The 90,670-nt window shown below is 48.4% G+C and carries 90 protein-coding genes, 2 pseudogenes and 1 riboswitch; of the genes and pseudogenes, 60 read left to right on the top strand and 32 right to left on the bottom strand.

Annotated elements, in window-relative coordinates; genetic code table 11:
• Nucleotides 1–205 precede the first annotated feature (205 nt).
• The gene (locus tag IC21_RS11410) at nt 206–652 is read right to left on the bottom strand and encodes an HSP20-like chaperone (RefSeq protein ID WP_202622498.1); all 447 of its coding nucleotides are present in this window, start codon (nt 650–652) and stop codon (nt 206–208) included.
• 297 nt (nt 653–949) lie between these two features.
• Between IC21_RS11410 and IC21_RS11405 the strand changes: the two genes are divergently transcribed.
• Nucleotides 950–3,781, top strand: a complete 2,832-nt coding sequence (locus IC21_RS11405) for a 2-oxoglutarate dehydrogenase E1 component (RefSeq protein WP_029141636.1) — start codon at nt 950–952, stop codon at nt 3,779–3,781.
• Nucleotides 3,782–3,934: 153 nt separating this feature from the next.
• The gene (gene odhB, locus IC21_RS11400; RefSeq protein ID WP_029141635.1) at nt 3,935–5,221 is read left to right on the top strand and encodes a 2-oxoglutarate dehydrogenase complex dihydrolipoyllysine-residue succinyltransferase; all 1,287 of its coding nucleotides are present in this window, start codon (nt 3,935–3,937) and stop codon (nt 5,219–5,221) included.
• Nucleotides 5,222–5,274: 53 nt separating this feature from the next.
• Here the strand turns inward: odhB and IC21_RS11395 are convergent, their stop codons facing one another.
• Complete coding sequence (locus IC21_RS11395; RefSeq protein WP_029141634.1) at nt 5,275–6,759, bottom strand: aldehyde dehydrogenase family protein; 1,485 nt, start codon at nt 6,757–6,759, stop codon at nt 5,275–5,277.
• A gap of 298 nt (nt 6,760–7,057) precedes the next feature.
• On the opposite strand from IC21_RS11395, the gene IC21_RS11390 reads away from it, so the two are divergent.
• Nucleotides 7,058–7,621 (top strand): Rok-like winged helix domain-containing protein, encoded by a 564-nt coding sequence (locus IC21_RS11390; RefSeq protein ID WP_029141633.1) that lies wholly within the window; start codon nt 7,058–7,060, stop codon nt 7,619–7,621.
• Nucleotides 7,622–7,741: 120 nt separating this feature from the next.
• Here the strand turns inward: IC21_RS11390 and yidC are convergent, their stop codons facing one another.
• From yidC to IC21_RS11370, 4 genes are all read right to left on the bottom strand, one after another.
• Nucleotides 7,742–8,515, bottom strand: coding sequence for a membrane protein insertase YidC (gene yidC / locus IC21_RS11385; RefSeq protein ID WP_029141632.1), 774 nt, complete (start codon nt 8,513–8,515; stop codon nt 7,742–7,744).
• A 13-nt stretch (nt 8,516–8,528) separates the two neighbouring features.
• Entirely contained in the window at nt 8,529–8,837 is a 309-nt protein-coding gene (locus tag IC21_RS11380; protein ID WP_017554079.1) for a hypothetical protein, read from the bottom strand.
• Between the two features lie 202 nt (nt 8,838–9,039).
• Complete coding sequence (locus IC21_RS11375) at nt 9,040–9,930, bottom strand: YitT family protein (RefSeq protein WP_029141631.1); 891 nt, start codon at nt 9,928–9,930, stop codon at nt 9,040–9,042.
• Between the two features lie 392 nt (nt 9,931–10,322).
• Nucleotides 10,323–12,410 carry a DNA topoisomerase III gene (locus IC21_RS11370; protein ID WP_029141630.1) on the bottom strand — a complete coding sequence of 696 codons (2,088 nt, stop codon included), beginning with the start codon at nt 12,408–12,410 and terminating at the stop codon, nt 10,323–10,325.
• A gap of 204 nt (nt 12,411–12,614) precedes the next feature.
• Between IC21_RS11370 and trhO the strand changes: the two genes are divergently transcribed.
• The 8 genes and pseudogenes from trhO to IC21_RS11330 all read left to right on the top strand — a co-directional run bounded on the left by trhO (nt 12,615) and on the right by IC21_RS11330 (nt 21,507).
• On the top strand, nt 12,615–13,589 hold the full coding sequence (gene trhO, locus IC21_RS11365; RefSeq protein ID WP_013859237.1) for an oxygen-dependent tRNA uridine(34) hydroxylase TrhO: 975 nt from the start codon (nt 12,615–12,617) through the stop codon (nt 13,587–13,589).
• A 376-nt stretch (nt 13,590–13,965) separates the two neighbouring features.
• Entirely contained in the window at nt 13,966–14,640 is a 675-nt protein-coding gene (locus tag IC21_RS11360; protein ID WP_029141317.1) for an SOS response-associated peptidase, read from the top strand.
• A 57-nt stretch (nt 14,641–14,697) separates the two neighbouring features.
• Nucleotides 14,698–14,798: riboswitch (TPP riboswitch) on the top strand.
• A gap of 48 nt (nt 14,799–14,846) precedes the next feature.
• A complete protein-coding gene (gene thiT / locus IC21_RS11355; RefSeq protein ID WP_013859239.1) occupies nt 14,847–15,437 on the top strand; it encodes an energy-coupled thiamine transporter ThiT in 591 nt (196 codons plus the stop codon).
• 196 nt (nt 15,438–15,633) lie between these two features.
• The gene (locus tag IC21_RS11350; RefSeq protein ID WP_017553248.1) at nt 15,634–16,488 is read left to right on the top strand and encodes an MBL fold metallo-hydrolase; all 855 of its coding nucleotides are present in this window, start codon (nt 15,634–15,636) and stop codon (nt 16,486–16,488) included.
• A 77-nt stretch (nt 16,489–16,565) separates the two neighbouring features.
• Nucleotides 16,566–17,027: a CBS domain-containing protein gene (locus tag IC21_RS11345; RefSeq protein WP_013859241.1), complete on the top strand. Its 462-nt coding sequence runs from the start codon at nt 16,566–16,568 to the stop codon at nt 17,025–17,027.
• A gap of 67 nt (nt 17,028–17,094) precedes the next feature.
• Nucleotides 17,095–18,114: pseudogene (locus IC21_RS17710) on the top strand (FAD-dependent oxidoreductase).
• Nucleotides 18,115–18,327: 213 nt separating this feature from the next.
• Nucleotides 18,328–19,122 (top strand): LysM peptidoglycan-binding domain-containing protein, encoded by a 795-nt coding sequence (locus tag IC21_RS11335; RefSeq protein WP_017553246.1) that lies wholly within the window; start codon nt 18,328–18,330, stop codon nt 19,120–19,122.
• A gap of 219 nt (nt 19,123–19,341) precedes the next feature.
• Complete coding sequence (locus IC21_RS11330; protein WP_029141629.1) at nt 19,342–21,507, top strand: DNA topoisomerase III; 2,166 nt, start codon at nt 19,342–19,344, stop codon at nt 21,505–21,507.
• Here IC21_RS11330 and IC21_RS11325 read toward each other — a convergent pair whose 3' ends face one another.
• Nucleotides 21,508–22,869, bottom strand: coding sequence for an amino acid permease (locus IC21_RS11325; RefSeq protein WP_029141628.1), 1,362 nt, complete (start codon nt 22,867–22,869; stop codon nt 21,508–21,510).
• A gap of 216 nt (nt 22,870–23,085) precedes the next feature.
• Here IC21_RS11325 and IC21_RS11320 point away from each other — a divergent pair, with 216 nt between their 5' ends.
• From IC21_RS11320 to hisIE, 10 genes are all read left to right on the top strand, one after another.
• Nucleotides 23,086–24,033, top strand: a complete 948-nt coding sequence (locus tag IC21_RS11320; RefSeq protein ID WP_029141627.1) for a magnesium transporter CorA family protein — start codon at nt 23,086–23,088, stop codon at nt 24,031–24,033.
• A 109-nt stretch (nt 24,034–24,142) separates the two neighbouring features.
• Nucleotides 24,143–24,490: a CHY zinc finger protein gene (locus IC21_RS11315; RefSeq protein ID WP_019721180.1), complete on the top strand. Its 348-nt coding sequence runs from the start codon at nt 24,143–24,145 to the stop codon at nt 24,488–24,490.
• A 95-nt stretch (nt 24,491–24,585) separates the two neighbouring features.
• Nucleotides 24,586–25,710 (top strand): ATP phosphoribosyltransferase regulatory subunit, encoded by a 1,125-nt coding sequence (locus IC21_RS11310; RefSeq protein ID WP_017553240.1) that lies wholly within the window; start codon nt 24,586–24,588, stop codon nt 25,708–25,710.
• Entirely contained in the window at nt 25,707–26,327 is a 621-nt protein-coding gene (hisG, locus tag IC21_RS11305; RefSeq protein ID WP_017553239.1) for an ATP phosphoribosyltransferase, read from the top strand. The genes IC21_RS11310 and hisG overlap by 4 nt, the downstream gene beginning before the upstream one ends.
• Nucleotides 26,324–27,607: a histidinol dehydrogenase gene (gene hisD / locus IC21_RS11300; protein ID WP_029141626.1), complete on the top strand. Its 1,284-nt coding sequence runs from the start codon at nt 26,324–26,326 to the stop codon at nt 27,605–27,607. Before hisG ends, hisD begins: the two co-directional genes overlap by 4 nt.
• Before the next feature lie 5 nt (nt 27,608–27,612).
• Nucleotides 27,613–28,200 carry an imidazoleglycerol-phosphate dehydratase HisB gene (gene hisB / locus IC21_RS11295; protein WP_026104772.1) on the top strand — a complete coding sequence of 196 codons (588 nt, stop codon included), beginning with the start codon at nt 27,613–27,615 and terminating at the stop codon, nt 28,198–28,200.
• Nucleotides 28,197–28,808, top strand: a complete 612-nt coding sequence (hisH, locus tag IC21_RS11290) for an imidazole glycerol phosphate synthase subunit HisH (RefSeq protein ID WP_029141625.1) — start codon at nt 28,197–28,199, stop codon at nt 28,806–28,808. Before hisB ends, hisH begins: the two co-directional genes overlap by 4 nt.
• On the top strand, nt 28,805–29,509 hold the full coding sequence (hisA, locus tag IC21_RS11285; RefSeq protein WP_029141624.1) for a 1-(5-phosphoribosyl)-5-[(5-phosphoribosylamino)methylideneamino]imidazole-4-carboxamide isomerase: 705 nt from the start codon (nt 28,805–28,807) through the stop codon (nt 29,507–29,509). The genes hisH and hisA overlap by 4 nt, the downstream gene beginning before the upstream one ends.
• Nucleotides 29,506–30,267 (top strand): imidazole glycerol phosphate synthase subunit HisF, encoded by a 762-nt coding sequence (hisF, locus tag IC21_RS11280; protein WP_017553235.1) that lies wholly within the window; start codon nt 29,506–29,508, stop codon nt 30,265–30,267. Before hisA ends, hisF begins: the two co-directional genes overlap by 4 nt.
• A complete protein-coding gene (gene hisIE, locus IC21_RS11275; protein WP_017553234.1) occupies nt 30,257–30,922 on the top strand; it encodes a bifunctional phosphoribosyl-AMP cyclohydrolase/phosphoribosyl-ATP diphosphatase HisIE in 666 nt (221 codons plus the stop codon). The genes hisF and hisIE overlap by 11 nt, the downstream gene beginning before the upstream one ends.
• A 247-nt stretch (nt 30,923–31,169) precedes the next feature.
• On the opposite strand, the gene yedF is transcribed toward hisIE, so the two are convergent.
• Complete coding sequence (gene yedF / locus IC21_RS11270) at nt 31,170–31,412, bottom strand: sulfurtransferase-like selenium metabolism protein YedF (protein ID WP_017553233.1); 243 nt, start codon at nt 31,410–31,412, stop codon at nt 31,170–31,172.
• Nucleotides 31,413–31,428: 16 nt separating this feature from the next.
• Nucleotides 31,429–32,664 (bottom strand): selenium metabolism membrane protein YedE/FdhT, encoded by a 1,236-nt coding sequence (gene yedE / locus IC21_RS11265; RefSeq protein WP_017553232.1) that lies wholly within the window; start codon nt 32,662–32,664, stop codon nt 31,429–31,431.
• A 199-nt stretch (nt 32,665–32,863) separates the two neighbouring features.
• Between yedE and rarD the strand changes: the two genes are divergently transcribed.
• The 3 genes from rarD to IC21_RS11250 all read left to right on the top strand — a co-directional run bounded on the left by rarD (nt 32,864) and on the right by IC21_RS11250 (nt 35,953).
• On the top strand, nt 32,864–33,775 hold the full coding sequence (gene rarD, locus IC21_RS11260; protein ID WP_029141622.1) for an EamA family transporter RarD: 912 nt from the start codon (nt 32,864–32,866) through the stop codon (nt 33,773–33,775).
• 191 nt (nt 33,776–33,966) lie between these two features.
• Nucleotides 33,967–35,265: a TrkH family potassium uptake protein gene (locus tag IC21_RS11255; RefSeq protein ID WP_029141621.1), complete on the top strand. Its 1,299-nt coding sequence runs from the start codon at nt 33,967–33,969 to the stop codon at nt 35,263–35,265.
• A 10-nt stretch (nt 35,266–35,275) separates the two neighbouring features.
• Nucleotides 35,276–35,953 carry a potassium channel family protein gene (locus IC21_RS11250; protein WP_029141620.1) on the top strand — a complete coding sequence of 226 codons (678 nt, stop codon included), beginning with the start codon at nt 35,276–35,278 and terminating at the stop codon, nt 35,951–35,953.
• 137 nt (nt 35,954–36,090) lie between these two features.
• On the opposite strand, the gene IC21_RS11245 is transcribed toward IC21_RS11250, so the two are convergent.
• A complete protein-coding gene (locus tag IC21_RS11245) occupies nt 36,091–36,843 on the bottom strand; it encodes a DUF1836 domain-containing protein (RefSeq protein ID WP_029141619.1) in 753 nt (250 codons plus the stop codon).
• A gap of 320 nt (nt 36,844–37,163) precedes the next feature.
• On the opposite strand from IC21_RS11245, the gene IC21_RS11240 reads away from it, so the two are divergent.
• Nucleotides 37,164–37,613, top strand: a complete 450-nt coding sequence (locus IC21_RS11240) for a hypothetical protein (RefSeq protein WP_013859264.1) — start codon at nt 37,164–37,166, stop codon at nt 37,611–37,613.
• Nucleotides 37,601–37,894, top strand: coding sequence for a YxcD family protein (locus IC21_RS11235; protein ID WP_029141618.1), 294 nt, complete (start codon nt 37,601–37,603; stop codon nt 37,892–37,894). The genes IC21_RS11240 and IC21_RS11235 overlap by 13 nt, the downstream gene beginning before the upstream one ends.
• A gap of 34 nt (nt 37,895–37,928) precedes the next feature.
• Here IC21_RS11235 and IC21_RS11230 read toward each other — a convergent pair whose 3' ends face one another.
• From IC21_RS11230 to msrA, 4 genes are all read right to left on the bottom strand, one after another.
• A complete protein-coding gene (locus tag IC21_RS11230) occupies nt 37,929–39,116 on the bottom strand; it encodes a CynX/NimT family MFS transporter (protein ID WP_029141617.1) in 1,188 nt (395 codons plus the stop codon).
• A gap of 16 nt (nt 39,117–39,132) precedes the next feature.
• Nucleotides 39,133–40,803 carry an ABC1 kinase family protein gene (locus IC21_RS11225; protein ID WP_029141616.1) on the bottom strand — a complete coding sequence of 557 codons (1,671 nt, stop codon included), beginning with the start codon at nt 40,801–40,803 and terminating at the stop codon, nt 39,133–39,135.
• A 65-nt stretch (nt 40,804–40,868) separates the two neighbouring features.
• Nucleotides 40,869–41,165, bottom strand: coding sequence for a phasin family protein (locus tag IC21_RS11220; RefSeq protein ID WP_014098395.1), 297 nt, complete (start codon nt 41,163–41,165; stop codon nt 40,869–40,871).
• 98 nt (nt 41,166–41,263) lie between these two features.
• Nucleotides 41,264–41,794 (bottom strand): peptide-methionine (S)-S-oxide reductase MsrA, encoded by a 531-nt coding sequence (msrA, locus tag IC21_RS11215; protein ID WP_013859269.1) that lies wholly within the window; start codon nt 41,792–41,794, stop codon nt 41,264–41,266.
• Between the two features lie 244 nt (nt 41,795–42,038).
• On the opposite strand from msrA, the gene IC21_RS11210 reads away from it, so the two are divergent.
• Complete coding sequence (locus tag IC21_RS11210; RefSeq protein ID WP_029141615.1) at nt 42,039–42,290, top strand: hypothetical protein; 252 nt, start codon at nt 42,039–42,041, stop codon at nt 42,288–42,290.
• 157 nt (nt 42,291–42,447) lie between these two features.
• On the opposite strand, the gene IC21_RS11205 is transcribed toward IC21_RS11210, so the two are convergent.
• A complete protein-coding gene (locus IC21_RS11205) occupies nt 42,448–42,651 on the bottom strand; it encodes a cold-shock protein (RefSeq protein WP_013859272.1) in 204 nt (67 codons plus the stop codon).
• Between the two features lie 302 nt (nt 42,652–42,953).
• Here IC21_RS11205 and folE point away from each other — a divergent pair, with 302 nt between their 5' ends.
• Nucleotides 42,954–43,601 carry a GTP cyclohydrolase I FolE gene (gene folE / locus IC21_RS11195; protein WP_029141614.1) on the top strand — a complete coding sequence of 216 codons (648 nt, stop codon included), beginning with the start codon at nt 42,954–42,956 and terminating at the stop codon, nt 43,599–43,601.
• Nucleotides 43,602–43,620: 19 nt separating this feature from the next.
• Entirely contained in the window at nt 43,621–44,568 is a 948-nt protein-coding gene (locus IC21_RS11190) for an NAD(P)/FAD-dependent oxidoreductase (protein ID WP_029141613.1), read from the top strand.
• A 154-nt stretch (nt 44,569–44,722) separates the two neighbouring features.
• On the opposite strand, the gene IC21_RS11185 is transcribed toward IC21_RS11190, so the two are convergent.
• Nucleotides 44,723–45,013 carry a DUF1292 domain-containing protein gene (locus IC21_RS11185; RefSeq protein ID WP_013859276.1) on the bottom strand — a complete coding sequence of 97 codons (291 nt, stop codon included), beginning with the start codon at nt 45,011–45,013 and terminating at the stop codon, nt 44,723–44,725.
• A gap of 119 nt (nt 45,014–45,132) precedes the next feature.
• On the opposite strand from IC21_RS11185, the gene yxiS reads away from it, so the two are divergent.
• Nucleotides 45,133–45,432 (top strand): protein YxiS, encoded by a 300-nt coding sequence (yxiS, locus tag IC21_RS11180; RefSeq protein ID WP_013859277.1) that lies wholly within the window; start codon nt 45,133–45,135, stop codon nt 45,430–45,432.
• A gap of 110 nt (nt 45,433–45,542) precedes the next feature.
• Here the strand turns inward: yxiS and IC21_RS11175 are convergent, their stop codons facing one another.
• The 4 genes from IC21_RS11175 to IC21_RS11160 form a co-directional block, all read right to left on the bottom strand.
• A complete protein-coding gene (locus IC21_RS11175; RefSeq protein WP_029141612.1) occupies nt 45,543–47,486 on the bottom strand; it encodes an ABC transporter permease in 1,944 nt (647 codons plus the stop codon).
• Complete coding sequence (locus IC21_RS11170; protein WP_026104738.1) at nt 47,476–48,237, bottom strand: ABC transporter ATP-binding protein; 762 nt, start codon at nt 48,235–48,237, stop codon at nt 47,476–47,478. The genes IC21_RS11175 and IC21_RS11170 overlap by 11 nt, the downstream gene beginning before the upstream one ends.
• Nucleotides 48,238–48,333: 96 nt before the next feature.
• Nucleotides 48,334–49,338, bottom strand: a complete 1,005-nt coding sequence (locus IC21_RS11165) for a sensor histidine kinase (RefSeq protein WP_029141611.1) — start codon at nt 49,336–49,338, stop codon at nt 48,334–48,336.
• Nucleotides 49,335–50,027, bottom strand: coding sequence for a response regulator transcription factor (locus tag IC21_RS11160; RefSeq protein WP_029141610.1), 693 nt, complete (start codon nt 50,025–50,027; stop codon nt 49,335–49,337). The genes IC21_RS11165 and IC21_RS11160 overlap by 4 nt, the downstream gene beginning before the upstream one ends.
• 822 nt (nt 50,028–50,849) lie before the next feature.
• Here IC21_RS11160 and IC21_RS11155 point away from each other — a divergent pair.
• Nucleotides 50,850–52,247 carry an amino acid permease gene (locus IC21_RS11155; RefSeq protein WP_029141609.1) on the top strand — a complete coding sequence of 466 codons (1,398 nt, stop codon included), beginning with the start codon at nt 50,850–50,852 and terminating at the stop codon, nt 52,245–52,247.
• Between the two features lie 33 nt (nt 52,248–52,280).
• On the opposite strand, the gene IC21_RS11150 is transcribed toward IC21_RS11155, so the two are convergent.
• On the bottom strand, nt 52,281–53,378 hold the full coding sequence (locus tag IC21_RS11150; protein WP_029141608.1) for a DUF3900 domain-containing protein: 1,098 nt from the start codon (nt 53,376–53,378) through the stop codon (nt 52,281–52,283).
• A 193-nt stretch (nt 53,379–53,571) separates the two neighbouring features.
• On the bottom strand, nt 53,572–54,924 hold the full coding sequence (locus IC21_RS11145; protein WP_029141607.1) for an MFS transporter: 1,353 nt from the start codon (nt 54,922–54,924) through the stop codon (nt 53,572–53,574).
• A gap of 386 nt (nt 54,925–55,310) precedes the next feature.
• Here IC21_RS11145 and IC21_RS11140 point away from each other — a divergent pair, with 386 nt between their 5' ends.
• The 3 genes from IC21_RS11140 to IC21_RS11130 all read left to right on the top strand — a co-directional run bounded on the left by IC21_RS11140 (nt 55,311) and on the right by IC21_RS11130 (nt 59,552).
• Entirely contained in the window at nt 55,311–55,625 is a 315-nt protein-coding gene (locus tag IC21_RS11140) for a heme biosynthesis protein HemY (RefSeq protein ID WP_029141606.1), read from the top strand.
• Between the two features lie 157 nt (nt 55,626–55,782).
• A complete protein-coding gene (locus tag IC21_RS11135; protein WP_029141605.1) occupies nt 55,783–57,534 on the top strand; it encodes an ABC transporter ATP-binding protein in 1,752 nt (583 codons plus the stop codon).
• Nucleotides 57,534–59,552 carry an ABC transporter ATP-binding protein gene (locus tag IC21_RS11130; protein ID WP_029141604.1) on the top strand — a complete coding sequence of 673 codons (2,019 nt, stop codon included), beginning with the start codon at nt 57,534–57,536 and terminating at the stop codon, nt 59,550–59,552. Before IC21_RS11135 ends, IC21_RS11130 begins: the two co-directional genes overlap by 1 nt.
• Before the next feature lie 62 nt (nt 59,553–59,614).
• Here the strand turns inward: IC21_RS11130 and IC21_RS11125 are convergent, their stop codons facing one another.
• Nucleotides 59,615–59,890, bottom strand: coding sequence for an alpha/beta-type small acid-soluble spore protein (locus tag IC21_RS11125; protein WP_017550841.1), 276 nt, complete (start codon nt 59,888–59,890; stop codon nt 59,615–59,617).
• Nucleotides 59,891–60,063: 173 nt separating this feature from the next.
• Between IC21_RS11125 and IC21_RS11120 the strand changes: the two genes are divergently transcribed.
• The 4 genes from IC21_RS11120 to IC21_RS11105 all read left to right on the top strand — a co-directional run bounded on the left by IC21_RS11120 (nt 60,064) and on the right by IC21_RS11105 (nt 63,482).
• Entirely contained in the window at nt 60,064–60,459 is a 396-nt protein-coding gene (locus tag IC21_RS11120) for a CidA/LrgA family protein (protein WP_019721211.1), read from the top strand.
• Entirely contained in the window at nt 60,428–61,108 is a 681-nt protein-coding gene (locus tag IC21_RS11115; RefSeq protein WP_029141603.1) for an LrgB family protein, read from the top strand. Before IC21_RS11120 ends, IC21_RS11115 begins: the two co-directional genes overlap by 32 nt.
• 41 nt (nt 61,109–61,149) lie before the next feature.
• On the top strand, nt 61,150–62,769 hold the full coding sequence (locus IC21_RS11110; protein WP_029141602.1) for a long-chain fatty acid--CoA ligase: 1,620 nt from the start codon (nt 61,150–61,152) through the stop codon (nt 62,767–62,769).
• A gap of 104 nt (nt 62,770–62,873) precedes the next feature.
• Entirely contained in the window at nt 62,874–63,482 is a 609-nt protein-coding gene (locus IC21_RS11105) for a lytic transglycosylase domain-containing protein (protein WP_029141601.1), read from the top strand.
• 32 nt (nt 63,483–63,514) lie between these two features.
• Here the strand turns inward: IC21_RS11105 and IC21_RS11100 are convergent, their stop codons facing one another.
• Nucleotides 63,515–63,766, bottom strand: coding sequence for a GlsB/YeaQ/YmgE family stress response membrane protein (locus IC21_RS11100; protein ID WP_017552822.1), 252 nt, complete (start codon nt 63,764–63,766; stop codon nt 63,515–63,517).
• 170 nt (nt 63,767–63,936) lie between these two features.
• Nucleotides 63,937–64,083, bottom strand: coding sequence for a small acid-soluble spore protein P (locus tag IC21_RS16345; RefSeq protein ID WP_013859302.1), 147 nt, complete (start codon nt 64,081–64,083; stop codon nt 63,937–63,939).
• Between the two features lie 98 nt (nt 64,084–64,181).
• Here IC21_RS16345 and IC21_RS11095 point away from each other — a divergent pair, with 98 nt between their 5' ends.
• Complete coding sequence (locus IC21_RS11095; protein WP_017552823.1) at nt 64,182–64,439, top strand: hypothetical protein; 258 nt, start codon at nt 64,182–64,184, stop codon at nt 64,437–64,439.
• A 121-nt stretch (nt 64,440–64,560) separates the two neighbouring features.
• Nucleotides 64,561–65,805 (top strand): aminopeptidase, encoded by a 1,245-nt coding sequence (locus IC21_RS11090; protein ID WP_029141600.1) that lies wholly within the window; start codon nt 64,561–64,563, stop codon nt 65,803–65,805.
• A gap of 95 nt (nt 65,806–65,900) precedes the next feature.
• Here IC21_RS11090 and sspO read toward each other — a convergent pair whose 3' ends face one another.
• Complete coding sequence (gene sspO / locus IC21_RS11085) at nt 65,901–66,050, bottom strand: small acid-soluble spore protein SspO (RefSeq protein ID WP_013859306.1); 150 nt, start codon at nt 66,048–66,050, stop codon at nt 65,901–65,903.
• A 246-nt stretch (nt 66,051–66,296) separates the two neighbouring features.
• Here sspO and acnA point away from each other — a divergent pair, with 246 nt between their 5' ends.
• The 6 genes from acnA (at nt 66,297) to IC21_RS11060 (ending at nt 70,691) form a co-directional block, all read left to right on the top strand.
• The gene (gene acnA / locus IC21_RS11080; protein WP_029141599.1) at nt 66,297–69,032 is read left to right on the top strand and encodes an aconitate hydratase AcnA; all 2,736 of its coding nucleotides are present in this window, start codon (nt 66,297–66,299) and stop codon (nt 69,030–69,032) included.
• A gap of 108 nt (nt 69,033–69,140) precedes the next feature.
• Nucleotides 69,141–69,275, top strand: a complete 135-nt coding sequence (locus IC21_RS16340) for an FbpB family small basic protein (RefSeq protein ID WP_013859308.1) — start codon at nt 69,141–69,143, stop codon at nt 69,273–69,275.
• 66 nt (nt 69,276–69,341) lie between these two features.
• The gene (locus IC21_RS11075) at nt 69,342–69,485 is read left to right on the top strand and encodes an acid-soluble spore protein N (RefSeq protein WP_013859309.1); all 144 of its coding nucleotides are present in this window, start codon (nt 69,342–69,344) and stop codon (nt 69,483–69,485) included.
• Between the two features lie 27 nt (nt 69,486–69,512).
• Entirely contained in the window at nt 69,513–69,743 is a 231-nt protein-coding gene (gene tlp / locus IC21_RS11070) for a small acid-soluble spore protein Tlp (protein WP_013859310.1), read from the top strand.
• A 210-nt stretch (nt 69,744–69,953) separates the two neighbouring features.
• Nucleotides 69,954–70,373: an acyl-CoA thioesterase gene (locus IC21_RS11065; protein ID WP_013859311.1), complete on the top strand. Its 420-nt coding sequence runs from the start codon at nt 69,954–69,956 to the stop codon at nt 70,371–70,373.
• A 15-nt stretch (nt 70,374–70,388) separates the two neighbouring features.
• Nucleotides 70,389–70,691 (top strand): hypothetical protein, encoded by a 303-nt coding sequence (locus IC21_RS11060; protein ID WP_017552378.1) that lies wholly within the window; start codon nt 70,389–70,391, stop codon nt 70,689–70,691.
• 50 nt (nt 70,692–70,741) lie between these two features.
• On the opposite strand, the gene IC21_RS11055 is transcribed toward IC21_RS11060, so the two are convergent.
• On the bottom strand, nt 70,742–71,035 hold the full coding sequence (locus tag IC21_RS11055) for a HesB/YadR/YfhF family protein (RefSeq protein WP_026104693.1): 294 nt from the start codon (nt 71,033–71,035) through the stop codon (nt 70,742–70,744).
• 131 nt (nt 71,036–71,166) lie between these two features.
• On the bottom strand, nt 71,167–71,766 hold the full coding sequence (gene plsY / locus IC21_RS11050) for a glycerol-3-phosphate 1-O-acyltransferase PlsY (protein ID WP_029141598.1): 600 nt from the start codon (nt 71,764–71,766) through the stop codon (nt 71,167–71,169).
• Nucleotides 71,767–71,944: 178 nt separating this feature from the next.
• Between plsY and IC21_RS11045 the strand changes: the two genes are divergently transcribed.
• From IC21_RS11045 to IC21_RS11005, 9 genes and pseudogenes are all read left to right on the top strand, one after another.
• Nucleotides 71,945–72,358 carry a CoA-binding protein gene (locus IC21_RS11045; RefSeq protein ID WP_013859315.1) on the top strand — a complete coding sequence of 138 codons (414 nt, stop codon included), beginning with the start codon at nt 71,945–71,947 and terminating at the stop codon, nt 72,356–72,358.
• 249 nt (nt 72,359–72,607) lie between these two features.
• Nucleotides 72,608–74,587, top strand: coding sequence for a DNA topoisomerase IV subunit B (parE, locus tag IC21_RS11040; RefSeq protein WP_029141597.1), 1,980 nt, complete (start codon nt 72,608–72,610; stop codon nt 74,585–74,587).
• Nucleotides 74,584–77,031: a DNA topoisomerase IV subunit A gene (gene parC, locus IC21_RS11035; protein WP_013859317.1), complete on the top strand. Its 2,448-nt coding sequence runs from the start codon at nt 74,584–74,586 to the stop codon at nt 77,029–77,031. Before parE ends, parC begins: the two co-directional genes overlap by 4 nt.
• 108 nt (nt 77,032–77,139) lie before the next feature.
• Nucleotides 77,140–77,904, top strand: a complete 765-nt coding sequence (locus IC21_RS11030; protein WP_234969451.1) for a YybI family spore inner coat protein — start codon at nt 77,140–77,142, stop codon at nt 77,902–77,904.
• Between the two features lie 112 nt (nt 77,905–78,016).
• Nucleotides 78,017–79,267 carry an MFS transporter gene (locus IC21_RS11025; protein ID WP_029141595.1) on the top strand — a complete coding sequence of 417 codons (1,251 nt, stop codon included), beginning with the start codon at nt 78,017–78,019 and terminating at the stop codon, nt 79,265–79,267.
• Nucleotides 79,268–79,494: 227 nt separating this feature from the next.
• Nucleotides 79,495–80,316 (top strand): pyruvate, water dikinase regulatory protein, encoded by an 822-nt coding sequence (locus IC21_RS11020; protein ID WP_029141594.1) that lies wholly within the window; start codon nt 79,495–79,497, stop codon nt 80,314–80,316.
• Nucleotides 80,313–82,988 carry a pyruvate, phosphate dikinase gene (gene ppdK / locus IC21_RS11015; RefSeq protein ID WP_029141593.1) on the top strand — a complete coding sequence of 892 codons (2,676 nt, stop codon included), beginning with the start codon at nt 80,313–80,315 and terminating at the stop codon, nt 82,986–82,988. The genes IC21_RS11020 and ppdK overlap by 4 nt, the downstream gene beginning before the upstream one ends.
• Before the next feature lie 178 nt (nt 82,989–83,166).
• A pseudogene (locus tag IC21_RS11010) lies at nt 83,167–83,536 on the top strand (VOC family protein).
• A 148-nt stretch (nt 83,537–83,684) separates the two neighbouring features.
• Nucleotides 83,685–83,804, top strand: a complete 120-nt coding sequence (locus tag IC21_RS11005) for a DUF4023 family protein (protein WP_029141592.1) — start codon at nt 83,685–83,687, stop codon at nt 83,802–83,804.
• A gap of 155 nt (nt 83,805–83,959) precedes the next feature.
• Here the strand turns inward: IC21_RS11005 and IC21_RS17020 are convergent, their stop codons facing one another.
• Nucleotides 83,960–84,106: a hypothetical protein gene (locus tag IC21_RS17020; RefSeq protein WP_168940090.1), complete on the bottom strand. Its 147-nt coding sequence runs from the start codon at nt 84,104–84,106 to the stop codon at nt 83,960–83,962.
• Between the two features lie 366 nt (nt 84,107–84,472).
• On the opposite strand from IC21_RS17020, the gene IC21_RS17610 reads away from it, so the two are divergent.
• Together IC21_RS17610 and IC21_RS10995 are read left to right on the top strand one after the other, a co-directional pair.
• Complete coding sequence (locus tag IC21_RS17610; protein ID WP_306802619.1) at nt 84,473–84,643, top strand: nuclear transport factor 2 family protein; 171 nt, start codon at nt 84,473–84,475, stop codon at nt 84,641–84,643.
• Between the two features lie 258 nt (nt 84,644–84,901).
• Nucleotides 84,902–85,993: an NAD(P)H-dependent flavin oxidoreductase gene (locus tag IC21_RS10995; RefSeq protein WP_029141591.1), complete on the top strand. Its 1,092-nt coding sequence runs from the start codon at nt 84,902–84,904 to the stop codon at nt 85,991–85,993.
• 613 nt (nt 85,994–86,606) lie between these two features.
• On the opposite strand, the gene lepB is transcribed toward IC21_RS10995, so the two are convergent.
• The 3 genes from lepB to IC21_RS10975 form a co-directional block, all read right to left on the bottom strand.
• Nucleotides 86,607–87,134: a signal peptidase I gene (gene lepB, locus IC21_RS10990; protein WP_035176076.1), complete on the bottom strand. Its 528-nt coding sequence runs from the start codon at nt 87,132–87,134 to the stop codon at nt 86,607–86,609.
• 923 nt (nt 87,135–88,057) lie between these two features.
• Entirely contained in the window at nt 88,058–88,237 is a 180-nt protein-coding gene (locus IC21_RS10980) for a hypothetical protein (protein WP_029141588.1), read from the bottom strand.
• Between the two features lie 20 nt (nt 88,238–88,257).
• Nucleotides 88,258–88,992: a type II toxin-antitoxin system SpoIISA family toxin gene (locus tag IC21_RS10975; RefSeq protein WP_029713766.1), complete on the bottom strand. Its 735-nt coding sequence runs from the start codon at nt 88,990–88,992 to the stop codon at nt 88,258–88,260.
• A 166-nt stretch (nt 88,993–89,158) separates the two neighbouring features.
• On the opposite strand from IC21_RS10975, the gene IC21_RS10970 reads away from it, so the two are divergent.
• The 3 genes from IC21_RS10970 to IC21_RS10960 all read left to right on the top strand — a co-directional run bounded on the left by IC21_RS10970 (nt 89,159) and on the right by IC21_RS10960 (nt 90,590).
• A complete protein-coding gene (locus IC21_RS10970) occupies nt 89,159–89,671 on the top strand; it encodes a GNAT family N-acetyltransferase (protein ID WP_029713765.1) in 513 nt (170 codons plus the stop codon).
• Nucleotides 89,672–89,676: 5 nt separating this feature from the next.
• Nucleotides 89,677–89,967, top strand: coding sequence for a hypothetical protein (locus IC21_RS17375; RefSeq protein WP_234969449.1), 291 nt, complete (start codon nt 89,677–89,679; stop codon nt 89,965–89,967).
• A 194-nt stretch (nt 89,968–90,161) separates the two neighbouring features.
• Nucleotides 90,162–90,590, top strand: a complete 429-nt coding sequence (locus IC21_RS10960; RefSeq protein ID WP_029713768.1) for a GNAT family N-acetyltransferase — start codon at nt 90,162–90,164, stop codon at nt 90,588–90,590.
• Nucleotides 90,591–90,670: the final 80 nt, after the last annotated feature.

The following is a 90,670-nucleotide window of genomic DNA, read 5'->3' as shown; positions in this document are numbered from 1 at the left end:
GCAAGTGAAGCACGGTAGTCGAAAGTGTACAAAAAGAGTGTCTTGGAATACCCGATATTTAAACCTTGTCGAGAAAAACTTGACACATACGAAACCGCGCCCGCCTTTCGCCCGTTTCCAAAAGGATAAACCTTTTTGATCCGCAAAATAACCGGGAGCTATACGTATGGAACCAACTGTAAGTTTTATCCAGAGGGCCGGACTGTTAAAAATCTATGCCGACTTCTGTCATTTCATGTTCACTTTTTTTCAGGAGCCGGATTTCCAGGATGCCGTCCCGGTATTTTGCGGTCGTCCCTTTCCGGCGCACCGGGGAAGGCAGCCGTATCACCTGTTCCGCGTCCGGTTTTGGGAATGATTTTAACATGACCTGAAGAGAAGTGTGGAAGATTTTTAAGCCGGTGAGCATGCTTTCCTCCTGGACAGGGACGCGGATAAAAATAAAATCCAGTGTTTCAAATACTTCTATAGACGGGGCGCCTGCATCCGGGGAAGAGGCCGCCGGTCCATTCCCGTCCCCCTTTTTAAACGCATTCCCCCATTCGTCCCATTGAGAAAGGGCTTGGTTTATATGTTCCTGTACAGGTGGAAACGGCATATTCATCATCTTGAAGATCTCTTCGGTAAACGGAAACGTTTTCCATGGGAACATTTTTCTGCTCCTTTCTGCAACGGGGATATCATAAAATATGCGGTTTTGAACAATCGGGTGAGGCAAATGCAGCAGCACTTTCCGGGAAAAAACAGAATGAATCACTATTCATGCAAATTTTTAAAAATAAGAGTTTTTAACTTTATCTATTACGCTTACAGTGCTAAAATTGAGTTTGTAAGCGTTACAGCTTTCAAAATTCTTTATCGTTACATAATTTCTTGGTTCCGTTTTGGCATCCGCCAGGCGAAACCATACGAAAGTGAATAAGGGACGAAGAGCTGGAGGTTTTTCAAAATGAATGCAACTACACCAAAGGGATTTTGGGAAAGTTTTTCCGGGCCTAATCTTGGGTATGTCATGGATTTATATGAACAATACCTGGAAGATCCGGACAGCATCGACGAAGAGGCGAGAAAAGTATTTGACCAGTGGGGCGCGCCCGCTGTTTCCGAAGGCGGGAGCCTGACACAGGGGCAGGCGGATATTTCTTTCCAATTGCCGGCAAACCCGACGATTTTCAGCAAAATGGTCGCTGCTGTCAAATTGGCGGACAATATCCGGACTTTTGGCCATCTCGCAGCGGATATCAACCCGCTCCAAAAACCTGTTGGGGATGTCAGAAGAATTGAACTGGGAGAATTTGATTTAACCGAAGAAGATTTGAAAAAAGTGCCGGCATCCTTTATTTGCCCGGATGCACCCAAAAGGGTCAAAAACGGGCTTGATGCCATCAATTATTTAAAAGAAGTGTACACCCAAAAAGTCGCCTTTGAGTTTGACCATATTCATGACATGGAAGAAAAGCACTGGCTGCAACGGACAGTTGAATCGGGAAGCTTTTTCCGCGAACTCGGCCGGGAACAGAAAATCGGGATTTTAAAACGCCTTTCAGATGTGGAAGGATTTGAAAAATTTATTCACCGGACATTTGTCGGGCAGAAGCGTTTTTCCATTGAAGGGCTTGATGCGCTCGTTCCGCTGATGGAACAAATGATCATGGAAGCGGTCAAAACGGGTGTGAAAACCGTTAATATCGGCATGGCGCACAGAGGCCGCCTCAATGTGCTTGCCCATATTCTTGAAAAACCATACGAGCTCATTTTTGCGGAATTTAAGCATGCTTCCAATAAAGATTTAATCCCTTCCGAAGGATCGATCGGCATTACGTACGGATGGACCGGCGATGTTAAATACCATCTCGGCGCGGACAGAAAAGGGCAAAACGGCGGCCCGATCGGCGCGCGTATCGTGCTTGCCAACAACCCAAGCCATCTGGAAGTTGCCAACCCTGTTGTCGAAGGGTATACACGTGCCGCGCAGGATAACCGGAACAAAGCGGGCTATCCGGACCGCGATCCGGACCGCGCATTTGCGATTCTTGTCCACGGGGATGCCGCATTTGCGGGGCAGGGCATTGTCGCAGAAACGCTGAATATGAGCAAGCTGAACGGATACGGGACAGGCGGGACCATCCATATCATCGCCAATAACAATATCGGGTTTACGACCGAAACATACGACTCGAGGTCAACAAAATATGCTTCTGATCCGGCAAAAGGCTATGAAGTGCCGATCCTCCATGTGAATGCGGATGATCCGGAAGCATGCGTACAGGCGGCGCTGTTTGCTTATGCTTACCGCGAAAAATTCCATAAAGACTTTGTGATCGACCTGGTCGGCTACCGCCGCTACGGCCATAATGAAATGGATGAACCGATGGTAACCAACCCGGTAATGTACCATGCGGTGCACAATCATCCGACGGTCAGGGCCATCTACGGTGAACAGCTTGTAAAAGAAGGCGTCCTGACAGCCGAAGAGGTTAAAACGATTGATGAAGCCGTTCAGAAAAAACTGCAGGCGGCTTACGAAAAAGTGCCAGACGGCGAAGCAGAACCCGATACGGCCATGGAGCCCCCAGAAAATGTGAAAAAAGGCTATTTGAGCATGAAAACAGGGGTGCCGGAACAGGAACTGAGGGCTTGGAATGCTGAATTGCTCGCCTGGCCTGAAAACTTCCACGTCTTTAAAAAACTGGCGCGGATTTTGAAACGCCGCGAACACGTTTTTGACGGAAAAGGGAAAATTGACTGGGCCCATGCGGAAGCGCTCGCGTTTGCAGCCATTTTAAAAGATGGCGTGCCGATCCGGTTTACCGGCCAGGATACACAGCGCGGCACGTTCGCACAGCGCAATCTCGTCCTGCACGACGAACAGACGGGGGAAGAATATATTCCGCACCATCATCTATCCGGCGTTCAAACTTCATTTGCCATTTATAACAGCCCGCTGACCGAAGCCGGCGTTGTCGGGTTTGAATACGGCTATAACGTCTTTTCGCCGGATACGCTCGTCATTTGGGAAGCCCAGTTCGGCGATTTTGCAAACATGGCACAGGTCATGTTTGACCAGTTCATTTCATCCGGCAGGGCAAAATGGGGGCAAAAATCAGGGCTTGTCATGATGCTGCCGCACGGATACGAAGGGCAAGGCCCTGAACATTCAAGCGGCAGGGTGGAACGCTTCCTGCAACTGGCAGCGGAAAATAACTGGACAGTGGCGAATGTCTCGACAGCCGGCCAATACTTCCATATTTTAAGAAGGCAGGCAAAATGGCTGGCAAAAGAAGAAATCCGCCCGCTCGTTCTCATGACGCCAAAAAGCCTGCTTCGCCACCCGCTGGCATCTGTAGAGCCGTCTGTACTGGTAGATGGCAAATTCCACACCGTGCTGGAAGGCCCGGATACGGAAAATACGGGTGCAGTCGAAAGAATCCTGCTTTGCAGCGGGAAAGTGGCTGTAGACTTGGAAGAAAAGCTGGACGGTGCGGATATGAGCTGGCTGCATACGGTAAGGGTCGAGCAAATTTATCCTTTCCCTGAACAGGAATTGAAGGAAATCTTCGCGCGCTTTAAAAACGCGAAAGAAATTGTATGGATGCAGGAGGAGCCGGAGAATATGGGTTCCTGGTCTTTTGTTGAACCGTATTTAAGAAAGTTGGCGCCTCAGGGAGCAGAAATCCGATACATCGGCCGGCCGAGAAGGTCAAGCCCGTCGGAAGGCGACCCGGTCGTCCATAAAAAAGAACAAAACAGAATTCTGACTGAAGCCATTACCCGCCCTTAAACGGCGGCTCGCTCCTTCCCAAGGGGCGGGGGCTTCCTATGCGCAAAATAACCGTTGCTTTGCCCGCTTCATCCTGCAGCCCGCGCTGCTCGGAAGATGAAGGAGGAGGCTTTGATATAAAAAAAGTGATACTTTTAAGGGAGGACAAGTGTTGTGGCTGAAATTAAAGTGCCTGAACTGGCAGAATCCATCACGGAAGGAACCATTGCACAATGGCTGAAACATCCGGGGGACCATGTAGATAAAGGGGAATATATTGTAGAACTTGAGACAGATAAAGTAAATGTAGAAGTCATTTCGGAAGAAGAAGGCGTCGTCCAGTCCCTCCTTTTTGAAGAAGGGGACACAGTCCAAGTCGGCGATGTCATTGCGATTGTCGGCGAAGGAACAGGGGAAAACAACGCAACGCCTTCCGCGCCGCCAAAAGAAGCGGAAGCACCGCAACCGGCACAAGCACCACAACCGGCACAAGCACAGGCGCTGGCGCAAACACAAGCGCCTGCCCCGGAGCAGCCAAAGCCGGCTCAGGAAGAAAGCGAAAGCCGCCCGGTTGCTTCTCCGGCTGCCCGCAAACTGGCACGTGAAAAAGGCATTGACTTATCGCAAGTGCCGACAGTGGATCCGCTTGGCAGGGTAAGGAAACAAGATGTGGAAACCTTCAATCCGCAAGCTGCGGCAAAAGCGCCGGCAGCACCGGAAAAACCTGCAGCCGGCAAAGCTGTGGCAGAAGAAGCCGGCAAACCGGTTGAAAGAATCCGCATGTCACGCCGCCGCCAGACGATCGCAAAACGGCTCGTTGAAGTGACACAGACAACGGCGATGCTGACGACATTCAACGAAATTGATATGTCGGCCGTCATGGATTTAAGAAAGCGAAAAAAAGAACAGTTCGTTAAAGATCATGACACCCGTCTCGGCTTTATGTCGTTCTTTACAAAAGCAGTGGTTGCGGCATTGAAGAAATATCCGTATGTCAATGCGGAAATTCAGGGCAATGAGCTGCTCTTGAAAAAATATTATGATATCGGCATTGCGGTATCCACGGAAGAAGGGCTTGTCGTGCCGGTTGTCCGGGATTGCGACCGGAAATCGTTCGCGGAAATTGAAGCGGATATTGCTGCATTTGCCCAAAAAGCACGTGATAATAAACTTGCATTAAGCGATCTGCAGGGCGGAACCTTTACGATTACAAACGGCGGCGTCTTTGGCTCGTTGTTCTCAACGCCGATTATCAACGGGACACAGGTTGGCATCCTCGGCATGCACACCATTCAAAAACGCCCGGTTGCAGTCGATGGGGACCGGATTGAAATCCGCCCGATGATGTACGTGGCGCTTTCCTATGACCACCGCGTCATTGATGGAAAAGATGCTGTCGGTTTCTTGAAAACGGTGAAAACATTAATTGAAAATCCTGAAGATTTGCTGCTGGAATCTTAAAAGCATAAAAGAAAAGCATCGGTTTTGCCGATGCTTTTCTTTTTAACCGCCCTTTAAGGATTGGCGATCCAGACGCTTTTGACTTCCGTATAGTTTTGGAGCGCGTAGGACCCCATCTCGCGCCCGATGCCGGATTGTTTATAACCGCCAAACGGGGAAGCAGCATCAAACACATTGTAGCAGTTGACCCAAACCGTTCCCGCTCGGAGACGGTTTGCAATATAGTGCGCATTGGCCACATTTTCCGTCCAAACCCCTGCCGCAAGCCCGTACTCGCTGTTGTTGGCGCGGCTGATTACTTCATCGAGGGATTCGTAAGGCATTGCTGCAATGACTGGGCCGAAAATTTCCTCTTTGGCGATCGTCATCTCATCACGGACATCTGCAAAAATCGTCGGTTCAACAAAGAAGCCTTCTTCACGCGGTTTTTTTCCGCCTGTCACAATTTCCGCCCCTTCATCAAGCCCTTTTTCAATATAATTCAAAACGCGCGCTTGCTGCTCATCTGAAACAAGCGGCCCCATTTCCGTATCTTTATTCAGCCCGAAGCCCTGCTTAATTGACTGGGCGTGGGAGGCCATATCGGCAATGACATTATCGAAATGTTTCTTTTGAATGAAAACGCGCGAACCGGCGCAGCATACTTGCCCCTGGTTGAACATTACGCCGTTTAAAGCGCCAGGAATCGCTTTCGATAAGTCGGCATCCGGCAAAATAATGTTCGGGGATTTTCCGCCAAGTTCGAGCGTGACCCGTTTTAGCGTTTTCGAGGCATTGGCCATGATCAGTTTCCCGACTTCAGTGGAACCGGTAAAGGCAATTTTATCCACAAGCGGGTGGTCGACAAGGGCGGCTCCGGCAGTTTCCCCAAAGCCCGGCACAATATTGATGACGCCATCCGGGAAGCCGGCCTCGCTCACCAGCTGCGCCAAATAAAGGGCGGAAAGCGGCGTTTGTTCAGCCGGTTTTAAAATGATCGTGCAGCCGGTCGCAAGCGCGGCGCCCATTTTCCACATTGCCATTAAAAGAGGGAAGTTCCAAGGGATGATTTGCCCGACAACCCCGACCGGTTCATGGCGGGTATAGTTAAAGTAAGGGCCGTTTACGGGAATGGTCTGGCCGGTGATTTTCGTTGTCCAGCCGGCATAATACCGCATATGTTCAATGGCAAGCGGAATATCGGCATTTGCCGTTTCGCGGATCGGTTTCCCGTTGTCGAGCGTTTCGAGCTGTGCCAGCGCTTCCCGGTGCTCTTCCATCAGATCTGCCAATTTATACATTAACCGGCTTCTATCGGCAGGGTTCATCCGCGGCCAAGGGCCTTCATCAAATGCTTTTCTGGCGGCTTGTACGGCACGGCCGATATCTTGTTTATCCCCTTCATAGACCGTAGCCAGCGTTTCGCCGGTAGCCGGATTCGGCGTGTCAAATGTTTTTCCGGATGCGCTTTCAACAAATTGCCCGTTAATGAACATCTTCTTTTTGCCCTGAAGGAAATGCTGAACCCTTTCATCCAACTGCACGGTTAATTGTTCCATTCCAACCCCTCCGTTTATGTTAATTTCAAGGAGACAAGCCTCCTTATACACTTGCTTTGCGCGCCAGTTTGTCAGCGCTTACATTAATATTCTACTAAATCCAAAAAATAGGTGCAATAGAAATCATTCGAATAATTTGAACATATTCCGTGGAAAACCGCAAAAATTCGACATGCCCCTTTATGAATAATTATTCGCTACTAATTTTCTAACAAAAAATAATTATTTTATCTTTTTATTTTACTAGTTTCATATTATAATCTATATATACATACATTTTAAGAAACGAGGGATAAAATTGACGATTAATGAGAGAATGGCACTAAAAATCCGCCTGGAGCAGCTGGAAGACGCTGAGATCCGGGTTATACAGGAATTTCAAAAAGAACGGGAATATATTTTTAAAAGATTAAGGGAGCTGGATGAAAAAGAAGGTCAGCAGGCAGAAACAGCATCCGGCAAACCGGAATATGTATCTTTTAATACGCTTGCGTCCGTCCCGCCGGAAACCTCCGGCGGCGAAGTCCTTACGAAAGAAAGAAAGGTGCGGAAATCGCGGCCGTCAAGAAGAAGCAAGTCGGGCAAGATGAGAGAAGAGGCCATCCAAATATTAAAAGAGGTTTCGGAACCGATCAGAGGGGCTGAACTGCAGCGGATGATCGAAGAAAAAACCGGCTTTAAAATCGCTAATATGACCTCTTTTATGAAATCCGTCGAAAAACTCGATCCGCGCATCCGCAAACCGGACCGCGGGCTGTATCAATTTGTGAATGATACAGCAAATACGGAAGAACCGCATCAGGAAATGGAACAAAATGAACACGAGCCGGAGGAAAACGAGGCAGTTGCTGAACAGAAGTAAACCGGCATAAAAAATCCCCGGAAATCCGGGGATGCAAAAACAAAAAGCGGCGGGAACACATTAACTGTGCCCCCGCCGCTTTTTTTGTATTTTAGTGACTACCAAACGATCAAGATGCAATTATGAATTTGATTCTTCCTTCGGTGGATGGGTCTGATAAAATTTTTTCTGAATCAGCGTCTGCCCGATCATAAACAGCCCGCTCACCGTCCAGTACAGCGGCAGAACCGCCGGAGCTGAAAAAGAAACAAACAGGATCATGATCGGCGACATGAGCATCATGTATTTCATTTGCTTTTTCTGTTCTTCAGGGACCCCGATCAGGGAAATCTGGGCCTGGATGAAATAAATGACACCGGCGAGAATGGCCATCGGTATATCCGCTTGTCCGAGATTGAACCATAAAAAGGAGTGGGTTGCAATTTCTTTTGAGCCGCGGATCGCATAATAAAATCCCATTAAAATCGGCATTTGGATGATAATCGGCAGGCAGCCCATATTCAGCGGGTTAACGCCGTGCTTTTGGTACAGCCCCATCATTTCCTGCTGAAGCTTTGCCTGTTCTTCTTTCGTTTTTGCCGTTTTGATTTTTGCCTGCAGCTTATCCATTTCCGGCTTCAAAACTTTCATTTTATCCTGCATGATTTGCTGTTTTTTGAATGTATGCAGCATAAAAGGCATAAGAATCAGCCGGATGATTAACGTCAAAACAATAATGGCAATCCCGTAATCGCCATGAAGCAGCTGGGCCGTTGCTTTAATGACAATTGAAAACGGGGCAACAAAATAATGATGGAAAAATCCACCGCTGTGCCCGCCGTTTGTATTTGAACATGCGCTCAAAACGAACAATAAACCGCTTAAAACCAATGTGAAGCTGAAAAATCTTTTCATGAAATATCCTCCTTCAGTATATTGCACAAATCCTGCCCTCTCCGGCCGGCGTTAAATCCGGTTCCGGATCAGGATCCTCAGAAGGATATGTCCGTATTCTGACACAACTTAAAATCCAAACCGTAAAGAAATTGCACCGGCATTCCGCAGCCGGGCGGGTGTGTACAGTAAAATCCTGCATGATGGCGGCGGGCCTTGCTTCAACAAACGCTGCCGGCCTGATCACAAACCGGCTGAGATAAAGAAAACCTGCTGCCAGTACGTAAAATGACAGCGTGCAGACGGCCGGATCATTTACAAAATCGATGATGTTTTGAATCAAAGCTATTCACTCACTTTAAAGAGATCAGTACAAAGTATACTTTAAATTTATCTGTTTTACAATCGTAATCATCATTTTACCATACACTACGAAAGAATCCTAATTTAAGGGAAGGGGAGTATGGCCGGACAGCGTGAAAATGGAAAAAGTTATATGTGCATATAAACAGGGCTGCCCGGATGGACAGTCCTCATTTACGCCGTTAGTGAATATCTTTTTTCTTAAATCTGCCGCCGCGCACTTCCGATATGTTTCCAACCGCAATAAAGGCGCTTTCGTCAAATTCTTCTACAATTGATTTCAATTTTGCTTCTTCAAGGCGGGTGATGACGCAGAAAATAACTTTTTTATTGTCTCCTGTATAAGCGCCTTCCCCGTTCAGATAGGTTACTCCGCGTCCGAGGCGGGCCATAATGGCTTCGCCGATGTCATACATCTCGTCGCTGATGATCCATACCGATTTGGATTCATCCAGCCCCTGTACAACCACGTCGATTGCTTTTGTGGCGATAAAATAGGTAATGACCGAATACATGGCATATTTCCAGCTGAACACAAAGCCGGCACAGGTAAAAATGAAGAGATTGAGGCCGAGTATAATTTCACCGACAGAGAAAGGAAGCTTTTTGTTTAATAGAATGGCAAGCGCTTCTGTTCCGTCAAGGCAGCCTCCCCAGCGGATTACAAGGCCGACGCCGATGCCAAGGATAATGCCGCCGAAAACCGTACACAGCAGCAAATCATCCGTAAACACTTTTACGGGGGTCAACAGGACGGTTGTCACCGACATGACGGAGATGCCGTAAAGGGTGGTCAAGGCAAAAGTTTTTCCGATTTGCTTGTACCCGATATAAAAGAATGGGAGGTTTAAGATGAAAATAATAGGGCCCAGTTTCCAGCCGGCAAGGTGGGAGAGGATAATCGAGATGCCGGTGATGCCGCCGTCTAGAATCTGGTTCGGGACAAGGAAAAGTTGGAGGGCAACCCCCATAATCATCGCGCCGAGGCTGACAAAGATAAAGCGCTGGCCAAGTATCACCCACTTGTTTTTCTTCTGTCTGAATGATGCATATGTTTTTGCAGTTTCTTTCATATTTAGCCCCTTTCTAAATATTTTTGTGAAATAATGTACACTTTACGCATAATGAGCCGTTCCTTTAAGGGCGGCTTCTGCCAAAGCCAAGGATTTTTCCTTGAACCGGAGAACGAAAAAACATTTACAATGAAGGACGCTCCCGATATAAACAGATGAGAAAAAGCGGGTTTTTATAACAGAGGAGAAAAACCGGTACAAACATCTATAATTTAATTATATTATAAGAAAGTTAAAAAGTGAATGGATATGCATTTCCATGTTGTTCAAATTTTTTCCGGCCGTGTTGAAACATGGGGCATGGCGCGCTTTCAGGGGCCGAATTGCCCGTATTGGCCGCGAAAATGTTTATAAAAAAGCCCGGCTTGGCCGGGCTTTTTTAAACATCCAATCTATTCTTTTTCCAAGGCGGCTTTTAAAGCATCTGCCAGGCTGTTGCCGAAACTTTCCTCTTTCTTTGTGTATTTTTGCAGCAATTTCTTTTCTTCATGTTTTGACAAAGTTTTTTTCTTTTCGTCCGCTTTTTGGACAATATTGCAGTGGCGGCATTGGAAATACACGCCGGATTTGCCGTGATGAATCTCCATCTTTTTATGGCAGGTCGGGCAGCGTCGGTTGGAAAGTTTCGGGCTTTTCCGCTTTGTAAACCGGCATTCCCGGTTTGAACAGACAAGCTTTTTCCCGTCTTTGCCGTTTACTTCTTTCATAAGGGAACCGCATTCCGGGCATTTCGTTCCCGTTAAATTGTGGGCGCGGTATTTTTTGTCACTCGTCCGGATTTCACGGACGAGGCGTACGGTTTCCCGGCGGATGGTTTCCAAAAACTGCTTCGGGTTGCCTTTTCCGCGGGCAATCGCTTCAAGCTGTTCTTCCCATTTTGCGGTCAGTTCCGGCGATTTCAACTCGTCATTTACAAGGTCGATCAGCTGCTTGCCTTTCGGTGTCGGCACAAGGCGGCCGGACTCACGGCTGATCGTTTCGGAGGAGACGAGCCGTTCAATGATATCGGCGCGTGTTGCCGGCGTCCCGAGCCCGTATTTTTCCATTCTCGAAAGAATATCCGCTTCGGAATACCGTTTCGGTGCTTCGGTTAAATGCTGGCTGAGCCGGATTTGTTCCAGCTTAAATGTTTTTCCTTCTTTGATCGAAAGCAGCGCCGTATTTTCCCGTTCCTGTTCATGGTGCAAAACAGCGGTAAACCCGGCATTTTTCACGGCCATTGTCCGCCCGGCCAGGGTTTTTCCGCCTGCTTGAAGCTTAAATTGGACGGTTTCATATTCATAAACCGGGTAGAACAGCGCAAGGAACCGTTTTACGATCAGATCATAGATTTTCCGTTCATCGGCAGATAAATCCGGCAAGGCCGGGCGTTCATCCGTTGGAATAATCGCATGGTGGTCCGTCACCTTTGCATCATTGATGACACGTTTGGCCAGTATGTTGCCTTTCCGGGAAAGGACCGGCTGAACTTCTTCTTTGTACGCATCTTTCACCGCAAGCAGCCGGTCGTACATCGTGTTTTCCATATCTTTCGTCAAATATTTCGAATCGGTGCGCGGATAGGTAACGAGTTTATGCTGTTCATATAAGTTTTGCAGCACGTTCAATGTTTTCTTTGCTGTAAAACCGAAGCGGTGGTTGGCGTCGCGTTGCAGTTCCGTCAAGTCGTAAGGGAGCGGCTGCTGCTCTTGCTTCTGTTTGCGGATCACTTGTGTTACAACGGCAGTCTGCCCGGATAAAGCCGCGTGTATGGCATTTGCTTTTTGCTCATCAAATATCCGTTTCTCGCCGTTATGGTCATATGACACTTCGAGTTTTCCGGCGAGCGCTTCAATGGTCCAGTATTTTTTCGGCACAAAAGACTGGATTTCCCGTTCGCGCTCGAGCACCATCGCCAATGTCGGCGTCTGCACGCGCCCGGCGGAGAGCGGGTCGTTGTATTTCACGGTTAAAGCGCGGGACACGTTCAACCCGATCAGCCAGTCTGCTTCGCTGCGGCAGACGGCGGAGCGGTACAGATTGTCATACTGCTTTGCCGGTTTTAATTGCTTGAACCCGTCTTTAATCGCTTTGTCGGTCTGGGAAGATATCCATAACCGTTTTACCGGTTTTTTCCAGCGCATTTTTTCCAGAATCCAGCGTGCGACAAGTTCGCCTTCGCGCCCGGCATCGGTTGCGATAATACAGTCTTTGATGTCGCTTCTTTTGCCGAGCTGTTCGATCACTTTATATTGCGGATATGTCTGCCGGATTGTTTTGGTTTCCATTTTATCCGGAAGAATCGGCAGGTCTTCCATGCGCCATTCTTTATATTTCGGATGATAATCTTCCGGCATTTTCAGTTCGATCAAATGGCCGAGCGCCCATGTCACGATATAGCGCGGCCCCTCAATATAACGTTTTTTATTTTCCGTGCAGCCGAGGACGCGCGCAAGTTCGCGCCCGACGCTCGGCTTTTCGGCGAGTACAAGCGATTTCATTGCATAACACCTTTCTTTTATTCCTGTCTGAACAAGTATAACGCATCAAACAGGATTGATAAATGATTTCGTTTCTTCTGTTTTCACAGTGAAAATTTTGAAATGCAAACGGGCTTTTGGTAAAATGGTGGTTTGTAAGAGACAGTGTAACCTGAAAGCCTGCATTATATCTTGCAAATATAATTGGATAGGTGGTTATCGATAATGGAACAAACAAAGCCGTACAGAGTCTTATTGTATTACAAGTATGTTGAAATTGAAAATCCGGAAGCCTTTGCAGCTGAACATTTGCAGTTTTGCAAAGAGACCGGTTTAAAGGGGCGTATCCTCGTTGCCAAAGAAGGGATCAACGGCACCGTTTCCGGAACGGTTGAACAAACAACCAAATATAAAGAAAAGATGCACGCAGATCCCCGGTTCCGGGACATGGTCTTCAAAGAAGATGAAGCAGACGGCCATGCGTTTAAAAAAATGCACGTCCGCCCGCGCAAGGAGCTTGTTACGCTGCGGCTTGAAAAAGACATCAATCCGAATGAAAAAACGGGGAAATATTTGTCTCCGAAAGAATTTCGCGAGGCGCTGCTGGCTGAAGATACCGTCGTACTGGATGCGCGCAATGACTATGAGTATGATCTCGGGCATTTCCGCGGGGCATTGCGCCCGGATATCCGCACTTTCCGCGAACTGCCGGAATGGGTGCGCGAACATAAGGATCAATTAAAAGGCAAAAAAATTGTGACGTATTGCACCGGCGGCATCCGTTGTGAAAAATTTTCGGGCTGGCTGCTGGAAGAAGGGTTTGAAGATGTCGGCCAACTGCACGGCGGGATTGTGACATACGGAAAGGATCCGGAAGTGCAGGGAGAGCTGTGGGACGGCAAACTGTATGTATTTGACGAACGGATTTCCGTTCCGGTCAATCGAAAGGAACATGTCGTTGTCGGCCGGGATTATTTTACGGGGGAACCGTGCGAACGTTATGTCAACTGCGCCAACCCAGCCTGCAACAAGCAATTTTTATGCTCGGAAGAAAATGAACATAAATATATGCGGAGCTGCTCGCATGAATGCCGCACCGTGCCAAATAATTTATATGTAAAAGAACACGGCCTTACACCGGAAAAAGTAGCTGAACGGCTGCGCCGGATCGAAGAAGAAGACGCGGCGTTAAACCGGTAACCGGCGCGGCTTTTAACCTTACGATTCGGAAAGCGGATGGTGAAAAAGGGGATGGAAACCGTGCCCGCCCGGAAACGGCCGGAGCGATTCCTTGCTTCAAAAGCGGTATTTTCTTGAAAGAAACAAGGTGCCTGAGGGCGGCATGTGAAAAAAAGAGAAAAAAACCGGGATCCACTGCAACCATCCGAAGCCCGGGGGCAGGGTTAAAACGCGGCGTGTTCCGGAACAGAGAAAGGATTTGGTGCAAGCGGGCCAAATCCTTTTTATCTGCCTGCTTTTTTGCGTAAAATGGGATAAAATAGACCTCTTTGCCGCTTCATACGCGGCACCGGAAAAGGATGAAAATTTTCAGGATAGAAAGAAAGGCGGGATTTGGATGTGCGGGAGGTACACTTTGACGGCATCTGTAAATGAGCTGGAAGAAAGGTTCCATGCCAAAGCTTCTTTTCCGGGCAGTGAATATGCCAAAAGTTATAATGTCGCGCCTTCGCAAATGGTGGCTGCCGTGATCAGCGCCCGCGGGCAGTACAGACTGGGTTTTTTAAAATGGGGCTTGATTCCTTCCTGGGCAAAAGATCCGAAAATCGGGCATAAGATGATCAATGCCAGAAGTGAAACTGTATTTCAGAAACCGGGTTTCCGGGAGGCAGTGAAAAGGCGGCGCTGCCTCATTCCGGCCGATTCTTTTTTTGAGTGGAACCGAAAAGACGGCACCCGGGCGCCGATGCGGATTACGCTTAAGAACGGGGGCATTTTTGCAATGGCCGGGCTTTGGGAGAAATGGACGGATCAGGAAGGGAATCCGGTCTTTACTTGCACCATTTTAACGACAAAGGCGAACAGGATGATGGCAAAAATTCACGACCGGATGCCGGTGATTTTACGCAAGGAAGATGAAGAAAAATGGCTGGACAGCACGGTCACTGAACCGGGCCGGCTGTTGCCGCTCCTCGCGCAGTATGATTCGGATGCGATGGAGATGTATGCCGTATCCGAACGCGTCAATTCGCCAAAAAACAATTTTCCAGAGCTGTTATTGCCAAAAAATTAAATTTTTTGTTGAAATGCTGTGGCAAAAAGTTTATCATAAAGGTGACAAATTCATGAACGTAACCACAGGGGGAGCGTTAAGCTGAGAGTGAACGCCATGTTCTGACCCTTTGAACCTGTCCGGTTAATGCCGGCGTAGGGATGTGGAATTTCTTTTGTCCTCCCATGGTTCGTTATGTTCATGCATACCAAAAGGGGGATTTTTTTATGGGCAAATTAAGTTTACAGGCCATGATTGAAGCGGCTGTCTTTGCGGCATTTGCGCTTTTGCTGGACTTGCTGCCGTCCATTGAGGTGACGCACGTGATTTCCCTGTCGTTTGCCATGCTGCCGGTTTTTGTAGTCGCTTTTCGCTGGGGATTTAAAGCAAGTGTTGCTTCGGGATTTATTTGGAGCTTGCTGCAGATCGTCACCGGTGATGCAAATGATATTCTCAACCCGATTCAGGGCATCATGGAATATCCGGTCGCTTTTTCATTCATCGGGTTTGCCGGGCTTTTTCGGCCGCTTATCGAAAGAAGCTGCCGCCATGCCAAAAGGGGCACGATGACTTTTTGGATATGCCTTTCTGTTCTTGCCGGCAGTTTCGCCCGCTATTTCTGGCATTTCGTGGCCGGCGTGTTTTTCTGGGGTTCCTATGCGCCTAAAGGGCAGTCGGCGTTTCTCTATTCTTTCATCACGAACGGCGTCACGATGATTGGCAATGGCATTTTATGCGCAGCTGTTGCGGCGATCCTCTTTAATGCCGCCCCGCAGCTGCTGACAAAATACCGCAATCAGCACAGGCATGCGGCGTAAAAGCAACTTGAAAACGGCAAGGCAACTGCGCCTTGCCGTTTTCACTTCAGGCAGGAGGCCTTATGGAAACAGGCGCCTTGTAAAGCCGGAGTTCGGTTTCACCGCTTTTTCAGTTGATCATGGCCGGCAGAACGGGTAATGGCCGGCAGAAACGGGAAAGGATAAAAAGAAGGAATAATGAAAGAAAGGGGATTTTATGGATAAAGACATTCATCACCCGTTTGGCCGCCGTATCATCCCGATGACTTCGATTGAAAGCGGAACAGGCAGGGAATTGCTGCCGGATATCTATTGCTTTACCATCCAAATTGTAAATGTGTGTCTGATCGGCAGGGCCGGAACCGGTACATTTGTCCTCGTGGATGCCGGCATGCCGGGTTCCGCCGGCGCGATATTTTCAGCCGTGCGGGAACGCTTCGGGGAAAAGGCAAAACCAAAAGCGGTTTTACTGACGCATGGCCATTTTGACCACGTGGGTGCGATTGCGCCATTATTGGAAAAATGGGACGTGCCGGTTTTTGCACATCCATTGGAGCTGCCCTATTTAACCGGGCGTGAAACGTATCCGGATCCCGATCCGACTGTTGAAGGCGGCCTGCTGGCGAAGATTTCCATGATATATCCGAATGAACCAGTTGATCTTGGCAAGGCTGTCCAACCCCTTCCCGAAGACGGGACGGTCCCGTTTCTGCCGGGCTGGAAATGGATCCATACGCCCGGCCATTCGAACGGGCATGTATCGTTCTTCAGGGAAGCAGACAACGTGTTGATCGCGGGGGACGCATTTATCACCGTCAGACAGGATGAATTTTGGAAAGTGCTGGTGCAAAAGCAGGAAGTAAACGGGCCGCCGCGCTATTTTACAAACGACTGGAAGGCGGCAAAACGCTCAGTTGAAAAATTGGCTGCCTTAAAGCCGGAAACTGCTCTTTGCGGCCACGGGATCCCGATGTCCGGCGCCGGCTTGCGGGAAGGGCTTGAGGCCCTTGTCTCCGGATTTGATGAAATCGCGCTCCCGGATCACGGGAAGTACGTGGATGGCGCACAATAGGCGGTTTCTTCATTGCTTCCTTCCCCGCAAAGGTTTACAATAATTTGTAAATGGATGGATAAAAAGGAGCGAGAAAATTGGAAGTCAAAGATTTTATGATCCGCGATGTCATTACGGTAAAAAAAGAGACGACGATCCGGGAACTGTTAAAGGTGCTTGCCCACCACCGGATCGGCGGCGTACCGGTCGTGGATGCGGAAGGAAAGCTGCTCGGCATGGTCAGTGACGGGGATGTCATCCGCTTTTTGCAGCCAAAGGCACGGACCGTTTATGATTTTTATATTACGATCGTGGTAAATGAGCAGGAAGACTTTAATGAAAAACTGGCGCACAGCCTGGACTTTCCGGTGGAAAAGATTATGAAACGGCGGGAATTGTATACGGTAAGGCCCGAAGACGATTTTGAAAACGCGCTGCGGATTCTGGCCAAACACCATTTTAAAAAACTTCCGGTCGTCAATCAGGCAGATCGTGTTGTCGGTGTCATCTCAAGAGGCGATATCATGCGCCAGATTACGGATAAATTGCTCAACAGCTAAATCAAAATGTTTAGACCGGCCTCCCCGGGGAAGACTATACATATCAGTCTTTCGGGGAGGTCAAATCATGAACGGAACTTCAATGCCGCAATCTCCTGAACCGTTGTGGCGCAAAACGGCCACGATGCCGCAATTTCCGCCGTTAACGCAGGATATAGAAGCCGATGTGGCTGTTGCGGGCGCCGGAATGGCCGGAATTGTAACCGCTTATTTGCTGGCAAACGAAGGCTATAAAACAATCCTGTTTGATGCCGGATCCATTGCAAATGGCACAAGCGGGCATACGACGGCAAAAATCACCGCACAGCACGGGCTCATTTATGATGAATTGATCCAGCATATAGGAAAAGAAAAAGCATCCCTTTATTACAAAGCAAACGAAACCGCTGCATCGTTCATTGAACAAACGATCCTGAAGCACGGGATCCGCTGTGATTTTTCGCGGCAGGATGCCTTTCTCTATACCAATTCCGATGCATATATTGAAAAACTGGAAAAAGAAATGCAGGCGTATGAAACCCTCGGCATCCCGGGAGAATGGATCGGTTCGCTGCCGGACGGGATTCCCGGGAAAAAAGCGGTGAAAATGGCCGGGCAGGCACAGTTCCATCCGCTTTCGTACTGAAAAGCACTGATTGAATATTTAATGGACAAAAAATGTCCCGATTTTTGAACAAACCACTGCGAAAGATATCGATTTTGGCAGCCCATTAAAAATTAAAACGGAAAAAGGGCATACCATGACGTGCAAATACATTTGCATCTGTACACACCTGCGAATACCGACGTTGCCGGGCAGCTCGTCAAAGGAAAACTTGACATGCGGGATCAATCTTTAGATGCGTTAAAAAATGACGAAGGGGCCGTTGTCCGTATTAACGGAAAGCGGGCAGGCGCCTACAAAGACCAGGACGGGAACCTCTATCTGGTCGATACGACATGTACCCATATGGGCTGTGAAGTGAAATGGAACTCGGGAGACCGCACATGGGACTGCCCGTGCCACGGTTCGCGGTTTGCTTGTACAGGCGAAGTGGTAGAAGGGCCGGCGAAAGAACCGCTGAAAAAAATCGATCAACAGGACTAAAGTGCTGCAAACACCGCCGCAATTCGACGGTGTTTTTCTGCTTCTATGCGCGAATTCGTGACTTTATGCCTATGTTACAAATTTTTCACGGGATTACAAAGAAGCGTTTTTGTGTAACCAAATCAACATTTTGCCGTTATCCGCCTGTTAAATCCGTGTGTTAGGATTTACGGTGTTGGCACAAAAGCCGGCAAAAAGAGGAGGTTACAATTTATGAAAAAAGCAGTATCAGCACTTGCAGCTGCGGTGACAATCACAAGCGTAATGGCTGTCAATGCACAAGCCGCAGCGCCGGATACTTATACCGTAAAACCGGGGGATACACTTTGGGGGATCTCTCAAAAATACAATACATCCGTTAAAACATTAAAACAAAATAACCAACTTTCTACCGAAATGATTTATCCTTCACAAAAGTTAACCATTTCCCCGAAAAACGTTTATGTCGTTAAAGCCGGTGACACGCTGTCGGATATCTCGAAAAAATACGGCGTGCCGGTTGAACAAATAAAAGAATGGAACGATCTGTCATCGGATGTCATTTTCCCGCATGATCAAATCGTGATTCGTTCCAATCCGAACAGCAAAGTGACAGTAAAAGAACGTGCAGCGGAAGTTTCCGTAAAGCCGCAAACAAACACGGAAAATGCAAAAGTGGACGTGAAAAAGCCGACCGTGCACGTGGAATCTTCCAAAGAGGCGGCTCCAAAACCGCAGGGAAAAACGATGACCGTCACCGCGACCGCTTATACAGCCAATGATCCGGGCTGCTCCGGCGTTACAGCGACAGGCATCAATGTTAAAAATAATCCGAATGCAAAAGTGATTGCCGTCGATCCGAATGTAATTCCGCTCGGTTCAAAAGTATATGTCGAAGGTTACGGGACCGCTGTTGCAGGCGATACGGGCGGAGCCATCAAAGGAAACCGTATCGATGTCCTCGTCCCGGATTCAGGAAAAGCCGCCAACTGGGGGCGCCGTACGATCCAAATCACCGTACTGGATTAACAGGCGTACGGATGGAGATCCGTTACTTGCACCCGGTACGGCAAAACAGAAAACATTCAGGAAGTGACGTGAACGATGGGGGAAGTACCGCATTTTGAAACACCGCCCGGCCGCGTAAATCCAGAGGAAAAGGATTTACCCGGCCGGGCGTTTATTTTTTCTTGGCAGCGTGTGAAAAACATTGTAAAGTAGAGCTAGAAAAAGAAAGGAGTGATCCGTTTGTCTTTTCCATTGATCATCGCCGAAAAGCCTGACCAGGGGCGCACCCTTTGCTCGGTTTTTCCGCATGTGAAACGGGAGGGGTATATTGAAATCCGGCCGAATGAGATCTTCCCGGAAGGCGCTTTCTGCACGTGGGCGATCGGCCATTTAACCCAGCTCGTCCCGCCGGAACATTACAATCCCGCCTGGAAGCAGTGGAAACTGGAAACGCTGCCGATTCTCCCGAAAAAATTCAAATATGAAGTGACAAAGCCGAAATACAAGCAATTTCAAATCGTCAAAAAACTGGTGAAAGACGCACGCGTGACCAATATTATCCATGCAGGCGATGCCGGCCGCGAAGGAGAACTGATCATCCGCAACATCCTTCATTTGTGCGGCGCCAAAAAACCGCTACGGCGCTTGTGGATCTCGTCTTTAACCCCTCAGTCGATCCGGGAAGGGTTCCGCCATTTATTACATGATGAAGACACCCGCCCATTATATGACGAAGCATATGCCCGCGCCTGTGCAGACTGGCTGGTCGGCATGAATGCCTCCCGTGTCTACAGCCTGCTTTTAAGGCAAAAAGGCATGCGTGATGTCTTTTCCGTCGGCCGCGTCCAGACGCCTACGCTCGCTTTAATTGTAAAAAGGGAGCTGGAAATTGAACATTTCAAACCCGAACCGTTTTGGGAAGTCACCGCAATGTTTCAATTTGATGACAAACAATACGAAGGCAAATGGGTGAAAGATGGCGAATCGCGTTTGAATGACCCGGCCATGGCAGCGCGGATTGCCGCATTTTGCCGGCAAAAACCGGCAGAAGTTGCAGCATTAAAAAAAGAAAAAAAGGAATTCCAGCCCCCGCTGTTGTTTAACTTATCATCTTTGCAGGCAACCGCGAACCGGGCTTTTCAATTTCCGCCGAAAAAAACGCTTGATCTTGTCCAATCCCTCTACCAAAAAGGGATCGTTTCCTATCCCCGTTCTGATTCCCAGTATGTGACAAAAGGGGAAGCCGAAACTTTTCCCGGTATTTTGGAAAAATTATCTGCCTTCCCGGAATATGCTCCGTATTTCCCGCTTCCAAAGCGCTCCATCCTTCAAAATAAGCGTTATGTGAATGAGAAAAAGGTTTCCGACCACTACGCGATTATCCCGACCGAACAGGTGGCGGCGCCAGGCAGTCTTCCGGACGGCGAGAAAAAAATTTATGATATGATCGTCCGCCGCCTCATTGCCGCCCATTACGGCAATGCCGTTTTTCATTACACGACGGTGAAAACGGTCGTGGACAGCCGTGCAGTCTTTCTTTCCAAGGGTACGCAAATGGAAGCGGAAGGCTGGCGCAAAGTCATTTTTTCAAAAGAGAAGGAAAAAGGCGGCGTTTTGCCGGATGTAAAGCAGGGGGAAAAAGGGATTGTAAAAGATGCAAACGTAAAAGAAGGCAAAACGCAGCCGCCGAAACGGTATACGGAAGGCCAGCTCATCACGCTGATGAAAACGGCCGGAAAATATATTGAGGACGGGGAACTGGAAAAAGTCATGGCGGAAGTGGAAGGGCTCGGCACGGAAGCAACAAGGGCCGGCGTCATTACCATTTTAAAAGATCGGAAGTATATTGAGGTGAAAAAGAACCAGGTATATGCCACCGATAAGGCGAAAGTGCTCATCCGTGCCATCGGCGGCAAAATTCTGGCCTCTCCGGAAATGACCGCAAAATGGGAAAAACGGCTCCGCGAAATCGGGAAAGGGGCGGCCGAAGCAGCCGCTTTTATGGAACAGACGAAAAAGCTGTCCGAAAAAATTGTGCAAGATGCTGTTCAGGCAGCGGCCGAATGGGATTTTTCTGGCTTAAAAACGGATGGCATCAAAAGGCCGGGATCAAAATATACAATCGGGAAAAAAGCGGGCAAATGCCCGACATGCGGCGGCGACATTGTTGACAAAGGCAATTTTTACGGCTGCAGCGCCTACCGGAAATCGGGCTGCGCCTTTACGCTGTCAAAATCGATCCTTGGCAAAAAAATCAGCCTAGCCAATGCAAGGAAACTGCTGGCCGGCGAAGAAACAAGCATGATCAGGGGATTCCGGAAAAATGGCAAAACCTTCGATGCAAAATTGAAATGGGAGGACGGGAAACTCCGGTTTATTTTTGCAAAGCAACAAACCGGCCGCTGATTATTCAAGGGCCGGTTTGTGCGGAGCCTGTTTTTTCTTCCGGCTCATGAAAACGGCAATGGCAATAATGATCACCATGACGATAAAACTGGCATAAAACCCGGGGCGGATTTCTGTTTCCGCCAGTGTCCCGCTGATCGCAAGCAGCAGGAAAAAGATGCCGGCTGCGGCCGTGATTTTTCCGCCTCCGTTTAGTTTTAAGACGCGGAAAGCCGAAAGGATAATAAACAGCCAGTTCATCAGCAGCAAAATCCCGGCTGCTGTTGTAATGTATTCATAAATTTTCCCCGGCAGCAAAAGGGCCGTAATAATGGAAAGAACGAGGCCGCAAGCCGCAAGCCCGAGCGAAGGAAGCGGGAGGTTTTTCCATTTTTTCATTTTTTTTCCGAACCATTTTGGCGCATCCCCGTCATTCGACAAGGTTACGAGCAAATTGGTGACCCCGAACAGCGCAGCCGTCATCGTCGAAAAACCGGCAATGATAATGGCGCCGTTAAAGATGTGGGGGAAAAAAGCGAGATGATAGTCCGCCATTGCCTTGACAAACGGGCTTTCTTTATCATTAAAAGCCGTGTAGTGTTCCATTGTGACGGCAAGACCGAGCGAGACGATGTAAAACATCGTTAAAACGGCCAGCATAATTGATCCGGCTTTCGGGGCATCTTCTTTGTTTTTCAATTGCATCGCCATCAACCCGATCACTTCAATGCCGCCAAACGCATAAAACGCATAAATGAGCGAAGCCCAAAATCCCGCAATGCCATGGGGAAAATAGCCGTGGAGACCATCAGGGAGGCGCCCGCCCGTTCCCTTGCCGCCGTCAATCCAGCCAAAAAGGGCACAAAAGGCAAGCACAATAAACATGATGATGGCGGCCGTTTTGATGACAGCGAGAATGTTTTCCACCTTATCAAAACCTTTTGTGCCAAGCAGAACAACGGCAATGGAAAGGGCTGCGTAAATGGCGGCCAGTATCCATAACGGCACCGTATGAAACCAGAATTTTGTTAAAATAGACAATGCAGTCAGCTGGCTCCCCATAATGAGCACATTCGAACACCAGTAATTCCAGCCGCAACTGAAACCTGCCCAGTTGCCGTAAGCTTTTTTTGCATAATAGCAAAACGAGCCTTCGTGCGGGTCGCGTGCCGTCATTTTTGCAAGCGCGCGGAAAACAATGTATGTACCGGCGGCTGCAATCAGGAATGACAATACGATGGAAGGGCCGGTCGTTTTGATCCCGATACCTGATCCGAGAAAATATCCGGTTCCGATCGTACAGCCGACACCCACAAGCGAAAGCTGCCACCACGCCAGGCTGCCGTTTTTTGTCGCTTTAGATGGTTGCTTCTGGTTACCCATCCCGGTTCCCTCCTTTACCTTACATACTGTTTGATAAAGCAGGCCGGTTTATGTACAAGTCCCGGATGTTTCTTTCTGCTCTGTCTTCTACAGGCCCGAATACAGAGCAAGGCGGGGCGGCCGGAAAGAAGCCGGCAAAGTAAGAGAAACGTTTGGTCTAGCAGGCAAGTGGGAATCAAGTGGGAATAAGGAAGGGAAGAGAAAGGGGGAAGACGTTTGTTACATCTGTATAAAAACAAGGAAAACAACTGGAAATGGTATCAGCTGGAAAGTGTAGGCGAGAAAGAAATTGCACGGATTATTGATGAAAACGAGGAATGCAAAACATGGATTGAAAATATAAAAAATGATGATACAAACACTTTAACGATTGATACGGACCAAAATGACCGGCCGTTTGTCGAAGGTTCGCTTATTTTTGACCAGCACACGATCAACCGTGAGGAACATGATATGTTTCACTTTTACATTACCGAACAGACACTGTTGACGGTAGATCTTGATTTTTCCAAGCTGAAAAATACGGAAATCGAAAAAGTGATCGGGCAGATGGCCTATTCCCGCAATGCCATTGAGGCATTTTTTATTATCATCGGCGCGATCGTAAACAATTACCTTGATAAAATAGACGAATTTGAAATCAAATTAAACGAACTGATCTGGGAGATCCAGAAAAGAAACGATATTGACACGCTCGATAAAATATACGAACGCCGCCACGAACTGCTCGTCTGCCGGAATTTGATGGTCCCGGTGAAAGAAATTTTATACGGCATGCAGGAAGGATTTGGCACTGATATTTTGGAATATCCGCAAGTCCAGCAAAGGGTGATGAAAATCGAAAGATGCCTTGCGCTTTTGCAGGATTACCAGCAGGAAATCGATACACTGCTCAAAGTGGAAGAAGTCGTCTCAGGCCACAGGGGAAATTCGATTATGAAAACTTTGACCGTTTTAACGACGCTGTTTACCCCGATTTCCGCCTGGAGCGCCTTATGGGGCATGAACTTTAAAAACATGCCGGAACTCTCCTGGCGCTACGGCTATATTGCAGCGCTCGGCCTGATTGTCGTGAATACCATCCTGCTTTATATTTATTTGTACCGGAAAGGATGGACAGGCGATATTTTAAAAGGGAATAAGAAAAAGTCATTATTTAAATAGCCCTTTTCCGGCTCGGGACCGCCAGCTTTTTTGCGCCCGTTTCATTGATGTGAAAGCCAAATTCCTGTATGTTAAAAACAAAGAAAAGATTTCAAAAGGAGCGGTTCCAATGAAAGTGTACGGACCGGTTGTAGATGAAGAGACGCGCTGCATCCATTATGCTTCCCCGTTGGATGTCGTAGCCATCCGCTTTAAATGTTGCGGAAAGTATTATCCGTGTTATAAATGCCATGAGGAAGAAGAAGCCCACCCGGCCGAGCGGTGGGAAAAACGGGAATGGGATACAAAAGCGGTTCTTTGCGGCGTCTGCAAGCATGAAATGGCCATCCGGGAATATATGGGGGCAAGCGCTTGCCCGCATTGCGGCGCGCCTTTTAACCCCGGATGCGCCGCCCATTATCCGCTCTATTTCCAAATCGGCCAAGACAAGCCGGCTCGCCAGAAATTTTCACCTTGACCGCTTTTCTGAAATATGGTATCTTAAATGCAATCCAATCCTTTAGCGTATTAGAGTGATAACATAATAAAGAGAAAGTACAGGATGTGAAACCGATGTTTTTACCGGAAGGCAGCCAGGATGAAATGGGCACGATTGTCAAAAACCGCGCAACCGTGTTTGAAATGTTCCGTCACACGGCAAAGGAGCGGAATTATATGGAAATCTCGACACCGCTTGTTGAGTACGCGGATACGTTTACAAATGAAAAGGTCGGCATGAAGCTTCAAAATATGCTGAAATGGTTTGACGGCCGCGGCCAGATTGAAGTTTTGCGCCCGGACTGGACAACATCCATCGCAAGGGCGCTTTCGCAAAAACCGTTCCGGGCGTGTAAATGGGCTTACCAGGGTTCGGTGTTCAGGATGGATACCCCCGGCCTTGAGAGCCGACAGGTCGGGATCGAAATGGTGGGACTGCCGGAACTTTTAGGCGAAGGCGAATGCCTGTTTTTTGCCCATGCCTTTTTTAACAGGCTTGGTGTTACCGGGGTGATGGTGGAGCTCGGCCATGCCGGCATTTTTGAGGAACTGGTCGCACGCCTCAACCTGGAAGAAGGCCAGGTTGACCGGTTAAGAGGGGCCATGCACGATAAACGGAAAGATGAAGTATACGAGATTGCAAGTTTATGCGGCAATGCAGCGATGGCCGCGGAACTGGCGGGGCTTGTGGATGCGTACGGCCCGTTCGAAATGATCCGGACATTCCAGGAAAGATGGAAAACGGACCCGGCACTTTTCAATATGCTTGCCCATATCGAAAAGCTTGGCAAAATTTGCATGGCTGTCGGAATGGAAGACATCATGATTGACCTTGGCCGGGTGAAAAATCTGCCCTATTATACCGGCATTTTGTTCCGGGGATTTTTAAAACAAACCGGCGCTTCCTGCTTTTCCGGCGGGCGGTACGACATGCTGTACGAACAGTTCCACCGCCAAACAACAGCTGTCGGCATTGCTTTTGACGCCGATATTCTGGCAGAGGAACTGGTTCAGGAAGAAAAGCCGGAAAAAATCTGTATCATTGCCGGGGAAGAAACGCTTGCGGAAGCAGAAAAGCTGCGGGCTGCATACGGCGGGAAAATCGTGGATATCCGTTTCGGGCCGCCTGCAGAAGGCGAATTCAGTAAGGTCCTCAAGTTTAAAAACGTGGGCGGCCATTGGGAGGCGGAAGAAATTTGACGATCAGCATTGCCCTTACAAAAGGGAGAGTGGAAAAACAATTTTTGCAATATTTAAAGTCGCGCGGCTTTCATGTTGAACCGCTCGTTGAAAAAGGGAGAAAGCTCCTCGTTGAAACGGATGCATTCACCTGCATTTTCGTAAAAGGCTTTGATGTTGCAACATATGTAGAGTACGGCATTTGCGATCTTGGCATTGTCGGCGAGGACATTTTGGCGGAAACGCATCCCGATGTTTTCGACTTAATGCCGCTTCCATTCGGAAAATGCCGGTTTGCCCTTGCAGGTAAACCGGAGGCTGTCCGCCATCACCGGAAATGCCGGATCGCCACCAAATACCCGAATGTAACAGAGCAATTTTTCCGCGAAAAAGGGGAATCGGTAGACATCGTGAAACTCGAAGGCTCCGTTGAACTCGCGCCGATCGTCGGCCTTGCTGATGCAATTGTCGACATCGTGGAAACGGGTAACACATTGAGAGAAAACGGGCTTGCCGTCATAGAGGAGATCCGGCCGGTCACAGCGCGGCTGATCGCCAACCGGTCGACGTTAAAAATAAAAAAGCAGGCAATCCGGCCGTTTATTGAAAAACTACAGGGAGAAGGGGTCGCAAAATGATACGGGAATACACAAAAAAAGCATTTGCCGAAACGTTTCTGCAATCGAAAAACAAGAGCGGCACGCACGATGAAGACGTGCTCCGCACCGCGAAGGAAGTGCTGGAAGACATCCGCTTAAACGGGGATGCCGCCGTGAAAAAATATGCCGCCCAATTTGACGGGGAAGTGCCGGAACCGTGGGAAGTTTCTCCGGAAGAACGCATACAGGCATGGCGCGAAGTTCCGCAGGATGTGATTTCCGCCTTGCAAAAAGCAGCGGAAAATATCCGCCGTTTCCACGCGAAACAGCTGCAAAACTCCCGGATCATGGAAATGAATGAAAATATCATTTCAGGCCAGCTGTTCCGGCCGGTGGAAAAAGCCGGGATTTATGTGCCGGGCGGGACCGCCTGCTATCCGTCATCCGTCCTTATGAACGCGATCCCCGCTGTCCTTGCCGGCGTAGAAGAAGTGGTCATGGCGACACCGGCCAGAAACGGCACGAAAATTGCCCCTGTTTTGTCCGTAGCGGCCGATATTGCCGGTGTCGGCACCATTTACAAACTTGGCGGCATCCAGGCGATCGGGGCGCTTGCATACGGCACGGAAACGATTCCTGCAGTCGATAAAATTGCCGGCCCTGGGAACGCATATGTCGCCGCCGCCAAATCGCTTGTATACGGCACGGCCGGCATCGATCTGATCGCAGGCCCGTCGGAAGTCGCCATCATTGCCGATGAAAATGCCAACCCGGCATATATAGCGGCCGATCTGATCGCCCAGGCCGAACACGACGAACGCGCAAGAACGTTTCTCCTCACGACGTCGCAGAAACTGATAAATGAAACAAAAGCGGAACTTGAAAAACAGCTTGTTGTCCTTCCGCGTCGCGGCATCGCGGAAGTGTCCATCAAGATGCAAAGCGCAGCCGTGCTTGTTGCATCGATAGACGAAGCTTTTGCGCTTTCAAACCGGCTTGCCCCGGAACACTTGGAAATCCAGGTGGAAAACCCGCTCTTGCAGCTGTCGAAAGTGAAAAATGCCGGCTCCGTTTTTCTCGGCGAAAACACGCCGGAAGCCATCGGCGATTATTACGGCGGCCCGAACCACGTCCTGCCGACATCGGGAACGGCGCGGTTTTCTTCCGGTTTGTCTGTTGATGATTTTTATAAAAAAATCACCTATTTGTATTATGGTGAAAAAGCTTTACAGCAAGCGGCGCCGGATGTGATGGCAATTGCTGCACAAGAGCGGCTCGAAGGGCATGCGCGGGCGGTCCAAAAACGGGTGAAAGGGTGAGTGCGTTGCGGAAAGCGGCAAAAAGCAGAAAAACAAATGAAACATTGATTGAAATTGCTGTCAATCTGGACGATCCGGCGGAAGTTGAAGTGAGTACGGGCGTCGGATTTTTTGACCACATGCTCGAACTGTTTGCGCGGCACGGGCGCATCGGGCTTGTTGTAAAAGCGAGCGGCGATTTGTACATTGACAGCCACCACACCGTCGAAGACACCGGGATTGTGCTCGGCCAGCTGGTGCGTGAAGCGCTCGGCGATAAAAAAGGCATCACCCGTTACGGCTCCGCCTATGTCCCGATGGATGAAGCGCTCGGCTTTGTCGCCCTCGACATCAGCGGCCGCCCTTTCCTGCATTTTGAAGCGGAATTTGAAAACCCGAAGCTCGGCAATTTTGACACAGAGCTTGTGCGCGAATTTTTCCAGGCGTTTGCATTCCAGGCGGCGGTTACCCTCCATGCCAGGGTACTGTACGGCGCCAACACCCATCACAAAATCGAGTCGCTGTTTAAGGCGTTGGGGCGGGCGTTTCACCAGGCAGTGGAAGTTGACCCGGAAATCAAAGGCGTCAATTCGACAAAGGGGCTGATAGAATGATCGCAATTGTCGACTACGGCATGGGCAATATTGCAAGCGCCTCGAACGCTTTCCGCACGCTTGGGCTTAAGGTTGCCGTAACGGACGACCCGGAAAAACTCGGCGCCGCCACCCACATCATCCTGCCCGGCGTCGGCGCATTTAAAGCAGCAGTGGACGAGATTGAAAAGCGCGGGTTGCGGCCGGTTTTGACGGAGCTTGGGAAGAAAAAGCCGTTTCTCGGCATTTGTCTCGGGATGCAGCTGTTATTTGAAACGGGATTTGAAAATGGCGTTTCCGAAGGGCTCGGCTTGATCCCGGGGACGGTGGAACGGATTCCGGCAAATGAAATTTTACCGCATATCGGCTGGAATACGCTCGATGTGAAACCGGGTTTTCCGGCTTTTGCGCCGTTTCAGCATCAGTATGTGTATTTCGTCCACTCCTACCAGGCGAAAACAAAGGCGTCTTATATTGTGGCTTCAACCGATTACGGGGCGGAAATTCCGGCCATTGTCAAAAACGGGCATGTGTACGGAATGCAGTTTCATCCCGAAAAAAGCGGCAAAACCGGCATGGCACTGTTAAAAACATTTTTGCAGGAAAGCAGTTGGGAGGTACAGGCATGAGAATCATCCCGGCCATCGATTTAATTGGCGGAAAATGCGTAAGGCTTTACCAGGGGGATTTTAACCGAACGACAGAAGTGGCGAAAGACCCGGTGGCACAGCTGGAACGCTTTATTGAAATGGGGGCGGAAATGGTCCATATTGTCGATTTGGACGGCGCAAAGGCCGGCCGGCCCGCACAGTTTGAACTGATTGCCTCTTTGTGCAGGCATGCCGCCGTTCCGGTTGAAGTAGGCGGCGGCATCCGCAATTTGGACACCGTCCGCAAATATGCGGAAATGGGCGTTTCCCGGATTGTGATCGGGACGGCCGCCATCGAAGACCGGGATTTTTTTAAAGCGGCGGTCGCCGCATACCCGGAGAAAATCGTCGCCGGCATTGACGCAAGAAATGGGAAAGTCGCGGCCCACGGCTGGCTTGCAGTTACCGAAATGGATTACATCGGTTTTGCAAAAGAAATAGAAAGCTTGGGCGTGCGGCGCATCGTCTTTACCGATATATCGAGGGATGGCACCATGAAAGGCCCGAACCTTGATGCGTTAAAAATGCTCATTGAAGCGGTCAGCTGTGACATTATTGCTTCCGGCGGCATCACAAGCGAAGAAGACGTGAAAAACCTGGATGCAATCGGCATCAGGGAAGGGATTGTCGGCAAAGCGGTTTATGAAGGCAAAATCCGGCTCAAGGGGGCGGCAGGATGATCGCAAAACGGATTATTCCGTGCCTCGATGTGAAAGACGGGCAGGTCGTAAAAGGGACAAATTTTACCGGGCTCCGCAATGTCGGCGATCCCGTTGAGCTGGCAAAATTTTATTCGGAAAGCGGCGCTGATGAACTGGTTTTTCTTGACATTACCGCGACCCACGAACAGCGCGATACGGTCGTCAATATGGTTGAAAGGACAGCTGAAAATGTGTTTATCCCGTTTACGGTCGGCGGCGGCGTACGGACGATTTTTGACGTGACCCGCCTGTTAAAGGCCGGCGCCGATAAAGTGTCGGTGAACTCGGCTGCGTTCAAAAACCCGGAACTGGTCCGAAAGGCATCCGTCCGTTTCGGCGCGCAGTGCGTCGTTGTGGCGATTGATGCAAAAAAAGCCGCGGAAGGGAAATGGACTTGTGTCGTGAACGGCGGCCGCATCGATACCGGAATCGATGCGATTGAATGGGCGAAGGAAGCAGAACGGCTCGGCGCTGGGGAAATTTTATTGACGAGCGTTGATACCGACGGGGTAAAAGACGGCTTTGACCTGCCGCTGACAAAAGCGGTTGCCGGCGCCGTAAAAATTCCCGTGATCGCCTCGGGCGGCTGCGGCAAACCGGAGCATTTTGCCGAAGTGTTTAAAGAAACGGGGGCTTCTGCTGCCCTTGCCGCCTCCATTTTTCACGACGGCACGTTTACCATCCGGGAAGTAAAGGACATTTGCAGCAAAGAAGGGGTGAACATCCGTGAAGCTTGATTTTTCGAAAGGGCTGATTCCGGCAATTGTGGTCGATGATGCGACCGGGGATGTGCTCATGCTGGCTTATATGAATGAAGAAGCGTACGAAAAAACACTTGAAACGAAAGAAACCTGGTTTTATTCCCGGTCCCGCGGCAGCCTTTGGCATAAAGGCGAAACGAGCGGAAACACGCAAAAAGTAAAATCGCTCCAGGCGGATTGTGATGCCGACACGCTTTTAATCCGTGTTGATCCGGAGGGCCCTGCCTGCCACACGGGGGAAAGGACATGCTTTTATACAAGGCTCGATGAAAACGGGGAAGCGGCGGAATCGGAGATCCCCTCCAACCGGCGCATCTTTGACGTGCTGGAAGACGAGGTGGAGAGCCGGAAAATAAAGCCGGTTGAAAATTCCTATACCAATTATCTGTTTGAGAAGGGCATCGATAAAATCGCGAAAAAATTTATTGAAGAAGCGGGCGAGGTCGTCATCGCCGCCAAAAACAACAGCAAATCAGAACTCATTTACGAAACGGCAGATTTGTTGTTTCATACCTTTGTCCTGCTGTCCAACCAGAATGTAAAACTATCGGAAGTGGAAGCCGAACTGCGGGCCCGTTCCGCCAAAAAAGGCAACAGCAAAGGCGACCGAAAAAAAATCGAGAAATGGTAATGGAAAGGAGTTTTCTTTCTTGTTCCTCTGGAAAAAGTGACATTGACATGGGATCATTTGCAGTAGCGTAATGATTTGATTGCGCATAAAAAAATCGCCCTTTCTGTAGTGTTGGCTTGGCCACTTACATTTACTGGAAAGGGCAATTTTTTGTGGGAATCATGTAAAAAAGGGCATCCAAAAGGCCATAAAGAATGACTTTTTGGACAGCCCCTTTTCCATCATGTAAATGCCCGGCACAGCGGAATCATTTACAAACCCGGATGTAATAATACAGCGTCGTTCCGTCCTTCACTTTTGAGAGCACTTCATGCCCGTGCCGTTTGCACGACGCCGGCACGTTGATAAAAGATTGCGGGCAGTCGGCGATCACTTCCAATATTTCCCCGCCTTCTAATTTTTCGATTGCCTCAAGCGTGTAAAGCTCCGGATACGGGCATGATTCGCCGCGGACATCCAATGTTGCATCCACAGTAAAATTTTCCGCCATTATTTCCGCCTCCTGATTACGCAGACGTTTTCTTTTCGAATAACGTGCGTTTTGCATTTATTTTCTTCGTATACCAATTTTCCCGCCATACGATGAGAAGATAAAGGGCCAGCAGAAAAGCGCCCGTACCGAAGAGCGCACCGCCCCATCCGAATGACGTTACAAGATTGACTTCCGGCCATCCTTTGACAAAAACATTGAAAATGCCCCAATGATCCCATCCGTATGCCAGGAGGGTGGCCCCAACGATATTGCCGGCGCCGACTGCAAAAAATTGCACCTGGCCCTCCGTAATGCGGTACATCCACCCTGTTTCACAGCCCCCGGCAATGACAATGCCAATGCCAAACAGGACGCCGCCGAAAAGGGCACCCGGGCTTGCCCAGTGGATAACAGGGGCTTCGCCTTTAAAAATGAAAATGGCGGTGCCTGCCGTCTGGATCGCCATTCCGGCAATGATCGCTTTTCCGAGCGTGCCCCGCCCGGTCAGCCATAAATCCCTGAGCCCGGAAGTAAAGCAAATTTGGCCGCGCTGGATCAGTATCCCAAATGCCGCCCCGAACAGCGCGGCAAGCCCGAGCATCACTTTGCCGGATATGAGATACCAGGCGGCAATCAGCGCGATGAAAAGCAGAACCAAAACAGCAGCATAAAGCTGGTAGTTCCCGTGTTGCGGATCCGGCTGTGTGCTTTTGGCAGCATGCCGGCTGAACGAAATTTTTGGTTTTCCTTTAAAAATAGGCAATACGGCAAGTTTGACGCCAAAATAAGTGCCGATCGCGGTGCCGGCAATAAAGAGCCAGGCGTGGAGAGAAAATTGCGGCAGCCCCGTAAAAAAGGCAGCCAAATTGCAGCCCATCGCAAGGCGCGTTCCGAATCCGGCGATGATGCCGCCAAAGAACCCCCACACCCAGCGTCGTTTCAGGCGGGGAATCTTCCATTTGAAATTCTTGCTGGCAAGGGCACTGAACAAACTGCCAAGCAGCATACCGATGACCAGCCATCCGTCAGTCCGGTCCTGCGGCTCTCCGGTCAGTTTGATCGCTTTAAAATATGCCCAATCAGCTGTATCAACGCCGAACAGCTGCAGTAAATTCCCTCCCCAACGGGTAAATTCGCCTGTGACGGCCCAGAGCGTTCCGGTTAGCCCAAAATAAAAAGCAGCAAATACCCCTGCCAACAGTAAGACAATAAAAGGATTCCAAAACCCGCTGAACCACTTTTCATGGGCTTTTTCCAACCATATACGCATGCCTTCCCAGCCTCCTTCATGAAAAATCATACATTCCCTATTATAGCAGAGATTTCCGCCGGCACATTGATAAAAGCAAAGGCTGTGAGCGATTTGCTTTTTCAAATCTGAAAATAATGGTAAAATAATGAAATATATTATGCGAAAGGAGGGAGGCGGCCCGGGGGAAGGCGTAATACCCGGACAAGCGACGCAACAAATGGGAAACAATCAAAAAAGCGGAATGTTTTACGCGTTTTTTGCGTATTTTTTGTGGGGCCTTTTTCCAATCTACTGGAAAATGGTTGAACAGGTGCCTGCCCTTGAAATTCTGGCGCACCGCATATTCTGGTCTTTTATTTTTATGATCCTGCTTTTAGCCTTTTTAAGGAAAATGGGGGATTTAAAAACCAGCATAAAAGAAGGGGTCCACCACCCGCGCACGCCGCTTTTACTGCTTCTTGCATCCGTGCTTGTGAGCGGGAATTGGTTTATCTACATATGGGCGGTCAACAACGGGCATGTCATTGAAACAAGCATGGGCTATTACATTAACCCGCTTGTCAGCATCCTGCTCGGCATGATCTTTTTGAAGGAAAAACTGAACAGGTGGCAGCTGATTGCTTTCCTGCTTGCAGCATGCGGCGTCGCAATCCAGACGTTCAGCTTCGGGCATGTTCCCTGGATCGCCATCGGCCTTGCGCTCACATTCGGGTTTTACGGCCTTGTGAAAAAGAAAGTGGATATTGATGCTTTTATCGGCCTGACATTCGAAACCTTCTTTATGATGCCGGTTGCGTTTATCTATTTAACGATGATCCAGGTAAAAGGCACTGCATCGTTTGCAACAGTTTCACCGGCTGTTACTGTACTGCTGATCGGCACCGGCGTTGTGACAGCCATCCCGCTCATTTGCTTTGCGCAGGGAGCAAGGAGAATTTCCCTGACGATGATCGGCTTTTTCCAATACTTGACGCCGACAATGACGCTGATTATGGGCATTGCCTTTTTCAAGGAACCTTTTACACATGTGCAGCTGCTGTCCTTTGCTTTTATCTGGCTGGCGCTCGTTGTGTTTTCCGTGTCCGGCTTTTTGCCGAAGAAAAAATACCATGTGGAAGAAGTTGCCTGAATCAGCAGCCCATGCCGGAACAACGGCACAAAAAATGCGATGGAAGCGGCGGGAAACCAGGATTGTGCCCCGCCGCTTTTGTCTGCCGAAAATCCAAAAACAAAAGTAGGTCATGATTTTCAGGCTGGCTTTTTTCGAATAGAAAATTTCAGGTATAATAGGGATGATTGATGCATAAGGGAGATTGGTTTATGTCCAGGTTCCAGTTCCGCCCGGCAACGTTTAAAATGGTTTTCTTCATGTATTTGCTGGGCACGGTTATTTTTGCGATTTTGTATTTGCTGCCGGTTTCACACAAACAGCCGTTGCTGCCGTCAGATGCTTTTTTTCTATCCGCAAGCGCCATCAGTGCAACAGGGCTGTCCACTGTTACCGTTGCGCAGGCACTTACAACGGCCGGAAAAATCATCCTGCTCATCCAGATGGAAATCGGCGGGATCGGCGTCATGGCCTTGGTCGGCGCGCTTTTGATCGTATTGCGCACGAATGCGCCTGTTCCGTCACAAACATTGATGATTTTTGACCAGAACCAGAACAGCAGCCGTTCGATATCAAAACTGATGGCCTTTATTGTAACGTACACATTGATCGTCGAAGTGGCAGGCTTTCTGCTGATTCTGCCGGCTGCGCTGCATCACGGCAGCCATTCTTTTGCCGCTTTTTTTCTTTCAGTGTCGACATTTACAAACGCCGGCTTTGAAATTTCCGGAAACGGGCTTGATGACTTCAAAGGCGAACCGTTCGTGCTCGCCGTGTTAACCTGTATGATCATTCTGGGCGTCCTCGGGTTCGCCGTTGTAATGGAGTTTTTGCAGTCGCGCCGGAAAAAGAAAAGCCTTTATTTCAAAGTAAATGTTTTGATGCACGGCATTTTGCTTTTGGCCGGCTTTCTATTCTTCTTTTTTGTAGATTTTATACATATGCCGGGGCTTTCTTTTACAGATAAAATCATCCAGTCCCTTTTCTTCAGTGCGGCGCCAAGAAGCGGGGGTCTGGCATCGCTCGATTTGCACGTTTTTTCTTTCCCGTCTTTGCTGTTTATGATCGTGCTTATGTTTATCGGCGGGTCGCCAAGCAGCTGTGCCGGCGGGATCCGGACGACCACATTCGCCGTCATTCTTGCCAAATTGTGGTCTGTCATCCGCGGTTCAAATGAGACGCATATGTTCAGAAGGACGTTGTTTGCCGAAGACGTAAACAAAGCCTTTCTCGTCTTTTTCGCTTTTCTTTTTTTGTTCTTTTTCTCGTTTTTTGTATTGTCTTTTACGGAAAAAGCAGCGCCGTTTCCGCTTGCATTTGAAATTATGTCGGCGCTGTCGACATGCGGCTTTTCCCTCGAGATCACGGCCGGGCTGACGGTGTTCGGCAAAATCTGGCTGGCTTTCCTCATGCTAATTGGCCGTCTCGGGGTGATTATTTTGATCTATACCTTTATGAATCAAAAAAAATCCACAATCAAATATGCAAAAGAATCCATTTTAATCGGTTAGGGGTGGGATTGTGAAACATTTAAAAGAAAGTTTTCTTGTGCTCGGGCTCGGCCGTTTCGGGTCGAGTGTGCTGAAAGAACTGGCGAGGCTCGGATATGATGTTGTCGGCGCCGATAAAAATGAAAAGGTGCTTCAGGATGAGGAACTGCAAGACGCCGCTTCGTATCTTGCGGAAGGCGATGTGACCAGCACCGCTTTTTTGGAAGAATTGAATGTGGACAATTTCGATGCGGTGGTCGTCAGCATAGGAGACGATTTTGAATCTGCCATTTTAACGGTGCTTGCTTTAAAAGATCTTGGCTGTGAAACGGTTTATGCGAAGGCGAATGATCAAAAGCGGGGGAGGGGCTTGAAAGGGGCAGGTGCGACCGACGTGTTTTTCCCTGAAGAAGAAACGGGGCGCCGGGTTGCCTACCATATTGCAAACCCGGGCATTTTGCAGTATATCCGCCTGTCGCCGTATTGCTCCGGCCTTGAGATGACAGTGCCGGATGATTTTATCGGAAAGTCTCTGGCAGAACTCGATTTCCGCAACAGGTACAAAGCCCTTGTTGTAATGGTCACTTCCCAGTCTGAAGAAACGCCGGTTGTCTCCCCGGCACCGGATTATATCTTTCAGCCGGGGGATACCATTTTCACAGTCGGTGCGGAAAAAGATTTGGAGAGGCTGCGCCGGAAATATTACTAGCGGGGTGAGGCGTTTTCCGGCTGCGTTAAAGTTGAAATGGGGGGCTGCCGCTGTTCCGGGGCGGTGCTTCCCATTCGGGGCGTGCGGCGCGGGAGCCGGAAAAACACTTACCTGCCGGGAGATAAGTCTCCTGCCCCCTACATATTTTGCAAAAAAATCGTTGCGGTTAAATACCGCCTTGCGAGCATTTGAAAATATGCCGTAAAAACGGAAAGCGTCGCGATGACAATGGTGTTGCGGATGGCTTCTTTTTTCGGGTCATCCGGCGATATGTATTTTGATATCATCTCTTCTGCTTTTTCGGTAATCATACCCTCCATTGCCGAAATCATATGTTCATGTTTTCCGGCCGGGAACCGCCCGACTTCCCGCATGGAATTGAGTTCCTCAAAAAGCTGGGAATAAGTGACATACAGCTGTACCGGATTAATCAAATCATCATGCTCGTCTTCGGGGTCATTGACGATCAATTGCAACAGCTTGCGGATGGAATCGAAATCAAGCGCCGTTTTTAAGTCTTCCACCAGAAACAGCAGCGCCATCTGGTCAATCGAATATTTTTTCCCTTTTTCCGGCGCCACGATCATTTCTTTAATATCGCGCTTTACCCAGTTTTGAATCGCGGTCAGTGTAAAATTTGTATTTTCAATCTGGCTTCCGAGCGCCACGATTTCATTTAACGAAAAACCGAAGTCATCCGTGTTCTTCTTCAGTATTTTTGTGAAAATGGGGGGCATTACAGCAGCTGCAAAGGGACGGTGCGGGTCTTTTCCGCCATTTTTCTTTGCCCATAATGCCTGTAAAAACGCTGCAGGCGTCATCGGGCCTGATCCCTTCAGCGCAAGCAGCAGATCTGCCATTTCCCTGCGTGTCATTTGAAATAGTTCCATTAACAGCACCTCCCAAACATTGGCATGCTACTTTTTATCGTAAGATTGATGGATGGAAAAGTCAATGATCATTGGGTGTCGAGTTTTCCCCGCTGTGCCGGACTGCGGGGGATGCCTTATTTTTCAGGCGAAACTTTCCATGCTTCCGGGAAGAAGACTTGCCCCTGTCCCGGTTTTGAAAAAAGTTTAAAGACGGCTTTTAAGGGGAAATAGAAACCGGGAATCACATTCTTTTGTGAAAAAGACTTGCATTTTAATTGATAAGTTCATATAATAGGTTCATAGGAACTTAGTATAAAAATAGAAAAGGGGAAATAAAGTTGAAGAAATTTTTTGCGTTGCTCCTGGCATTTACGTTTGCCTTTTCAGTGGTCGGGATTCACTTTTCAAACCCGGTTGACGCAAGAGGATACCGTTCCGTTAAACGGTCTTACCAGTCGGTGCCAAAGACGACAACACCGTCGTCAAAACAACAGTCCCATTACCAGTCAAAAACGAACCAAAATACAAATCCGATTTCCGGCAATAAAGCCAATTCGGCGTCGTCTTCATCGAGAGGCAGCTTTGTCAAGGGGATGCTGCTCGGCGGACTTGGCGGCATGCTGTTCGGCTCAATGTTCAGCCATCTGGGCGGTTTGGGGACGGCTTTGACGGCAATGGTCAATATTTTAATCTTTATTGCGCTGATTCTCATTGTCATCAAATTGTTCCAATCCATATTTGGCAACAGGAAAAAAGATCGCGAGGCCTATGACAGATGGAAACATTAAAACTGTCGGAGCAGGATTTGATTAACGCGGTCTGCATGTATGTGGCAGACCAGCATTATGCTTATCCGGAAAATGTGATGGCGGTGCTCACATACGATGATGATACCGGCTACGGCGCAGATGTCGAACTGAACGGCAGAGATCTCGATCCGCTGACTGAGCCGAAACTGATTCAAGCCATCCGCAAATATTTAGAAGAAGCATATAGCATTGACCCGTTTGCCGTCAGCATCCGCCTGGAAATTGAGGATCAAGATGGCATGGTGGCATACGTGGATTAAGAAACAGCCTGGTATTTTGCCGGGCTGTTTTACTCTATCTTGATACATATTTGTTCCGCCCTGCGCCGGTTCCTGCGGCAAGCATGAGGATGCCGCAGATCATCATGATGACGACCGGCATATGCCAATTGTGCGCACGGTCGTACAGCCAGCCGATCAAAAACGGGCCGGCCGCCGCCACAAGGTAACCGGCTGACTGGCTCATGCCGGAAAGATTGGCGGCTTCAGTGGCCGTTTTCGAACGGAGGCCGATAAACGCAAGCGCGAGGCTGATGCTGGCGCCCTGGGCGATGCCGATCAAAATGATGCAAATCCACATCCAAAACATATGCCCGCCGTACAGAAGGCCTGTAAGCCCGCACAAATAAAAAATCGTGATTCCGAAAACAAGGGGAATCTGGTTTTTCATCCGCTCCGCCCAAATCGGCGTCATAAAGGTAGCGGGCAGGCTGACGAACTGCATGATTGACACCATCCAACCGGCCGCTACGAGGCTTGCCCCATGGCTGACCATAATTTCCGCAAGCCAGGCGATGGTGCTGTAAAACAGAAATGACTGCAGGCCGAGAAAAAGCGTCACCTGCCAGGCGAGCGGGGACAGCCAGACGGATCTTCCGGGCGTTTCCTGATGGGCAGAAAACTTTACCCTCGCGTGCCTGCGCAATTGCGGAATCCATACCAAAGCAGCCAGTACAGAGAGGATGCCCCAGACGAGCAACCCCCATTTCCACCCGAGCCCCAACCCGTCCACAATCGGGACGCTGACGCCGGAAGCGAGCGCAGCAAATCCGCCCATAACGGTTGTATAAATACTCGTCATCAGCCCGAGTTTTTCAGGCACCCGGTGTTTAATGAGGCTGGGCAGCAGCACATTCCCGATTGCAATGCCTGTCCCGACAAAAGCTGTGCCGATATAAAGCATGGCGGCATTCCCGGCCGTGCGGGCCAAAATGCCGATAAATAAAATGACAATCCCAAGAAGCAATGTCAACTCCTGGCCAATCTGGCTTGCCAGTTTGGGCGCAAGCGGTGAAATCAGTGCGAAGGCAAGAAGCGGGAGCGTCGTAATAAATCCCGCTTGTGCATTTGACATATGAAGGCTGTGGCGGATCGTGCCGATAACCGGCCCGACGGAAGTGATTGCCGGCCTGAGGTTGGCTGCAATACATATAACGCCTGCCACAAGCAGCCCGGATAATACTTTTTCTTTCTGATCACCCATCTTTTTCTAAACTCCTTTAAAACTTTCCTGATTTAAAAATGGACAACAGCAGCCATAAAAGCATCAATGTCGCAACACCGAATCCGATCTCAATGATCGGGTTTTTCCAGATCACTGTCGACTGGCCGCTGATGGACGTTCCGATCATCAGCCCGACCATCAGGATACTAAAGGCGAGCAGGACGATCGCAAAGGAAAGCCGGTTGCTGATCCTGTCAAGTTTTTCCAAAAATAAATGCAAATCTGGTATCACGACCTCCATCCTGAACTTGCCTTTTCGCATCGTTTTGGAAATATCGCGCAAATTTTTCGGAAGCTCAAGCAAAATTTCCGCCTGGTCCAAAAACGTTTTCCATCCTTTCCGCGCGACCCTGCCCGGCCGCAACCGATCCCGCAGCAGCCTTTCCCCGAACGGGCGCGCAGCTGCGATCAGGCTGAATTCCGGGTCAAGCGATTCCACGACGCCCTCCACCGTAATCAGCGATTTGCCGAGTATCGTCAGATCGGCAGGGAAGCGGATATGGTATTTAAACGCGAGATGGTACAAATCATTGATCGCTTCCCGCAAGCTTAACTGGCTGAGCGGCAGATCATAATATTTTTCGCGGAGAACTTCGACATCTTCCTTCAGCAGATGAAGATCGGTTTCTTCCGGAATTTCCGCAAGCGCATCAACCGACTTCATAATGGCATTCGTATCCGCCCGCATCAGCGCAATGACGAGCGAGGCGCAATGGTACTTGGTTTCTTCCGTAAGCCGGCCGACCATGCCGAAATCCATATAGCAAATCACATCGCCGGGCAAAACGACAATGTTTCCCGGATGCGGGTCGCCGTGGAAAAATCCTTCCACAAAAATCTGCTGGAGCATCGAATGGATCAGCCGTTCAGAAATGACTTTTTTTCGGTACCCGGGGACGGTTTCACTGAAAAACCCGCTGATTTTCCTGCCCTTTATGTACTCCATTGTCAGGACTCTTTTTGTGGAAAAGTCCCAGTAAATTTTCGGAATCCGGATGTTTTCATCGCCTTCAAATTGTTTGGCGATCCGTTCCGCATTCCGGCCTTCATGGTAATAATCAAGCTCGGACAACAGCGCCTGGGAAAATTCTTCGACAATGTCCCGCAATTGGTAAGCCCTTGCCCATTCAAAACGGGACTCAAGGGAGAGGGAAAGGCTTTCCAATATTTCCAGATCGGTTTCAATGACCGGGCGGATATTCGGGCGCTGGATTTTGATCGCAACCGGCTCTTCCGTATGTAATTTGGCTTTATGCACCTGCCCGATCGATGCAGTTGCGAGCGGTTCCGGATCAAATTCAGCAAACAGCTCCTCAACGCCCGCCCCGAGTTCGTCCCTGATAATCTTTTTTACGTCTTCATACGGAAACGGCGTGGCATTATCCTGCAATTTTTCCAGGTCAGCAATCATCGATTCCGGCAAAATGTCGCGGCGGGAGCTGGCCAGCTGCCCGAGTTTAATGAATGTCGGGCCCAATTCCTCCAAAAACAGCCGGATCCTTTCCCCGGTGCTGCGATGGGGGATGCGGGGAGCCGCTTTTTTCGAGGGAAAAGGAAAGAAATCCGAAAGGCCCCAATCGTTGATCAAATAACCGAGGCCGTTTTTAATTAGAGCGCCGGCAATTTCCTGGTATCTTTTTCCGTGCTTCATCTTTCTGGAAAGCAAGCAACCACCCCCGGTTTTGTTTTATGCAAAAAAACAGCCGGCCCCAGGCAAAAGGGCCAACCGATTTACGGGTTCAACCGTTCTTCAAGCTGCTGGATGCGAAGTTCCAGCGCCTTGATTTCATCTTTTGTCGCAACATTCATTTCAGAAAGGATCTCGTTGACCCGGTCTTTCAAGGCCTGATTCAGTTCTTGTTTGGATTGTTCCCCTTTTTCCAGCAGTTCATCAATCAATTGTGTGGATTCTGCTTTTGTCAGGTTCCCTTTTTCCACGAGGCGGTTGACTGCCTTTTCTACTTGTTCTTTGCTGAGCACCGCCATGCCGAGGCCGAGTGATAACAATTGGTTCACTTTATCGCGCATTTCCAATTCCTTCCTTTCTCCTCTATCTTAATGTAATCATAGCCCAATCCGGCCGGAATCACAAACGGAAAGGTGTGTAAAAACGGCTAATTAACGGGCTATTTTCCCCAATGAGAGGCAATAAACGTATCGCGGCCTGACTTCGCCCGGTCTTCGTGATAGGCATTCGGGTTTTTCTTATAAAAATCCTGGTGGTAGTCTTCGGCAGGATAAAAGGGCTTCGCCGGCAAAATTTCAGTTACAATCGGCTTTTTGAATTTGCCGCTTTCTGCAAGCTGCTGTTTTGTAGCTTCCGCCAGCCGCTTTTGTTCTTCATTATGGTAAAAAATGGCCGCCCGGTAGTTAGAACCGCGGTCTTGGAACTGGCCGCCGGCATCGGTCGGATCGATTTGCTGCCAAAAGATTTCGAGCAGTTTTTCGTACGGAAAAACTTTGGGATCATATGTAATTTGGACGGCTTCGTAATGGCCAGTTGTTCCGGTCTTTACCTGTTCATACGAAGGATTTTCGACCGTTCCCCCCGTGTACCCGGAAACGACTTTTTCGATGCCGTCCCACTGGTCGAAAGGTTTGACCATGCACCAAAAACAGCCGCCGGCAAAAGTTGCTTTCTGAAATTGTTCCGCCATTTCTTCTCCTCCAAGGTGGTTCTTTTTCTAAATCGTAACATTTCTTGCGCACCACGACAAGAAAGAATGCCCGGCCTGCTGCGGAAAAATCAAAAAATTCCGGTTGCATCTGCCCAGTTTTGGGTTTTAGAACATATCTTTTTTGTATTGTCCACTAAAATGCAATTTTTTTAAAAAATGCGTTTAAAATTTGAACATTTTGTGAACATGAAGTAATATAATATACAAAAGGGAGGGTTGTGAAATGAAGGAATTTAAGGGGTACTATCTGCTTGCAACCGCTGAGCTGGTGATGAGTGTGGTTTTTCTTGCCATTCACTTTATTGTAAGCGCTAACACAACGGACTGGTCTTTGATTTTGTTTTGGGGTTTTCTGCTAGGGGGAATGATTACCTACGGGCTCGGAATGGCGTACTTGCTGATGCTTTGCGCGTCAGGGAAAGAATTGCCGAATGAATATCCGGAAAGCGATCCGTCATATAGAAAAGCGGGATAATCGTTCGCACAGCATGAACCCTGTAGACACGGGGTTTCTTTTTTTTGGGGGGGGAAAGCGGGCGCCGAACAATCCGGATTGATCAAGGCTTGACATTTAAAAGCGGAGGGAAAGGAGTCCTTTTTTATGCAAAAAAACGATGCCGCAAAGGGCACCGTTAGTCTTCTTTTTGAACATTTGCCGCCTGCGGGCCGCGTGATCCTTCTTCCACATCAAATGATACTTTCTGGCCTTCTTCAAGCGTTTTATAGCCTTCACCCTGGATGGCCGAGAAATGGACAAACACGTCGTCTCCGCCTTCCCGTTCAATAAAACCGTAGCCTTTTTCACTGTTAAACCATTTTACTGTACCATGTTCCACGTTGAATGCCTCCTAATTTTTAACCTTTCTTGCTTTTAATATATCCAGAATCCCAGGTTTTAAACGCCTTTTTCACTTGCAGGCAAAAATTTGCGGCTTTTTTTGGGTCCATCTGTCCTGAAAATATGCGCCGGCCGGTTTTCATCCCCGTTGTTGCCGCATCCATCCCAGGCATAAGCGTCCATTTGGAAAAAGCTTGGTACACTTTGCGGCATCAACATTTGATATAATCGGGCAGCCGTTGTAAACTTTTAAATAGCCGGATAGTGAAAACTTCATTACAAAAGGAGCTGTACCCATTCATGATTGTTTCCGGACAAAAGAAACATCAACTAATAGAAGAAACTTTTAAAGATCAAATAGATCATCCTGCTGTGATCAGCAAAAAACTCGAGCAGTCAGGCCAATTTATGGAAGCCGTCCGCAGCCTGATTGATTTATGCGGCGATGATCCGGACCGCGACGGATTGCAAGAAACACCTTACCGGGTGCTGAAGGCCTTTTTGGAATATACAGAGGGGTACCGGGAAGACCCGAAATTGCATTTGGCAAAAACATTTGACGTCGACCACGACCATAAGGAGCTCGTACTCGTAAAAGATATCGAATTTTATTCCATATGCGAGCACCACTTCGCGCCATTTTTCGGCGTCGCGCATGTCGCCTATTTGCCAAACGAAAAAATCACCGGCCTGTCGAAAATTGCGCGCATGGTCGACGGCTACGCCAGGCGTTTTCAGGTCCAGGAACGGCTGACAAAACAAATTGCGGATGCGGTGGAAGAGGTGCTTGAACCGCAGGGCACGATGGTGGTTTTAGAGGCCAAGCATATGTGCATGTGCGGGCGGGGCGTGAAAAAGGCGGATGCGTCCACGACAACGATGTCCTACCGCGGCATTTTTGAAGGGCGGGCGGATTTGCGCGCCGAATTTTTATCCTTGCTCAAATAGAAAAAGAAGGATGGTGTTTATGCTGGATGTGGACATATTGATCATCGGGGGCGGCCCTGCCGGCATTTCAGCAGCGATCTGGTGCAGCCGGCTTGGCATGGACCATCTGCTCATTGAGGAAAAAGAAATGCTTGGCGGGCAGCTCAGGCTGATCCATAATCGCATTATTGATTATCCCGGCCTGCAAGCGGAAAACGGGGAGGAAATGCGCAACCTTTTTGTCCGGCATGCCGAGTCGTTGCAGTGCCGGTACCGGGTGAATACGCGCGCCGTAAAAATAGATGGCGCCGGAAAAGTTGCGGTGGCGGAAACAGGCGGGCTTAAGACCAGGATCGGTTTTCGCTACCTGATTTACGCTGCCGGTGCCGTACGGAGAAAACTTGGCGTGCCGGGGGAAAAAGAGATGTTCGCCCGCGGGGAAATGTATTCAGCTACGAAGGACAGCCATTTGTTTAAAGGGAAATCTGTTGCAGTTGTCGGCGGCGGCGACCGTGCTTTTGAGGGCGCTTGTTTGCTTGCAGAAGCAGGGGCGCACGTCTACCTCATTCACCGCTCGGAACGTTTCAGGGCCAGGCAGGCTTATCTCAGCCGGGCCCAATCTTATCAGAACATCCGGATTTTGCCGAATAGGCGTGTGAAAGCCATTATCGGGGAAGACCAAACCGAAGCTGTGGAACTGGTCCGTTTAAGCGGAGAATCTTGTTTTTTGCCGGTATCCGCGGTCTTCGTCCGGATCGGGATGGAACCGAACAGCGGCCTCGTTCAGCATGTTGCCGGGACGGATGCAGACGGGTACATCGTATCGGACGGTTACGGGAAAACCAGGTGCGAATGGCTGTATGCAATCGGGGACAACTGCCTCGGCCCGCTTTATTCCAGTATTGCAGGGGCGGCCGGGCAGGGGGCTGCTGCAGCAAAGCATATTGCCTCCCGTTTGGCGGGGGAACGTGCCCGGACGGTAAAATAAACGATCTGCCGCGGCTTTACGGCCCCGCGCACGCCGGCTTAAGGCCGGGCAGCCGTGCGTTCCGGAGCAGGAAGGTGGGGCAAGCAAATGCCGGCTTTACGAATTGTTCAGTGGCGATGGCCTCAAAACACTTTGCCCTGCCCCTTTCTGTTTTTTAATCCCGGCCGCCAGGTTGTGGGGCATCTTCCCCGCCCAGCACCCGGCTGAAAGCGGCAGAAACTTTTTCGTATTCTTCGTCTGAATGGAGGGCGTCCAGGTCGCCTTCTTCGTCTGTTTTCAAGAAAAACACATCCAGGTCCCGGCCTGTCTGTTCCTCTAAATCTTCAACAAATGAAACGGCGGCATATTCGGTTCCTTCCAGCGACAATACACCGATGATTTCCACTTCCTGCTCACGCCCGTTTTCCGTAATTGTAAACACTTCACCCTGTTCAATATTTGCCAACGGGTCTCCTCCTTCATTTCCGTCTGTTGCGTATTGTATACAAAAACCGAAAAAACACGCCAAAAGAAAGAAAAGTGCGCTATCATGATAGCAGCCGGATCTCGGAAAGGGGTGTATATATGGATAAAAAAGACATGGAAGAAAAAATCATACAACAATACAAAATGGATGAGAAAATGATGGCGCTCATTTTTGCCCAATGGTGCGTGAATAATGGGCTAGATCCGGAAGAACTATACAGCAGGGCGTACCCGCAACAGGCAAAAAACGTCTTGCTGGAAGAAGCGCTTGCCCTGACGGTGCCGAAAGAAGAAGCAGAAGAAATCAGCAGCGGGACCGTGTTGAATGTATTATCCTTATTCGGCAATGACGATTTGGCTTTTGTGGTGTCGGAAGAAATTACCAAGTTAAAACGATGAATCCGGAAACAAATGAGATGCCGCCCGCACGGAGACGGCCCATCATGATCTTGTCTTTTTCCAATCCCGGAAATGGAAAAATCACCCCTTGGATACCCAAGGGGTGATCATTATAAGGAATTGCGTATTGCCTTTTTAAATCCTTCCACAGAAAGCAGGGCAAATACCGAATAAAGCAATGTATATAGAACCATCACGATCAGCATCGGCGTCCACAGCGAGGATCCGAAAAAGAACCAACCGGATTTTACCGCAAAGTAGCTGTGCGAAAGGCCGAGCAAAAGCGGAATGCCGAAATTGTAAAGCTGCTTGATCCGGATGCCCTTTGTCAAATCCTGCGTTGTAAAGCCAAGCTTGCGCAAAATGGTGTAGGACGGCTTTTCTTCCTCGCTTTCTTCCATCTGCTTGAAATACAAAATGCAGCCGGACGTGACCAGAAATGTAAGCCCGAGAAATCCGACAATAAACATCGCAACGCCCATGTTTTCTTTTTGTGCTTTGAAGATTTCAGGGCTGGAATAGGCAAAGGAATCTGAAGGGAAGTGCAGACTTTGGAACAGTCGGTCTGCTTTGCCAAGATCTTCCTCCTTCTTCAGATTGATGCCGGTAAAGCGCTTTGAATCCAATTGAATTTTCGGGTCCGTATCCTTTTTTAAATCTTGGAAGAACGCATCATCCGTCACTAGAACGGGCATGCTGCCAGAGAAATAATTGGAAAGAATCTGGTCTTTGCGAAGCGCAACGATGCGGAGTCTGGCTGTTTTCCGCTTGCCTGTTAAGTCAATCATCCCTTCCGATTTCATCGGCATAAATTTTGCCAGGGCATCGGGATAGCCGGAAAAGACCGCCTGCCCGGGTTTTACATCAAATCTTTTCACTGCCGCATCGCTGACAACTGCGATCGGCACGGCGCCGGTATCAAACTTCAGATCTTTTGTTTTTTTATCGAACAGGCTGCTTAAATCAGCTGTAACCCGTACGACTGCAATTTCTTCTTTTTCATAGGCGATGCGGTTTTCATTTAAACGTTTTGTAAATTGTTTCGCCTCATTCGTTTTGATAAAAGAAAAGTCCGCAGCTGCTACATTATGGGCTGTATCTTCGGCAGAGTAAAAGGTAATGTAGCTTAATGATAATAAGCCGATCGCAAGTGCCGACACGGTTGTGATGATGGTCAGCAGCACTGCGTTCGAACGGATCCGAAACATGATGGCGGACAGGGACATGACATCCCGGATATTCAGATACCCGCCTTTCTTTTTCCGGATAAGGTAAAAGACAAAGCGGACAGAAGTCTTAAAAAATAGGTAGGTCCCGAGAATGACAAGGGCTAAAATGGTTCCCATTGCGGTAAACAAGGCACGCGCCGTCCGAAAGTCCCCATTGAATAATTTTGATGAAATATAGTATCCTGCCCCGATGCAGACAAATCCGGTTATCCCGAGCACCATCCCCGCTTTTGACATCCGTGCGGCCCGGTCTTCCGTGGATGAAACGGTGCGGAAGAGGGAAAGGATTGTTTGCCGTTTGATAAAGATGCTGTTGATGAGCAGGATCAGGACGAAAATGATGGAAAAAACAAGGATCGTCTGCTCGAAAGCCTGGATCGAAAAATAAAGAGAGACCTTTGTTTTAACCTGAATAATCCGAAGCAGCAGCATCATCAGCAGCCTGGATGCCGCAAACCCGAAAAAGATGCCGGCAAAGAGTGAGCCGTAGTAGAGCAAAAAATTCTCCGTGCCCAAAATCCGGAATACTTCTTTTTTCGTCATGCCGACGAGCTGGAAAAGCCCGATTTCCTTGCTCCGCCTTTTGATAAACAAATGGTTGGCATAAAAGAGAAAAACGGCCACAATGACGATCAGCAAAACCGACGCCACCTTCAGCGCGGCCAGCCCTTTTACGGAAGATTTTACTTCGTCGAGAGAAGGGGTGTATTGCAGTGTCACAAACGCAAAGTATAATGCAGCACTGAAGGCGAGCGCGAAAATATACAGTGCATAATGCGGAAGGTTCTTTTTAAAATTGCGGTAAATCAAACCGTTAATCGTCATGCTGCACACCTCCTAGCACAGCCTGTGTTTTCAGGATGGCCTGATAGAAATCCTGCCTTGATTCGGTGCCTTTATGCAGTTGGGAATAAATCTGCCCGTCTTTGATGAAAATGACCCTGCCCGAATAGCTGGCTGCGGCCGCATCATGGGTGACCATTAAGATGGTTGCTTTTCTTTTTTCGTTCAGGCGGCTTAATTTATTCAAAAGGTCGGATGCCGATTTTGAATCGAGCGCGCCTGTTGGTTCGTCGGCAAAAATAAGGCTCGGTTCATGGACAAACGCCCGCGCTGCTGATGTCCGCTGCTTCTGCCCGCCGGATATTTCATTCGGATACTTGTCCTGGATATCGGCGATCCCGAGTTCTTCCGCAACCGCAAGGAATTTTTCGTCCGCCTCCCGTTTTGAAACTTTTTTCACAGACAGCGGCAGCAATATATTTTCCTTCACCGTTAACGTATCGAGCAAATGGTATTCCTGGAAAATAAAGCCCAAATGCCTTTTCCGGAACTCCGCCAGCTGCTTGTCTTTCATTTTCGTCAACGCTTTGCCTTCGATTTCAATGGAACCGCGGCTGGGCCGGTCAATCGAGGAAAGGACATTTAACAATGTCGTTTTCCCTGATCCGGACGGGCCCATAATGCTCGTGAATTCTCCTTTTTCAACATTTAAATCAATCCCTTTTAAAACTTCTTGTTTGTTCCACTTGTTGCCGTACGTTTTATAAACATTTTTTGCTTCAAGGATCATGATTGGTTCCCCCTTTCTGATATGATTTCATTATAGAAAAGCCGGCATGCTTCTTCCTTCGTTTCGGCTAACAATACAGAAAAGCATATGACAGTTTTGTCACATGCCTGTAATTTGCTGCAAGCCATTTCTTTCCGGGAAGATGAGTGTAAAGGTGGAACCGGCGCCGGGAACTGACTGGACAGCAAGCACAATATTTAATTTTTCCGCCGCCCTTTTGGCAAGGTACAGGCCGAGGCCGGTTGCCCCCCTGTTTTGGCTGCGGTCAGAAGACGTAAAGCCCTTTTCAAAAATGCGCGGCAAATCTTTCGGGTCAATGCCGCATCCCCTGTCTGCCACCGATAAATGGAAGCGGCCGTCTGCCATTTTTCCGGAAATGGAGATGTCTGTCCCGCAACTATACTGGACTGCATTCACCAGCAGTTGCCGGAGGATAAACGACAGCCATTTTGCATCTGTCACAATTGCCGGAACCCCGGGCGAAATGTCAAAACCGATGCCTTTTTGGATGCACCATGGCTGAATCGCTTTGATTTCCTGGTAGATCAGGCGTTTAAGGTCAACATTTTCCATATAAACGTCATTTTCCATATTGCCGATCCGTTTTTCATGAAGCTGTTTGTCAAGCAGGTGGTGGATGCGCAGCCATTCATAATTGAGCGACACTTTTGCTTCTTCGTCTTGAAGCCGGTCAATGATAAGCTGCATGGCAGTCATCGGCGTTTTGACCTCATGTACCCATGCTGTTAATTCATCCTGTTCTTCCTGCACCGTGGACGCGTTCCGGTCGGTTTCTGCCCGCAAATGTTCCGCCTGCGCTTGTACGGCCTGATGCACGATCTGTTCAAAAGGGGTTCCGGGGCGGGCGATGTCGCGCGTATCAAGATCCCCGCCCCATTCTAAAAGGCTCTGATAAAATTTTGCTTCTTTCCGGGCGCGAAAGAAAAGAAAAAGAAGAAAAGCAATCGTTTCTAAAAAAACAATATAAAGAACAGATGAAAGCGCGATTTGCGGATCAAGCCATGCAATGAAAAGCAGCAACAGCTGGCAGGCGGCAAAAAAAATCACCCAGCTTTTACGTTCGGCAAGAAACATCCGGATCATAGGCCGGCATCCTTTTCAAGGGCCATATAGCCCTGGCCCACTTTTGTTTCAATGCAGTCGCCGAGCCCGATCGCGGAAAGCTTTTTCCGCAGGCGGTTGACGTTCACGGTCAATGTATTGTCGCTCACAAACCTTTCATCGTCCCATAAACATTCGATCAGATGCGTGCGGCTGACAATCCGGTTTTTCATGTCCACCAAAATTTTCAAAATAAACATTTCGTTTTTTGACAGTTCAATGCATCCATGTTCGTTTTCGACCGTGTTTTTCTGCAAATCGATTGTGGCCCCGCACCATGTTTTTAAAACTGCCTGCTCGCTTGTGTAGGCATATACCCGCCGCAAAATGGCCTGGATTTTGGCGATTAATACGTCGATATGAAAAGGCTTTTGCACATAATCGTCCGCACCGAGCTGCATCGCCATCACCATATCAGTCGGATGGTCGCGGGAAGAAAGGAAAAGGATCGGGACATGGGAGTGCGCGCGAATCTGCCGGCACCAGTGGAACCCGTCAAATTTCGGAAGCTGGATGTCAATGACCACCAGATCAGGCCGGAATTCCGCAAATTCCTCCATCACATGCCCGAAATCGCGGATCCCCGCAACTTCAAATGACCACTGCGAAAGCCTTTCTTTCACCTCACGAAACAGCGTCACATCGTCTTCAATGATTAGAATTTTTATCAACCGGACCACTCTTTCTATTTTTGCTACCATCCATTTTACAAGAAAAGGTGAAAGCAGGCTACATTAACCATCAACCAGAAAGCGCGGCATACTTCCTTTTGCTGCGCTTTTTCCTTATCACTTCTTTTGGAAAGCAAACCAATGCTCATTCAAATCACAGAAAAAGGAACGCAATGCCCGAAAGCGCTAAAATATATGAATGATAAGCCCAGATGCGTGCAATCAGAATGCTTATCGAGAACCCGAAAAGAATAAATTGGTACCTGTAGGAAGGACGTTTTTCGTTGGAGAAACGCGGGAGATGCGTCAATTGGCTGATGGACGCTATGCAGTACAGCTGTTAAAATCAAATCAAATGAAATTTTGAGGATTTACAAATATAAAAATTTTGGTTTATTTTCCAAGGAAGATGGGTAGATAATATTGCTTTTTAATAGGATGAAAGCAGAAGCAGGTAATATTTTTTCGCGGATTTATGTACTGTTTGCAGCGGGCTAAATGCCGGTATTGTTGAGGGGAGAACATGAAGTTTAAAAGAAGTGTAATCGAATGATGATGTAAGAGAAAAAAATAACCGGTAGCCAGACCGGATGCACGGTTTGAATTGGCGGAAAAAGACTGCTCCTCTTCATCAGGGGCGGTCTTTTTCTCAAACAAGAAAAAAGGAATATTTAAATTATTCTATTATAATAAAATATTTGTTCCTTGTATATAAACAATTGTATTTTAGGTAAAAACATATTACAATTAAAAAGTAATTTGTGACAATGCTATTTTTCTATTTTTTAAGCATGTTTGAAAAAAACAGCGGGAGTGAATGGCGTGGAAGGAAGAGAGTTAAACAGAGGGTTGCATGCGCGGCATATTCAAATGATCGCGATTGGCGGCACAATCGGTGTCGGGTTGTTTATGGGGTCTGCCAGAACCATTAAATGGACAGGTCCGTCCGTGTTGCTCGCGTATGCGATTGCCGGTATTTTTATCTTTTTTATTATGCGTGCAATGGGGGAAATGCTCTACGTTGAGCCAAGCACGGGTTCCTTTGCCACATTCGGCCATCAATACATCCATCCGCTCGCAGGTTTTCTCACAGCCTGGAGCAACTGGTTCCAGTGGGTGATTGTCGGCATGTCGGAAATCATTGCGGTTGGATCTTACATGCAATTTTGGTTTCCGCACCTGCCGGCATGGATTCCGGGGTTTGTAGCCATGGTGATACTCGGAACGGCTAACCTCATATCTGTAAAATCATTTGGGGAGTTTGAGTTCTGGTTTGCAATGATTAAAGTGGTGACGATTATTTTTATGATTATCGCCGGGCTTGCCATCATTTTATTCGGGATCGGCAACGGGGGGCATGCCGTCGGGTTTTCCAATCTGTGGGAGCATGGCGGTTTCTTTACCGGCGGGCTGAAAGGTTTCTTCTTTGCCTTATCTTTGGTAGTGGCAGCCTACCAGGGCGTTGAGCTGATCGGGATTACGGCGGGCGAAGCAAAAGACCCCCGCCATACATTGAAAAATGCGATCCAAAATATCATTTGGCGCATATTGATCTTCTATATTGGCGCCATTTTCGTCATTGTTACGCTTTATCCGTGGAATGAACTGGATTCCATCGGCAGCCCGTTTGTGGCGACTTTTGCAAAAATCGGCATTACGGCCGCAGCCGGCATCATCAATTTTGTTGTCGTCACCGCCGCCTTATCCGGCTGCAACAGCGGCATCTACAGCGCCGGCCGGATGCTGTATACACTCGGCGTAAACGGCCAGGCGCCGAAAATTTTCACGAAAGTGTCGGGCAACGGCGTCCCGCTTTTAGGTACAATCGGTGTGCTTGCCGGCCTCGTGATTGGTGTGGTGCTAAGCTATATCGCACCGAAAAATCTGTTCGTCTATGTATACAGCGCAAGCGTCCTGCCGGGGATGGTGCCGTGGTTTGTCATTTTAATCAGCCAGATCCAGTTCAGAAAGATGAAAAAGGCTGAAATGAAAAACCATCCGTTTAAAATGCCGTTTGCACCTGTTTCCAACTATGTAACCATTGCATTTTTAATCGCTGTCCTGATCGGCATGTGGTTTAATGATGAAACGAGGATGTCACTTGTTGCGGGTATTGTCTTTCTTGGTCTTGTTACGGTTTGCTATTTTGTTTTCGGCATTGGCCGTTCGGCGGAGCCTGCAGCATCCAAAGGGAAAAAGATACTGGATCACCCCCAATAATGGGCAAAAAAAATAGCGTGCGATTTGCGCACGCTATTTTTGTTCATTTACGATGTCCGTTATCCCGGCCCCGGCTTTCTTCTTCAACCGTCCAAGCACTTTCTCCAGTTCGTCCGGCTGCAGAAATTCAACGGGCGAAAACCCTTTTTCAAAGAGGATGGATTCAGACTCGACGATCGTGATATACCGGTCTCCGATTTTGGCAAGATGGACCGTTTCACCAAAATCAGAAAGGAGGGCATTCACCGAAATATGGTCCAGTTTCATCTGCAAATCGGCTTCCGGAGTGGTTTCGGCAATCTGGGCCGCGGCTTCGATGACCTGTTCCGCCGGCAACCGCTCCTGTAACGCCCGCTTGGGGCTTGCTTCCCAAATCTCAAGTTCTTTTTCCAATTGTTCGTATTCGATGCTGTCTTCATGCAGCACTTCCTGAAAATGTTCTTCCACCATCGTCTTCACTTGCGCTTTCATGATTTCCGGCATCGAGTCGCCGTATTCCACATACTTTAAGAATTCTTCGAAATAACGGGCGTGGGATGCCTGGTGAATTTTCAGCTCTGATTCTTCAATCATGCCTTCTTCCGGCATGTATGGATACTGGATGGATTTCATGCCTTTTGTGGTAATCGCCATTTCCACTTTTTTCAGCAAAGTGGATTCATCGGCAATCGCGGCGACTTTCGGTTCGAAATCGCATTTCAACAAAAAAACAAACGGCTCATCGAAGTATTTCCGCATCGTTGCATTTGCGATGAGAAACGCGCCGTCCCTGACAGCATTGGTGTCTAAATAAGCGGCGAGAAAGGCTTCGCTTGCTTTTTGAAAATCACCGATCGTGCGGGCCATGCGCGCACGGTTAAACAAATTGAAGTTCGGATTGGAGTCAAGGCCGTAGCCCGGTTCCACCATAAAGCGGCCGATTTTCGTCGGCACTTGTTCGGACTTCGGATGCTTGTCCACTTTCCTTTTTACAATTTTTTCAAGTTCGCCATCGAGAAAGTCTTTTACATTGCTAACCTCATAATCTTCGTGATCCAAAGTTTGAAAGTGCCTGAACTGCTTTCTTGTTTGTTCGCCCTCCCCGTCTGTCTGGATGACATAAAAGGAAAGGAAATTGATGTTAAAATCCAATCGTTTCACCCGGTTTCTCTTTTTTCACTGAGCACTATTTTACTTGAAAAAACGGTTTTCCACAATGTGCTTGCTGGACGCGGATGATTTGCGGGATTAAAATTTGGATGAGCATTGGTTTGCTCTCTGTTTTGGCAAAAAAGAGGCGGTAAGGAAAAAACGCGGCATGCTTCCTTTTGCCGCGCTTTTCCCGTTATACTGCCCGGGCACGCGCCGTTTTTAAGCTGAGCAGAAAGAAAAATGCGCTTACTGCAATCAAAACGGCTGACAGCACGAGGAAACGGGCTGGTGACATGCCGCTTGCGAACACAACGCCGAGTGTCACCGATGACAGGATGGAGCCTAAATACCGGCATGTTTGGAAAAGGCCGGAGCTTGTGCCGACCATGGTTTCGGGCGATTCGTTCAGCATCGCCGCCTGCAGCGCAACATTACCGATCCCGTAACCGATGCCCAGGATAAACAGAATCACACCCATCAGCCAGACCGGGGCATGGATAAAGAAAAATGCCATGAAAACGGCGCCGGCAATCATGGTTAAAGCACCGATACGGATCGGCCCGGCGGTTCCGGCATGGTCGATCCATTTGCCCGAAACGAGGGAAATGAGGATGCTTGCGCCGGACATAAAGAGCATCATGAACCCGCTCGTGTGCACGCTGAAATGGAGCCCGTCCTGGTAGAAGCTCGGCAGCCCGAAGAACAAACAGTAATTGAATAAATTCAGCACGATAAATTGCAAATACACAACAGAGAGGGACCGGTGTTTGTATAAAAAGCGGACATCGATAAACGGGCGGCCCGTTCTGGCTTCATAGATCACAAATAGGACAAGTAGCACAATGCCTGCTGCACCGGTCCAAATATGGACAGATGATTCCAGTTCCAGCAGAAAATACAAAAGCAGCACAAGCCCGGCAGCAAACAGGAAAATGCCGGTCCAGTCGAGCTCGTGCACAACATCTTTGAAAGAAGCATGCCTGTTCTCCGGATCTTTCGGGAAGATAAACCAGCCAAGCAGAAAACTAATCAAGATAAAAGGAAAGTTCACGAGAAAAATCGACGGCCAGCCGCCAATCCCGATTAAAATCCCGCCGGCAGTCGGCCCGAGCGCCGTCATGGCCGACGCAAAAATGGAAAGGACAGCAAGCGCCGAGGCCTGGTTTTCATGAATATGGGTACGAATCAGTGCGACACCGGACGGATAAATGGCACTGGAACCGATCGATTGGAAAAGCCGCATGAGAAGCAGCACGAAAAAGGCCGGTGCAAGCGGCGCGCCGATTGCCGAAACGGCAACAAGCAACAGCCCTGCAAGAAACATTTTTTTGCGCCCGATCATATCGCCGATTTTTCCGGTTACAGGCTGGGCAACCGCGCTTGCCAAATAAAAGGATGAAATGAGCCACGACACAGTTGAAAAACTCAAATGGAAATCTTTTTGGATGCTGTGAAGGGCGAGCGAGATCATCGATGAATTCAGCGGGTTCAGCATCGTACCGGAAGCGATGGCCGTTAAAAAAACCGTTCTTTTGGATAAAGCCATAACAATCCCCCTCGCTTCAGATGCAAGACTTCTTTCTACAGAATATCCTTTTCATTTTCTTTCATGCCCGTTCAAAAACAGAAGTATCATACAACAAATATTTCGAGTGTGCAAATATTATGCCAGTGAAGATCCGGTATCCCGGCCTGAATCTGGCCAGGCCCGGGAGTGCAGCTGAAACAAGCCATCATGGCAAGCCCTCTAAAGCCGTATAAATTCAGCCAATACTGCAGGAAAACACCGGCTGTTTGCTTGGTAAACTTAATTACAGAGCAGTTTGTCCTGTGAGTATATATTCGCCACATCACACGAAGCATTCCGGTTTGCGATTTCCGTTTTTTCTGTCATAATAAAGAAACAAAAACAAGAAGAATTGAGGTAGGAACATGAACGTTAAAATCAATCGGAATGCCGCAAAAATGTTAAAAAAAATATTGGATGAAGGAGATGCGGAAGGAAAAATGATCCGCGTCTTTGTGGCCCAGATGCACGGCGACCATGCCCATTACGATATTACGCTGGATACGCCGGGAGAACAGGATGAAATTGTCAAAACGGATAAGGGCATTGATATTTTGCTTGATTCGCGCGATCCGTATTTGGACGGCATCTGGATCCAGTATTTTTACGTGCCGCAGGAAGAATTCGTGATTACAAACCCGAGGATTGAACGCGAACACGGTCATCACCATCACCATTGATTTTTTTGAACTTTATGTTGAAGGGCTGTGCTTTTCCAGGCTATGGACATTTTGAAAAAGGGGATGAAGAGGATGAAGAATAATCCGGTTTTGCTATTGTCTTACGGATAGAAAAAAGGCGGTTAGAGAACAGAAATGACGGGAGGAGGACGACGGTTTGTTTAGTGTACTGGGGAAATTAGGCTGGTTTTTTAAAGCATATTGGAAAAGATATGCGATTGCAGTGCTTGCACTTTCGGTTGTCAACTTGCTGGAAGTGCTCCCGCCGATGATTCTCGGCGATTCCATTGATAAAATATTCACCGGGGAGATGACAGCGCACATTTTTTCCCTCTATATCGGCGTTATGCTGGCGATTGCAGCTGCCCTTTACGGCCTGACCTATATATGGCAGTATAACTTGTTCGGCGGGGCGTTTATCGTGGAAAAAATGCTGCGGTCCCGGTTAATGAACCATTTTTTAAAAATGGCGCCCCCTTTTTTTGAACGGAACCGTACGGGCGATCTTATGGCGCGGGCGACGAATGATTTGCGGGCAGTATCCCAGACAGCGGGTTTCGGGATTCTGACGCTTGTTGATTCAACAATGTATATGCTGACCATTATTCTGACCATGGCCGTGCTGATCTCATGGAAGTTAACGCTCGTTTCGATCTTGCCGCTTCCGTTTCTGGCAGCCGGCATTAAAGTGCTGGGAGAGAAAATCCATAAACGCTTTACAGTCGCCCAGGACGCCTTCGGGGATTTAAATAACCGGGTGCTGGAGTCGGTTGCCGGCGTCCGTGTCATCCGTGCTTATAACCAGGAAAAAGCGGACGTATCAAGATTCCGGGCGATGACGGAGGACGTTTATCAAAAAAACATTGCGGTCGAAAAAATTGACGCGCTTTTTAACCCGCTGACAAAGATCATTACCGGGATGAGTTACACGATCGGCCTTGCTTACGGCACTTATCTCGTTTTTCACCAGCAAATTACACTTGGAAATCTTGTTTCCTTTAATGTCTATTTGGGCATGCTGACATGGCCGATGTTTGCGATCGGGGAATTAATGAATGTCATGCAGCGCGGCAATGCTTCGCTGGATCGTGTAAATGAAACATTGCGGTATGCGGAAGATGTAAAAGACCCGGAAAACCCGAAAACGGTTGAACAGCCGGATATCATAGAATTTGCCGATTATACTTTCCACTATCCGAAGTCGCGGGAAGAGAACCTGAAGCATATTCATTTAAAGATCAAAAAAGGGGAGACGGTCGGAATCACCGGCAAAACCGGCAGCGGAAAAACAACGTTGATCAAACAGCTGTTGCGCGAATACCCGCTTGGAAGCGGCCGGCTGCTTGTGTCCGGCGTCCCGATTGAACAACTGAGCAAAGAAGAAGTGTTAGGCTGGATCGGGTATGTGCCGCAGGACCATGTGCTTTTCTCCAGAACGGTGAAAGAAAACATTCTGTTCGGTACCGATTCGGCTGGGGAAGCGGAACTGCAGAAAGCAATCCGGACCGCATCGCTTGAAAAAGATATTGAAATGCTCCCGGACGGCCTTGAAACGCTTGTCGGCGAAAAAGGGGTGGCTTTATCAGGCGGGCAGAAACAGCGGATCTCGATTGCACGGGCCGTCATAAAAGATCCGGAAATTCTGATCCTGGATGACGCGCTGTCCGCTGTCGATGCCAAGACCGAGGCGTCCATTATTGCGAACATCCGGAAAGAGCGGAAAAATAAAACGACCATCATCGCGACCCACCGGCTGTCGGCGATTGAACACGCCCAGTGGATTGTCGTCCTCGATAACGGCCTTATCACGGAGGAAGGGACGCACGAACAGCTGTTGAAAAACAAGGGCTGGTATTACGAACAGTACATGCGCCAACAGCTCAAGTCCCGTGAGGAGGTGGAAGCATAATGGCTGCAAAACGGCTTTTCCGCTATGCGATGAACTTTAAACGTTCCATTTTGATTGCGCTCGCGGCCCTTATGGTTGCCGTTGGGGCGGATGTGTTCAGCCCGATCGTGGCAAAAACGATGATTGACCGCCATATCACCGGCATTGAAAGCGTATGGGTGGAGACCCATGATGGCCGCCAGGCGGTTTCTTATCACGGCCGCCATTACAAACGGCTTGTTTATGCTTCCGCTGAGGAGAAAAAAGGGAAGAAGCGGACGATTGTCCAGGCAGGAAGAAACTTTTATTTCGTAAAAGGCCGTGTTGAAACCGGCGGGAAAAATACGTACCGGGACGGAAAACTATATATGACCTATAATGGCAAAACGGCTTCTTACCGGGCGGAAAAGATATCCTATGCGGGCGTGCTCCGCTTTTACAGCCCGGAAATCCCGTATATTTTGAAACTGTTAATCTTGTATTTCGGCCTTTATGTTGTGTCGGGATTCGGCCAGTTTACGCAATATTTTTATTTGCAAAAAGCTGCAAACCGGATTATCCAGAAAATGCGGAATGACCTTTTTATCCACTTGCAAAAATTGCCGATCCCATTTTTTGACAACCTGCCGGCCGGAAAGATTGTCTCGCGCATCACCAATGATACGGAAGCCATCCACGAATTGTATGTGGCTGTGCTGTCAAACTTTTTCAGCGGCCTGGTTTATATTGCCGGCATTTATATTGCAATGTTTTTGCTCGACTGGAAACTTGCGCTTGTCTGCCTGTTGTTAATGCCCATTTTATGGCTGTGGATGCGGGTATACCGGAAGTTTGCCCAGCAGTACAACCGGATGATCCGTTCGAAAGTGAGCGAAATGAATGCCATGATCAATGAGTCGATCCAGGGCATGCCGGTCATCCAGGCTTTCCGGCGCGAAAAGCAAACGAAGGAAACCTTTGAACAGCTGAATCGGACGCATTTTAAATACCAGAACAAAATGCTGGTGTTAAACGCCTTGTCGTCCCATAATTTAACCGGCATTTTAAAAAATCTCGTGCTTGTGGCGTTTCTCTGGTATTTCGGGCACAGCGCCCTTTCCGGTTTGTCAGCCGGGCTCTCCGTCGGCCTTTTGTATGCCTATGTGGACTATATTAACCGGCTGTTTAACCCGATCAGCAATATTGTCAACCAGTTCAGCAATCTTGAGCAGGCGCTTGTTGCCGGCGAACGTGTTTTCAGGCTGCTGGACGAAAAAGGCGAGGATGCGGAGGCGAAATCCGTACCGCGCTTTAAAGGGCATGTGGAGTTCCGGCACGTCTTTTTCGGCTACAAAGAAAACGAATATGTGCTGAAAGACATTGACTTTGAGGCAAAGCCGGGTGAAACGGTCGCGCTTGTCGGCCATACCGGATCCGGGAAAAGTTCCATTATGAATGTGCTGTTCCGTTTTTACGATTGTAATGAAGGAGAAATCCGGATTGACGGGACGGATATCCGGTCGCTTCCGCGGCAGGCCGTCCGTGAACATATGGCGATCGTGCTGCAGGACCCGTATTTGTTTACCGGCACGATTTATTCAAATGTCAGCCTCGGGGACCCGCGGATTACAAGAGAAAAAGCGGCTGCCGTGTTAAAAGCGGTCGGCGCCGATCAAGTGATCGGAAATCTGGAAGAAGGGCTCGATGAACCGGTCTTTGAAAAGGGGAGCACTTTATCGAGCGGGCAGCGCCAGCTCATCTCGTTTGCCCGCGCACTTGCTTTTGACCCGGCTATCTTAATTCTTGATGAGGCGACGTCCAATATTGATACGGAAACGGAATTGGCCATCCAGCATGCCATGGATGTCCTGAAAAAAGGAAGGACCACGTTTATCATTGCCCACCGGCTTTCCACCATCAAAAATGCCGACCAGATTTTGGTGCTGGACCGTGGCCGGATTGTGGAACGCGGAAGCCATGAAGCGTTAATGGAAAGAAAAGGGAAGTATTATCAAATGTACCAAATGCAGCATTCAGGCGGAACGGAAGCAGCCGGATAAATCCAGCAATGTGAAGCGGAGTCTGTACTATAACAAACGGGCAGGGAAATTCTCTGCCCGTTTTATTTTTTCTTTAATTGTTCCTGCGCCATCCGGACCAGTTCTTTCACCATGTTTCCGCCGATCGGCCCGCCGATTTTTCCGGCCTGTTCAGCCGTCAGTTTGCCGTTATAGCCTTTTTGAAGCGGAATGCCGCGTTCACTGGCCACCTCGTATTTGATATCGTCCGGGTGGTCCGTATCGGTACGATATCCTTCTTTGGCCATCACTTCGGTTTTGAACCGGTCAAGCGCGCTCCTTGATTCTGCGATAAGCGGTTTTCTTTTTCGTTTTGGCATGCGGATTCCCTCCCCTTATAGGATGCGGATGGCCAGCTGCCTTTATGCTCCGGGGAGAAAAAATGAAAAATGATTTTTTTTTGAAAAAATCATACAGGATATTTAAAATCTGTATGGAATATTTGTATAATAAGAACTGTAATAATACAGCAAATAAAAAGGGAGTATGCAACGTGAAAAAAGCAGTAATTGGTGCACTGCAGATCGGTTTGCTCTGGGTCATTTACGAAATCGGGCTGGAAGCAGTCAAAATCCTGCATTTGCCGGTACCAGGGAATGTATTTGGCATGCTGGTGCTGTTTCTTTTATTATTCACGGGCATTTTGAAGCTGCAGTGGATCGATACGGGCGCAACATGGATTTTAAAACATTTATCCTTCTTTTTTATTCCGATTTCCGTCGGGCTGATGTCGCTCGGTTCATTTTTCCTCCATAATGGCGTGGTGCTGACCGTAATACTGGCTGTCAGCGCGGTAGCCGGCATTGTAGGGACGGGGATGTCCGCCCAGCTTTTGGCAAGGGGGCGTGAGGCAAGCCATGAGCAGCAGTTACGCCGTGACACTTTATAGCATTTTCATCACCGTTTTCGTTTACCTGCTGTCGTTGCGGTTATCGAGAAGGTTTCCTTCCCCGTTCACAACGCCTGTATTTTTCAGTACGGTGGTATTGATCATGCTATTGACCGCAAGCCATATATCCTATAAAGCGTATCTTCCCGCAAAAGGGGTCATGACCTATTTTCTCGGCCCGGCCACCGTTGCGCTGGCTGTGCCGCTTTATAAAAACAGGGCGATTCTTGCGCGCTATTTTCTGCCGGTTGTCGGCGGCATTCTTTCAGGCAGCATGCTGACTGTCGGGACCGCCCTCGCCCTGGCCAAAATTTTCCAGCTGTCGCACAATATTTTTGCTTCCCTTGCCGTGAAATCCGTCACCGTGCCGGTTGCAAGCGAGGTGGCAAAAATCATCGGTGGCAATGAGGTGCTGGTCGCCGGGTTTGTCATGATTACCGGGATGATCGGCGCCATGTTCGGCCTGAAGCTCTTATCTTTGGCGCGCGTCCATGACCCGGTATCGCGAGGCCTTGCGCTCGGCACGATTTCCCATGGGATCGGAACGGGGGAAGCCGTAAAGGAAGGGGAGCTGCAGGGTGCCGTATCAGGTGTGGCGATGGGAATGGCCGCCATTTTAACTTCTTTTATCCTGCCATGGTTTTTCTAAACCGGGATAAACATATATTACAGATAAAGGGGTAGATACTGATGATGAAGACGCCACTTCTACTTTCTTCGATGATTGAGAGGGCTGAACGCTATTTTCCCGAGAAATATGTCATCTCGCGGACGCACACCGGGATTCAGCGGATTCCGTATCGTGAAATTGCAAAACGGACACGCCGTCTTGCAAGTGCGCTGGAAAAACTCGGCATGAAAAAAGGAGACCGGATCGGTACGTTTGCATGGAACCACCACCGCCATTTAGAGGCCTATTTTGCCGTGCCGTGCCGCGGGGCTGTCCTCCATATGGTTAACATCCGCCTGTCGGAAGACCATCTCGCCCACGTTATTAACCATGCGGAAGATAAAATTTTGCTTATCGATGAAGATCTCTTCCCGGTGATTGAAAAAATCCGGGGCCGCCTGAAAACGGTCGAGCATTTTATCATTATGAGCGACGAAAAAACGATTCCAGAAACAACCTTGTTTCCTGTCTCCAATTATGAAGCCATCCTGGAAGAAGGCGACGGGCGTTATCCGTTTTTACATGACCTTGATGAACATGCGCCAGCCGCGATGTGCTACACGTCGGCAACGACCGGCTATCCGAAAGGGGTTGTCTATTCCCACCGCGGCCTTTATTTGCACAGCATGGCACTCGGGCTTGCCGACCAGCTCAGTGTCCAGGAACGCGACGTCGCCATGACGGTCGTCCCGATGTTTCATGTCAATGCCTGGGGGCTTCCCTATGCAGCCACCTGGTTCGGGGCAACCCAGGTGCTGCCGGGGCCTTCTTTTACACCGGAAATTCTCGCACAACTCATTGAAAAAGAAAAAGTCACGATGACAGCAGGCGTCCCGACGATTTGGATCGGCATGCTGAAAGTGCTGCAGGAAAAGCCGTATGATATCAGCAGCCTCCGCCTGATCGTAAGCGGGGGTGCGGCATCGCCGAAAGGATTGATCCGTGCTTACGAGGAAACGTACAAAGTGCCGTTTATGACCGGCTACGGGATGACGGAAACGACCCCGATTGTTTCGCTGGCCACGTTAAAAAGCAGCATGGACCATTTTACCGTGGACGAAATTGTGGATGTGAGAGGAAAAACCGGGCTGCCTGTTCCCGGTGTTGAGGTAAAAGTCGTCAATGAGAACGGGGAAGTGCCATGGGACGGAAAAACAATGGGGGAACTGACCGTAAGAGGGCCGTGGATCGCGGATGAATATTACTGTGACGAGCGCACGCAGGAAGCATTTAGGGACGGCTGGCTGTATACTGGGGATATTGCGGTCGTGGACCAGGATGGGTACCTGAAGATTACCGACCGGACAAAAGATCTGATCAAAAGCGGCGGTGAATGGATTTCTTCTGTGGAAATTGAAAACGCTCTCATGTCGCATGAAGCGGTCTTTGAAGCAGCCGTCATTGCCGTCCCCCATCCGAAATGGCAGGAACGCCCGCTCGGCTGTGTGGTTTTAAAAAGCGGATATGAAAATAAAATCACGGCCGCGGAACTGAAAGATGATTTGAAAACACAATTTGCCTCATGGTGGGTCCCAGACGACATTTTGTTTATGAAAGAAATCCCGAAAACGTCCGTCGGCAAGTTTTTAAAACGGGCATTGCGCGAACAGCTTGAGGGCCATTATGCAGGCGTGCAGTAATGTATGCGGGAAAAAGCCGGAATCTTCCTATGGATTTCGGCTTTTACATTCGATAATATAAAGGGGAGAGGTTTTAACGGATTGATGAAAGGATTCAAGTGGAAATGCCCAAAACATGGAAGAAAAAGAAGCGGAACCGGGGTAAAGCGTGGATCATCCTGCTTATTCCGGCCATCGTGTTAAGCGCCTATTTTATTTTCGAAGAGAACATCCAGAAAAAAGCGAATCCCCAAATCCCTGAAAAATACTTGTCCATCTATCTGGAAGCGGAGAAAATATACGGGGTTCCCTGGTATGTGCTTGCTGCCCATCACCGGGTGGAAACCAGGTTTTCAACGATGAAGCCGATGGTCTCGCCGACCGGGGCCCAAGGCCCGATGCAATTTATGCCGTGCACATTTGTCGGCTGGAAGCACCCGTCATGCAGCGGCCTTGGAAAAGGAGACATCCCGGAAAGGGAAGAAACGGACCCAGCTGTCATAAAAAAATACGGAGGATACGGCGTCGATGCGGACGGGGACGGGAAAGCAGACCCGTTTAACGATAAAGACGCGATTTTCAGCGCGGCAAATTATTTGTCGAAAAACGGGGCAGCAAACGGGCAGATTCAAAAAGCGGTTTTTGCGTATAATCACAGCCGCAAATACGTGTCCGAAGTGATGTACTATGTACGCCTTTATCAAAAAGAAGGTTTAGAAAAAGCAAGCAAATAAAAAAGGGCGGTTCCGGCCGCCCTTTTTTACTGTTATGCTTTTCTTGCCATTCTTAAAATAAAGCTTAATACAAAGACGAGAATGATCGCCCCGATTAAAGCCGGTATGATCGCCATCCCTGCGATATGCGGCCCCCAGTTTCCGAAAATCGCGCCGCCAAGCCATGCACCGACAATCCCGGCAATAATGTTCCCGATGATACCGCCCGGGATGTCCCGTCCCATGATCAATCCTGCAAGCCATCCAATAATCCCGCCTACGATCAAATATAGAATAAACGACATTTTCACATTCCTCCTGTTAACTTAAGTTTCATATCTTGTTTTATCGAACTCGTTGTACTTATTGCCTTCTTTGTACCGGGCTAAACATGGGCAGTAATATTCTAAAACATCTAAAAAGACAAATATGCGGAACTTTTCAGGGGAAAGCCGGCAATCCTTTGGTTTAAAGTTTACATATCATGCCCGGGATTGTGCTTTTGTCTTGAATGGTTCCGGTTTTTAACCTTTTTTGAGCCGCTTAACGGTTCCGGCTGCCCGCTGTTGTTTGTTTTTGGCTGGTTTCTGCGGATATCATTTCCGTCGTTTTTATTCACCATTTTCATCCCTCCAACTATACAATTTGCTTTTTGCAAAGCGGTTATACAGCATATCATGAAAAAAATTGAACATACTATCTTTTGAAGGAGAGATGACAATGCCTTACCATAAAGACAAACAGCAGGCGTTTCAAGCGGCCGGGCAGCACATGGCCCTGACAGAAGACATCCTGCAGAACTTGGACATGGGAAGTGAAGACGCCGGGCACCAGCTCGCCCATTTGAAAGAAGAAATCAACGAAACATATCAGGAGATCGAAAATGCGCTCGAAGTAGCGAGCGAAACGCAACGGGTGCAATTGGAACAGTTCCGGCGCGATTTGGATAAAATCGTAAAACATACAGATTTGCATTAAAGCGGGGAGAATCCCTGCTTTTTTCATCTGCGCCAGGATCTGGTATAATATAGAATTGTATCAGGCCTGCGACAGGAAGGGTTTATACATAATGAAAAGCAATGAACAGGAGGGAATCGAAATGGCTTTGCCAAATTTTGAACAGAATTTACAAAAATATGCAAAATTGCTCGTGGCAAAGGGCATCAATGTGAAGCAGGGCGACTGGGTAAAAGTATATATTGCAGTCGACCAGGCAAAACTTGCGCGCCTTGTCGTAAAAGAAGCGTATGCACTGGGCGCGGAAAAAGTAATCGTCGAATGGTCGGATGATGAAATTACAAAGCAGCATTACCTGAACCAGCCGCAGGAAGTGCTGACGCATATTCCGGATTACAAAATTGCCGAGACGGAAGACCATGTGCTCAACCATAAAGTGAGCCGGCTGTCTATTCTTTCCAGCGACCCCGGCCTGCTCAATGAGGTCGATCCGCACAAAGTGGCCGCTTATCAAAATACAGCGGCGAAAGCTTTCAAAGCGCAGCGGGTTGCAACGCAAAATGACGATATCAAATGGACGGTTGCTGCAGCGGCGGGGGCCGGATGGGCAAAAGCAGTGTTTTCGGATTTAGAAACCGAAGAAGCACAGGTCGATGCGCTTTGGGACCAGATTTTTAAAACATGCCGTGTCTACGCGGACGACCCGGTTGCCGCCTGGGAACAACATAAACAGAAGTTAAATGAAAAAGCGGCGAAGCTAAACGGCATTCAATTCGATGCCCTTCATTATACGGCGCCGGGGACGGACCTTACACTCGGCCTTCCAAAAAACCATATTTGGGCCAGTGCGGGCAGCGTGAACCCGAAAGGCGAAGAATTCATTGCTAATATGCCGACAGAGGAAGTGTTTACTGCACCGGATACGCACAGGATGGAAGGCGTCGTGCGCAGCACAAAACCTTTAAGTTATGCAGGCACTTTAATCGAAGGCATTGTTGTCCATTTCAAAGACGGGAAAATTGTCGATATTTCTGCTGAAAAAGGCGAAGAAGCGATCAAAAAACTCGTATTTGAAAACGAAGGTGCAACAGGGCTCGGGGAAGTTGCGCTTGTACCGGATCCGTCGCCGATTTCCCAGTCCGGCATTACATTTTTCAATACATTGTTTGACGAGAATGCCTCAAACCACCTGGCCATTGGCGCAGCCTATCCGACAACGATCCAGGGCGGCACGAAAATGAGCGAAGAAGAACTGTTAAAACACGGCATGAACGTCTCCAATGTCCACGTTGACTTTATGATCGGCTCTGCTGATATGAATATTGACGGCATCAAACAGGATGGAACCGTTGTTCCGGTTTTCCGCAATGGGGACTGGGCCATCTAAAGAAAAACATCAGAAAAACATCAATATTATATTGATAAAGATTCTCAATGGACAAAACAAAGAAATCAGCTTGTCAAGCTGATTTCTTTGCCATGCTACTGGTTTTTCTTACGTTTTTTATTAAACTGCCTTTCTTTTTCCGTTAAAGGCTCGTTTGAAAATTCTTCATTGTATCCGGCGCCTTTCCCTTGCGCTTTTGCCGCATTCATGCCCGGCCGGATATGGTTTGCTTTCTGTCTTGTCACAAGGCTCACCTCCCTGGCTACAGTTTTAGTATGTTGAATAAAGGGAAAATCATACCTTACCGATAAATTTTTTGCAAACCAAATGGCAGGTGATATAATTAAAACTTATCACAGACAATAATATTATTGTTATTTACTTATGTCATTTATTGTAATATGATGAAGCTGTGAGGCGTTTTTTATACGAATCATTCTGTTAATCTTTTAAATGACGAAAATACGAATCTTGACAAAGGGGGAAAAGACATGTCCAATGATGTCTTTAAAGCGCGTACCGTTTTTGAAGTAAATGGGAAACGCTATCACTATTACCGCCTGACAGCGCTAGAGGACGCAGGAGTCGCCAATGTTGCGCGCCTGCCGTATTCGATTAAAGTGCTGCTTGAATCGGTGCTCCGCCAAATGGACGGCCGCGCGATTACGAAAGAACATGTTGAAGACTTGGCGAAATGGGGATCGGATGAAGTAAAGGACAAAGAAGTCCCGTTTAAACCGTCGCGCGTTATTTTGCAAGATTTTACCGGTGTCCCGGTTGTTGTTGATCTTGCTTCCCTCCGCAAAGCGATGGCTGATTTGGGCGGAAACGCGGATAAAATCAATCCGGAAGTGCCGGTTGACCTTGTGATCGACCACTCGGTTCAGGTTGACAAATACGGCGCGCCGGATGCCCTTCAGGTGAATATGGATTTTGAATTCAAACGCAATGCCGAACGCTATAAATTTTTAAACTGGGCACAAAAAGCGTTTGACAATTACCGTGCCGTTCCGCCTGCAACGGGGATTGTCCACCAGGTAAACCTTGAGTATCTGGCAAGTGTCGTCCATGAAAAAGAACTGGAAAACGGCGAATATGAAACGTATCCGGATACCCTCGTCGGGACCGACTCCCATACGACAATGGTCAACGGCCTCGGTGTGCTCGGATGGGGTGTCGGCGGCATTGAAGCGGAAGCCGGCATGCTCGGACAGCCTTCGTATTTCCCGATTCCGGAAGTCATCGGCGTAAAACTGACCGGATCGCTTCCGAACGGGGCAACCGCTACCGACCTTGCGTTAAAAGTCACCCAGCTTTTGCGCCAAAAAGGCGTGGTCGGCAAATTTGTCGAATTCTTTGGCCCGGGCGTCTCGACGCTGCCGCTTGCAGACCGTGCGACCATTGCAAATATGGCGCCTGAATACGGGGCAACTTGCGGTTTCTTCCCGGTTGATGATGAGTCGCTTGCCTATTTGCGCTTAACTGGCCGCAGCGAAGAACATGTAAAAGTTGTGGAAACTTACTTGAAAGAAAACGGCATGTTCTTTACGCCGGACAAAGAAGACCCGATTTATACGGATGTGCTTGAACTGAACCTTTCTGAAATTGAAGCCAACCTTTCCGGCCCGAAACGCCCGCAGGATTTGATTCCGTTATCGCAAATGCAGTCCGCTTTCCAAAAAGCGATTACGGCGCCTTCCGGCAACCAGGGTTTCGGACTGGATGAAAAAGAGCTCGATAAAGAGGCTGTTATCCATTTTAACAACGGCGAAACAGCCGTGATAAAAACCGGCGCAGTCGCCATTGCAGCGATTACAAGCTGCACAAACACTTCAAACCCTTACGTTATGCTCGGGGCCGGCCTGCTTGCGAAAAAAGCGGTTGAAAAAGGGCTGGAAGTGCCGAAATATGTGAAAACTTCGCTCGCGCCGGGATCAAAAGTCGTGACCGGCTACCTAAAAGACGCCGGTTTAATGCCGTACCTCGAACAGCTCGGCTTTAACCTGGTCGGTTACGGCTGCACGACCTGTATCGGTAACTCCGGCCCGTTGAAGGAAGAAATTGAAAAAACCATCATGGACAATGATCTGCTCGTAACGAGTGTCCTTTCCGGGAACCGGAATTTTGAAGGCCGGATCCATCCGCTTGTTAAAGCCAACTATCTGGCTTCGCCGCCGCTTGTGGTTGCTTATGCGCTCGCAGGAACGGTGAATATCGATTTAAACCATGACCCGATCGGCAAAGACAAAGATGGCCAAGACGTCTACCTGAAGGATATTTGGCCGTCAGCGGATGAAATCAAAGAAAATGTCCAAAAAGTCGTCACGCCGGAATTGTTCCGCAAACAATATGAAAACGTCTTTACCGACAATGAACGGTGGAATGCGATCGAAACGAGCGACGAACCGCTGTATACATGGGATGCGGAATCGACTTACATCCAAAATCCGCCGTTCTTTGAAAATCTCTCGCCTGAACCGGGCGAAGTACAGCCGCTTTCAGACATGCGCGTCATCGGCAAATTCGGCGATTCGGTGACAACCGACCATATTTCGCCTGCGGGTGCGATCGGCAAAGACACACCTGCCGGAAAATACTTGCTGTCAAAAGGAGTCGAACCGCGTGACTTTAACTCTTACGGTTCCCGCCGCGGCAACCATGAAGTCATGATGCGCGGAACATTTGCCAACATCCGCATCCGCAACCAGATTGCACCGGGTACGGAAGGCGGCTATACGACTTACTGGCCGACGAATGAAGTGACGTCGATTTATGATGCTGCCATGCGTTATAAAGAAAACGGCACCGGCCTTGTGGTTCTCGCCGGCAAAGATTACGGCATGGGCTCATCGCGCGACTGGGCGGCAAAAGGCACATACCTGCTCGGCATTAAAACCGTGATTGCGGAAAGCTTTGAACGGATCCACCGTTCCAACCTCGTTCTCATGGGCGTGCTGCCGCTGCAGTTCAAAAAAGGCGAAAATGCCGACACGCTCGGCTTAACCGGCAAAGAAACATTTGATGTCCATATTGACGAAAATGTTAAACCGCATGACTGGGTAAAGGTTACGGCAACTGACGAAAACGGGAAGAAAACGGAATTTGAAGCGCTTGTCCGGTTCGATTCCGACGTAGAAATTGACTATTACCGCCACGGCGGCATCTTGCAAATGGTGCTGCGCGAAAAACTGCAGCAGTCCAAAAATGAAGTGCAATCAAAATCATAATGTTTAAAAAAGCTGCGGCTTCTGCCGCAGCTTTTTTTTGAACCAAATTTATAATTTTTCCCATAATTGCCCATACTAAGTAAAAATACTTGTAAGGAGTGGGCAAATATGAGAAAAACCCATAAAAAGACCTTTTCGGATCTTGTTGCCGAAAATAAACAGGAACTGTTGCGCGACAGGGATGCGCTGATGCGGATAGAAGAACGGCTGGACCGGAAACACGAGATGAAATTAGCAGAATAAGCCACTGTTTGTGGATCATAATCCGCTTTCCTCCGGGGGAAAATGTATGAGGAGGGGGGAGATGTGATGAGCAATCCAAACAAGAAAAGCAAATATTTCGTTCCCGATCATCTTGGCACGCAGCCGCGCGGATTTTCCGGCAATAAGGGGAAGAAGATGCAGGACCGTTCGGGACAGCATGCACAGGTGATACAGACAAAAGGGGAGTAGCTTCAACAGCCGAAGGAGGAGAACACAATGGCGCATAACCGGCCGAAACCGGACGACCGCAGCGATAATGTGGAAAAACTGCAAAACATGATCCACAATACGATCGAAAACATGGAAAGTGCGGAAGAATCGCTTGCTGTTACAAGTGATGAAACGCAAATCCAACAAATAAAGGAAAAAAATGAGCGGCGCCGTGAAAGCCTCGAAGCGATGAGAACCGAGGTAAAAGACGAAGCCGCATACAAACAGCAGCAATAAACGAAAACGGCCTTTCGACGGAAAACAGCAGCGTTTCTTTGGAACCACGCCTTTTCCCTCTCGGAAAGGCCGTTTTTTTTCCCTTTTTGCTGCGGCCATGCGTGCATGCGAACCTTTTCCCGGCCCTGTATCAGGCATCCTTTTAGGAGGGGGAATTTTCTTTATGCTAAAATAAAGATGTTGAATGTACATATGAAAGAGGTGTCTGGGATGTTTGTATCAGAAGCAGAAATCAAAGTGCGATATGCGGAAACAGACCAAATGGGGGTTGTGTACCATGCTAATTATCTTGTCTGGATGGAAGTGGGGCGGACGAAATTAATCGAAGACCTTGGCTTCCGCTATGCAGATATGGAAAAAGACGGGATTTTGTCGCCGGTCATCGATATTCAAATTTCATACAAAAAACCGGCCCGTTACGGGGAAACGGTGACCGTGAAAACATGGGTCGATGCATATGACGGGCTGCGCGTAAAGTACGGCTATGAGGTTTACACAGAAACCGGCGACCTTGCCGTGGCCGCGAGTTCAACACATGTCTGCGTAAAAAAAGACAGTTTCCGCCCGGTTGCGTTCCGCCGCCTCTACCCAAAATGGCATGAAGCATATGAAAAAGCAAAAAAATCATAAAGCGGGGGATGAATTTTGGCTTTTGGCATACACCGCAACCAGGTCAAAGCGTGGAAAGCGGCGATTGACCGCGGGGAAATTGCGTTTTTAACGCATTTTTGGCTGGATGACCGTTTCCCCAGCGCAAAATCGGTCACAAAAGTCGGCTGTAAAGATCTTGAGAAACTCGCTGCATGGGGAGCGCGCTACCAGCTGAAAAAAGAATGGATTCATGTCCGCAAAGACGGTTACAGCCATTTCGACCTACTTGGCCAAAAACAGCGGGAAATTTTGCAAAAAGAAGGGCGCCTTGCGGAAGCAAAAAAATTTTTAAAATAAAAAACCGGCATCACTGGCAGCAAAAGAGCAGCTGCCGGATGATCCCGGTTTTAACCTTTTTTATATTCGTATACCGGTTCATCCCGTCCCGGGTCGTACCCGATATACAAATCATGGCCGTCAAAATACCATTCGTCCGTGCTTTCAATGAAAAAGGCATTGCCGTTCCGTTCAACGGCCGCCGCCGGATCGTCGGGAATGTCCTTTTGAACGCCAAGTGAAAATCCGTGCTGGATAGGCGTGGAACCGCCATATTTGGCAAAAAAGCGGACGGATTCACCGTCATCCAGTTCCAGTTCCCTTTTAAACCAGTTTACCGCCTCATCTGTAATGTGAATTTTCATGCCGCCACTTCCTTCCAACTGCGCCTTTTGCATTTTCATTATAGACCAAAGCACGCTTTTTCCCTAACCTTTTGCCTCTGGACTGGTTCCGTGTTTGCAGGAAATATCCGGTTTTAGAAAAAATGGCTGCCTTACATCCATTTGACTTTCGGCTCGGTCTTATTTTTAATCCGCTTAATATTGGCTTTATGGCGGTAAATAATGAAAGAGGCGAGCGCCAGAACGATGACAAACAGCGGCCAGTCATGCGTCACGATCATATAAATGAGCGTATACAGGATGCCAAAAAAAGCCGCCATGATGGAAGAAAGCGAAACATATTTGCTTATTTTTAAAGTAACCAAAAAGACGATAATCACCATAACAAACAAGGGCCATTGGTAGGCAAGGACAACGCCTGCAGAAGTGGCCACCGCTTTGCCGCCTTTAAATTTGGCAAATACCGGAAGCATATGGCCGATCACCGCAATCAGCCCGATTAAAAGCGGGTGAACCGTATGCTCCAGGCCAAAAAAGTGGGGCAATAAAGTGGCGACTGTCCCTTTCAGAATATCCACCACTGTTACGACACTGCCGGCTTTGAACCCGAGAACACGGAACGTATTGGTCGCGCCGAGATTCCCGCTGCCGTGCTCGCGGATGTCTATCCCGTAAAAAAGCTTACCAACGATCAGGCCTGTCGGGATTGAGCCGAGCAGGTAAGCCAAAAGGACCATCAGGGCAATAGTCATGTGCAAAACTCCTTGGAAAAAATCTATGCTTATTGTAGCATGTTCTTAAAGGAAAGAGGAATATTTTTTGTCGATTCCGTGCAGATTTTCGCGCCAGGCAGGAATTAGAAAAGATCAAGCGAATGTTTAAGATGGGACCGGACTGGCGAAAGTACAAGAAAGGAGAGGGGTTGATCAAATGGCAATAGAAAATCCGAGCAGGGAAGAAATCAGGGAAATTTTACAAAAAGCAAAACGGATTGCAGTGGTAGGATTGAGCAATAACCCGGAAAAAACATCTTATATGGTAGCCAAAGCCATGCAGGATGCCGGTTATGAGATTATTCCGGTCAATCCGAAAGCAACGGAAATTCTCGGGGAAAAGGCTGTTCCGTCTTTAAAAGATATCGAAGGCCATGTGGACATTGTCGATATTTTCAGGCGGCCCGAATATTTGCCGGAGCTGGCACGGGAGTTTGATGAAATCGATGCGGATGTTTTCTGGGCGCAACTTGGCATCGAAAACGAAGAAGCGTACCGGTTTTTAAAAGAAAAAGGCTATACGGTAGTGATGAACCGCTGCATTAAAGTGGAACATGCCCTGACAAAATAGGCTTTTTCATGCAGGCGCCAGCTTAAAGGGCGCTTGCTTTCTTTATATTTGCCCAATCAAGCGGCCGTTTGCCGGAGAAGTTCCATAACCGTTGCTTTGCCCCTGCGTTATTTCCGCATACCCTTTACAAATTCCGTTTTATCGATAAAATGAGTATGATAAAAACGGCAAATGATGTTATAATGAGAACGAATATTTGTTCCTATGAACGGCGGATGCACGTGCTTTGCAATTGAAAGGGGAATAGATGTGGCGAAGAAACAAAATATATTGGAATATAACGATGATGCGATCCAGGTGCTGGAAGGGCTGGAGGCAGTAAGGAAAAGACCGGGCATGTACATCGGGTCGACCGATGCGCGTGGTTTGCACCATCTTGTCTATGAAATCGTCGACAATGCGGTGGATGAGGCGCTGTCCGGGTACGGAAACCATATCATCGTCAACATTCACAAAGATAACAGCATCAGCGTCCAGGATTTTGGGCGTGGCATGCCGGTCGGGATGCACAAGCTCGGCAAACCGACAACGGAAGTGATCTTGACGATTTTGCACGCCGGCGGAAAGTTCGGGCAGGGCGGCTATAAAACGAGCGGCGGCCTGCACGGTGTAGGCGCGTCCGTCGTGAATGCCCTGTCGGAATGGCTGGTTGTTACGATACACCGCGACGGTTATGTGTATGAACAGCGTTTCCATGGCGGCGGCAAACCGGAAACAACGCTTGAGAAAACCGGGAAAACCAATAAGACCGGCACAACGATACACTTTAAACCCGACCCGTCCATTTTCAGCACCATCACTTTTAATTACGATACATTATGCGAACGGTTGCGCGAATCGGCCTTTCTTTTAAAAGGGTTAAAAATTGAAATCACCGATGAACGTTTCGGGCGGCATGATCTGTTCCACTACGAAAACGGCATTGAAGCCTTTGTCCAGTACTTGAACGAAGGAAAAGAAGTGCTCCATCCGGTTGTGTTTATCGAAGGGGAAACAAACGGAATCGAAGCGGAATTTGCCTTTCAGTTTAACGACGGCTTTTCGGAAAACATTTTATCCTTCGTGAACAACGTGCGCACGAAAGACGGCGGCACGCACGAGGCTGGGGCAAAAACGGCCTTGACGCGCGTCGTGAACGATTATGCAAGAAAAACCGGACTGTTAAAAGAAAAAGATAAAAACCTCGAAGGGACGGATATCCGCGAAGGGCTGTCCGCCATTATTTCCGTCCGCATTCCGGAAGAACTGCTCCAATTTGAAGGGCAGACGAAAGGAAAACTTGGCACAAGCGAAGCCCGCTCTGCAGTTGATACGATTGTTTCGGAGCACCTGTCTTATTTTCTTGAAGAAAATCCGGATACGAGCAATCTTTTGATCCGGAAAGCCATCAAGGCGTCGCAGGCAAGGGAAGCAGCGAGGAAAGCGCGGGAAGAAGCCAGAAGCGGCAAAAAACGGAAGAAATCGGAAACGACTTTATCCGGAAAGCTGACGCCGGCGCAAAGCCGCAATCCGCAGCGGAATGAATTGTATCTGGTTGAAGGGGATTCGGCGGGCGGTTCTGCGAAACAGGGGCGCGACCGGAAATTCCAGGCTGTTTTGCCGCTGCGCGGAAAAGTCATCAACACGGAAAAAGCAAAGCTTGCGGATATTTTTAAAAATGAAGAAATCAATACCATTATTTATACGATCGGTGCCGGTGTCGGCCCTGAATTCAATTTGGAAGACGTCAATTACGACAAAGTCATTATCATGACCGATGCCGACACGGACGGTGCCCACATCCAGGTGCTGCTTCTCACGTTCTTTTACCGCTATATGCGGCCTTTGATCGAAGCGGGAAAAGTTTACATCGCGCTGCCGCCGCTTTATAAAGTCAGCAAAGGCACCGGCAGGAAAGAAATCGTGGAATATGCGTGGACCGAAAAAGAATTGGATGAAACGATCAAAAAAGTCGGACGCGGCTATATCCTGCAGCGTTACAAAGGGCTCGGCGAAATGAATGCCGACCAGCTTTGGGAAACGACGATGAATCCGGAAACGCGGACTTTGATCCGTGTCCGCATTGATGATGCGGCCCGTGCCGAACGGCGGGTGACCACGCTCATGGGCGATAAGGTCGAACCGCGCCGGCAATGGATTGAAAATCATGTGGAATTCGGGCTTGAAGACGATACCAATATTTTAGACAATGAGAATTTGATGATTGAGGAAGGGGACATGAACGGATGAAGACGGCTGAACGTTTTCAAGATTTGCCTTTGGAAGAGGTGCTGGGCGACCGCTTCGGCCGGTACAGCAAATATATTATCCAGGATCGTGCCCTTCCGGATGCGCGGGACGGCCTGAAGCCGGTGCAGCGGCGGATTCTGTATGCGATGCATGTAGAGGGGAACACCGCTGACAAGCATTTCCGGAAATCGGCAAAAACGGTCGGCAACGTCATCGGCAACTACCATCCGCACGGGGATTCTTCCGTTTATGAAGCGATGGTGCGGATGAGCCAGGACTGGAAGCTGCGAAATGTGCTCATCGAGATGCACGGCAATAACGGGAGCATTGACGGCGACCCGGCCGCGGCCATGCGGTATACGGAAGCAAGGCTCGCCCCGATTGCATCCGAACTCCTTCATGATATTGATAAAGAAACGGTTAAATTTATCCCGAATTTCGATGATACCGCAAATGAGCCGGTTGTGCTGCCCGCCCGGTTTCCCAACCTGCTGGTGAACGGCTCGACCGGCATCTCGGCCGGATATGCAACCGAAATTCCGCCGCACCACCTCGGGGAGATCATTGACGGGGCCATCATGCGGATGGAAAACCCGGATTGCACGGTGGACGACCTGATGGCGGTCATAAAAGGCCCTGATTTTCCAACAGGCGGCATTGTCCAGGGAATTGACGGGATTAAAAAAGCATATGAAACTGGCAAAGGCAAAATGGTCGTAAGAGGCAGGACATCGATTGAAGAGATCCGCGGCGGGCGGAAGCAGATTGTCATCGCAGAGATTCCTTATGAAGTCAATAAAGCCAATCTTGTCAAAAAAATCGACGAGCTCCGGATTGACCGGAAAGTGGAAGGCATTTCCGAAGTCCGTGATGAAACTGACCGGACCGGGCTCCGGATTGTGATCGAACTGAAAAAAGATGCGGATGCAGACAGCGTCCTGAATTATTTATTTAAAAACACCGATCTCCAGGTTTCCTACAATTTCAATATGGTGGCCATCCATAACCGCCGCCCGCAGCTGATGGGACTCCGCGAATTGCTTGATGCTTATATTGAACACCAGAAAGAAGTGGTCACAAGAAGGACGGCATTCGATCTCAAAAAAGCACGTGACCGCAAGCATATTGTCGACGGCCTGATGAAGGCACTTTCCATTCTCGATAAAGTCATTGCGGCGATTCGGGCATCCAAAGATAAAAAAGATGCCAAAGCGAACTTAATCGCAAAGTTTGATTTTACCGAGCCCCAGGCTGAAGCGATCGTCACGCTGCAGCTCTACCGCCTGACCAATACGGATATTACGACGCTGCAGAATGAAGCGGAAGACCTTGAGAAAAAAATTGAGACCTATCTCGCGATTTTATCCAGCGAGAAAAAACTGTTCACGGTAATCAAAAAAGAACTGAGAGAAATCCGGAAAAAATACGCCGATAACAGAAGGACAACGATTGAAGCGGAAATACAGGAACTAAAAATCAATCTGGAAGCAATGATCCCGAATGAAGATGTGATGGTCACCATTACGAAAGATGGTTATATTAAACGGACAAGCATCCGTTCTTACACCGCTTCAAACGGCCGGGACCTTGCTATTAAAGACAGCGACCGCCTGCTCTTTAAACGGCAGCTCAATACCGTCCAGACGGTGCTGCTTTTCACAAATAAAGGGAGCTATATCTATTTGCCGGTCCATGAACTGCCGGATATCCGCTGGAAAGATCTCGGGCAGCATGTTTCCAATCTTGTGGCGCTTGAGCGCGATGAAAGCATCATCAAAGTGCTCCCGATTGAAGATTTCAACCAGCCGCAGTTTATTTTGTTTTTTACGAAAAACGGCATGGCGAAGAAAACGGAATTGCAGCAGTACCAGGCACAGCGCTATTCGAAAGCCCTTGTCGCAATAAACTTAAAGGGCGATGATGAAGTGGTCGATGTCCACCTGACAGACGGCTCGAAAGAAGTCTTCCTCGCTTCCCGCCTCGGTTACGGGCTCCGGTTTGATGAAGCGGAAATCAGCGTTGTCGGCCAGCGGGCAGCAGGGGTAAAAGGCATGAACCTGAAAGAAGGCGACCGGCTCGTTAGCGGGAAAATCATTGAAGATCCGGAAAAAGATAAAGTTTTCATTGCCACTCAAAGAGGCGCCGTCAAGAAGATGAAAGTGTCCGAATTTGACAAAACAAGCCGGGCCAAACGCGGCGTCCTCATGCTGCGCGAATTAAAAGCCCATCCGCACCGGATCGCCGGGGCCGTGATTGCAGGCAATGGGGAAACCGTCTCGGTCGTAACGGAAAAAGGGCATCAGGAAGACATTCCACTCCATGACTTGCGCGACCATGACCGTTATTCAAATGGCTCATTTGCCATTGATGAAGAAGAAAACGGGACAGTGGCAGAAGTATGGAAGCAGGAACCGGAAGAGGCTGCCGCGGAAGAAAACGATTGAAAAAAGTGTTTGCCGTTTTCGGCAAACACTTTTTTCATCTTCAGGCAAGTTTTACATAATTCTATTCTTGCGGCGTATCCTAAAGGAAAACGGATGCGGGGTGAGAAGATGAAAAAAGAATACATGCTTGCACTGCTCGCATTATGGTTTATGGCAGCCGGCACGGTTGTGATCGCGGACGCGGGCGGGAAGACGAAAGCCGGCAAAATGGTGATTCACCGGTATGAGGCGGATGTAACCGGGGACGGAAAAAAGGATGCGATTATACTGGAAGGCATCCCGTTTGCTGCTGGCAGCCCGTATATGAAAAAGATTTGGGCGCGGATTGCCGCGTCGGAAGGAAAGAAATATAAACTGCCGTATGAGCCCGGGTATGAACCGGAAATCCGGTTCAAAGACCTCAACCATGACGGTGTAAAGGACATGCTCGGATCAAGCAACAGCGGCGGAAGCGGGGGCATAAACCAGTACCGCCTCGATACGCTGAAAGGCGGCATTTTAAAATATTTGCCGATGCCGCCCGTGTTAAAGCTTAGCGGCAAATTTGAAAATGCCCTGTCGGCAAGGCTTAACATTGAAAATACGAACGAAACATTCCTGATTGATTTAAGAAAACGGAAAAAAGATTATATCCGGCTCGGCATTTATCAAAAGGATGGAATGCTCAATGAACCGTTTGAACTGATGATCGATCCGGTGGCGGTTTACAAACCGGTGAAAATAAAAGGCAAAAAAGGATGCGGGCTCGAAGGTTACCAGCAAATAAGCGGCGCCTATCATGCAGATAAACTGGGCGATGTCAAGGCAACATGGTATTTTGAAGACGGCAAATGGATCCTGGTCCGTGCCAAATGGCAGCCGGCAAATGCATAAAAAAACTCCCGCGCCGGGAGTTTTTTTATGCGGATTTGAAAATTGAAAATGTTTTTGCGCAAAAATAGATTATAATAGTAATAAATTACAAATAAAACAGGGGTAGAGCAGATTGGACAGACAAAAAAGCAAGTACAGATGGATTGTTTTTTTCGCGGTGCTGTTTTCCTATATGGTGATTGTCAGCCAGCGAACGGCACCGGGCTTGATTCCGGATAAACTGATGAGCGAGTTTCATTTGACAGCGTCCGTCATCGGTTTGTTGACAGGTGTGCAGTTTCTCGCTTATGCGGGGCTGCAAATTCCGATTGGGATGTTTTCCGACCGGTTCGGGCCGAATATTTTTCTGGTTACAGGCACTTTATTTAGCGGCATCGGCACGTTCTTATACAGCATCTCGCCGAATGAAGCGTGCCTGCTCATATCCCGGGTGCTCGCCGGCATGGGGGATGCGGCCATTTGGATTAATCTTGTCCTGATCTTAAGCCAGTGGTTTTATGCGAAAGAGTTTGTCGGGCTGATCGGTTATGCCGGCATGGCCGGAAGCGTGGGTTCTTTGCTCGCAACCGTTCCGCTGACAGCATGGATATCAGCTTCAGGATGGCGCCTGCCGTTTTTTGTAACCGGCATCCTGCTGCTTGCAAGTACTGTGATGCTGTATGCCGTGCTTATCCGGCTGCCGCAAAAACGGGAAGGGGGAGCACATGCGCATGCGAAAGTCCGCCATGAAAAAATGCTGTTGGTACTAAAACGCATCCTGAAAAGCAGGCAGGCGTGGGCTGCCTTTTTATGCCATTTCGGCCTTGTCGGCACATATGTTGGTTTTATCGGCACATGGGCAGTGCCGTACGGGATGCATATTTTCGGCATGGACCGCCCGGAAGCGAGCCAGCTGGTCATGACAGGATTAATCGGGGCCATTATCGGCGCGCCGGTTACCGGATGGATCGCAAGCAGGCTCGGTTCAAGGAAGAAGCCGTATTTGCTGATTCAAACCCTGATTTTTCTCGCATGGACGGTTTTCTTTTTATGCGGGGGCAAACCGCCGTTATTTGTCGCGGTGCTTTTAATGTTTGTCATCGGATATGGCAATGGTGCAAGCGCGCTGACGTTTGCGGTCGTCCGCCACTCCTTTGACGTGAGGGAAGTCGGATCGGTTTCCGGATTTGCCAATACCGGCGGCTTTTTAAGCGCGGTGCTTTTGCCGAGCTTGTTTGGGAAAGTGCTGGACCATTTCAATGCTGCTGATGCGGCCGGTTACCATTACGGCTTTTTAATCCCGGCGTTCTTTTCGCTTTTTGGCGTGCTCGGGACGGTGATGATCTGGGAAAAAACCCGCGCCGGGGAAAGCCAGGCAGCATAAAGATTTTTAAACGGCGCACAGCAGCTGCCCGTTTGAATGATAATAAAAATTTTTAAAAAAACCGGTAAAATGGTTCACGCATCCTTTTGAATGTGTTATACTAATGAACAACAAGTATAACACATTTGCCAAACAGTGCATATACTGGTGGCATACGGGAGGGGCAGTGAAAAGAAACCATATACATACGGAGCCATTTTCCGGTTCGAAAAGGATGGGAACGATACATGGAACAAAAAGAAATAGTGCATATCATCTCGGACTCGGTCGGAGAAACGGCTGAATTTGTTGTAAAAGCGGTTGCTGCGCAGTTTAACGGCGGCCACATTGAAATCAGGCGGCACCCGCATGTGGAAGAAACAGACGATATCGAACCGGTAATTGAGGCGGCAAAAAAACAAAATGTCATCATTGCTTACACGATTGTCGTTACCCCTTTGAAAGAATACATTGACCGCCGCGCCGGCGAAGAAGGGGTTATTGCGGTCGACCTGATGAATCCGTTGATGGAAGCTTTTATGAAAAAGTTTCACAAGGAGCCGTACCATCGCCCGAAATTAATGCGCAAGCTGGATCAGGAATACTTTAAAAAAATCGAAGCCATTGAATTTGCCGTGAAATATGATGACGGGCGCGATCCAACCGGGCTGAAAAAAGCGGACATTGTCCTGCTCGGCGTCTCCCGGACGTCGAAAACGCCGTTGTCCATGTATTTGGCGCACCACAGCTTTAAAGTGGCGAATGTCCCGATCGTGCCGGAAATCGCGCCGCCTGATGAATTGTTTTCCATCCCGCGGGAAAAGTGCATCGGGCTGATGATTTCGCCCGAGAAACTGAATGAAATCCGGAAAGAACGGATCAGGGCAATGGGTTTAAAATCGGACGCCAATTATGCGAGCTTTGAACGGATTTATGAAGAACTCGTTTACGCGGAGAACATCATGCGGAGACTCAGATGCCCGGTCATTGATGTTTCGAATAAAGCGGTGGAGGAAACAGCAAGCCTTATTATTGAAATGTTCAAAAACAGGGAGGAGCTGCTCAAATGACAAAATTTGTCTACTTGTTCAACGAAGGGAACAGCCATATGCGCGACCTGCTTGGCGGCAAAGGAGCCAATCTGGCGGAAATGACAAATATCGGCCTGCCGGTGCCGTTCGGCTTCACGATTACAACCGAGGCATGTAATGACTATTATGCAAACGGCAAAAAAATTTCGGGTGCAGTCGAAACGCAAATGGAAGAAGCGCTTTTGAAACTGGAAGAAAAAACCGGCAAAAAACTGGGTGGCAAGGAGAACCCGCTGCTCGTCTCCGTCCGCTCTGGCTCTGTGTTTTCGATGCCGGGGATGATGGATACGGTACTGAACCTTGGCATGAACGACGAGACCGTGGAAGCTGTTGCGGAACTGACCGGCAATCCGCGCTTTGCCTACGATTCGTACCGCCGGTTTATCCAAATGTTTTCTGACGTGGTGCTCGGCATTGATGTATACCATTTCGAACATTTGCTTGAACAAACCCGGGAACAAAAAGGGTATACAGCTGATCCGGAAATGACTGCGGAAGACTGGAAAGACATCATAGAAGGCTATAAAAAGATCGTTAAAAAACATACGAAACAGGATTTTCCGCAAGACCCGAAAACGCAACTGTACCTTGCCGTAAATGCCGTTTTCGATTCGTGGAATAACCAGCGTGCCATTGTATACCGCCGCCTGAATAAAATTCCGGACCATCTCGGGACCGCCGTCAATATCCAAAGCATGGTATTCGGAAATATGGGGGATGATTCCGGAACCGGCGTCGCTTTTACACGGAACCCGTCAACAGGCGAACGCGTGCTGTACGGCGAATATTTAATCAATGCCCAAGGCGAGGATGTCGTCGCCGGCATCCGCACTCCGCAGCCGATCCAGGTGCTGGCAAAAGACATGCCGGAAGTGTATCGCCAGTTTGTCAAAACAAGCAAATTATTGGAAGAACATTACAAAGATATGCAGGATATTGAATTTACGGTGGAACGCGGCAAACTGTACCTGCTGCAAACCCGGAACGGCAAACGGACGGCGCAGGCTGCAATCCGCATCGCCGTTGAAATGGTGAAGGAAGGCATTCTCGATAAAAAGACAGCGCTTTTAAGAGTCGATCCGGACCAGTTGAACCAGCTCTTACACCGCCGTATTGATGATTCCGCGGCAAAAAACCATCTTGCAAAAGGGCTGCCGGCATCCCCGGGAGCTGCTACCGGCGCCGTTGTGTTTGATGCTGATGAAGCGGAACGGCTCGGCAAGGAAGGGAAAAAAGTGATTTTAGTCCGCCCCGAAACGACACCGGATGATATTCACGGCATTATTGCATCCCAGGCGGTTGTGACAAGCCGCGGCGGGATGACGAGCCATGCGGCGGTTGTCGCGCGCGGGATGGGGAAAGCATGCATCTGCGGCTGCGAATCTTTGAAAATTGATTTGAAAGCGGAACAATTTACGGTCGGCGATACGGTTGTCCGTTACGGGGATGTCATCACGATCGACGGTTCGACAGGTGAAGTGATGCTCGGCGAAGTCCCGATGATCGACCCTGAGCTTTCCGGCGAATTCAAAACGCTGCTTGAATGGGCGGATGAGGTGCGCGATCTCGGCGTGCGCGCCAATGCCGACAACCCGGCGGACGCGAAAAAATCGCTCGAATTCGGTGCAGACGGCATCGGCCTTTGCCGGACGGAGCATATGTTTATGGACATTAAGCGCGTGCCGATCGTTCAGGAAATGATCCTCGCCGAGACTTTGGAAGAGCGCGAAAAAGCTTTGGATAAACTGCTTCCGATGCAGCAGGGCGATTTTGAAGGCATCTTTGAGGAAATGGCCGGCCATCCGGTGACGATCCGCCTGCTCGATCCGCCAATGCACGAATTTTTGCCGGATAAGGAAGAACTGCTAGTAGAAGTAACAAAACTGCAGCTTACGGCACCAGGCTCAAAAGAACTGGAAGAAAAAGAATACTTGCTGAAAAAAGTCCAGCATCTTGCTGAATTCAATCCGATGCTCGGCCACCGTGGCTGCCGGCTCGGCATGATTTTCCCTGAAATCTACGAAATGCAGGTCAAAGCAATTTTTTACGCTGCCGCTGCCGTCCTGCAAAAGGGAATAAAAGTCCAGCCGGAAATTATGATTCCGCTTGTCGGCCATGTGAATGAGCTGAAACGGATGCGCGCGCTCGTGACGGATATGGCGAATCAGGTCATGGAGGAAAAGGGCTTGAAATTCGATTATACAGTCGGCACGATGATCGAAATACCGCGCGCCGCCCTTACCGCAGACCAAATTGCAGAAGAAGCCGATTTCTTCTCGTTTGGTACGAATGACTTAACGCAAACGACATTCGGCTTCAGCCGCGACGATGCGGAAGGAAAATTTTTGCAGCAGTATATCGAGCAAAAAGTGCTGCCGGAAAATCCGTTTGCCGTCCTTGACCAGGAAGGCGTCGGCAAACTTGTCGAAACCGGCGTCAAACTCGGCCGCCAGACAAAACCGGGCTTGAAAACCGGCATTTGCGGCGAACACGGCGGTGAAAAAAGCTCGATCGAATTCTGCTACAAAACGGGCCTGAACTACGTCAGCTGCTCGCCTTACCGCGTACCGCTCGCAAGGCTCGCCGCTGCACAGGCCACCATCCGGAACAAAAAAGAAGACACCGGTAAAGTGACAGTCGCTGCAAAATAAATCATTTTTTACAAAGCGCACGGCGGGTTACCCCCCCGTGTGCTTTTTTTCTGGCAGGCTCATGAAAAAAGCATGCCGGGGCGTGCTAACTCATAAGTAAAACATATCAATTAAGATGAAAAGCCATTATTTAAATGATAAAAGAAGGAATGTAAGATTAAGGGGAGGAGGGATGAGGGTGGCATTTCATTTTATCGCAATTGACCATGTTCAGCTTGCTGCTCCACGTTGAACAGACAGCCAAAAAGTTTTACGCGGAAATCCTCGGATTTACGGAAGTTGAAAAACCGGCAGAATTGAAAAAACGCGGTGGCTGCTGGTTTCAAAACGGAAAAATACAAATCCATATCGGCATTGAAGAACCTTTTTTACCCGCCAAAAAAGCGCATCCTGCATTTGAAGTCGGAAATCTCGAAAGCTTGAAAGACAGGTTTGCCCGCTATCAAGTTAAGTGGGCAGAAGACGGCAAGCTCCCAGGAGCAGCGCGTATTTACGCAACTGATCCATTCGGAAACTGGCTCGAATTTTTAGAATGGAAGATCAAGTAAAAAAGTGCAAAATGGTGAAATGAGAAATTGGCAATATCACTGTAAAATTGCGCAATCATGAAAGCGAATTTCCCGTCTGGAAATCCAAAATGCGTGCATGCTTGCCCGGGTCTTGGTTAAAGTAACAAGGACGGAAGGAGGTATAAACATGGACAACACGAATGAATATGTGCAGAAGCTGAATGAACAGCAAAAGAAGCAGGAACAAAATAAAAAACGGCAGGGGAACGGAAGCCCGAGTGAAAAGCTGCCGACAAACCGGCACTAAAAAATGGCGTGTGGAATACACGCCATTTTTCAAAAGAACGGGACAGCCACGCTCCAAAAAACGGGAACTAGTTTACATAATAATATTATAAAAAACTAAATATTTCTTTACCGCTGAGATGCCTGTTTACCCGGAAAAATGGAAAAGGCAGCCAATCAGATGGCTGACTGGTTGCCCATGTTTTCTTCCGTTTTCATGCTTTGCGCAATTTGTTGTGCATGGCGCTTTGCTTCTTTAACGGACTTTCCTTTTACCGTAATCAATCGTCCGTCAATAATGAAGTTGAAAATTCTGTTTCTCATATGTTATCACCTCTTCTTTGTTTACCCATTGTTCTTTTTTAAAACATATGCTTCGTTCGGAAAGTTTGTTAGAAGTTGAAGACGCAGTTAGTAGTAAAAATATTGCAGCGGGCAGTTTCATGTTATCCGTCGTGCGCAGGAATTTTTTGCGGGACTCGGGCTTTACACTTATAGAATTATAACAGAAAAACAACACAAATACAACATATTGATATAGAAAGGTTTTTTCTGCCCATATTTTGAAAAGCTCTGCTTTAAAACTAATAAAAATCACATCATTCATTTGGACAGGCAACAGAATGGCAAAATTTCGTTCGCTTTATGTAGCATAGTAAACAAATCTTAAAGAAGACAGGATGCAAAATCTTGTCACTTAAAGAACATATCCTCCAATTGGAAAAATCGCTGCTTGAACCTTCGACACGCTCGGATCCGGCAAAATTGGGCGCATTGCTGGCGGAATCTTTTTTGAATTCGGCTCATCGGGAAACATCTGGCATAAACGGAAATATACCGGACCGGGCGGCATTGGGGTGAGGGAGATGGCGCTTACAGATTTTGAAATGCATCCATTGGCTGATGGCGTGGTCCTTGCAACCTAAAGGGTGGACGACCGAACAAGAAAGCAGCAAACCTTGCGCAGTTCCGTTTGGAAATATACGGACAGGAGCTGGAAAATGGTTTTTCACCAAGGAACGGTTGCCTCCTCCAAATAATGTTTTCATTATTTTGAAAACGTTTAAAACAATATGGAAACCTGTTACAATGGGGGAAAGGCAAAGGGGAGGAATTTGGATGTTGAAAAACGATTTGGCCAAACGGCTGAAAACACGGTACCCGATGATTCAGGCTCCGATGGCAGGGGGCATCACAACACCAGAGTTGGTGGCTGCGGTGTCAAACGCCGGCGGGCTGGGCATGATCGGGGCGGGGTACTTGACCGCTGCCCAAACAAAAGAACAAATCCGGGAAATCAAACAGTTAACCGGAAACCTTTTTGGCATCAATTTTTTTGTTCCCGGCGGGTTTGAAGCGGCAAATGAAAAAATAACAGCCGCAAATGACATTTTAAATCGGATCCGCAAACAGTTAAAGGTGGAGGCAAAAGCAGAAATAGAAGTTCCTGATCTTCATCGCGTGCAAAATCAATTTTTGGCACAGGTGCAAGTGGCTGTCGAAGAGAAAGTGCCTGTTTGTTCATTTACTTTTGGAATACCTTCCGGGGAAGTGATCGAAAGGCTGAAACAAAACGGGATCCTCCTAATTGGAACGGCAACAACCGTCGATGAAGCGGTTGAAGCGGAGCAGGCCGGGATGGATATGGTGGTTGCGCAAGGCAGTGAAGCGGGGGGCCACCGGGGAAACTTTTTGAAAGACCATGAGGAAAGCATGATTGGCCTGATGTCACTGGTTCCCCAGGTTGCCGACAATGTCCGGATTCCCGTCATTGCGGCAGGCGGCATAATGGATGGCAGGGGGCTTGCAGCAGCGCTTTGCTTGGGGGCAAAAGGCGTGCAAATGGGAACCGCCTTCCTGGCCTGTAAGGAAAGCGGCGCACATCAGGCCCATAAGGAAGCCGTTCTCCATGCGAAAGAAGATGAGCTTGTCCTCACCCGGTCATTTTCCGGAAAATGGGCAAGAGGCGTAAAAAATGCGTTTATCTCGGAAATGAAGCCGCATGAAGCGCTTTTTCCGGATTATCCCGTGCAAAATGCGCTCACACAGGATATCAGAAAGGCTGCCGGAAAGCAGAACAACCGTGAGTTTATGTCACTTTGGTCCGGCCAAAGTCCGCGGCTCGCAAAACATCAAACGGCAAAAGCATTGATTGACCATGTCATAAAAGAAGCTGAAGAAACCATGGGCAAAATGTCTCAATCCCTATAGATTTTTACCGGCAATGAAACAAGGTATCAAGGCACCGGCACCGGCACCGGCACCACCTGTAACGTTAAGTCCTGTCATTGCCTGGACTGTAGCAGAAACCATATTAGGAGCCATATTTGCTCCTCTGAGTGCAAATATAAAGAGTGGCAAACTATTTGGATTTAGACACCCATGCCGCAGTGAACGCGGCACCAGAGGAAGAATGAAAATCAGCCGGTGCAATTTTTCAGGATAGAAAAAACGGAAATTAATGGGCACGATAATCTTATGAAGAGGTGATGAAAACGATGGACAGTATTACAGCTATCTTTATTGTGGTATCAGTGATTATCTTGATTTCGTATTATATCCCCAGATTATCGTTTAATACAAAGTAGGATGGATTTAAGTTATATCTAAATAGAGGCTTAATAGGTGTTCCTTCAGCTTTCTTATTAGCAAGCATTATTTTCTTGTTGATTGGAGCAATATTTTAAAAGCATTAGGGGAAGAAATTTGAAATTCATTGATGTAAAGCGGAAAGCATGCCGGTTCTGCCTGCCACTAAAGCGTGTTTCAAGGAAATTCCCCTCTGCTTTTTATTAATAGATACCGGCTCTGCCCGCAAGAATAGTTAACGGACTTCCCGGATTTGCGAGAGCGGGTAAAATACCGCTTCGGTTTTTCCCACGAGTTCTTTCTTCGGAATAAGGCCGAGCCCGTTTCTACTGTCTTCGCTGTACAACCGGTTATCGCCCATTACGAAATATTTATTTTTTGGCACGGTGAGAGGCCCAAAATTATTCGTCAGCTTGCTGCCTTTTTTACGTGCTGCTTTCAGGTTTTTTGCAAGGTAAGGCTCTTTGTGCAACTTCCCATTAATGTAGAGATGGTCATTTTTGACTAGAATGGTATCTCCGGGAAGGCCGATAATCCGCTTTACATAGTTTTCCGTTTCTCCCTTGATGATGATGATATCGCCTCTTTGGTAATCGGCAGCAGAATGGACTTTATAAACGAGAATTTTATCGTGGTTATGAAGTGTCGGCTCCATTGATTCCCCTTCAACCATATAAGGGGCAATGAAAAATCCCCTGATGACCGCAACAAGCAGAATGGCAAATATGAATGATTTTAACAAGCTTTTTATTCCTTTGCTCATTTGACCAGCTCCCATAACATATCTTCATCGTAATCTATTCTTCCAGAAAGGCAGGAAATCCTTTATATTATTTAATAATATGCAACATTCCAATGTTATAAACATAAGAAATGGGAACGCGGGAGCGATTTGTGCAAAATAATTTAGGCTATTTGGGTAGGAAAAGGAAGATCAATTTGCAAAAATATGATTATCAATGCCCGGCTTTCTGTTTTGCCAAGTGGGGCTCGGGAGAATAATGTTACTGCAGATGATTTCACAATATTCAATGCACAAGAAGTGTGCCCGCAATATTCAGTATAGGAAGTAACGCTTGCAGACAGGGGATGATTTTTTGAAACTGGCTGGGGTGATTCTTCTTCCGTTTGGCATTTTGTAGTTCAGAAAAGAATGGAAAGCCTACCGGGAATTTTCCCCGAAAACCCAAAAGGTATTTGTGCTGATTGAAATATTCGATGTATTATCGGGTTTCCCTATACTGCCAACCTGGTGGATGTACCTTTCAGCATTCTGTATTGTGATGGGTGCCATCCTGATCAAAACGCATTAAGCATGCTGAAAAACGCGACAGCAGATAGCGTCCTGCTGTTGTTTTGGGCGGGATGGGAAGTTGTTATAGCCGAGTTTTCATAAAAAAGTGCTGAGCTGAGGGGGCTGCTGGATGTTAAAAAAAGCTTATGGGGCTGACTGTATTTTTACTGGCTGCGGATGTTTCATGTTGCCCGCTTATTTTTCAGCTTATCCATAAAGCTGAGGAGTTCCGCTGTCTGTTTTTTTCTGTTTTTTTCCATTGGGGAAGCGGAAGGGGGCGGAGAGTAAACGCTTGTTTCTTTATGGAACTTTTTCCCATGATCACCTCAGCTGATTATCTGCAATAGTGTATGCAAAGCTGCGAAAAAATATGAAGGGCAATAACCGGTTTGTTATTGCCCTGAAGATTTTTTGCCGTACTTTTTCAGGATCTGTTCGTTTTCTTTCATGATTTTTAAAGTCGTCGGGCTTGTGCCAACCGAAGGAACACGGACTCTTGATTTTCTTCTGAAAGTTCTCCGGATATTTCCGGTTTCATTTCTCTGTGCCAGGAGCGCGCTGTTTTTTTTCATTTTTGTCACCGCCTTGTTTTTCAATCCATGTCGTCCGACGGAGCCGCAAAATCATAAACATGGGCCATGATGACAAACAGGATACAATCCATTTCTGTAATGGCTCTGGAACCGGGTATTTTTAATAGATACAATGCATCATGAAACAGATAAATCGGATGGAGCGCATAGTTTTCATCAATATGATACACCGTCTCCAGCCTGTCCAATTTCGCGCGGGCGGAACCGGGATTTGCGAAACTATACAATGCCTGATCTTTTTCTGGCGGGGTGGTAAACGGCAAAATGTTAACGCTCATATCCGCTTTTTCCGCATAAGATGCCAGCACTTCTTTTAAACCTAACAGATATCCTTCTTTACTACCATAATACCCTACGATGCCCTCATCATTCAAGATGTCGAGCATATTTTTAGCCATTAACAGATTGTCCTGGATCAGAGACTCATTTGCAGAAACGGTTTTCGTAAATCTTTCCAATTCATATTTTCCGGTTTTGCGGAAATACATATTTAAAAAAATAAAACCGTCGATTGCTGCAAAAATAAGCGCGGTGATGGCATAGTTTTTAAAATTCATGAAAATGCTCGCCGGATGGATCGTCCAGTAAACCAGCGCACCGAATAAATAAACCAAATACCAGATTTTCCGGATCAGAAAAACTTTTGCATCCATCTTTTTTTCATTTTTTCCATACAGGTAAGTATAGATCACGAGACCGGCAAAACAAAGCCAAACAAAAGTTTTAAAAAACAGCGTTTCTAAATCTCCGCCTCCCTATATTCCCGAAAAGTACTGTCTGCCATTATTTTATCATAAAAAGGAGAACTTTCGTTTGCATCCCTGCATAAAAGGCAGAATTGATGAAATGTTCCTAGGATGATAGACTGATAAAGAAAGATATGTTAGAATTTAACAAAATATGGATGGGGAGCTGGCAGTTTTGGAAGCAAAAAATGCGTTAAACATCCGGCGGCTGGGCGGCAAGGAAACACTTCCGATGGATTTACTGCTCCTTGCCGACCCGTCACGCGAAATGGTGATGGCTTATGCCAACCGCGGAGAATGCTATGTGGCGGAAATTGAAGAAAAGGTGATCGGCGTTTACATCCTGCTACCGGCGAGGCCGGGAATCGTGGAATTGGCGAATGTGGCGGTTGCAAAAAAACATCAAGGGAAAGGTTTTGGAAAACGGCTTGTGCTGGATGCCATCCGGAGGGCAGGAAAAAGAGGATTTAAAACGATCGAAGTAGGCACCGGCAATTCCAGCATCAGCCAGCTGGCCTTGTATCAAAAATGCGGTTTCCGGATCTCCGGGGTGGACAGAGGCTTTTTCGTCAGGCATTATGCTGAAACGATATATGAAAACGGGATTCGCTGCCGGGATATGGTACGGTTATCCCTCGATTTGGTAGAAACGACATGCAAGGGGTAATGGAATTGGAACTGGTCTTTTACCATAATGATTTCAAGCAGCAATTGGACAACTATACAATAACGGATGATCAGCTCCGTTTCACCGGCCATCCGGATGAAGCCATTGCCCTTGCAAAAGATGATCCGGAACGGCACCCTGTTGTTGCAATCCGGCATGGCAGGATCACAAACTTTTTTGTGCTCCATGAAAAAATGGCGCCAGGCCATATACAAATCATCCGCATGCCATATTGCTGCGGACGTTTTCAACCGATTTCCACCAGCAGGGAAAAAAATACGCCAGGCAATGTTTAAAACAGCTGCCCCATTTTGTCCGTACCCATTTTCTGGAAATAGAGCAGATGGTTCTTGGGGTGAATACGGAAAATGTTGCTGCCCAAAATTTGTACAGACAAGCCGGGTTTGTGGATGAAGGGGGCAGGATGTTTGGAAAAAAAGGCGAATTGATTATTATGCATTACCATTTAGGCAAAGAAGGGGATATACAGATGGAAATAAAAGAACTTGCAAACCGGGAAGAGTGGAAAGCAGCGTTTCCGGTGATGAAACAGCTGCGTAAACATTTGGACGAAGAACACTATCTCCAGCTGGTGGAAGAGGCGGCAGAAAAATCGGATTACAAGATGGCCGCAGTAATAGATGACGGAAACATTGTGGCGGTAACCGGCTATATGCCGATGATTACCTTGTACAACGGGCGGTTTATTTGGGTATGCGACCTGGTGACGGATGAAGCGCACAGATCAAAAGGGTACGGCGCCAGGCTTTTGGCGCATGTGGAAAAACAGGCCGGCGAAAACGGATACGGCATTGTATCCCTGTCATCCGGCCTGCAGAGAAAAGACGCACACCGGTTTTATGAAGAAAAAATGGATTATGATAAAGTCAGTTATGTTTTTTTAAAAAGACAGCTCTGAGGAGTAAAAATTTTTCGTGATAATTTAACTATTCCCCCCCAAAAATGCGGCTAAATATGTAATAATTTAAATAATTAGAG

Origin of the sequence: Heyndrickxia coagulans DSM 1 = ATCC 7050 (assembly GCF_000290615.1) — a bacterium.
GTDB classification, from domain to species: domain Bacteria; phylum Bacillota; class Bacilli; order Bacillales; family Bacillaceae_C; genus Weizmannia; species Weizmannia coagulans.
Note: the sequence above shows the minus strand (reverse complement) of the source record. Positions and strands in the feature narration are given on the sequence as shown.

Excerpts from the sequence above, each read along its gene's own strand:
- IC21_RS11235 (WP_029141618.1), top strand. The coding sequence starts at position 37,601 with ATGGAAACATTAAAACTGTCGGAGCAGGATTTGATTAACGCGGTCTGC.
- IC21_RS11350 (WP_017553248.1), top strand. The coding sequence starts at position 15,634 with ATGGATAAAGACATTCATCACCCGTTTGGCCGCCGTATCATCCCGATG.
- IC21_RS11375 (WP_029141631.1), bottom strand. The coding sequence starts at position 9,930 with ATGAAAGAAACTGCAAAAACATATGCATCATTCAGACAGAAGAAAAAC.
- IC21_RS11335 (WP_017553246.1), top strand. The coding sequence starts at position 18,328 with ATGAAAAAAGCAGTATCAGCACTTGCAGCTGCGGTGACAATCACAAGC.
- IC21_RS10995 (WP_029141591.1), top strand. The coding sequence starts at position 84,902 with ATGTTGAAAAACGATTTGGCCAAACGGCTGAAAACACGGTACCCGATG.
- IC21_RS16340 (WP_013859308.1), top strand. The coding sequence starts at position 69,141 with ATGAGAAAAACCCATAAAAAGACCTTTTCGGATCTTGTTGCCGAAAAT.
- yedF (WP_017553233.1), bottom strand. The coding sequence starts at position 31,412 with ATGGCGGAAAATTTTACTGTGGATGCAACATTGGATGTCCGCGGCGAA.
- IC21_RS11370 (WP_029141630.1), bottom strand. The coding sequence starts at position 12,410 with ATGAAATCGCTTGTACTCGCCGAAAAGCCGAGCGTCGGGCGCGAACTT.
- IC21_RS11410 (WP_202622498.1), bottom strand. The coding sequence starts at position 652 with ATGTTCCCATGGAAAACGTTTCCGTTTACCGAAGAGATCTTCAAGATG.
- IC21_RS11165 (WP_029141611.1), bottom strand. The coding sequence starts at position 49,338 with ATGATCCGGATGTTTCTTGCCGAACGTAAAAGCTGGGTGATTTTTTTT.
- IC21_RS11095 (WP_017552823.1), top strand. The coding sequence starts at position 64,182 with ATGCCTTACCATAAAGACAAACAGCAGGCGTTTCAAGCGGCCGGGCAG.
- IC21_RS11125 (WP_017550841.1), bottom strand. The coding sequence starts at position 59,890 with ATGCCAAAACGAAAAAGAAAACCGCTTATCGCAGAATCAAGGAGCGCG.
- IC21_RS11005 (WP_029141592.1), top strand. The coding sequence starts at position 83,685 with ATGGACAACACGAATGAATATGTGCAGAAGCTGAATGAACAGCAAAAG.
- ppdK (WP_029141593.1), top strand. The coding sequence starts at position 80,313 with ATGACAAAATTTGTCTACTTGTTCAACGAAGGGAACAGCCATATGCGC.
- thiT (WP_013859239.1), top strand. The coding sequence starts at position 14,847 with ATGGGCAAATTAAGTTTACAGGCCATGATTGAAGCGGCTGTCTTTGCG.
- folE (WP_029141614.1), top strand. The coding sequence starts at position 42,954 with ATGATTGTTTCCGGACAAAAGAAACATCAACTAATAGAAGAAACTTTT.
- IC21_RS11140 (WP_029141606.1), top strand. The coding sequence starts at position 55,311 with ATGAACGTTAAAATCAATCGGAATGCCGCAAAAATGTTAAAAAAAATA.
- IC21_RS11405 (WP_029141636.1), top strand. The coding sequence starts at position 950 with ATGAATGCAACTACACCAAAGGGATTTTGGGAAAGTTTTTCCGGGCCT.
- IC21_RS11115 (WP_029141603.1), top strand. The coding sequence starts at position 60,428 with ATGAGCAGCAGTTACGCCGTGACACTTTATAGCATTTTCATCACCGTT.
- IC21_RS11255 (WP_029141621.1), top strand. The coding sequence starts at position 33,967 with ATGTCCAGGTTCCAGTTCCGCCCGGCAACGTTTAAAATGGTTTTCTTC.
- IC21_RS11055 (WP_026104693.1), bottom strand. The coding sequence starts at position 71,035 with ATGAAAATTCACATTACAGATGAGGCGGTAAACTGGTTTAAAAGGGAA.
- rarD (WP_029141622.1), top strand. The coding sequence starts at position 32,864 with ATGGGAAACAATCAAAAAAGCGGAATGTTTTACGCGTTTTTTGCGTAT.
- IC21_RS11145 (WP_029141607.1), bottom strand. The coding sequence starts at position 54,924 with ATGGCTTTATCCAAAAGAACGGTTTTTTTAACGGCCATCGCTTCCGGT.
- hisH (WP_029141625.1), top strand. The coding sequence starts at position 28,197 with ATGATCGCAATTGTCGACTACGGCATGGGCAATATTGCAAGCGCCTCG.
- IC21_RS10980 (WP_029141588.1), bottom strand. The coding sequence starts at position 88,237 with ATGAAAAAAAACAGCGCGCTCCTGGCACAGAGAAATGAAACCGGAAAT.
- IC21_RS11220 (WP_014098395.1), bottom strand. The coding sequence starts at position 41,165 with ATGCGCGATAAAGTGAACCAATTGTTATCACTCGGCCTCGGCATGGCG.
- IC21_RS11395 (WP_029141634.1), bottom strand. The coding sequence starts at position 6,759 with ATGGAACAATTAACCGTGCAGTTGGATGAAAGGGTTCAGCATTTCCTT.
- IC21_RS10960 (WP_029713768.1), top strand. The coding sequence starts at position 90,162 with ATGGAAATAAAAGAACTTGCAAACCGGGAAGAGTGGAAAGCAGCGTTT.
- IC21_RS11325 (WP_029141628.1), bottom strand. The coding sequence starts at position 22,869 with ATGGGTAACCAGAAGCAACCATCTAAAGCGACAAAAAACGGCAGCCTG.
- IC21_RS11090 (WP_029141600.1), top strand. The coding sequence starts at position 64,561 with ATGGCTTTGCCAAATTTTGAACAGAATTTACAAAAATATGCAAAATTG.
- yedE (WP_017553232.1), bottom strand. The coding sequence starts at position 32,664 with ATGCGTATATGGTTGGAAAAAGCCCATGAAAAGTGGTTCAGCGGGTTT.
- yidC (WP_029141632.1), bottom strand. The coding sequence starts at position 8,515 with ATGAAAAGATTTTTCAGCTTCACATTGGTTTTAAGCGGTTTATTGTTC.
- plsY (WP_029141598.1), bottom strand. The coding sequence starts at position 71,766 with ATGACTATTGCCCTGATGGTCCTTTTGGCTTACCTGCTCGGCTCAATC.
- IC21_RS11065 (WP_013859311.1), top strand. The coding sequence starts at position 69,954 with ATGTTTGTATCAGAAGCAGAAATCAAAGTGCGATATGCGGAAACAGAC.
- parC (WP_013859317.1), top strand. The coding sequence starts at position 74,584 with ATGAAGACGGCTGAACGTTTTCAAGATTTGCCTTTGGAAGAGGTGCTG.
- lepB (WP_035176076.1), bottom strand. The coding sequence starts at position 87,134 with ATGAGCAAAGGAATAAAAAGCTTGTTAAAATCATTCATATTTGCCATT.
- IC21_RS11110 (WP_029141602.1), top strand. The coding sequence starts at position 61,150 with ATGATGAAGACGCCACTTCTACTTTCTTCGATGATTGAGAGGGCTGAA.
- yxiS (WP_013859277.1), top strand. The coding sequence starts at position 45,133 with ATGGATAAAAAAGACATGGAAGAAAAAATCATACAACAATACAAAATG.
- IC21_RS11030 (WP_234969451.1), top strand. The coding sequence starts at position 77,140 with ATGAAAAAAGAATACATGCTTGCACTGCTCGCATTATGGTTTATGGCA.
- IC21_RS11360 (WP_029141317.1), top strand. The coding sequence starts at position 13,966 with ATGTGCGGGAGGTACACTTTGACGGCATCTGTAAATGAGCTGGAAGAA.
- IC21_RS11075 (WP_013859309.1), top strand. The coding sequence starts at position 69,342 with ATGAGCAATCCAAACAAGAAAAGCAAATATTTCGTTCCCGATCATCTT.
- IC21_RS11315 (WP_019721180.1), top strand. The coding sequence starts at position 24,143 with ATGAAAGTGTACGGACCGGTTGTAGATGAAGAGACGCGCTGCATCCAT.
- IC21_RS11175 (WP_029141612.1), bottom strand. The coding sequence starts at position 47,486 with ATGACGATTAACGGTTTGATTTACCGCAATTTTAAAAAGAACCTTCCG.
- IC21_RS11190 (WP_029141613.1), top strand. The coding sequence starts at position 43,621 with ATGCTGGATGTGGACATATTGATCATCGGGGGCGGCCCTGCCGGCATT.
- hisA (WP_029141624.1), top strand. The coding sequence starts at position 28,805 with ATGAGAATCATCCCGGCCATCGATTTAATTGGCGGAAAATGCGTAAGG.
- IC21_RS11045 (WP_013859315.1), top strand. The coding sequence starts at position 71,945 with ATGGCAATAGAAAATCCGAGCAGGGAAGAAATCAGGGAAATTTTACAA.
- IC21_RS11130 (WP_029141604.1), top strand. The coding sequence starts at position 57,534 with ATGGCTGCAAAACGGCTTTTCCGCTATGCGATGAACTTTAAACGTTCC.
- IC21_RS10970 (WP_029713765.1), top strand. The coding sequence starts at position 89,159 with ATGGATGGGGAGCTGGCAGTTTTGGAAGCAAAAAATGCGTTAAACATC.
- IC21_RS11020 (WP_029141594.1), top strand. The coding sequence starts at position 79,495 with ATGGAACAAAAAGAAATAGTGCATATCATCTCGGACTCGGTCGGAGAA.
- IC21_RS17020 (WP_168940090.1), bottom strand. The coding sequence starts at position 84,106 with ATGAGAAACAGAATTTTCAACTTCATTATTGACGGACGATTGATTACG.
- hisF (WP_017553235.1), top strand. The coding sequence starts at position 29,506 with ATGATCGCAAAACGGATTATTCCGTGCCTCGATGTGAAAGACGGGCAG.
- IC21_RS11245 (WP_029141619.1), bottom strand. The coding sequence starts at position 36,843 with ATGGAACTATTTCAAATGACACGCAGGGAAATGGCAGATCTGCTGCTT.
- tlp (WP_013859310.1), top strand. The coding sequence starts at position 69,513 with ATGGCGCATAACCGGCCGAAACCGGACGACCGCAGCGATAATGTGGAA.
- IC21_RS16345 (WP_013859302.1), bottom strand. The coding sequence starts at position 64,083 with ATGGTGAATAAAAACGACGGAAATGATATCCGCAGAAACCAGCCAAAA.
- IC21_RS11310 (WP_017553240.1), top strand. The coding sequence starts at position 24,586 with ATGTTTTTACCGGAAGGCAGCCAGGATGAAATGGGCACGATTGTCAAA.
- IC21_RS11105 (WP_029141601.1), top strand. The coding sequence starts at position 62,874 with ATGCCCAAAACATGGAAGAAAAAGAAGCGGAACCGGGGTAAAGCGTGG.
- IC21_RS11210 (WP_029141615.1), top strand. The coding sequence starts at position 42,039 with ATGAAGGAATTTAAGGGGTACTATCTGCTTGCAACCGCTGAGCTGGTG.
- IC21_RS11230 (WP_029141617.1), bottom strand. The coding sequence starts at position 39,116 with ATGGGTGATCAGAAAGAAAAAGTATTATCCGGGCTGCTTGTGGCAGGC.
- IC21_RS11100 (WP_017552822.1), bottom strand. The coding sequence starts at position 63,766 with ATGTCGTTTATTCTATATTTGATCGTAGGCGGGATTATTGGATGGCTT.
- hisD (WP_029141626.1), top strand. The coding sequence starts at position 26,324 with ATGATACGGGAATACACAAAAAAAGCATTTGCCGAAACGTTTCTGCAA.
- msrA (WP_013859269.1), bottom strand. The coding sequence starts at position 41,794 with ATGGCGGAACAATTTCAGAAAGCAACTTTTGCCGGCGGCTGTTTTTGG.
- trhO (WP_013859237.1), top strand. The coding sequence starts at position 12,615 with ATGGAACAAACAAAGCCGTACAGAGTCTTATTGTATTACAAGTATGTT.
- acnA (WP_029141599.1), top strand. The coding sequence starts at position 66,297 with ATGTCCAATGATGTCTTTAAAGCGCGTACCGTTTTTGAAGTAAATGGG.